At 74.0% G+C, this 111,558-nt stretch carries 104 protein-coding genes and 1 pseudogene (2 of these 105 running past the window's edge); 60 read left to right on the top strand and 45 right to left on the bottom strand.

Annotation, left to right across the window (positions count from 1 at the left end; translation table 11 throughout):
• The 8 genes from ACZ514_RS21430 to ACZ514_RS21395 all read left to right on the top strand — a co-directional run.
• Positions 1 to 76: the 3' portion of an ATP-binding protein gene (locus ACZ514_RS21430; RefSeq protein WP_468165575.1), read on the top strand. It extends 374 nt beyond the left edge of the window; only the last 76 of its 450 coding nucleotides appear in the window; the start codon falls outside the window, past its left edge; its stop codon occupies positions 74 to 76.
• A gap of 312 nt (positions 77 to 388) precedes the next feature.
• The gene (locus tag ACZ514_RS21425; RefSeq protein ID WP_468165578.1) at positions 389 to 691 is read left to right on the top strand and encodes an urease subunit gamma; all 303 of its coding nucleotides are present in this window, start codon (positions 389 to 391) and stop codon (positions 689 to 691) included.
• Positions 692 to 705: 14 nt separating this feature from the next.
• Positions 706 to 1,017 (top strand): urease subunit beta, encoded by a 312-nt coding sequence (locus ACZ514_RS21420; protein WP_468165581.1) that lies wholly within the window; start codon positions 706 to 708, stop codon positions 1,015 to 1,017.
• Positions 1,010 to 2,731 carry an urease subunit alpha gene (locus ACZ514_RS21415; protein ID WP_469125398.1) on the top strand — a complete coding sequence of 574 codons (1,722 nt, stop codon included), beginning with the start codon at positions 1,010 to 1,012 and terminating at the stop codon, positions 2,729 to 2,731. The genes ACZ514_RS21420 and ACZ514_RS21415 overlap by 8 nt, the downstream gene beginning before the upstream one ends.
• A gap of 31 nt (positions 2,732 to 2,762) precedes the next feature.
• On the top strand, positions 2,763 to 3,437 hold the full coding sequence (locus ACZ514_RS21410; RefSeq protein ID WP_469125397.1) for an urease accessory protein UreF: 675 nt from the start codon (positions 2,763 to 2,765) through the stop codon (positions 3,435 to 3,437).
• A gap of 33 nt (positions 3,438 to 3,470) precedes the next feature.
• On the top strand, positions 3,471 to 4,166 hold the full coding sequence (gene ureG, locus ACZ514_RS21405; protein ID WP_469125396.1) for an urease accessory protein UreG: 696 nt from the start codon (positions 3,471 to 3,473) through the stop codon (positions 4,164 to 4,166).
• A complete protein-coding gene (locus ACZ514_RS21400; RefSeq protein WP_468165590.1) occupies positions 4,163 to 4,945 on the top strand; it encodes an urease accessory protein UreD in 783 nt (260 codons plus the stop codon). The genes ureG and ACZ514_RS21400 overlap by 4 nt, the downstream gene beginning before the upstream one ends.
• Before the next feature lie 184 nt (positions 4,946 to 5,129).
• Entirely contained in the window at positions 5,130 to 6,794 is a 1,665-nt protein-coding gene (locus ACZ514_RS21395; RefSeq protein ID WP_469125395.1) for an alpha/beta hydrolase, read from the top strand.
• Between the two features lie 67 nt (positions 6,795 to 6,861).
• Here ACZ514_RS21395 and ACZ514_RS21390 read toward each other — a convergent pair whose 3' ends face one another.
• The 6 genes from ACZ514_RS21390 to ACZ514_RS21365 form a co-directional block, all read right to left on the bottom strand.
• Positions 6,862 to 7,572 (bottom strand): lysophospholipid acyltransferase family protein, encoded by a 711-nt coding sequence (locus ACZ514_RS21390; RefSeq protein WP_468165594.1) that lies wholly within the window; start codon positions 7,570 to 7,572, stop codon positions 6,862 to 6,864.
• A gap of 68 nt (positions 7,573 to 7,640) precedes the next feature.
• Positions 7,641 to 7,799 (bottom strand): hypothetical protein, encoded by a 159-nt coding sequence (locus ACZ514_RS21385; protein ID WP_468165596.1) that lies wholly within the window; start codon positions 7,797 to 7,799, stop codon positions 7,641 to 7,643.
• A gap of 32 nt (positions 7,800 to 7,831) precedes the next feature.
• Positions 7,832 to 8,788: a cytochrome c oxidase assembly protein gene (locus tag ACZ514_RS21380; RefSeq protein ID WP_468165598.1), complete on the bottom strand. Its 957-nt coding sequence runs from the start codon at positions 8,786 to 8,788 to the stop codon at positions 7,832 to 7,834.
• A 91-nt stretch (positions 8,789 to 8,879) separates the two neighbouring features.
• Positions 8,880 to 9,905, bottom strand: coding sequence for a 6-phosphofructokinase (locus tag ACZ514_RS21375; protein WP_468165600.1), 1,026 nt, complete (start codon positions 9,903 to 9,905; stop codon positions 8,880 to 8,882).
• Between the two features lie 207 nt (positions 9,906 to 10,112).
• A complete protein-coding gene (locus ACZ514_RS21370) occupies positions 10,113 to 10,841 on the bottom strand; it encodes a type 1 glutamine amidotransferase (protein ID WP_468165602.1) in 729 nt (242 codons plus the stop codon).
• A gap of 26 nt (positions 10,842 to 10,867) precedes the next feature.
• Positions 10,868 to 12,106 carry a MurT ligase domain-containing protein gene (locus tag ACZ514_RS21365; protein WP_468165604.1) on the bottom strand — a complete coding sequence of 413 codons (1,239 nt, stop codon included), beginning with the start codon at positions 12,104 to 12,106 and terminating at the stop codon, positions 10,868 to 10,870.
• Positions 12,107 to 12,227: 121 nt separating this feature from the next.
• Between ACZ514_RS21365 and def the strand changes: the two genes are divergently transcribed.
• Positions 12,228 to 12,776, top strand: a complete 549-nt coding sequence (gene def / locus ACZ514_RS21360) for a peptide deformylase (protein ID WP_468165606.1) — start codon at positions 12,228 to 12,230, stop codon at positions 12,774 to 12,776.
• A gap of 15 nt (positions 12,777 to 12,791) precedes the next feature.
• On the opposite strand, the gene ACZ514_RS21355 is transcribed toward def, so the two are convergent.
• Positions 12,792 to 13,436, bottom strand: coding sequence for a TetR/AcrR family transcriptional regulator (locus tag ACZ514_RS21355; protein WP_468165608.1), 645 nt, complete (start codon positions 13,434 to 13,436; stop codon positions 12,792 to 12,794).
• Positions 13,437 to 13,612: 176 nt separating this feature from the next.
• On the opposite strand from ACZ514_RS21355, the gene ACZ514_RS21350 reads away from it, so the two are divergent.
• Positions 13,613 to 14,842: an acyl-CoA dehydrogenase family protein gene (locus tag ACZ514_RS21350; protein ID WP_468165610.1), complete on the top strand. Its 1,230-nt coding sequence runs from the start codon at positions 13,613 to 13,615 to the stop codon at positions 14,840 to 14,842.
• Positions 14,843 to 14,908: 66 nt separating this feature from the next.
• Here the strand turns inward: ACZ514_RS21350 and ACZ514_RS21345 are convergent, their stop codons facing one another.
• Complete coding sequence (locus ACZ514_RS21345) at positions 14,909 to 15,655, bottom strand: LppU/SCO3897 family protein (protein ID WP_468165612.1); 747 nt, start codon at positions 15,653 to 15,655, stop codon at positions 14,909 to 14,911.
• Between the two features lie 78 nt (positions 15,656 to 15,733).
• On the bottom strand, positions 15,734 to 16,156 hold the full coding sequence (locus ACZ514_RS21340) for an SRPBCC family protein (RefSeq protein WP_468700189.1): 423 nt from the start codon (positions 16,154 to 16,156) through the stop codon (positions 15,734 to 15,736).
• A 155-nt stretch (positions 16,157 to 16,311) separates the two neighbouring features.
• Here ACZ514_RS21340 and ACZ514_RS21335 point away from each other — a divergent pair, with 155 nt between their 5' ends.
• Positions 16,312 to 16,497: a DUF5999 family protein gene (locus ACZ514_RS21335; RefSeq protein ID WP_388937077.1), complete on the top strand. Its 186-nt coding sequence runs from the start codon at positions 16,312 to 16,314 to the stop codon at positions 16,495 to 16,497.
• A gap of 160 nt (positions 16,498 to 16,657) precedes the next feature.
• On the opposite strand, the gene ACZ514_RS21330 is transcribed toward ACZ514_RS21335, so the two are convergent.
• Positions 16,658 to 18,799: an ATP-binding protein gene (locus ACZ514_RS21330; protein ID WP_469125394.1), complete on the bottom strand. Its 2,142-nt coding sequence runs from the start codon at positions 18,797 to 18,799 to the stop codon at positions 16,658 to 16,660.
• 77 nt (positions 18,800 to 18,876) lie between these two features.
• A complete protein-coding gene (locus ACZ514_RS21325) occupies positions 18,877 to 19,842 on the bottom strand; it encodes a fibronectin type III domain-containing protein (protein WP_469125393.1) in 966 nt (321 codons plus the stop codon).
• A gap of 183 nt (positions 19,843 to 20,025) precedes the next feature.
• Between ACZ514_RS21325 and ACZ514_RS21320 the strand changes: the two genes are divergently transcribed.
• The 6 genes from ACZ514_RS21320 (at position 20,026) to ACZ514_RS21295 (ending at position 26,843) form a co-directional block, all read left to right on the top strand.
• Entirely contained in the window at positions 20,026 to 21,615 is a 1,590-nt protein-coding gene (locus ACZ514_RS21320) for an ABC transporter substrate-binding protein (RefSeq protein ID WP_468165620.1), read from the top strand.
• A 32-nt stretch (positions 21,616 to 21,647) separates the two neighbouring features.
• A complete protein-coding gene (locus ACZ514_RS21315) occupies positions 21,648 to 22,613 on the top strand; it encodes an ABC transporter permease (protein WP_468165622.1) in 966 nt (321 codons plus the stop codon).
• Positions 22,606 to 23,499 (top strand): ABC transporter permease, encoded by an 894-nt coding sequence (locus tag ACZ514_RS21310; RefSeq protein ID WP_469125392.1) that lies wholly within the window; start codon positions 22,606 to 22,608, stop codon positions 23,497 to 23,499. Before ACZ514_RS21315 ends, ACZ514_RS21310 begins: the two co-directional genes overlap by 8 nt.
• A gap of 95 nt (positions 23,500 to 23,594) precedes the next feature.
• Entirely contained in the window at positions 23,595 to 24,479 is an 885-nt protein-coding gene (locus tag ACZ514_RS21305) for an ABC transporter ATP-binding protein (RefSeq protein ID WP_469125433.1), read from the top strand.
• Positions 24,472 to 25,152: an ABC transporter ATP-binding protein gene (locus tag ACZ514_RS21300; RefSeq protein WP_468700199.1), complete on the top strand. Its 681-nt coding sequence runs from the start codon at positions 24,472 to 24,474 to the stop codon at positions 25,150 to 25,152. The genes ACZ514_RS21305 and ACZ514_RS21300 overlap by 8 nt, the downstream gene beginning before the upstream one ends.
• Positions 25,153 to 25,271: 119 nt before the next feature.
• Positions 25,272 to 26,843, top strand: a complete 1,572-nt coding sequence (locus tag ACZ514_RS21295; protein WP_469125391.1) for a hypothetical protein — start codon at positions 25,272 to 25,274, stop codon at positions 26,841 to 26,843.
• Between the two features lie 27 nt (positions 26,844 to 26,870).
• Here the strand turns inward: ACZ514_RS21295 and ACZ514_RS21290 are convergent, their stop codons facing one another.
• Both ACZ514_RS21290 and ACZ514_RS21285 read right to left on the bottom strand, forming a co-directional pair.
• Positions 26,871 to 27,794: an ion transporter gene (locus ACZ514_RS21290; protein WP_469125390.1), complete on the bottom strand. Its 924-nt coding sequence runs from the start codon at positions 27,792 to 27,794 to the stop codon at positions 26,871 to 26,873.
• A 316-nt stretch (positions 27,795 to 28,110) separates the two neighbouring features.
• Entirely contained in the window at positions 28,111 to 28,515 is a 405-nt protein-coding gene (locus ACZ514_RS21285) for a DUF5997 family protein (RefSeq protein ID WP_388937052.1), read from the bottom strand.
• A gap of 58 nt (positions 28,516 to 28,573) precedes the next feature.
• Here ACZ514_RS21285 and ACZ514_RS21280 point away from each other — a divergent pair, with 58 nt between their 5' ends.
• Together ACZ514_RS21280 and ACZ514_RS21275 are read left to right on the top strand one after the other, a co-directional pair.
• Complete coding sequence (locus tag ACZ514_RS21280; protein WP_468700205.1) at positions 28,574 to 29,374, top strand: LysR substrate-binding domain-containing protein; 801 nt, start codon at positions 28,574 to 28,576, stop codon at positions 29,372 to 29,374.
• Between the two features lie 87 nt (positions 29,375 to 29,461).
• Complete coding sequence (locus ACZ514_RS21275) at positions 29,462 to 30,862, top strand: NADP-dependent succinic semialdehyde dehydrogenase (RefSeq protein ID WP_468165634.1); 1,401 nt, start codon at positions 29,462 to 29,464, stop codon at positions 30,860 to 30,862.
• Between the two features lie 4 nt (positions 30,863 to 30,866).
• Here the strand turns inward: ACZ514_RS21275 and ACZ514_RS21270 are convergent, their stop codons facing one another.
• Together ACZ514_RS21270 and ACZ514_RS21265 are read right to left on the bottom strand one after the other, a co-directional pair.
• On the bottom strand, positions 30,867 to 31,460 hold the full coding sequence (locus ACZ514_RS21270) for a TetR/AcrR family transcriptional regulator (protein WP_469125389.1): 594 nt from the start codon (positions 31,458 to 31,460) through the stop codon (positions 30,867 to 30,869).
• A 75-nt stretch (positions 31,461 to 31,535) separates the two neighbouring features.
• Positions 31,536 to 33,545, bottom strand: coding sequence for a galactose-binding domain-containing protein (locus ACZ514_RS21265; RefSeq protein WP_469125432.1), 2,010 nt, complete (start codon positions 33,543 to 33,545; stop codon positions 31,536 to 31,538).
• Positions 33,546 to 34,013: 468 nt separating this feature from the next.
• Between ACZ514_RS21265 and ACZ514_RS21260 the strand changes: the two genes are divergently transcribed.
• Positions 34,014 to 35,000, top strand: a complete 987-nt coding sequence (locus ACZ514_RS21260) for an alpha/beta hydrolase (RefSeq protein WP_468165638.1) — start codon at positions 34,014 to 34,016, stop codon at positions 34,998 to 35,000.
• Positions 35,001 to 35,036: 36 nt separating this feature from the next.
• Here the strand turns inward: ACZ514_RS21260 and ACZ514_RS21255 are convergent, their stop codons facing one another.
• Both ACZ514_RS21255 and ACZ514_RS21250 read right to left on the bottom strand, forming a co-directional pair.
• Positions 35,037 to 35,366: a hypothetical protein gene (locus ACZ514_RS21255; RefSeq protein ID WP_468165640.1), complete on the bottom strand. Its 330-nt coding sequence runs from the start codon at positions 35,364 to 35,366 to the stop codon at positions 35,037 to 35,039.
• Between the two features lie 203 nt (positions 35,367 to 35,569).
• The gene (locus ACZ514_RS21250; RefSeq protein ID WP_469125388.1) at positions 35,570 to 36,025 is read right to left on the bottom strand and encodes a GNAT family N-acetyltransferase; all 456 of its coding nucleotides are present in this window, start codon (positions 36,023 to 36,025) and stop codon (positions 35,570 to 35,572) included.
• 242 nt (positions 36,026 to 36,267) lie between these two features.
• Between ACZ514_RS21250 and ACZ514_RS21245 the strand changes: the two genes are divergently transcribed.
• The 3 genes from ACZ514_RS21245 to ACZ514_RS21235 all read left to right on the top strand — a co-directional run bounded on the left by ACZ514_RS21245 (position 36,268) and on the right by ACZ514_RS21235 (position 39,318).
• On the top strand, positions 36,268 to 37,713 hold the full coding sequence (locus ACZ514_RS21245; RefSeq protein ID WP_468165644.1) for a glyceraldehyde-3-phosphate dehydrogenase: 1,446 nt from the start codon (positions 36,268 to 36,270) through the stop codon (positions 37,711 to 37,713).
• Between the two features lie 76 nt (positions 37,714 to 37,789).
• Positions 37,790 to 38,146, top strand: a complete 357-nt coding sequence (locus ACZ514_RS21240) for a zinc ribbon domain-containing protein YjdM (protein ID WP_468165646.1) — start codon at positions 37,790 to 37,792, stop codon at positions 38,144 to 38,146.
• Positions 38,147 to 38,370: 224 nt separating this feature from the next.
• The gene (locus ACZ514_RS21235) at positions 38,371 to 39,318 is read left to right on the top strand and encodes a DMT family transporter (protein ID WP_469125387.1); all 948 of its coding nucleotides are present in this window, start codon (positions 38,371 to 38,373) and stop codon (positions 39,316 to 39,318) included.
• Here the strand turns inward: ACZ514_RS21235 and ACZ514_RS21230 are convergent.
• Positions 39,315 to 40,712: an STM4012 family radical SAM protein gene (locus tag ACZ514_RS21230; RefSeq protein ID WP_469125386.1), complete on the bottom strand. Its 1,398-nt coding sequence runs from the start codon at positions 40,710 to 40,712 to the stop codon at positions 39,315 to 39,317. The genes ACZ514_RS21235 and ACZ514_RS21230 overlap by 4 nt on opposite strands.
• A 242-nt stretch (positions 40,713 to 40,954) precedes the next feature.
• On the opposite strand from ACZ514_RS21230, the gene ACZ514_RS21225 reads away from it, so the two are divergent.
• Positions 40,955 to 42,148, top strand: coding sequence for a DUF1152 domain-containing protein (locus ACZ514_RS21225; protein ID WP_469125385.1), 1,194 nt, complete (start codon positions 40,955 to 40,957; stop codon positions 42,146 to 42,148).
• A gap of 9 nt (positions 42,149 to 42,157) precedes the next feature.
• The gene (recQ, locus tag ACZ514_RS21220) at positions 42,158 to 44,146 is read left to right on the top strand and encodes a DNA helicase RecQ (RefSeq protein WP_469125384.1); all 1,989 of its coding nucleotides are present in this window, start codon (positions 42,158 to 42,160) and stop codon (positions 44,144 to 44,146) included.
• A gap of 479 nt (positions 44,147 to 44,625) precedes the next feature.
• On the opposite strand, the gene ACZ514_RS21215 is transcribed toward recQ, so the two are convergent.
• A complete protein-coding gene (locus tag ACZ514_RS21215; RefSeq protein WP_468165657.1) occupies positions 44,626 to 47,007 on the bottom strand; it encodes an ATP-binding cassette domain-containing protein in 2,382 nt (793 codons plus the stop codon).
• Between the two features lie 470 nt (positions 47,008 to 47,477).
• On the opposite strand from ACZ514_RS21215, the gene ACZ514_RS21210 reads away from it, so the two are divergent.
• On the top strand, positions 47,478 to 48,419 hold the full coding sequence (locus ACZ514_RS21210; protein ID WP_469125383.1) for an NAD-dependent epimerase/dehydratase family protein: 942 nt from the start codon (positions 47,478 to 47,480) through the stop codon (positions 48,417 to 48,419).
• Complete coding sequence (locus ACZ514_RS21205; protein ID WP_469125431.1) at positions 48,416 to 51,754, top strand: aminotransferase class I/II-fold pyridoxal phosphate-dependent enzyme; 3,339 nt, start codon at positions 48,416 to 48,418, stop codon at positions 51,752 to 51,754. Before ACZ514_RS21210 ends, ACZ514_RS21205 begins: the two co-directional genes overlap by 4 nt.
• A 7-nt stretch (positions 51,755 to 51,761) precedes the next feature.
• On the opposite strand, the gene ACZ514_RS21200 is transcribed toward ACZ514_RS21205, so the two are convergent.
• From ACZ514_RS21200 to ACZ514_RS21185, 4 genes are all read right to left on the bottom strand, one after another.
• The gene (locus tag ACZ514_RS21200; protein WP_468165661.1) at positions 51,762 to 52,334 is read right to left on the bottom strand and encodes a toxin; all 573 of its coding nucleotides are present in this window, start codon (positions 52,332 to 52,334) and stop codon (positions 51,762 to 51,764) included.
• Positions 52,331 to 52,783, bottom strand: a complete 453-nt coding sequence (locus tag ACZ514_RS21195; protein WP_468165663.1) for a helix-turn-helix domain-containing protein — start codon at positions 52,781 to 52,783, stop codon at positions 52,331 to 52,333. The genes ACZ514_RS21200 and ACZ514_RS21195 overlap by 4 nt, the downstream gene beginning before the upstream one ends.
• 306 nt (positions 52,784 to 53,089) lie before the next feature.
• A complete protein-coding gene (locus tag ACZ514_RS21190; RefSeq protein WP_468165665.1) occupies positions 53,090 to 54,244 on the bottom strand; it encodes an MAB_1171c family putative transporter in 1,155 nt (384 codons plus the stop codon).
• A gap of 40 nt (positions 54,245 to 54,284) precedes the next feature.
• Complete coding sequence (locus ACZ514_RS21185; RefSeq protein WP_469125382.1) at positions 54,285 to 55,013, bottom strand: TetR-like C-terminal domain-containing protein; 729 nt, start codon at positions 55,011 to 55,013, stop codon at positions 54,285 to 54,287.
• A 168-nt stretch (positions 55,014 to 55,181) separates the two neighbouring features.
• Here ACZ514_RS21185 and ACZ514_RS21180 point away from each other — a divergent pair, with 168 nt between their 5' ends.
• The 3 genes from ACZ514_RS21180 to ACZ514_RS21170 all read left to right on the top strand — a co-directional run bounded on the left by ACZ514_RS21180 (position 55,182) and on the right by ACZ514_RS21170 (position 57,391).
• A complete protein-coding gene (locus ACZ514_RS21180; protein ID WP_467884160.1) occupies positions 55,182 to 55,604 on the top strand; it encodes a CBS domain-containing protein in 423 nt (140 codons plus the stop codon).
• Between the two features lie 38 nt (positions 55,605 to 55,642).
• Positions 55,643 to 55,810, top strand: a complete 168-nt coding sequence (locus tag ACZ514_RS21175; RefSeq protein ID WP_469125381.1) for a DUF6213 family protein — start codon at positions 55,643 to 55,645, stop codon at positions 55,808 to 55,810.
• A 165-nt stretch (positions 55,811 to 55,975) separates the two neighbouring features.
• On the top strand, positions 55,976 to 57,391 hold the full coding sequence (locus tag ACZ514_RS21170) for an amidase (RefSeq protein WP_469125380.1): 1,416 nt from the start codon (positions 55,976 to 55,978) through the stop codon (positions 57,389 to 57,391).
• A gap of 42 nt (positions 57,392 to 57,433) precedes the next feature.
• On the opposite strand, the gene ACZ514_RS21165 is transcribed toward ACZ514_RS21170, so the two are convergent.
• From ACZ514_RS21165 to ACZ514_RS21155, 3 genes are all read right to left on the bottom strand, one after another.
• Positions 57,434 to 58,660, bottom strand: coding sequence for a PP2C family protein-serine/threonine phosphatase (locus ACZ514_RS21165; protein ID WP_468165674.1), 1,227 nt, complete (start codon positions 58,658 to 58,660; stop codon positions 57,434 to 57,436).
• Between the two features lie 64 nt (positions 58,661 to 58,724).
• On the bottom strand, positions 58,725 to 59,546 hold the full coding sequence (locus ACZ514_RS21160) for an SDR family oxidoreductase (RefSeq protein WP_468165676.1): 822 nt from the start codon (positions 59,544 to 59,546) through the stop codon (positions 58,725 to 58,727).
• Between the two features lie 184 nt (positions 59,547 to 59,730).
• On the bottom strand, positions 59,731 to 59,961 hold the full coding sequence (locus tag ACZ514_RS21155) for a DUF6480 family protein (RefSeq protein ID WP_468165678.1): 231 nt from the start codon (positions 59,959 to 59,961) through the stop codon (positions 59,731 to 59,733).
• 202 nt (positions 59,962 to 60,163) lie between these two features.
• Here ACZ514_RS21155 and ACZ514_RS21150 point away from each other — a divergent pair, with 202 nt between their 5' ends.
• Both ACZ514_RS21150 and ACZ514_RS21145 read left to right on the top strand, forming a co-directional pair.
• The gene (locus ACZ514_RS21150) at positions 60,164 to 62,413 is read left to right on the top strand and encodes a catalase (protein WP_469125379.1); all 2,250 of its coding nucleotides are present in this window, start codon (positions 60,164 to 60,166) and stop codon (positions 62,411 to 62,413) included.
• Positions 62,414 to 62,593: 180 nt separating this feature from the next.
• Positions 62,594 to 62,869 (top strand): isoamylase early set domain-containing protein, encoded by a 276-nt coding sequence (locus ACZ514_RS21145; RefSeq protein ID WP_467884150.1) that lies wholly within the window; start codon positions 62,594 to 62,596, stop codon positions 62,867 to 62,869.
• 119 nt (positions 62,870 to 62,988) lie between these two features.
• Here the strand turns inward: ACZ514_RS21145 and ACZ514_RS21140 are convergent, their stop codons facing one another.
• A complete protein-coding gene (locus tag ACZ514_RS21140) occupies positions 62,989 to 63,552 on the bottom strand; it encodes a hemerythrin domain-containing protein (protein ID WP_469125378.1) in 564 nt (187 codons plus the stop codon).
• A 109-nt stretch (positions 63,553 to 63,661) separates the two neighbouring features.
• Between ACZ514_RS21140 and ACZ514_RS21135 the strand changes: the two genes are divergently transcribed.
• From ACZ514_RS21135 to ACZ514_RS21125, 3 genes are all read left to right on the top strand, one after another.
• Positions 63,662 to 64,192 carry a hypothetical protein gene (locus ACZ514_RS21135; RefSeq protein ID WP_469125377.1) on the top strand — a complete coding sequence of 177 codons (531 nt, stop codon included), beginning with the start codon at positions 63,662 to 63,664 and terminating at the stop codon, positions 64,190 to 64,192.
• Positions 64,193 to 64,341: 149 nt separating this feature from the next.
• Positions 64,342 to 65,094, top strand: a complete 753-nt coding sequence (locus ACZ514_RS21130) for a GAF and ANTAR domain-containing protein (protein WP_469125376.1) — start codon at positions 64,342 to 64,344, stop codon at positions 65,092 to 65,094.
• A 42-nt stretch (positions 65,095 to 65,136) separates the two neighbouring features.
• Complete coding sequence (locus tag ACZ514_RS21125; RefSeq protein ID WP_469125375.1) at positions 65,137 to 65,874, top strand: GAF domain-containing protein; 738 nt, start codon at positions 65,137 to 65,139, stop codon at positions 65,872 to 65,874.
• On the opposite strand, the gene ACZ514_RS21120 is transcribed toward ACZ514_RS21125, so the two are convergent.
• Entirely contained in the window at positions 65,834 to 66,775 is a 942-nt protein-coding gene (locus ACZ514_RS21120; protein ID WP_469125374.1) for an alpha/beta fold hydrolase, read from the bottom strand. The genes ACZ514_RS21125 and ACZ514_RS21120 overlap by 41 nt on opposite strands.
• 322 nt (positions 66,776 to 67,097) lie before the next feature.
• Between ACZ514_RS21120 and ACZ514_RS21115 the strand changes: the two genes are divergently transcribed.
• The 3 genes from ACZ514_RS21115 (at position 67,098) to ACZ514_RS21105 (ending at position 68,294) form a co-directional block, all read left to right on the top strand.
• A complete protein-coding gene (locus tag ACZ514_RS21115) occupies positions 67,098 to 67,418 on the top strand; it encodes an SRPBCC family protein (protein ID WP_469125373.1) in 321 nt (106 codons plus the stop codon).
• Positions 67,415 to 67,543, top strand: a complete 129-nt coding sequence (locus tag ACZ514_RS21110; RefSeq protein WP_469125372.1) for a hypothetical protein — start codon at positions 67,415 to 67,417, stop codon at positions 67,541 to 67,543. The genes ACZ514_RS21115 and ACZ514_RS21110 overlap by 4 nt, the downstream gene beginning before the upstream one ends.
• A 100-nt stretch (positions 67,544 to 67,643) precedes the next feature.
• The gene (locus tag ACZ514_RS21105; RefSeq protein ID WP_469125371.1) at positions 67,644 to 68,294 is read left to right on the top strand and encodes an MOSC domain-containing protein; all 651 of its coding nucleotides are present in this window, start codon (positions 67,644 to 67,646) and stop codon (positions 68,292 to 68,294) included.
• Between the two features lie 72 nt (positions 68,295 to 68,366).
• Here the strand turns inward: ACZ514_RS21105 and ACZ514_RS21100 are convergent, their stop codons facing one another.
• Positions 68,367 to 69,155: a hypothetical protein gene (locus tag ACZ514_RS21100; RefSeq protein ID WP_468165693.1), complete on the bottom strand. Its 789-nt coding sequence runs from the start codon at positions 69,153 to 69,155 to the stop codon at positions 68,367 to 68,369.
• Positions 69,156 to 69,289: 134 nt separating this feature from the next.
• On the opposite strand from ACZ514_RS21100, the gene ACZ514_RS21095 reads away from it, so the two are divergent.
• A complete protein-coding gene (locus ACZ514_RS21095) occupies positions 69,290 to 70,204 on the top strand; it encodes an oxygenase MpaB family protein (protein WP_469125370.1) in 915 nt (304 codons plus the stop codon).
• Positions 70,205 to 70,269: 65 nt separating this feature from the next.
• Here ACZ514_RS21095 and ACZ514_RS21090 read toward each other — a convergent pair whose 3' ends face one another.
• On the bottom strand, positions 70,270 to 70,890 hold the full coding sequence (locus ACZ514_RS21090) for a class I SAM-dependent methyltransferase (protein ID WP_469125369.1): 621 nt from the start codon (positions 70,888 to 70,890) through the stop codon (positions 70,270 to 70,272).
• Positions 70,891 to 71,052: 162 nt separating this feature from the next.
• Between ACZ514_RS21090 and ACZ514_RS21085 the strand changes: the two genes are divergently transcribed.
• Genes ACZ514_RS21085 through ACZ514_RS21060 form a run of 6 tightly spaced genes read left to right on the top strand, consistent with a single transcriptional unit; the run spans position 71,053 to position 76,253 of the window.
• Complete coding sequence (locus tag ACZ514_RS21085) at positions 71,053 to 71,925, top strand: MHYT domain-containing protein (RefSeq protein WP_468700250.1); 873 nt, start codon at positions 71,053 to 71,055, stop codon at positions 71,923 to 71,925.
• Positions 71,926 to 71,971: 46 nt separating this feature from the next.
• Positions 71,972 to 74,509 carry a sensor histidine kinase gene (locus ACZ514_RS21080; RefSeq protein ID WP_469125368.1) on the top strand — a complete coding sequence of 846 codons (2,538 nt, stop codon included), beginning with the start codon at positions 71,972 to 71,974 and terminating at the stop codon, positions 74,507 to 74,509.
• On the top strand, positions 74,506 to 74,949 hold the full coding sequence (locus ACZ514_RS21075) for a roadblock/LC7 domain-containing protein (protein ID WP_469125367.1): 444 nt from the start codon (positions 74,506 to 74,508) through the stop codon (positions 74,947 to 74,949). The genes ACZ514_RS21080 and ACZ514_RS21075 overlap by 4 nt, the downstream gene beginning before the upstream one ends.
• A 17-nt stretch (positions 74,950 to 74,966) precedes the next feature.
• Positions 74,967 to 75,347 carry a DUF742 domain-containing protein gene (locus ACZ514_RS21070; protein ID WP_468165705.1) on the top strand — a complete coding sequence of 127 codons (381 nt, stop codon included), beginning with the start codon at positions 74,967 to 74,969 and terminating at the stop codon, positions 75,345 to 75,347.
• Complete coding sequence (locus ACZ514_RS21065) at positions 75,347 to 75,976, top strand: GTP-binding protein (RefSeq protein ID WP_468165707.1); 630 nt, start codon at positions 75,347 to 75,349, stop codon at positions 75,974 to 75,976. Before ACZ514_RS21070 ends, ACZ514_RS21065 begins: the two co-directional genes overlap by 1 nt.
• Positions 75,977 to 76,019: 43 nt before the next feature.
• Entirely contained in the window at positions 76,020 to 76,253 is a 234-nt protein-coding gene (locus tag ACZ514_RS21060) for a hypothetical protein (protein WP_469125366.1), read from the top strand.
• Between the two features lie 11 nt (positions 76,254 to 76,264).
• On the opposite strand, the gene ACZ514_RS21055 is transcribed toward ACZ514_RS21060, so the two are convergent.
• The gene (locus ACZ514_RS21055) at positions 76,265 to 77,647 is read right to left on the bottom strand and encodes a S41 family peptidase (RefSeq protein WP_469125365.1); all 1,383 of its coding nucleotides are present in this window, start codon (positions 77,645 to 77,647) and stop codon (positions 76,265 to 76,267) included.
• A 522-nt stretch (positions 77,648 to 78,169) separates the two neighbouring features.
• Between ACZ514_RS21055 and ACZ514_RS21050 the strand changes: the two genes are divergently transcribed.
• Positions 78,170 to 78,568: a roadblock/LC7 domain-containing protein gene (locus tag ACZ514_RS21050; RefSeq protein ID WP_468165713.1), complete on the top strand. Its 399-nt coding sequence runs from the start codon at positions 78,170 to 78,172 to the stop codon at positions 78,566 to 78,568.
• Between the two features lie 84 nt (positions 78,569 to 78,652).
• A complete protein-coding gene (locus ACZ514_RS21045; protein ID WP_469125364.1) occupies positions 78,653 to 79,495 on the top strand; it encodes a DUF6397 family protein in 843 nt (280 codons plus the stop codon).
• Here the strand turns inward: ACZ514_RS21045 and ACZ514_RS21040 are convergent.
• From ACZ514_RS21040 to ACZ514_RS21030, 3 genes are all read right to left on the bottom strand, one after another.
• Entirely contained in the window at positions 79,459 to 79,860 is a 402-nt protein-coding gene (locus tag ACZ514_RS21040) for a YchJ family protein (RefSeq protein WP_468165717.1), read from the bottom strand. The genes ACZ514_RS21045 and ACZ514_RS21040 overlap by 37 nt on opposite strands.
• Before the next feature lie 83 nt (positions 79,861 to 79,943).
• Positions 79,944 to 80,846, bottom strand: a complete 903-nt coding sequence (locus tag ACZ514_RS21035; RefSeq protein WP_388936923.1) for an acyl-CoA thioesterase — start codon at positions 80,844 to 80,846, stop codon at positions 79,944 to 79,946.
• 67 nt (positions 80,847 to 80,913) lie between these two features.
• Entirely contained in the window at positions 80,914 to 83,436 is a 2,523-nt protein-coding gene (locus tag ACZ514_RS21030; RefSeq protein ID WP_468165719.1) for a DEAD/DEAH box helicase, read from the bottom strand.
• A gap of 145 nt (positions 83,437 to 83,581) precedes the next feature.
• Between ACZ514_RS21030 and ACZ514_RS21025 the strand changes: the two genes are divergently transcribed.
• Positions 83,582 to 84,373 carry a metal-dependent hydrolase gene (locus ACZ514_RS21025; protein WP_468165721.1) on the top strand — a complete coding sequence of 264 codons (792 nt, stop codon included), beginning with the start codon at positions 83,582 to 83,584 and terminating at the stop codon, positions 84,371 to 84,373.
• Between the two features lie 28 nt (positions 84,374 to 84,401).
• Here ACZ514_RS21025 and ACZ514_RS21020 read toward each other — a convergent pair whose 3' ends face one another.
• The 4 genes from ACZ514_RS21020 to ACZ514_RS21005 form a co-directional block, all read right to left on the bottom strand.
• Positions 84,402 to 86,183 carry an ABC transporter ATP-binding protein gene (locus ACZ514_RS21020; RefSeq protein ID WP_468700267.1) on the bottom strand — a complete coding sequence of 594 codons (1,782 nt, stop codon included), beginning with the start codon at positions 86,181 to 86,183 and terminating at the stop codon, positions 84,402 to 84,404.
• Positions 86,180 to 88,015 (bottom strand): ABC transporter transmembrane domain-containing protein, encoded by a 1,836-nt coding sequence (locus ACZ514_RS21015; protein ID WP_468166214.1) that lies wholly within the window; start codon positions 88,013 to 88,015, stop codon positions 86,180 to 86,182. Before ACZ514_RS21015 ends, ACZ514_RS21020 begins: the two co-directional genes overlap by 4 nt.
• 150 nt (positions 88,016 to 88,165) lie before the next feature.
• Complete coding sequence (locus ACZ514_RS21010; protein WP_469125363.1) at positions 88,166 to 91,102, bottom strand: FAD-binding and (Fe-S)-binding domain-containing protein; 2,937 nt, start codon at positions 91,100 to 91,102, stop codon at positions 88,166 to 88,168.
• A gap of 54 nt (positions 91,103 to 91,156) precedes the next feature.
• Positions 91,157 to 91,627 (bottom strand): MarR family winged helix-turn-helix transcriptional regulator, encoded by a 471-nt coding sequence (locus ACZ514_RS21005; RefSeq protein WP_388936908.1) that lies wholly within the window; start codon positions 91,625 to 91,627, stop codon positions 91,157 to 91,159.
• Positions 91,628 to 91,712: 85 nt separating this feature from the next.
• Between ACZ514_RS21005 and ACZ514_RS21000 the strand changes: the two genes are divergently transcribed.
• Complete coding sequence (locus ACZ514_RS21000) at positions 91,713 to 93,626, top strand: ABC transporter ATP-binding protein (RefSeq protein WP_469125362.1); 1,914 nt, start codon at positions 91,713 to 91,715, stop codon at positions 93,624 to 93,626.
• A 202-nt stretch (positions 93,627 to 93,828) separates the two neighbouring features.
• Here ACZ514_RS21000 and ACZ514_RS20995 read toward each other — a convergent pair whose 3' ends face one another.
• Together ACZ514_RS20995 and ACZ514_RS20990 are read right to left on the bottom strand one after the other, a co-directional pair.
• A complete protein-coding gene (locus ACZ514_RS20995) occupies positions 93,829 to 94,923 on the bottom strand; it encodes an FAD-dependent oxidoreductase (RefSeq protein ID WP_469125361.1) in 1,095 nt (364 codons plus the stop codon).
• 45 nt (positions 94,924 to 94,968) lie between these two features.
• Positions 94,969 to 95,847: an MmyB family transcriptional regulator gene (locus ACZ514_RS20990; RefSeq protein ID WP_469125360.1), complete on the bottom strand. Its 879-nt coding sequence runs from the start codon at positions 95,845 to 95,847 to the stop codon at positions 94,969 to 94,971.
• Positions 95,848 to 95,948: 101 nt separating this feature from the next.
• Here ACZ514_RS20990 and ACZ514_RS20985 point away from each other — a divergent pair, with 101 nt between their 5' ends.
• A complete protein-coding gene (locus ACZ514_RS20985) occupies positions 95,949 to 97,424 on the top strand; it encodes an MFS transporter (protein ID WP_469125359.1) in 1,476 nt (491 codons plus the stop codon).
• A gap of 51 nt (positions 97,425 to 97,475) precedes the next feature.
• On the opposite strand, the pseudogene ACZ514_RS20980 reads toward ACZ514_RS20985, so the two are convergent.
• Both ACZ514_RS20980 and ACZ514_RS20975 read right to left on the bottom strand, forming a co-directional pair.
• Positions 97,476 to 97,988, bottom strand: a pseudogene (locus ACZ514_RS20980) (HAD family hydrolase); the annotation flags it as partial.
• 8 nt (positions 97,989 to 97,996) lie between these two features.
• Positions 97,997 to 98,476, bottom strand: coding sequence for an Lrp/AsnC family transcriptional regulator (locus tag ACZ514_RS20975; RefSeq protein WP_468165736.1), 480 nt, complete (start codon positions 98,474 to 98,476; stop codon positions 97,997 to 97,999).
• Positions 98,477 to 98,738: 262 nt separating this feature from the next.
• Here ACZ514_RS20975 and ACZ514_RS20970 point away from each other — a divergent pair, with 262 nt between their 5' ends.
• Together ACZ514_RS20970 and ACZ514_RS20965 are read left to right on the top strand one after the other, a co-directional pair.
• Complete coding sequence (locus tag ACZ514_RS20970) at positions 98,739 to 100,136, top strand: cryptochrome/photolyase family protein (RefSeq protein WP_469125358.1); 1,398 nt, start codon at positions 98,739 to 98,741, stop codon at positions 100,134 to 100,136.
• Between the two features lie 4 nt (positions 100,137 to 100,140).
• The gene (locus tag ACZ514_RS20965) at positions 100,141 to 101,127 is read left to right on the top strand and encodes a MerR family transcriptional regulator (RefSeq protein ID WP_469125357.1); all 987 of its coding nucleotides are present in this window, start codon (positions 100,141 to 100,143) and stop codon (positions 101,125 to 101,127) included.
• Here ACZ514_RS20965 and ACZ514_RS20960 read toward each other — a convergent pair.
• Positions 101,051 to 101,635 (bottom strand): RNA polymerase sigma factor, encoded by a 585-nt coding sequence (locus ACZ514_RS20960; protein ID WP_468165742.1) that lies wholly within the window; start codon positions 101,633 to 101,635, stop codon positions 101,051 to 101,053. The two genes, ACZ514_RS20965 and ACZ514_RS20960, sit on opposite strands and share 77 nt — an antisense overlap.
• 210 nt (positions 101,636 to 101,845) lie before the next feature.
• Here ACZ514_RS20960 and ACZ514_RS20955 point away from each other — a divergent pair, with 210 nt between their 5' ends.
• Entirely contained in the window at positions 101,846 to 102,439 is a 594-nt protein-coding gene (locus ACZ514_RS20955) for a histidine phosphatase family protein (protein ID WP_468165744.1), read from the top strand.
• Between the two features lie 49 nt (positions 102,440 to 102,488).
• Here ACZ514_RS20955 and pdxR read toward each other — a convergent pair whose 3' ends face one another.
• Entirely contained in the window at positions 102,489 to 103,952 is a 1,464-nt protein-coding gene (gene pdxR, locus ACZ514_RS20950; RefSeq protein ID WP_469125356.1) for a MocR-like pyridoxine biosynthesis transcription factor PdxR, read from the bottom strand.
• A gap of 46 nt (positions 103,953 to 103,998) precedes the next feature.
• On the opposite strand from pdxR, the gene ACZ514_RS20945 reads away from it, so the two are divergent.
• The 7 genes from ACZ514_RS20945 (at position 103,999) to ACZ514_RS20915 (ending at position 111,411) form a co-directional block, all read left to right on the top strand.
• Positions 103,999 to 104,451 carry a carboxymuconolactone decarboxylase family protein gene (locus tag ACZ514_RS20945; protein WP_469125355.1) on the top strand — a complete coding sequence of 151 codons (453 nt, stop codon included), beginning with the start codon at positions 103,999 to 104,001 and terminating at the stop codon, positions 104,449 to 104,451.
• Between the two features lie 65 nt (positions 104,452 to 104,516).
• Positions 104,517 to 106,034 (top strand): APC family permease, encoded by a 1,518-nt coding sequence (locus ACZ514_RS20940; protein ID WP_469125354.1) that lies wholly within the window; start codon positions 104,517 to 104,519, stop codon positions 106,032 to 106,034.
• A 9-nt stretch (positions 106,035 to 106,043) separates the two neighbouring features.
• Positions 106,044 to 106,469 (top strand): universal stress protein, encoded by a 426-nt coding sequence (locus ACZ514_RS20935; protein ID WP_468165752.1) that lies wholly within the window; start codon positions 106,044 to 106,046, stop codon positions 106,467 to 106,469.
• A gap of 261 nt (positions 106,470 to 106,730) precedes the next feature.
• Positions 106,731 to 108,236, top strand: coding sequence for an FUSC family protein (locus ACZ514_RS20930; RefSeq protein ID WP_468165754.1), 1,506 nt, complete (start codon positions 106,731 to 106,733; stop codon positions 108,234 to 108,236).
• A gap of 69 nt (positions 108,237 to 108,305) precedes the next feature.
• On the top strand, positions 108,306 to 108,875 hold the full coding sequence (locus ACZ514_RS20925) for a GNAT family N-acetyltransferase (RefSeq protein ID WP_469125353.1): 570 nt from the start codon (positions 108,306 to 108,308) through the stop codon (positions 108,873 to 108,875).
• A gap of 224 nt (positions 108,876 to 109,099) precedes the next feature.
• Positions 109,100 to 110,239 carry a nitric oxide synthase oxygenase gene (locus ACZ514_RS20920; protein ID WP_469125352.1) on the top strand — a complete coding sequence of 380 codons (1,140 nt, stop codon included), beginning with the start codon at positions 109,100 to 109,102 and terminating at the stop codon, positions 110,237 to 110,239.
• Between the two features lie 143 nt (positions 110,240 to 110,382).
• A complete protein-coding gene (locus tag ACZ514_RS20915) occupies positions 110,383 to 111,411 on the top strand; it encodes a lactonase family protein (protein WP_469125430.1) in 1,029 nt (342 codons plus the stop codon).
• 78 nt (positions 111,412 to 111,489) lie between these two features.
• Here the strand turns inward: ACZ514_RS20915 and ACZ514_RS20910 are convergent, their stop codons facing one another.
• Positions 111,490 to 111,558: the 3' portion of a sirohydrochlorin chelatase gene (locus ACZ514_RS20910; protein WP_468165762.1), read on the bottom strand. It continues 852 nt past the right edge of the window; the window shows 69 of its 921 coding nt (coding positions 853-921); its start codon lies off the right edge, out of view; its stop codon occupies positions 111,490 to 111,492.

The following is a 111,558-nucleotide window of genomic DNA, read 5'->3' as shown; positions in this document are numbered from 1 at the left end:
AGACGGCGGAAAGACCGTCTGGATCACCCTGCCCTGGCCCGCCGACGCCTCCGCGCGCACCCTCAGGGGCTGCTGACGCGGCGCGGGGCCGCCCCGCGCCCGCCGTATACGACTCCCCCCGCCGGGACCGGGGCGGAGTCCGAACCGCGCGCCTTCCCGAAACGTGGGTTAACCCGGCGGAAAAATACGGGCCCTACGGTATGGCACTCGCCCTTCGGCCAATGATCACCCACGCTCCGGTAAAGCGGCGGTGATCGGGACGGAAAGCCTCGTCCTGTGTTGGGCAAGACGCGGTTGGTACGGATAAGCGCAGGTCAACAAGGCGTTGACGGCCGGTACGGTCGCCCCGGCGCGATGAAGACATGTCCCGGAAGCTTGGTGATGACAGGTGCAACTGACACCGCACGAACAAGAGAGACTCCTGATCCACGTGGCCGCCGACGTGGCCGCGAAGCGCAGGGCGCGCGGGGTGCTCCTCAACCACCCCGAGGCCGTCGCCCTGATCACCGCGCACCTCCTCGAAGGCGCCCGCGACGGGCGGACCGTCGCCGAGCTGATGGCCTCCGGCCGCACCGTGCTCACCCGCGCCGAGGTCATGGAGGGCATTCCCGAGATGATCCACGACGTCCAGGTCGAGGCGACCTTCCCCGACGGCACCAAGCTCGTCACCGTCCACGACCCGATCGTCTGAGGGGGAACGGCAGCATGATCCCCGGCGAGATCGTCCACGGGGACGGCCCGGTGCGTCTCAACCAAGACCGCCCCGTCACCCGCCTCACCGTCCTCAACGCCGCCGACCGGCCCGTCCAGGTCGGCTCCCACTACCACTTCGCCGAGGCCAACCCCGGCCTCGACTTCGACCGGCGGGCCGCGCGCGGCCTGCGCCTGAACATCGCCGCCGGCACCGCCGTCCGCTTCGAGCCGGGCATCCCCGTCGCCGTGGAACTCGTACCGCTCGGCGGACTGCGCACCGTGCCCGGACTGCGCGGCGAGACCGGGGGGCCGCTCGATGGCTGAACTCTCCCGCCGGGCCTACGCGGACCTCTTCGGCCCCACCGCCGGCGACCGGATCCGGCTCGCCGACACCGCGCTCTTCGTCGAGATCGAGCGGGACCTCAGCGGCGGTCCGGGCAACTCGGGCGACGAGGCCGTCTTCGGCGGCGGCAAGGTCATCCGCGAGTCCATGGGACAGGCCCGCACCACCCGCGCCGAGGGCGCCCCCGACACGGTGATCACCGGCGGGGTGATCCTCGACCACTGGGGCATCGTCAAGGCCGACCTCGGCATCCGCGACGGCCGCATCTGCGGCATCGGCAAGGCCGGCAACCCCGACACCATGGACGGGGTGGACCCCGCACTCGTCATCGGTCCCGAGACCGAGATCATCGCGGGCAACGGCAAGATCGTCACCGCCGGCGCCATCGACGCCCACGTGCACTTCATCTCCCCGACCGTCGTCGACGAGGCCCTCGCCTCCGGCATCACCACCCTCGTCGGCGGCGGCACCGGACCCGCCGAGGGCTCCAAGGCCACCACCGTCACCCCCGGACCCTGGCACCTGGCCCGGATGTTCGCGGCGCTGGAGGCCTGCCCCGTCAACATCGGCCTCCTCGGCAAGGGCAACACCACGTCCCGCGAGGGCATGCTCTCCCAGCTGCGCGGCGGGGCCCTCGGGTTCAAGATCCACGAGGACTGGGGGGCGACCCCCGCCGCCATCGACGCCTGCCTGGGCGTCGCCGACGAGACCGGCGCCCAGGTCGCCATCCACACCGACACGCTCAACGAGGCCGGCTTCGTCGCCGACACCCTCAAGGCCATCGCCGGGCGGACCATCCACTCGTACCACACCGAGGGCGCGGGCGGCGGCCACGCACCCGACATCATCACCGTGGTCTCCGAGCCCAACGTCCTGCCCAGCTCCACCAACCCCACCCGGCCGCACACCCTCAACACCGTCGAGGAACACCTCGACATGCTGATGGTCTGCCACCACCTCAACCCGGCCGTCCCCGAGGACCTCGCCTTCGCCGAGTCCCGGATCCGGCCCTCCACCATCGCCGCCGAGGACGTGCTGCACGACCTCGGCGCCATCTCCATCATCTCCTCCGACTCCCAGGCCATGGGCCGGGTCGGCGAGGTCGTGCTGCGCACCTGGCAGACCGCCCACGTGATGAAGGAACGCCGCGGGTTCCTGCCCGGCGACGGCCCCGCCGACAACCACCGCGCCCGCCGCTACGTCGCCAAGTACACGATCAACCCCGCCGTGGCCCAGGGCCTCGCCAAGGAGATCGGCTCCGTCGAGACCGGCAAGCTCGCCGACCTGGTGCTGTGGAACCCCGCCTTCTTCGGGGTCAAGCCCGAACTGGTCGTCAAGGGCGGCCAGATCGCGTACGCGCAGATGGGCGACGCCAACGCCTCCATCCCCACCCCGCAGCCGGTCCTGCCCCGGCCCATGTACGGCGGCATCGGCCGGGCCCCCGCCCTCAACTCGCTCAACTTCACCGCGCAGGCCGCCCTCGACGACGGCCTGCCCGAACGGCTCGGCCTCGGCAAGAGGTTCACGGCCATCGAGAACACCCGCAAGCTGAGCAAGGCGGACATGCGCAACAACGACGCCCGGCCCAGGGTGGAGGTCGACCCCGACACCTTCACCGTCACCATCGACGGCGAAACGGTGGAGCCGGCCCCCGCGGCGGAACTTCCCATGGCGCAGAGATACTTCCTCTTCTGATGGGGCCCAGCCTGCCGAAAGGCACCCTGCCATGAGCCTCGCCGCGCTGCTCGTGCTCGCGGACGGCCGCTTCCCCGCCGGAGGACACGCCCACTCCGGCGGGGCGGAGGCCGCCTGCAAGGCCGGCCGCATCCACGACGCCGCCACCCTGGCCCAGTTCTGCCGGGGCCGGCTGCACACCGCCGGGCTCACCGCCGCCGGTCTCGCCGCTGCCGCCGCCCTCGGCCTGGACCCGGCAGAACTCGACGCCGCCGCCGACGCCCGCACCCCCTCGCCCGCGCTGCGCACCGCCGCGCGGCGGCTCGGCCGGCAGCTGCTGCGGGCCGCCCGGGCCACCTGGCCCGCCGCCGAACTGGACGCCCTGGCCGCCGCCTTCCCGCGCGGGGCCCACCAGCCCGTGGTCCTCGGCCTCACCGCCCGGGCGGCCGGACTGGGGGCCCTGGACGCCGCGCACGTGGCGGCGTACGAGAGCGTCAGCGGGCCGGCCACGGCGACGGTACGGCTGCTGGGCCTCGACCCCTTCGAGGCGAGCGCCGTACTGGCCCGCCTCGCCCCCGAACTCGACGCCGTCGCCGCCCGGGCGGCCGAGGCCGCCCTGCTCGCCCGTACCGGGGGCGTGGACCTCCTGCCCGCGGCCTCCTCACCGCTGCTGGAGATCGCGGCGGAGGCACATGCCGACTGGGCGGTACGCCTCTTCGCCTCCTGAGCACCCCGACCGGCTTCCCGAAGGAGACCTGCCGTGCACCTCGACCACGACGTGACCTACCCCCACCGCCACACCCACGGCGCCGCCGCGCTGCGCGCCGACGGCACCCGCCGCGCCCTGCGCGTGGGCCTCGGCGGCCCCGTCGGCTCCGGCAAGACCGCCACCGTCGCCGCCCTCTGCCGGGCCCTGCGCTCCGAACTGTCCATGGCCGTCGTCACCAACGACATCTACACCCGCGAGGACGCCGAGTTCCTGCTGCGCGAAGCCGTCCTGCCGCCCGAGCGGATCAGCGCCGTGGAAACCGGTGCCTGCCCCCACACCGCCATCCGCGACGACATCTCCGCCAACCTGGAGGCCGTCGAGGAACTGGAGGAGGCCTTCCTCACCCGTGCCCCCCTCGACCTGATCCTCGTCGAATCCGGCGGGGACAACCTGACCGCCACCTTCTCCCGCGGCCTGGTCGACGCCCAGATCTTCGTCATCGACGTGGCGGGCGGCGACGACATCCCCCGCAAGGGCGGCCCCGGCGTCACCACCTCCGACCTCCTCGTCGTCAACAAGACCGACCTCGCCCCCCACGTGGGCTCCGACCTGGAACGGATGGCCCGCGACGCCGCCGCGCAGCGGGGGAACCTCCCCGTGGCCTTCCAGTCCCTGCGCGGCGCCCCGGGCGTGGCCCCGGTGGCCGACTGGGTGCGGGAGCGGATCGCCGCCTGGGCCGTACGGTGACCAGCGCGCCCCCCGCCGCCCTCCACCCGGCCTCCCTGCGCGCGACCGCCCGCATCCGCGCCGCCGCCGACGGGCGCGGCGGCACCGCCCTGCCCCTGCTGGCCGGGGAGGGCCCGCTCGCCCTGCGCCGCACCCGGGGCGAGGGAGCCGAGGCGGGGGTGACGCTGGTGGGTGCGATGAGCGCCCCCCTCGGCGGCGACCACCTCACCGTGGAGGCCGAAGCGGGACCCGGCGCCCGCCTCGCCGTGCGCTCGGCGGCCGCCACCCTGGCCCTGCCCGGCCGCGGCGGGCCCGCGCGGTACGACGTACGGCTGACGCTGGCCGGAGGGTCGGCGCTGCGCTGGCTGCCGGAGCCGCTCGTCTCCGTGCGCGGCAGCGACCTGAGGGCCGCGACCCGCGCCGAACTGGCCCCCACCGCCCGCCTCCTGCTGCGCGAGGAACAGGTGCTGGGACGCAGCGGCGAGGCCCCCGGCCTGCTGCGCAGCCGCCTCACGGCCATCCGGGACGGCCGGCCCCTGCTCGACCAGGAGCTGTCCTGCGGCCCCGGCGCACCGGGCGGCTGGGACGGCCCGGCCGGAACGGCGGGGCACCGCGCCCTCGGCCAGCTCCTCGTCGTCGACCCCCGCTTCGAGGAGGACCCGCCGCGCGCCGCCGTACTGGGGGAGTTCGCGGCGGCCACGCCGCTGGCGGGACCGGCCGTCCTCGTGACGGCCCTGGCCCCGGACGCGCTGCGGCTGCGCGAGCTGCTGGACGGGGCGCAGCGCACGTACGGCTGGTGACGCGGCCGCTGACGGGGGGACAGAACCGGGACAATGGGACACCGCTCAGCGGTACACACGTTTCCGGTTATCGGGTTGGCAAAGAACTCCACCGTGCTCTGTTGCCGGGTACCGGTCAGACGAAAGGATCCCCCTGTCCCAAACCCGCCGCTCCGGGCGGCACATGACCAGGGGGATCAACCACGTGATACGCAACGCGACGCTGGGGAGCGCCGCCACCCTCATCACCGGCGCGCTGGCGGCCGGCCTGCTGCTCGCGCCGCCGGCCTCGGCGGCTCCGGCCGGCCGGGACAACGGCGGCGCCGAGGCGGTGGGCGTCCAGATCGCCGCCGCCCGTGCCGCGCGCGCGGGCATCGACTGGAAGGACTGCCCCGCCGACTGGGGCTTCGAGAAGCCGATCCAGTGCGGCTGGGTCAAGGTCCCGCTCGACTACGCCAAGCCCTTCGGCAAGACGATCGAGCTCGCCGTCGACCGCGCCGTCAGCACCGGCACCAAGGAGGAGCGCCAGGGCGCCCTCGTCTACAACCCGGGCGGCCCGGGCGGTTCCGGCATGCGCTTCCCGCGCCGGGTCACCACCAAGAGCCCGCTGTGGGTCAACACCTCCAAGGCGTACGACTTCGTGGGCTTCGACCCCCGCGGCGTCGGCCACTCCGCGCCGATCTCCTGCATCGACCCGCAGGAGTTCGTGAAGGCCCCCAAGGCCGACCCGGTCCCCTCCAGCGAGGCCGACAAGCGCGCCCAGCGCAAGCTCGCCGCCGAGTACGCGGACGGCTGCAAGGAGCGCAGCGGCGAGATGCTGCCGCACATGACCACGCCGAACACCGCGCGCGACCTGGACGTCATCCGGGCCGCCCTCGGCGAGAAGAAGCTGAACTTCCTCGGCGTCTCCTACGGCACCTACCTGGGCGGGGTCTACGCGACCCTCTTCCCGACCCACGTGCGCCGCATGATCCTCGACAGCGTCGTCAACCCGTCGCAGGAGAAGATCTGGTACCAGGCCAACCTGGACCAGGACGTCGCCTTCCAGATGCGCTGGAACGACTGGCAGGACTGGGTCGCCAAGAACGACGCCGTCTTCCACCTCGGCGGCAGCCGCGCCGAGGTCGAGGCCAAGTACCAGGAGCTGCGCGCCCAGGCCAAGGCCAACCCGCTCGGCGGGGTCGTCGGCCCGGCCGAGCTGATCGGCTTCTTCCAGGGCGCCCCGTACTACGACTCCTCGTGGGTCCCGGTCGCGCAGGCGTTCAGCGCCTGGGCCGCCGGTGACGAGAAGCCGCTGATCGAGGCCATCGCCCCGGACATGTCCGACACCAAGGGCAACGCCGCTTCCGAGAACGGCAACGCCGTGTACACCGCGGTGGAGTGCGCCGACGCCAAGTGGCCCACCAGCTGGACCAAGTGGGACCGGGACAACACCGAGCTGCACAAGAAGTACCCGTTCCTGACCTGGTCGAACGCGTGGATGAACCTGCCCTGCGCGACCTGGAAGTCGAAGCAGAGCACCCCGATCGAGGTCGGTGCCAAGCGCGGCATCGCGCCGGTCCTGATCGTCCAGTCCGAGCGTGACGCGGCCACCCCCTACGAGGGCGCCGTCGAGCTGCACCGCCGCCTGGCGGGCTCGCGCCTGATCACCGAGCAGAACGCCGGCTCGCACGGCGTCACCAGCCTGCTGAACCCCTGCGTCAACACGCGCGTGGACGGCTACCTGCTCACCGGCAAGGTCGACGCCCAGGACGTCACCTGCACCCCGCACGCCACCCCGGTGCCCCCGGCCCCGGCCGCGGCGAAGTCCCTCGCGGAGGCCCCGGCCGCCGTGCTCCCGCAGCACGAGGAGCTCCCGGCCGTCCGCTAGGACGCCGGAAGCGGGAGCGTGACAGCACCCCGGTGACGGCACCCCGGTGACCCGGGCGGGAGAAGGCTCAGCGCGTCGGGCGCCGGGCCTTCTTCCGCTTCTCCTCCTCCTCGGCCTTCACGTCGGCCGCGTACCGGTCGACGTACTCCTGGCCGGAGAGGCCGAGGACCGCGTACATGATCTCGTCCGTGACGGCCCGCAGCACGGCCCGTTCGCCCTCCAGGCCCGCGTACCGGGAGAAGTCCAGCGGCTCCCCGAAGCGGATGGTGACCCGGCGGATCCTCGGGATCTTCTGCCCGGGCGGCTGGATCTCGAAGGTGCCGACCATCGCGCAGGGCACCACCGGCACGCCCGCGCCCAGCGCCATCGCCGCCACCCCGACCTTGCCCTTGTAGAGCCGCCCGTCGTGGGAGCGGGTGCCCTCCGGGTAGATGCCGAGCAGCTCGCCCCTGGACAGCACCCCCAGCCCCTCGCGCAGGGCCGCCCGCCCGGCGTCCTTGCCGGAACGGTCCACCGGGATCTGCCCGGCGCTGCGGAAGAAGGCGGCGGTCAGCCGGCCCTTGAGGCCGGGTCCGGTGAAGTACTCGGCCTTGGCGAGGAAGGTGATCCGGCGCCTGAGGATCGCGGGCATCAGGAAGTGGTCCGAGAAGGACAGGTGGTTGCCCGCGACGATCGCGGGCCCCTCCTCGGGGATGTGCTCCAGCCCCTCGATCCGCGGCCGGAACAGCAGCCGCAGCAGCGGACCGAGCAGTACGTGCTTGAGCAAGTGGTAGAACACCGGGCCGCTCCCGTCGATGCCGCTGGGTCACGGCCATCCTACGGACGGTCAACCCGCGCCCGGGAGGGTCATGCGCCGCGCGAAGCGGCCAGCCCCAGCGTCAGCAGCCCCAGCACCACCCAGCCGAACCACAGCCAGCCGTTGCTGCCGAGCGCCACCGAGTACGCGGAGACGGCCACCAGGGCGGCGAAGGTCGTCACCGCCATCGCCTTAACGGATCCGGTCATGCCCCATGGTGGCGCCTGGAGCCGGTCCCGCGCTACTGGCCGCGCTGCTGGAGCGAGGCGAGATACGCGTTGTAGGCGGCCAGCTCCTTGTCACCGTCCCGGTCGGCGGCCCGGTCCGAGCGCCGCGCGATCCGCTGCTCCGAGTGGTACCACTGGTAGATCAGCGCGATCAGCACCAGCACCGAGGGGATCTCGCTGAACGCCCAGGCGATGCCGCCGCCCCACTGCTGGTCGAGCAGCGGGTCGATGTCCAGGGAGGCCGGCGGGTTCGCGTACGTCTTGATCATCGGCTCGCTCGCCATCATCAGCGCGATGCCGAAGAAGGCGTGGAAGGGCATCCCCGCGAACAGCTCCAGCATGCGCATCACGTAGCCGGGACGGTGCGGGCCCGGGTCCACGCCCATGATCGGCCAGAAGAAGACCAGGCCGACCGCGAGGAAGTGGACCATCATGGCGATGTGGCCGGGCCTGCTCTCCATCAGGAAGTCGAAGAGCGGCGTGAAGTACAGCGCGTAGAGGCTCGCGATGAACATCGGGATGGTGAAGGCCGGGTGGGTGACGATCCGCATGTACCGGCTGTGCAGCAGCATCAGGAGCAGCTCGCGCGGGCCCCGGTGGCCGCGCGCCGCGGGCGGCAGGGCCCGCAGGGCCAGCGTCACCGGTGCCCCGAGCAGCAGCAGGATCGGGGTGATCATGCTGATCACCATGTGCTGGACCATGTGCACGCTGAACATGACCATGCCGTAGTCGTTCAGCCTGGTGCACATCACCACGACCACCGTCAGCACACCCGTGACGAAGGCGACCGTGCGGCCCAGCGGCCAGGAGTCCCCGCGGCCGCGCAGGCGCAGCACCCCCCACCCGTACAGGGCGAGCCCCAGCAGTGAGCCGAAGAGGAAGAAGGCGTCGAAGGAGAACTCCAGCCCGCGCCCGAGGGTGAACGGTGGCAGGTCCATGTGCATGTCCATGCCGTGACCGTCGTGATCCATACCTTCACTCCCTTGACTGTGGCGCTCCACCACAGTAATGCCGCCCCCGGACGCGATCGCGTCCGGGGGCGGCATCAGAAGGGGGGAAACCTCACAGAACGGTCTGGGCCTCGTCGTAGCGGGCCGGCGGGACCGTCTTCAGGGTGGAGGTGGCCTCGGCGAGCGGCACCATCACGATGTCCGTGCCGCGCAGGGCCGTGAGCATCCCGAACTCGCCCCGGTGCGCCGCCTCCACCGCGTGCCAGCCGAAGCGGGTGGCCAGCACCCGGTCGTACGCGGTGGGCGTGCCGCCGCGCTGGACGTGGCCCAGGATGACCGGCCGGGCCTCCTTGCCCAGGCGCCGCTCCAGCTCGACGGCGAGGATGTTGCCGATGCCCGCGAAGCGCTCGTGGCCGTACTGGTCCTTGCCGCCCGCCTGGTACTCCATCGTGCCGGGACGGGGCTTCGCGCCCTCGGCGACGACGACGATCGCGAACCGCTTGCCCGCGGAGAAGCGCTCGCCGACGATCGCCGTCAGCTCCTCGATGTCGAAGGGGCGCTCCGGGACGACGATGGCGTGCGCGCCGGCCGCCATGCCCGAGTGCAGGGCGATCCAGCCGGTGTGGCGGCCCATGACCTCGACGACCATCACGCGCTGGTGCGACTCGGCGGTGGTCTTCAGCCGGTCCAGGGCATCGGTCGCGACGCCCACGGCGGTGTCGAAGCCGAAGGTGACGTCGGTGGAGGCGATGTCGTTGTCGATGGTCTTCGGCACGCCGACGATCGGCAGACCGCCCTGCGCGAGCAGGTTGGCGGCCTTCAGGGTGCCCTCGCCGCCGATGGGGATGATGGCGTCCAGGCCGAGGTCCGCGACGTGCCCGCGGGCACGCTCCACACCGTCGCGCAGGTGCGCGGGCTGGACCCGGGAGGAGCCGAGGATCGTGCCGCCGCGGGCCAGGATACCGGCGACGGAGTCCAGGTCGAGCTTGCGGTAGTCGCACTCGAGGAGGCCGCGCCAGCCGTCGTGGAAGCCGATGACCTCGTCGCCGTGGTCGACGACGGCGCGGTGCACGACGGAGCGGATGACGGCATTGAGGCCGGGGCAGTCGCCGCCGGAAGTGAGCACACCAATGCGCATGGCAGGAAGAACCTTTGCAACGTGGGCCGACGACCGGACCACGTCGTCCGGTTGGAACTACCCGTCACCCTACAAGCGGATTCCCGGTGGACTGAACCATCCTCCACAGGATGGTCGGAACAGACAGAAGATCGTACGAACGCACACCGGCCCGGGGTCCCGAGGGGGAATCCGGGCCGGCGGCCGGGCGGTGGGGGCGGCGTCCGCCTACGCCGGCTGCGTCGCCGACGCGATGCGCTCCGCGCGCAGCGCCTCGTACCAGCGGTCGTCTATGGCCGGCAGCGCGTTCACGTCGAGGGCCAGCTTCAGCAGGTGGTCCGCGATGAGCGGGTTGCGGGCCATGACGGGTCCGTGCATGTACGTACCGAAGACGGTGTCGTTGTACGCGCCCTCGGTGCCGTCGCCGGTGCCGTTGCCGCGGCCCATGGTCACCCGGGCGAACGGCCGCGCCGTCGGGCCGAGGTGGGTGACGCCCTGGTGGTTCTCGAAGCCCGTCAGCTGGGGCAGGCCCAGGCGCGGGTCGATGTCGGCGAGGACGTCGCCGACGCACCGCTCGGCCTCACCGCGCACGGTCACCACGTCCAGCAGGCCGAGGCCCTCCTGACGCTGCCCCTGGTCGTTCACGAACTCCTGGCCCAGGATCTGGTACCCGGCGCAGACGGAGAAGACGATCGCCCCGTTCGAGACGGCGCGCTCCAGGCCGCCGTCGCGCAGCAGCCGCTCGGCGGCCAGCCGCTGCGGCCGGTCCTCGCCGCCGCCGATCAGGTAGATGTCGCCCGAGGTCGGGATGGGCTGGTCGCTGCGCACGTCCACGCGCTGCACGTCCAGGCCGCGCTGGCGTGCCCGGCGCTCCACCACGAGGGCGTTGCCCTGGTCTCCGTACGTGCTGAGCAGGTCGGGGTAGACCCACACCAGACGCAGGCTGTTGTCGCTCATGCTCTTGTCCTTCGACGGTCTGGGTACTAGTTGCCGACGCGGCGGCGCACGTCCTGGAAGGCCGTGTAGTTGGCGATCAGCTCGATCTGCCCGGGCGGCGCCAGCTGGACGGCCTCGTCGAGCGTCTCGCAGACCCGGAAGTCCAGGCCCGCGACCTCGAGGCGGACCGCGAGGTCCAGCTTGCGGTCGCCGATCACGAAGATCGGGTGGCCGGCGAGGCGCGGGTAGTCCACGTCCCACAGCCAGGAGGTGTCGGTGCCGTCCGCGCCGCGGGCGTTCACCGAGAGGACCACCGGCGCCGGAGGTCCGTCGATCAGCGAGAACGTCTCGAGCCAGCCGGCCGGGTTCTTCGCGAGCAGCAGCCGCAGCTCACGGCCCATGAAGGTGACCACGTCGTACCGGCCGGCCACGGCCTGCACCTGGTACATGCGCTCCAGCGCGACCTGCGGAGGCACGCCGAACACGGCGGCCACGGCGGCCGAGGTGGCGGCGTTGGCCTTGTTCGCGCGGCCGGGCAGCTGGAGGTGGATCGGCCAGGCGCTGCCGTGCGGGTCCAGCACGTGGTCGCCGGAGAGCACCCAGCTCGGGGCGGGGCGGCGGAATCCGCACTCGCCGCAGAACCAGTCGTCGCCCGGACGCTGCATCACGCCACCGCAGGAGGGGCACGACCAGGCGTCGTCCTTCCACTCCTGGCCGGCGGCGACCCACACCACGTTCTGCGAGGAGGAGGCCGACCACACGATCAGCGGGTCGTCGCAGTTCGCGACCACGACCGCCTTGGAGCCCTGGAGCCCCTCGCGCCACTTCTCGGCGAGCATGCGGGTCTCGGCCGCGCGGTCCAGCTGGTCGCGGGAGAGGTTCAGCAGCGCGATCACCTTGGGGGTGACGTCCCGGGCCACCCCGGCCAGGTACTTCTCGTCCACCTCGATGACGCCGTACCGGGCGTCCGAGCCGCCGGCCAGGGCGGAGGTGATGCCGGCCGGCATGTTCGCGCCCAGCGCGTTGGACACGACCGGACCGCTGGCCCGCAGGGCCTCCGCGATCAGACGGGTCGTGGTGGTCTTGCCGTTCGTCGCGGAGACGAGGACGACGTCGAGATGCTGCGCCAGCGCGCCGAGAAGATCGGGGTCCAGCCTGAGTGCGACCTTGCCTCCGATCACCGATCCGCTTCCGCGTCCCGCGGCCCGCGACACCGCCGCCGCGGCCTTGCCCGCCGTCACGGCCAGCTTGGCCCGCGGCGAAAGCGGCTCCGTGTTGCCTGCCATCGTCCCTTGTCCTCCTAGCGTCGGTCGCCCCAGCCTATCCAGTACCGGCCGTGGCCTTGACCGCGGCGCCCCAGGTCGCCGCGGATCTCCTCATATATTCGCCCGTCGTACCCTTACGGCCATGCGACAGCGTCCCCTCCCCGGTACCACCGGTTCCGTCCGCCCCATGAGCCTGCTGGGTGACCCGGTGCTCCATTCGCCCTGCGCCGAGGTCACCGACTTCGGCCCCCAACTCGGGCGGCTCATCGAGGACATGTTCGCCACGATGTACGCGGCCCAGGGCGTCGGCCTCGCCGCGAACCAGATCGGGACCGGGCTGCGGGTCTTCGTCTACGACTGCCCCGACGACGAGGACGTCCGCCACGTGGGACACGTCGTCAATCCCCGCCTGGTCGAGACCGACGGGGACGAGTTCCGCGGCCCCGAGGGATGTCTGTCGCTGCCGGGCCTGGAGGCGGGCACCGTCCGCTTCGACCGGGCGGTCGTCGAGGGGGTCACCTCCGACGGGGCCCCGGTGCGGATCGAGGGCACCGGATTCTTCGCACGCTGCCTCCAGCACGAGTGCGACCACCTCGAGGGCACGGTCTACGCGGACCGGGTGACCGGGCTGCGCGCCCGCAGGCTGCGCCGGGCCATCGCCAAGGCCCCGTGGGGCGGTGCGCGGGGGTAGGCCGCGGCGGGCGGGTCAGAAGCCGGGGCCGTCCGCGCGGTTGCCCGCGGTGGCCAGGCGGCCCCAGAGCAGGTCGGTGAGGCCCGCGACCAGAGCGGCCCGGTCGCAGGGCCGTTCGCCCAGCCACCAGTCGCCGGCCGCGTGCATCATGCCGACGATCCCGTGGCCCCAGATCCGGGCGAGCTGCCGGCCGTCGGGGCCGAGGTCCACGCGTTCCCCGACCACCTCGGCCAGCTCCTCGCCGAGCCGGCGCAGCAGCGGGGCGGAGTGCAGGCCGACGTCGAAGCCGCGCTCGCTGCTCTGCGAGTCCTCGGCGGGATGCATCAGGAACCGGTAGACCTGCGGGCGGGCCTCGATGGCGGCGAGGTAGGTGTCGAGGGTGGCCTCCACCCGGCGGCGGCGCTCGGCCGGGGCGTCGAGCGCGGCCCGCAGCGAGTCGAGCAGGGCGTCGGTGTGCCGGACGGCGAGGGCCTGGTAGAGGCCCGCCTTGTCACCGAAGTGCCGGTAGAGGATGGGCTTGGTGATGCCGGCCTCCGCCGCGATGGCGTTCATGGAGGCCTTCGGACCGTCCCTGAGTACGACGCGGTCCGCCGCCTCGAGCAGCTCCCGCCGACGGCGTTCCCCCGCTCCCGGCTCGCCCGCCCGCTGACTGGTCTCCATGACGTGTTTCTCTCCCCGCCCTTGCGATGTGCCTGACGCCCACGCAACGTAACACCCCGCGTACCCCGGTCGCCGAACCGGTCGTGCTTGACAGTGCTTACCGGCCGGTAACAGACTGTGGCCACGATGGCGGTTACCCGCAGTAACGGTAACCCTGTGAGACAGCTGGAGGGGACATGGCGGAGTTCACCATGGAGCTCAACGACGACCAGAAGCAGGTCCGGGACTGGATCCACGGCTTCGCCGCCGACGTGATCAGGCCCGCCGCCGCCGAATGGGACGAGCGGGAAGAGACTCCGTGGCCCGTCATCCAGGAGGCGGCCAAGGTCGGCATCTACTCGCTGGACTTCTACGCCCAGCAGTTCTTCGACCCGACCGGCCTCGGCATCCCCATGGCGATGGAGGAGCTCTTCTGGGGCGACGCGGGCATCGCCCTGTCCATCGTCGGCACCGGCCTCGCGGCCATCGGCGTCGTCGCCAACGGGACCGAGGAGCAGATCGGCACCTGGATCCCGCAGATGTACGGGACCCCGGACGACGTCAAGGTCGCCGCCTTCTGCTCCTCCGAGCCGGACGCCGGGTCCGACGTCGGCGCGATGCGCACCCGGGCCGTCTACGACCAGGCCAAGGACGAGTGGGTGCTCAACGGCACCAAGACCTGGGCCACCAACGGCGGCATCGCCAACGTCCACATCGTCGTGGCCGTCGTCGACCCCGAGCTCGGCACCAAGGGCCACGCCTCCTTCATCGTGCCGCCCGGCACCCCGGGCCTGTCCCAGGGCCAGAAGTTCAAGAAGCACGGCATCCGCGCCTCCCACACGGCCGAGGTGGTCCTCGAGGACGTCCGCGTCCCCGGGGCCTGCCTGCTCGGCGGCAAGGACAAGCTGGACGAGCGGCTCGCGCGGGCGCGTGAGCGCGCCGCGGCGGGCGGCGGCGAGCGCGTGAAGAACGCCGCGATGGCCACCTTCGAGGCCTCGCGGCCGGCCGTCGGCGCCATGGCCGTCGGCACGGCCCGCGCGGCGTACGAGGTCGCCCTGGACTACGCGAAGACCCGTACCCAGTTCGGGCGCCCGATCATCGACAACCAGGGAGTGGCCTTCCAGCTCGCGGACATGCGCACCCAGATCGACGCGGCCCGGCTGCTGGTGTGGCGGGCGTCCTGGATGGCCGTCGCGGGCAAGCCCTTCACCTCGGCGGAGGGCTCCATGTCGAAGCTGTACGCGAGCGAGGTGGCGAAGAAGGTCACCGCCCAGGCGGTCCAGATCCTCGGCGGCAACGGCTACACCCGGGAGTACCCGGTGGAGCGGATGCACCGGGACAGCGCGATCTACACGATCTTCGAGGGGACCAGCGAGATCCAGCGCCTGGTGATCGCGCGCACGCTCTCGGGCATGCCGATCCGCTAGCCGCGTTCCGTGCCGCCGCTCCGTGCCGCCGCCCCGCCGGCCCGTGCCGCGGGGCGGCGGCGCGGGTCAGCGCAGCGGGGTCAGGCAGTGCAGGGTCCGGTCGTCGCCGCCGTACTCGGGGGCGGAGAGGTAGTCGCCCGGGGCGCAGGACTGCCCGGCGGTCAGCCGCTCGCCGACGCGGTACCGCGCCCGCGGCGAACCGCAGTCCGTGACCAGCAGTTCCTGGTCGCTCCAGTCGCCCACGTTGCGCACGCACTGTCCCCCCGTCAGGACCGGCGGCGCGTCGTCGCCGGCCGTGAGGCCGGCCAGGACGAGGGCGGGCACGCCCAGGGCCAGGAGCAGCGCCGGGACGAGGAGGAGCACCGCGGGCGGGCGCCGCCACAGCGGCCTGCCCGGATCCAGCGGGGGCCGGAACCCGCCCGACGGCACCCCGAGGCGGCGGAAGGCCGCCCGGGGGCCGAGGTTGAGCAGCAGGACGACCGGGGTGACGAACAGCGACAGCGGACCCCACCAGCCCTGCCACAGGGTGTCCGAGGACATCCGGCGGTACGTGGCCGTGCCGCAGTCGCGGCAGAACGGCCCGGGCGAGCTCAGGAACCGCATCAGCACCAGCAGCCCCTGATGGCCGCGCACGGTGGCCGGAACCGCCGGCCAGCAGCCGCACACGCGGCACGTGTACCCGTCGGACCGCTCCGCCCTCCGCGGCGGCACCGCAGGGGCGTACGGCGGGAGGCGGGGGTCCGCCGCGTCCACCCGCCGGGCGGGGACCCCGTAGGGGCCTTCGGCGCCGTACTGCGGGGGCGGTGTGGCCAAGGGGACCTCCTCGAAGGCTCGGCGACCACCCGGCCCTCATCCGGCCGGGCGGTGATCACGGCACCCTAGCCCGGCACGTCAGGGGCGCAGGAGGCGGGTCAGGGCCCGGTCGAAGAGGCGGTGGCCCGCGCGGGCCACCAGCGGGTCCAGGACGCGGGGGAGGGGGCGCACCCGCAGGTCCTCGCGCCAGTGGACCTCCGTGCCGCCCGCGGGGAGCGGGCGCAGCTCGATCTCCGCCCAGCCCGTCACCGTCCGGCCGCGCTTCTCCAGCCGGACCAGCCGAGGGGGCTCCCAGACGACGACCTCCATGGTGTCGTCCACCGTGATCCTCCCCACTCCCGTGCGCGCCGTGAACCGCGTCCCGGCGTGCGTGGGGGGCTCCGTCTCGATCACCGTGCGGGTCAGCGGCACCTGCGCGCCGTGGCGTTCCCAGTCCGTCAGCCGCCTCCAGGTCTCGGCGGGCGGGAGGGGCGTGCGGCGAATGATCCGGACAACGGGCATGAGCGCATGGTAAGCGGGCATACACACCCTGAACCGGACCTCGGATATGGCTTCCGTCGGGGGGCGGCGATCGGTAATACTCACCGCCACCGTGGATCGCGGATTCGACCGGGTGACCACCGGCCCTCCCGCCCCACACTGCGAGGAGGTGCGCCATGTGCTCCCACCAGCCCCCCTGCCCGTCCGCCGACAGCGCCGACCACGAGGCCGCGCGCGTCGTGGCCTCCCACCCCGAGCAGGGCTGGAGCCTGCTCTGCAACGGGGTGGTGGTCTTCGACGACACCGGTGAACTGCTCCCCGAAGGCCGGACGGTGGAACCCCGTCGGCCGGCCCTGGTCTGAGCGAGGAGGCAGCATGCGTCAGCAGCTGATCCGCAAGCCCGTCCCCAAGCCCGCCCCCCGAGACCTGGACCTGCGCACGCCGTCGGGCAGACCCCTCCCGTACTGACGGGAGTCCAGGCACGACGCGGCGCACCGGCCGGCCTCCGCCCGTGAGGCGCGGTCAGCCGGTGGACGCCGCCGCACCGCCCCGGAACGCGGTCTCGTACGCCGCGTCGCCGATCGCCGCCCTGGCCTGCCGCTCGCCCTGGTCCCGCAGGGCCGTCAGGGAGGGCGAGCCCATCTGGGGCCGCCCCACCGTGCGCCACCAGGCGTGCCCGGTGCCGAGCAGCCGCGCGGCCAGTTCCCCGTCGCCCAGGGCCGCCACCGCCGCCGCCAGCAGGTCCAGGCCCAGCGCGATCCCGAAGCGGTCGCCCAGCAGCCGTTTGCCGGACAGCATGGCGCGTACGTGCCGTGCGGCCTCGCCGTGCTGGCCCAGACCCAGCGCCGCGACGGCCAGGACGTAGTCCGCGTACGCCCGCAGCCAGCGCTCGCCCAGCTCCGCGCACGCCTCGCGCAGCCCGTGCGCCTCCTCGGCGGCCTCCTCGAAGCGTCCGAGGTCGCACAGGGCGTACGCCGTGGCCAGCTGGCAGAGCAGCCGGCCCGCCCCGTCGTCCCGCCCGCCGTGCGCCGCCCGCGCCCGGGGCCCGGCCAGGACGAGCGCCTGCGCCGGGTCGCCCCGCATCAGGACCGACACGGCGTGCAGGTGCGCAGCGCGCAGCCGCAGCTCCGGGTCGGCGACCAGGGCCGCCGCCGCGGTGCACTCGACGCCCATCGCCCGGGCCGCGTCCATGTCGCCCTGGAGCAGGAGCGTCAGCCCGAGTGCCCACTGCGCCCGGACCCGTGCGGCCCCCGGCCGCGGGGCAGCGCGCAGGGCCCGCTCCAGGAAGGCCCGGCCCTCGTGGACGTGCCCGCACGAGAACCAGAAGAACCACAGGGCCCCGGCCATCTCCAGGGCCGCGGCGGGATCGGTGCCGAGCAGGTGTTCCAGGGCGGTGCGCAGCTGCGGGTGTTCGGCGGTCATCCTGCGGTACCAGTCCAGCTGGCCCGGTCCCAGCCAGCCGTGGTCGCCGGCGGCGCAGAGCGCGGCGTACCAGTGGGCGTGCCGGTCCGCGACGGTGCGCACCTCGCCCAGTTCGGTGAGCCAGTCGTGGCCGAACTCCCGGATGGTGTCGAGCATCCGGTAGCGGGTCCCGGCCCCGCGCTCGTGGGAGCGCCGTACCACGGACTTCGCGACCAGGCCCTCCAGGACCCGTTCCACCCGCGCGGCCGGCAGCGGCCCGCCGGCGCACACGGCCCGGGCGGCGGCGACGTCGAACTCCCCGCTGAACACCGACAGCCGGGCCCACAGCAGCCGCTCCACCGGCTCGCACAGCTCGTGGCTCCAGCCGATCGTGGTCCGCATGGTCTGGTGCCGCGGCGGGAGCCCCGCGCGGGTGCCGGAGAGCACCTCGAGGCGCGCGCCGAGGCGCCGCGCCATCTCGTCCAGGCTCCACAGCCGCATCCGGGCGCCGGCCAGCTCCAGGGCGAGCGGGATGCCGTCCAGCCGGCGGCACACCTCGGCGGCGGTGCGGGACCGGTCGGGGTCGGCGAAGTCGGCGGAGGCCCGCGGGCTCGCGGCGAGCGCGCGGGCGCGGAAGAGGGCCAGCGCCTCGCTGTCGGGGCCCTCGCAGGGGAGCGGGCGGACTTCGAGCACCGTCTCGCCGGGGGAGCCGAGCCGTTCCCGGGAGGTGGTCAGGACCGTCAGACCGGGTGCCGACTGGAGCAGTTCGCCCGTGAGGTGGCGGACTTCGGCGACCAGGTGCTCGCAGGTGTCGAGGACGAGGAGGAGGGCCTTGTCGGCCATCCACGCGCACAGTTCCTCGTCGAGGGGGTGCACGGAGTGGCCGGCGGGTCCGATGGCGTGCGCGACGGTCGTGGTGAGGAGCGCCGGGTCGCGCAGGGCCGACAGGTCCACCCACCAGACCCCGTCGGGCCACTGGGAACCCGGCCACGGTCCGCCGGACCGGGCGGCGCGGCTGCGGCGGGTGGCGGCGCGCAGGGCGAGCCGGGTCTTGCCGACGCCGCCCACCCCGGTCAGGGTGACCAGTCTCCTTCCGCGCAACAGGGTCTCGAGACGGCCGAGTTCCTCCTCGCGGCCGATGAAGCCGGCGGTTTCCGGAGGAAGGTTCCCCGGCAGGTCGGCCGGCTCGGCGCCGGTGCCTGGAGCGGGGTCTCCGCACGCGGAGTCTGCCTGATTGTGGTTGACCGAGTACTCACCGAACACGGATGTATTGTGCGCGATCTTCTTTCGCGGGACCTGCCGTTCGCTTCGGTTCCGTCGCGAGGAGGACGGCCCGGAGGTCAGCCGGGCAGCAGGATCCGCCGTTCCTCGGAGAAGGCGCCCCAGTTGCCGTCGGGCAGCCGGGCGCGCAGTTTCAGGGTCCAGGCCGTGCCCGCCGGTTCGGCCGTGGTGAGCCGGTAGGAGGCCCGGCCGCGCGGTACGGCACCGGCGCCGAACTGGATGACCGTGACGGGCAGGTCGTTGACGTAGAGCTGGTACTCGCTCGTCGCGCGGCCGGTCTCCGGGGCGGTCCAGGTCAGGTCCACCGTGCCGGGCGAGGCGGTGGCGGTGAAGGAGCCGGGGGCGGTGTGCGGGGCCCGTCCCGGGTCGGCGGGGGTGGTGACCGCCACCGGCGGGCCGTCCGGTGAGGAGTTGTCGGAGCCGTCGCGGGCGCGGACGGTGAACACGTAGGCGGTGCCGGGCTGGAGCCCGGTGACGGTGGTGGCCCGGTCCGTCCCGGGGGCGGTGTGCACGCGGACCCCGGCCTGGTAGACGTCGTACGCGGTCACGCCGGTGTCGTCGGCGGACGCCTCCCAGCCCAGCCGGACCGTGTGCGGCCCCTCGGCGCGCCCGTCGGCGGCGGCCGGTGCCGTCGGGGGCAGGCGGTCCTCGGCCCGGGCGTCCGGGGTGGTGACCTCGGCCGGGGAGCTGAGCGGGGACCGGTTCCCGGCGGCGTCCTTGGCGCGGACGGAGAAGGAGTAGGCGGTCCGCGGGGCCAGGCCGGTGATGTCGGTCATGGTCTTGTCGGCGGGGAGTTCCCGCACCAGCCGTCCGCCTTGGAACACCTGGTAGCCGCTGACCGCGTCGGCGGTGTCCGCGGCCCGCCACATCACGTGGACCGAGGTGGCGCTGCCCGCCTGCGCGGTGAGACCGGCGGGGGCGCGCGGGGGCCGGGTGTCGCCGTCCCCGCCGCAGGCGGTCAGGGCGGCGGCGAGGCCGAGGGCGAGCGCCGCCGGTGCGCGGCGCGGGGAAGTGGTGCGTCGCAACGGGCCGCCCTCCTCTTTGGTCTAGACATATATGGCACGCGGGGAGCGGGCCGACAAGGCCCCGGCTCCCGCCGGCACCCCGGGGGCCACCGGTCTGGGCGGATTCGTCTTCATCTGATCTCGTCTGGCAATATTGCGATCCGTTTGCAATAACGGATGATTTTGAACAGGGATGTGCACGACATGACGGCCCGGACAGCACGGGGAGCGGCCGGCGCGATGCTCGCCACCGCACTCATCACGGGCCTGGCGGCCTGCTCGAACCCCACGGCGACCACCTCGCCCGCCGACTCCGCGGTGGTCGGCATCGCGACCGAGCCCGACAGCCTCAGCCCGCTGCTGGGCTACGGCAAGGACGGCAATTCCAAGATCTTCGACGGCCTGCTGACCCACGACGCGGACATGAAGCTGAAGCCCGCGCTGGCCGAGGCCCTGCCGGAGGTCTCCGCGGACGGCCGCACGTACACGTACGAGCTGCGCCGGGGCGTGCGGTTCAGCGACGGAGCGCCCTTCTCCGCCAAGGACGTGGAGTTCACCTACCGGACCATCCTCGACCCGAGGACCAACAACCCCTCCAGGACCGAGCTGGACGCCATCGAGAGCGTCACCGCCCAGGGCCCAGACCGGGTCGTCTTCACCCTCAAGTACCCCTACGCCCCGTTCGCCGAGCGGACCGTACTGCCCATCGCCCCCGAGCACATCGCGGGCCGGCAGGACGTCAACAGCGGAGAGTTCGCCACCCGGCCCGTCGGCACCGGCCCGTACCTGCTGACCGGCTGGTCCAAGGGCGAGAAGCTCAGCTTCAGGGCCAACCCCGACTACTGGGGCGGCGAGCCCGCCGTGAAGAAGTTCACCATGGCCGTCGTCAAGGACGACGACGTCCGCGCCACCCGGCTGCGCGCCGGGGAACTCGACGCGGCCGTCCTGCCCCCGAACCTCGCCCGCGGATTCGCCAAGGACGAGGCGCGCAGGACCTTCGCCGCCAAGACCTTCGACTACCGCAACGTGACCCTGCCGACGCACCACCCCGTCACCGGGGACGTGGCGGTCCGCCGCGCGCTCGACATCGCCGTGGACCGCCAGGCCATGGTCGACAAGCTCCTGGACGACGCGGGCAAGGCCGCTTACGGTCCCGTCCCCACCGACAGCCGCTGGTTCACCGCCGGCACCGAGCGCCCGTACGACCTCGAACGGGCCAGGCAGATCCTCGACGAAGCCGGATGGAAGGCCGGCGCGGACGGCATCCGCGTCAAGGACGGGATCCGCGCCTCCTTCCCCCTCTGGTACACCTCCGGCGACAAGATCCGCCAGGACCACGCGCTGGCCTTCGCCTCCGACGCCAAGAAGGCCGGCATCGACGTCAGGACCGAGGCCGGGACCTGGGAGGTCATCGAACCCCGGATGAAGACCGACGCCGTGCTCGCCGGCGGCGGCTCCCCCGCCGACCCCGACTTCGACCAGTACCAGCTGCTGACCTCCTCCCTCGCCGGCGACGGCTTCAACAACATGGCCCAGTACGCCAACCCCGCCGTCGACCGTGCCGTCGCCGACGGCCGCACCAGCGGCGACCCGGCCGCCCGCAAGGCCGCGTACGACACCGTGCAGCGCGAACTCGTCCAGAACCCGGGCTACGTCTTCCTCACCCACATCGACCACCTCTACGTGGTGAACGACAAGTGGGACGGCCCCTCCACCCAGGTCGAACCGCACGACCACGGCCTCGGCACCGGTCCCTGGTGGAACATCGAGAACTGGAAGCCGAAGCAGAAGTGACCCCCCGCCGTCCGGGCCCGCCCTGGGGACCGATGGCGCGCATGGCGGGACGGCGGACCCTCGCCGCCGCCCCCGTCCTGCTCGTCGTCACCTTCGGCGTCTTCGCCGTCGCCGCGCTGTCCCCCTTCGACCCCGTCAAGGCGTACGCCGGCACCGCCGGGCTCACCGCCTCCCAGGCCGAACTCGACCAGCTGCGCGCCAACCTCGGCGTGGACCGGCCCTTCCCCGCCCGGTGGTGGGACTGGCTCACCTCCGCGCTCACTGGCGACCTCGGCGACTCCGCCGTGCTGCGCCAGCCCGTCGCCGACGTCATCGCCGGACGCGTCGGCTGGTCCGCGCTGCTCGCCGGCTGCGCCTTCGCCGTCGCCGTGCTGCTCGGCACGGCCCTCGGGGTGCTCGCCGCCCGCCGCCCGGGCGGGGCACTGGACCGGACGGCGACCGGCCTCGCCTACACCCTGGAGGCGGCCCCGGCCTTCTGGCTCGGCCTGCTCGCCGTCTGGTTCTTCTCGGTACGGCTGGGCGTCCTGCCCTCCGGCGGACTCACCGACGCCGCCGACGACACCGTCACCCCCGCCGCGGTCGCCTCCCACCTGGTGCTGCCCGCCCTGGTCCTCGGCACCTCGCAACTGCCCTGGTTCTTCCTGTACGCCCGCCAGGGAGTCGCCGGCGCGCTCGGCGAGGACCCCGTACGAGGGGCACGCGCGCGGGGCCTGTCCGAGCGGCGGGTCCTGATCGGGCACGCGCTGCGCTCCGGGATGCTGCCGATGCTCACCCTCATCGGCTCCCGGGTGCCGGAGCTGATCACCGGCGCCCTGCTGGTCGAGACCGTCTTCAGCTGGCCCGGCCTCGCCGCCGCCACCGTCACCGCCGCCACCTCGGTGGACTTCCCGCTGCTGGCCGCGCTGACCGTACTGGCCACCGCCGCCGTGCTGGCCGGCAACCTGCTCTCCGACCTGCTGTACGGGCTCGCGGACCCGAGGGTGGGCTTCGATGGCTGACACCACGGCCGGCACCGCCACGGCCGGCACCGCCTGGCGCCGCCGCGGCCGGGACCGGCGCTCCACCCGCGCCCTGCACGTGCGCGCCTCGGCCGCCGTCACCGCCCTCCTCGCCCTCGCCGTCCTGCTGGTGCCCCCGCTCGTCCAGCTGGACCAGCAGGCCGTCGACCTCTCCGCGAAGCTGCTGCCACCCGCCTGGGAACACCCCTTCGGCACCGACGACGTGGGCCGCGACCTGCTGCTGCGCTGCGTCTACGGGCTGCGCGTCTCCCTGCTCGTCGGCGTGGTAGCGGCGCTCGCCGCCACCGTCCTGGGCACCGCCGTGGGCGCGGCCGCCGGTGCGTTCGGCGGCCGGACCGACCGGCTCGTGATGCGGGCCGTCGACACCCTGTCCGCCGTCCCGCACCTGCTGCTCGGGATCTTCGTCGTGGCCCTGTTCCGCCCCGGCGTCTGGCCCGTCGTCGTCTCGGTGGCGCTGACCCACTGGCTGTCCACCGCCCGCATCGTGCGCGCCGAGGTGCTCTCCCTGCGCGGCCGGCCGTACGTGGACGCGGCCGTCTCCGGCGGCGCCTCCCGCCGGCGGGTCCTCGTCCGGCACCTGCTGCCCGGGGTGCTGCCGCAGGCCGGGCTGGCGGCGGTGCTGATGATCCCGCACGCCATGTGGCACGAGTCCGCCCTCTCCTTCCTCGGCCTGGGCCTGCCCGCGCACCAGGCCAGCCTCGGCACCCTCGTCCAGACCGGCCGCGGCTCGCTGCTCGCCGGGGACTGGTGGCCCACCCTCTTCCCCGGCCTGCTCCTGATCGCCCCGACGCTGGCCATCGCCGGCCTCGCCGGTGCCTGGCGCGAGCGCCTCGACCCCCGCCGCCGCTCGGAGCTGACCCTGTGAGCCCGCACCCCGCGCACCCGTCCGCCGCCGCTTCCGCCGCCGCCCCGCCCGCCGGGGAGGTGCTGCGCGTCGAGGGGCTGTCCGTCCGCTTCCGGATGCGTGGCGGACGGTACGTCGAGGCCGTCTCCGACGCCGCGTTCCGCCTCGGGCCCGGCGAGTGCCTCGCCCTCGTCGGCGAGAGCGGCTGCGGCAAATCCGTCCTCGCCTCGGCCCTGCTCGGCCTGCTCCCCGCCAACGCCGAGACCGCAGGCTCCGCCCGCCTCGCCGACGGCCTCGACCTGCTCGCCGCCGACGAGCGGACCCTGGCCCGCACGGTACGCGGGCGCCGCGTCGGCCTCGTCCCGCAGAGCCCGGCCGCGCACCTCACCCCCGTCCGCACCGTCCGCTCCCACCTGGAGGAGACCGTCCGCGAGCTCACCGGCCCCGGCGACCCGGCTGCGGCCGCCGAAGCCGCGGCCGCACGCGCCGCCTTCCCCGCGAGCCACCTCGACCGCTACCCGCACCAGCTCTCCGGCGGCCTCGCCCAGCGCGCCGCAACCGCCCTCGCCCTCATCGGGGACGCGCCCCTGCTCCTCGCCGACGAGCCCACCACCGGCCTCGACCGGGGACTGGTCGACCGCACCGCCGACGAACTGCGCGCCCACACCCGGGACGCCGGCCGCGCCCTGCTGATGATCACCCACGACCTGGCGGCGGCCCGCCGCATCGCCGACACCGTCGCCGTCATGTACGCGGGCCGGATCGTGGAACTCGGCCCCGCCGAAGCCTTCTTCGGCCGGCCGGGACCCCGCCACCCCTACGCCCGCGGCCTGCTCGACGCCCTGCCCGAGCGCGCCTTCACCCCCATCCCCGGCGCCCCGCCCGAGCTGGGCGACCTGCCCCCCGGCTGCGCCTTCGCCGCCCGCTGCGCCCTGGCCGACGGCGCCTGCCGGTCCGGGCGGCCCCCGCTGACCGAAGGGGTGGCCTGCCACCATGCTTGAGCTCGAGGGCATCACCGCCGGCTACGACCGCCGCCGCCCGGTCGTGCGGGACGCGCACCTCGCGATACGCCCGGGCGAGGCCGTCGGGCTGCTCGGCCCCAGCGGCTGCGGCAAGTCCACCCTGGCCCGGGTCGCCGCCCTGCTGCACCGGCCCGACCGCGGGACGGTGGCCCTCGACGGCCGCGCGGTGACGGGCTTCCGGCACCGCGCCCCGCGCTCCCTGCGCATCGAAGTCGGCGTGGTCTTCCAGCAGCCCCGCCTCTCCGCGGACCCCCGCCTCAGCCTGTACGACCTCGTCGCGGAACCCCTCCGGGCCACGGGCCGGCGCAAGGAAGCGGCATCCGCCGTCGGGGAGCTGGCCGACCTGGTCGGCCTCGGCGCCGACCTCCTCGCCCGGCGCCCCCACGAGGTCAGCGACGGCCAGCTGCAGCGCGCCTGCCTGGCCCGGGCCCTGGTCCTGCGTCCCCGCTGGCTGGTCTGCGACGAGATGACCGCCATGCTCGACGCTTCCACCACGGCGGCCCTGGTCGGGGTGGTCGAGGCGTACCGGAGGCGGACCGGAGCCGGTCTGCTGGCCGTCGGACACGACCCGGTGCTGCTGGGCCGCTGGTGCGACCGCACCGCGGACTGGAGCGACATCACCGGCGGTCGGCCGTCTGTTGCGCCTTCGTGAATCATCCGGCCCGTCCATGGACTCCTCGGACCACGCGGTCTAGCGTCTCGGCGGCGGCGCGCTGCCGCCGCGCTGCCGCCGCGCTACGGACAGCACCGTGGAGCGAGGAGGACGACCCGATGTTGCGAAGAGCGCTGCACTGCGCCGTGGTCCCGGCCCTCGCCGTCCTGGCGGCCTTCGGCGGGACCGCCCCCGCCGCCCGGGCCCACGAGATCCCCAAGACGCCCGGCCACCGCCTGGTCAGCCAGTACGAAGGGGCCCCCGCCACCCCCGCCCCGCTGCCGGGTACGGCGCCGCCCCAGCACCCCTTCCTCGCGCCCAACGGCCGCAGCGGCATGCACGCGGACGCGGCCGGCAGCGCCACCTCGCCGTGGTCCGGCCCGCTGGGGAGGAACCCGCGGGTCACCAGCGAGAGGATCGCCGCCCTCGGCGGCGAATGCGCCACCGTCACCTTCGACGCGGGCGGCCGCCTCGTCACCGTCTGCGGCGCCTTCTCCGGCTTCCAGGTCAGGCTCCTGGAGCCCCGTACGCTCGCCACGCTCGCGGAGTACAAGCTCCCGCAGCGCTCCTCCACCGTCGAGGCGCTCACCTCCCTCGACCTCACGAAGATCTTCAAGGACACCTCGGGCGGCGCCTACTTCTACCTGGACGACCAGGACCGCGCGGTGCTCGCCGACTCCCGCCAGCACATCCTGCGTCTCGCCCACTCCCGCAGCCCCGACGGGACCTGGAAGTTCACCGTCGAGGACGACTGGGACCTCACCGGCCTGGTGCCGCACGACTGCGCCCGCTGGACCGACCCGCGGCCCGGCGGCACCTGCGACCCCGTCACGTCGGTCATGCCCGACTGGAACGGCCTCATCTGGTGGGTGACCCGGCAGGGCCGCGTGGGCACCGTCGACCCGGCCACCTCGCGGATCCGTTCCGTCCGGCTGGACGGCGAGGAGATCCAGAACTCCTTCTCGGTCGCCGAGGACGGCGTCTCCGTGGTCACCGACCACGCCCTGTACAGCTTCCGTGCCCGCCCGGACGGCACCCCCCAGGTGCAATGGCGCCAGACGTACGACCGGGGCACCGGGACCAAGCCGGGCTCCGTGAACCAGGGGTCGGGCACCACCCCGGACCTCTTCGGCGACGGCTACGTCGCCATCACCGACAACGCCGACGACCGGATGAACGTGCTGGTCTACCGCCGCGGAGCGGACGTCCCCGACGCCCGGCGGCTGGTGTGCAAGGTGCCCGTCTTCGCGTCCGGCGCCTCGGCCACCGACAACTCGCTGATCACCTGGGGCAACAGCATCGTCGTCGAGAACAACCACGGCTACGAGAACCCGGCCTCGCTGCTCCTGGGCGGTTCGGTCGTCGGCGGTGTCAGCCGGATCGACGTCCGCGCGGACGGCAGCGGCTGCGACACGGTGTGGGAGAGCGCGATCCGCGCCCCCTCCGTGGTCCCGAAGCTCTCCACCGGGAACGGGCTGCTGTACTTCTACGAGAAGGAGCCCAACTCCTGGGGCATCGACGCCTGGTACCTCACCGCCGTCGACTTCCGCACCGGCGAACGCCGCTGGCGGCAGCTGACGGGCACCGGCCCCCTGTACGACAACAACTGGGCGCCGATCACCCTCGGGCCCGACGGCACCGCGTACGTCGGCGTGTTCAACGGCATCGTCGCGGTCCGCGACGGCGGCTGACCCCCGAGCGGACCGCGGCGCCGTCCACTACACGGCGTTCTCCAGCCGCCGGTCCGCCGGGTGCTCCCGCTCCTGCGCGCAGGGCGCCACGGACCTGGCCGGCTCGAGGCTCGCCTCCAGGTCGTCCAGTGCGAGGCGGGCGGCCGCGATCCGGTCCCGGACCTCGTCGACGGGGTCCATGGCGTTCGCCGCGCGCTCCCGGGCCCGCGCGTCGGCGTCCTCCATCTCCCGGGCCTCGTCCAGCGAGTTCAGCACGACCCCGATCAGGACGTTGACCAGGACGAAGGAGGCGAGGAGCGCGTACGAGGCGTAGTAGAGGATGCTGAACCGGGAGATCTCCAGCCCGGCCCGGACCGCGTCCGTCAGCCCGTCCAGGGTGGTCAGCAGGAACAGGGTGAGCGCGGCCCGCCCGACCGAGCCGTAGTGCTGCGGGTCGGAGGAGGCGAAGCAGACCCAGCCGACCATGGCGTACACGTACACCACCAGCGCGCCGATGAACAGGAAGCTGGCCGTGCCGGGCAGGCTGCGCCCGACCGCGAGCAGCAGGATCCGCAGGTGGGGCAGGAAGCGGGCGGTGCGCAGCACGCGGGCGAGGCGCAGCAGCCGCAGCACGGTGGTGTTGTCGCGCAGGAACGGCAGGAAGGCGGAGGTCAGGATCAGCAGGTCGAAGAGGTTCCAGGGGTCCCGGAAGAATGCTTTCGGCCGGTCGGCGTGGGCGCCCACCCGCAGCAGCATCTCCAGCGTGAAGAGGGTGAGGCAGGAGTCCTCCGCGATCTGGAGCACGTGACGGTTCGCGGCGGCCAGCCCGCTGTACGTCTCCGCGCCCATCAGCGCCGCGTTGAGCAGGATCACGGCGAAGACACCCATCCCGAACGACGGTGCCTCGGTGATGCGGCGGCAGCGGGCGGCCAGTCTCCTTCGGCCGGAACCGGCCGGCCTGGGGTCCGTCATCTCGCTCCTCGTACTCGTGTCGCTCGTGGTCGGCGGTCGCGCGGACCGGCGCGGGCGGGAGCGCACGCGCCGGTCCGTACGTCCTTCTAACGCCGTACGGGCGAACGGGTTTCAGGCGGTCGTGCGGACGCGGCCCCGGCCGGCCGCCGCGGCGGCACGAGGGGCCGGGACGGGACGGCCGTCCGGAAGCGATGGCGGACACGCATGCGCAAGGGCGTGCGGCGGCACGGCCCCGCGCGACCCCGGGCGCAGACGCGGCCGGGCCGGGTCCCCGAAAGGACCCGGCCCGGCCGTCGTCAGTGTGCGGGGAGGAGGATCAGCCCTGCTTCTCGGCGCGCCGAGCGGCCTCCTCCGCCTGCTTCTCCTTGATCCGCACCGCTTCCTTCCGGACCTCGGCCTGGGTGGCGCGCTCCTTCTGCAGCCACTCCGGGTTCTCCTGCTTGATGGCCTCGATCTGCTCGGTGGTGAGCGCCTCGGTGACCCCGCCGCGCGCGAGACCGGCGATGGAGACGCCCAGCTTCGAGGCGACCACCGGGCGCGGGTGCGGGCCGTTGCGCCGCAGCTCCACCAGCCAGGCCGGCGGCTCGGCCTGGAGTGCGTTCAGCTCGGTGCGCGAGATGACACCCTCCTGGAACTCTGCGGGGGTGGCCTCGAGGTACACACCCAGCTTCTTCGCCGCGGTCGCGGGCTTCATCGTCTGGGTGCTCTGGTGCGACGTCATGGAGTCAAGGGTATCGAGCATGTGCGCTACCTCCGACCACGACCGGTAACCTGGCGGGGTGACAGGCTCGGATGTACCCCCTTCCTTCCGGCTCGCCTACGTCCCGGGAGTGACGCCCACGAAGTGGGTGCGGATCTGGAACGAGCGGCTGCCCGACGTCCCGCTGACCCTCGTCGGCGTGCCCGCCGCCGAGGCCTTCGCCGCGCTGCGCACGGCCGACGCCGACGCCGGCTTCGTACGGATGCCCGTGGACGGGGCGGACCTCAGCGCGATCCCGCTCTACACCGAGACGACCGTCGTGGTGGTCCCCAAGGACCACGTCGTGGCCGCCGTCGAGGAGGTCACCACCGAGGACCTGGCCGACGAGATCGTGCTGCACCCCCTCGACGACGTCCTCGACTGGCAGACCCTGCCCGGACGCCCCGCCTTCGAGCGGCCCGCCACCACGGCGGACGCCATCGAGCTGGTCGCGGCGGGCATCGGCGTCCTCGTCGTCCCGCAGTCCCTCGCCCGCCTGCACCACCGCAAGGACCTGACCTACCGGACGGTCTCCGACGCCCCCGCTTCGCGGATCGCGCTGTCCTGGCCGGAGGAGAGGACCACCGACCTGGTGGAGGAGTTCATCGGGATCGTCCGCGGGCGGACCGTGAACAGCACCCGGGGCCGCCAGCCCACCCCGCCGCAGCCCAAGCAGCGCAAGACCGCCGGCGCCGCGGGCGGCAGGGCGGGCACCAAGGCGGGCGGCGCGAAGACCGGTGGCGCCAAGAGCGGCGGCGCCCGGACCGCGGGCAAGCCCGCGGCCCGGTCGGGCGGCAAACCGGCCGCCAAGCGGGGCGGCAAGCCGCGCGGCCGCCGCTAGGCGGCGGGCGGACCGCGCCTCGCGTTGCGGGGGCGGGCCGGGGCGGGCAGGGTCGGTGGGGCGGTTCCCTCGCAGGAAGGCCCGACCATGCCCATCGCCACCGTCAACCCCACGACGGGCAAGACGCTGCTCTCCTTCGACGCCCTCGACGCCGCCGCTGTCGAGCACTGCCTCGCCCTGGCCGCGCGCACGGCCGCCACGTACCGGCACACCCCCTTCGCCGAGCGGTCGGCGCTGCTGGACCGCGCGGCGGACCTGCTGGAGGCGGAGGCGGAGGACGTCGCCCGCACCATGACCGTCGAGATGGGCAAACCCCTCGTGGCGGCCCGCGCGGAGGCCGCCAAGTGCGTCAAGGCGATGCGCTGGTACGCGGCCCACGCCGAGTCCCTCCTCGCGGACGAGCGGCCCGCCGACGCCGACGTGCGCGACGCGGGTGCCTCCGCCGTGACCGTCCGCTACCGGCCCCTGGGCGTGGTCCTGGCGGTCATGCCGTGGAACTTCCCCCTCTGGCAGGTCGTGCGCTTCGCCGCGCCCGCCCTCATGGCCGGCAACGTGGGCCTGCTCAAGCACGCGTCGAACGTCCCCCAGACGGCCCTGTACCTCGGTGACCTCTTCGAACGGGCGGGCTTCCCGCAGGGCTGCTTCCAGACCCTGCTGATCGGCTCGGGCCCCGTCGAGGGCATCCTGCGCGACCCGAGGGTGGCGGCGGCCACCCTGACCGGGAGCGAGCCGGCCGGACGCGCCGTGGCCTCCGTCGCGGGGGACGAGGTCAAGAAGACCGTCCTGGAGCTCGGCGGCAGCGACCCGTACATCGTGATGCCCTCGGCGGACATCGCGCGGGCCGCGCGGACCGCCGTGACCGCGCGGGTGCAGAACAACGGCCAGTCCTGCATCGCCGCCAAGCGGTTCATCGTCCACACCGACGTCTACGAGGAGTTCGCCCGCCTCTTCACGGAGGGCATGGAGGCGCTGACCGTGGGCGACCCGATGCGCGAGTCCACCGACGTCGGCCCGCTGGCCACCGAGGGCGGCCGCGCCGACGTCGAGGAGCTGGTCGACGACGCCGTACGGCAGGGGGCCACCGTCCTGTGCGGCGGGCGGCGGCCGCCCGGCCACCCGGACGGCTGGTTCTACGAGCCGACCGTCCTGGCCGACGTCACCCCGGCCATGCGCATCGACCTGGAGGAGACCTTCGGGCCCGTCGCCACCCTCTACCGGGTCGACGGCCTGGACGAGGCCGTGGAGCGGGCCAACCACACGCCCTTCGGACTCAGCTCCAACGTCTGGACCCGCGACGACTCCGACCTGGAGCGCTTCGTGCGCGACCTCGAGGCCGGAGGCGTCTTCGTCAACGGGATGACCGCCTCCCACCCCGCCCTGCCCTTCGGCGGGGTCAAGCGGTCGGGGTACGGGCGGGAGCTGTCCGGCCACGGCATCCGCGAGTTCTGCAACATCACCACCGTCTGGCGGGCGGCGGAGCCCGACTGACCGCTCAGCCCTCCATCAGCCCCACGACGTGCTCGGTGATCATGTCCAGGAGCGCCCCGGCGGGCTTCTCGTCGCCGAGGACCAGCACGCTCAGGGTCAGGCCGTCGGTCATGGCCGCCAGGTACCGGGCCAGTACGGGGGCCGGAACCTTCGGGACGAGCGACATGTCCCGGCACAGCTGCCCGATCAGCTCCTCGTAGGTCTGCCGGTACAGCTCGTACTGGCCGCGGGCCAGGTGCTCGAAACCGGGCCGGCGCAGGGCGTACTGGGTGAGCTCGTAGGTGAGCATGTGCTCGCCGGGCTGGGCGCCCACGTGGTCCCAGTACGCCTGGAAGCCGGCCCGGACGGTCTCGCGGAGGGTGGGTTTCGGCCGGATCGCCTCCTTCACCACCGCGATGTAGTGCGCGGTGATCGCCTCGAGGACGGACTCCAGCAGCTCCTGCTTGGAGTCGAAGCAGTAGTGGAAGACGCTCAGGGACACACCGGCCTCGGCGGCGATCGAGCGGGTCGTCGTCCGGGCGACGCCGTCGCGGGTCATCGCGCGGATCGCCGCCTCGGTGAGCTGGGCGCGCCGGTCGGCCGACGGCATCCGGGGCATGGGACTCCTCTGGGCGGGGCCGCCCGCTACGGCGGCGGGGCCGGCCGGGGCGTCCGGCCGGCCCCGCCGGTGGTGTCAGCTGCTGTAGACGCCGACCTCGTGGAGGGAGTACCCCCACTGGGTGGCCCGCCGGACCCCCTGGACGCGCAGGTACCGGGCGGTCACCCCGGCGAACCGGGCCGTGTCCAGGCCGCCGTCGCCCTCGGCGGTGGACCAGGCCGTCTGCCAGTTCGTGCCGTCCGTGGAGACCTCGATCCGGTACGCCTTCCCGTACGCCTGCTCCCAGTCGAGGGTGACGCGTCCGATCCGGTGCGCGGAGCCGAGGTCGACGCGCAGCCACTGGGCGTCGTTCCACTCGCTGGCCCAGCGGGAACCCGGGTCGCCGTCCACGGCCCGGCCGGGGGAGTCGGCGACGAAGGGGTTCCACCACTCCGAGGACGAGGCCGACGCCGGCGCGCCCGCGGCGAGGTTCACCTCGGACCTGTGCCGCTCGGAGCCTCCCCAGGTGGTGAGGTAGGACTCGGCGCCCCTGAAGAGGTCGTCCACCACGTCCTGGCCGCCGACGAGGCGGATGTCCTCGATCCAGTCGGGGACCAGCCCGTAGTGCGAGGCGCCGTCGGTGTTGAGGTCCCAGGTGCGCTGTCCGGTGGTCTGCCGGTCGATGACGGAGCCGCCGTCGGTGCTGCGGAAGGGGTACTTCACCGGGTTCGGGGTGTCCGCGCCCCGGGGGCCGGGCCAGCCGCCGACGCCGTTCATGTCGGTGCCGTAGCCGTAGCCGACGCCGTACTTGTCGCGCAGGGCGTCCGTCCGCTCGGCCTCCGCGCTGAAGGCCTCGGAGCCGCTCATGTACTGGGCGGCGAAGCCGCCCAGCTTGTAGAGCCGCTCGGTCCAGCCGAGGTCCATCCAGCTGTGGGAGGAGATGACGCCCGGGTAGGACTCGGACTCCAGGATGTCGAAGGCGCGGCCCGCCGCCTTGACGCCCATGTGGTCGATCTCCAGCATCATCCCGCGCTTCATCATCCCGCGGACGGCGTACTCGCCGAGTTCGGTCAGCCCGCGCTTGTTGCAGCGCGCGTCGGCGGAGTAGGAGGGGACCGAGACGCCCGCCGGGAGCTCCTTCTGCGCCCCGGGAGCCGCCGCGAGGCCGATCGGGTTGTCCTTCTGCGGGCCGGTGCACTGCTCCGTCTGCCAGAAGGTGCCGGTCGACAGGAACTGGCCGACGTTGATCGCGGTGCCGAGGGCGCCCTCGTCGAAGCGGACCCCGCACAGGGCGTTGTCGAACTTGTGGCACAGGAACATGCTGCGCACGCCGAGCGCGTGCAGCTCGTCCAGGCCGCGGTCGATGTCGTCCCTGCCGCACTGGGCGACGTCCAGGATCTGCTTGCAGCCGAAGGGCTCCGAGGTCTCGACCCCCAGGACGACGGCCAGCTTCCCCTGCTTGATCACCTCGCGGGCCTGGCCGGAGTCGGTGACGATGCGGAACCAGCCCTTGCCCGGGCCGCCGTACATCTTGTCGACGTAGGCCTGCATGTCGTACGTCTTCCGCGCCTCCAGGCGGATCGCGGTCATCTCGTCGCAGCCGCGGTCCTTGAAGAAGTAGACCGAGCAGATCACCCCGTTGGTGACGAGGTCGTTGACCAGGACCCGCTGGCCGCCGCGCCAGGCCCGCTCGACCCAGGCGTAGTAGTTCTGCTGGTGCGTCAGGGAGTCGTGGGCGGGCCAGTCCTTGAAGGTGGGCCAGCCGTCGGGGTCGTGCCTGCCGTCCCCGCCCTTGGTGATGAAGTCGAAGACGGCGAGGGACCCGTCGGGGTAGTGCTCGGGACAGTCCTTGAGGGCGTCCGCGACGCCCGCCTCGGAGAAGGGCTTGCCGCAGATCAGCCGGCCGCCGAAGCCCTCGTTGGACATCAGGTGGTCGTGCGCGTCGACGAACCCGCGCACCCGGCCCTGGGCGTCGGTGCCCTTGAAGGGCTCGCCGGTGACGTTGATCTCCGAGTCGGGCCGGGGCCGCGCGGCCGGGTCCCACCAGCCGGCGTCGGCCGTGGAACCGCCGTCGGCGGAGGAGGGGGGCGCGGGGCCGAGCAGCATGGCGAGCACGGCCACGAGCGGTGTCAGGAGCGCGGTGCGGCGGCGCCCTCGGCGCGCGGCGCCGCGGTACGGCCGTGGGGGCGGGTTCGGGGTCAAGGTCATCACTCATGTCTGGTCGAGGGACGCGGCGCGGGCGGATCCGGGCATGGATTGTCATGCCCCGCGCAAGGGTGGGACGAGAATCCCGACTGCCCCCGAAGGAGTCAAGGGTCCGGGACGGATGACCTGATGGGGCGTCGGCTCGCGCGGAGCCCGCCGGACACGGCCGCGGCCGGATCGGGCGTGACCCGGCGACGGCCGGAGGATCCGGGGCCGTTACGTCCGCTCCTCCCGGCCGGTCCCGGCCCGCCGGCGCGCCTCGGGGCCGGACGCGCGGGCCCGGGGCGGCCGGGCGGCCTGGGCGACCGGCCGGCGGACAGTGGCCGGATCCCGCCGGTCCCGGCGCGAGCCGCTCCTAGAGTCGCCCGTATGAGCGAACAGAACGACATCGTCCAGGACGGCGCCTGGCCGCGGCGCGGAGTCCTGAGGGCCGCCGCGGCGGCCGCGGGCACGGTCGCCGCCGTGGGCGCCGGAGCCTCCGCCGCGCACGCCGACGGCCGCCGGCGCGGCGCGCCCACCTTCGTCCTCGTGCACGGCTCCGGCAGCAACTCCTACGGCTGGGCCCCGGTCCTGGCCGAACTGGGCCTGCGCGGACACCGGACGATCGCCGTCGACCTCCCCGGCCACGGCCTCGGCGCCCACTTTCCCCTCTCCTACCAGACTCCGCAGGACCTGGAGCGGCTGAGCACCGAGCCCTCGCCGATCGGCAAGGTCACGCTGGCGGACTTCGCGGAGCACGTCGAGGGCGTCGTGCGCGCCGCCCGCCGCAACGGTCCCGTGATCCTGGTCGGGCAGAGCCTGGGCGGGGCGACGCTGAACGCGGTCGCCAACCGGGTGCCCGAACTGATCGACCACCTGGTGTACGCCTCCGCCTTCTGCCCGACGCGGCACACCTCGGTGCTCGACCTGATGACGGCCCCCGAGGGCTCCTCCAGCTCCCTGTTCCGGATCCCGGCCGTCAAAACCCCGCCGGAGCTGGGCGTCAACCGCGTCAACTGGCGCTCGAACGACCCGGCCGCCTTCGCCGTGATGAAGGAGGCGCTGGCCGCCGACCGGTCGGACGCCGAGGTGTGGGCGCTCCTCAACACCCTGGAGCCCGACGAGTCCGCGGCGATCGGAGCCGCCGACTCCCGCGGGCTGGCGGACCGCTGGGGCCGGGTGCCGCGCACGTTCCTCCGGTTCACCGAGGACCGCTCGATCCCCCTCGCCCTCCAGGACCTGATGATCCGTGAGGCCGACGAGACCACCCCGCGCAACCGCTTCCGCGTACGCTCGGTCACCGCCCCGCACGTCGGGCCGCGCGACGCGGCCGTGTGGGGGGACGAACTGCAACGCGTCGCGGAGCTGTGCCGCTGACAGCCGTGCCGCGGCCCCGGCGTGCGCCGGGAGCGGTCAGTCCCCGAATCCGCTGCACTCGGTCAGTTCGCCGCCCTGGCGGACGCTGTACTCGGCGGGCGTCACGTTCAGGATCTGGAAGCCGCCGTTCTGGGCGATCTCGATCGTCCCGCCGAACCCGGCCGAGCCGTGGACGTAGGCCGGACCAGGGGTGAAGCCACCGCCGGACAGGTGCACCTTCCCGTTGTCGAGGACGCCGGAGACCGAGCACGTCGCCGTCGGGGCGGCCGCCGGCTCCCGGGGGACCGCCGCGAGAGCGGCGGGGGCGGTGAGGAACGAAGCGGCCACGAGGGGGCCGATGGCGAGGAGGCGGGTACGCGGGGTCATGGGTCTTCCTTACCGGTAGGGCCGCCGGCGTCCGCCCGAACCGGGGAGCCCGGCCGTACGGGAAGCCGTCCGGGAGCCGTCCGGGAGCCGGCCCCGCTGTCCGGGACCGGGACGCGACGGGCGCGGGTACCGCCTCCCCATCGTCCCTCCTCCCCCTCCGCGGCGCCCCCGGACGGAGCACCGCACGGGTTCCGCAGGGAAGATCAACGGCCGGGTGCCATGTCGTAGGTGACCCACATGGTCCGCGCCGCCACCCGGTCGTACATGGACCGCGCCCGGTGGTTGTCGTCGGCGGTGATCCAGCGCACCACGCTCCAGCCGCGTTCGGCGGCGAGCTCGCGCAGGGCCCCGAGCAGCAGGTCCGCGGCTCCGGACCCGCGGTGCTCCGGGGCCACGAACAGGTCGTCCAGGAAGCAGCCGACGGTAGCGGACAGCGGCCGGGCGAACGGCCGGTAGTGCGCCAGCCCCAGCAGCCGGCCCCCGGCGTCCTCGGCGACCAGGGCGTTCACCTCGTGCCCGGGGTCGTTGACCCACGCCCACACCGTGCCGGCGGCCTCCTCCGTCTGCTCCACCCGGTAGAACTCGGCGTAGCCCCGGTACAGGGCGCGCCACTGGGCGAAGTCCCCGGGCCGGACGGCGCGGACCTTGATGTCGGACATGTGCGGCAGCTCCTGGGATCGGCGGACCGGAGGACCGGAGGACCGGTGGACCGGCGGCCGACGCAACGTACCAACCCGCCACCGGGCCCGTACCTGTCCACGGAGGTGCCCCGCCCACCCGCGTTTTCTCCACGGCGGAGGGTTCGGTCCGGGCCGCCGGGGCGGTCGGACGGTCCCCCTTGAAGGAACGATCCGGCGGGGGGTTAGCATATGAGCGCCGCCTAGCTCGAAAGATAAAGTCTGTGACTGTCAACGAGGACTCGTTCGCCAACTGGAAGACCCGCGAGGAGATCGCGGAGTCGATGATCCCCCTCATCGGGAAGCTGCACCGGGAACGGGACGTCACGATCCTGCTCCACAGCCGCTCCCTGGTGAACAAGTCGGTCGTGAGCATTCTCAAGGCCCACCGCTTCGCCCGGCAGATCGACGGCGAGGAGCTGTCGGTCACCGAGACGATGCCGTTCCTCCAGGCCCTCACCGCCCTCGACCTGGGCCCGTCCCAGATCGACATCGGCATGCTCGCCGCCACGTACAAGACCGACGACCGCGGTCTGTCGGTCGAGGACTTCACCGCCGAGGCCGTCGTCGGCGCCACCGGCGAGAACAAGATCGAGCGCCGGGAGGGACGCGACGTCGTCCTCTACGGCTTCGGCCGCATCGGCCGCCTCGTCGCCCGCCTGCTCATCGAGAAGGCCGGCTCCGGCAACGGTCTGCGCCTGCGCGCGATCGTCGTGCGCGGTGGCGGCGACCAGGACCTGGTGAAGCGCGCCTCCCTGCTGCGCCGCGACTCCATCCACGGCCAGTTCCAGGGCACCATCACGGTGGACGAGGCGACGAGCACCATCCTCGCCAACGGCAACACCATCAAGGTGATCTACGCGAACGACCCGTCCGAGGTCGACTACACCGAGTACGGCATCAACGACGCCATCCTCATCGACAACACGGGCAAGTGGCGCGACCGCGAGGGCCTCTCCAAGCACCTGCGCCCCGGCATCGACAAGGTCGTCCTGACGGCCCCCGGCAAGGGCGACGTCCCCAACATCGTCCACGGCGTCAACCACGACACCATCAAGCCGGACGAGCGGGTCCTGTCCTGCGCCTCCTGCACCACCAACGCGATCGTCCCGCCGCTGAAGGCGATGGACGACGAGTACGGTGTGCTCCGCGGCCACGTCGAGACCGTCCACTCGTTCACCAACGACCAGAACCTGCTGGACAACTACCACAAGGCCGACCGCCGCGGCCGCTCCGCGCCGCTCAACATGGTCATCACCGAGACCGGCGCCGCCTCCGCCGTCGCCAAGGCGCTGCCCGACCTCAAGGCCCCGATCACCGGCAGCTCGATCCGCGTCCCCGTCCCGGACGTCTCGATCGCCATCCTGAGCCTGCGCCTCGGCCGGGAGACCACCCGCGAGGAGGTCCTCGAGTACCTCCGCGGCGTCTCGCTGCACTCGCCGCTCAAGCGCCAGATCGACTTCACCACCGCTCCCGACGCCGTCTCCATGGACTTCGTCGGCTCGCGCCACTCCTCGATCGTCGACGCCGGCGCGACCAAGGTCGACGGCGACAACGCGATCCTCTACCTCTGGTACGACAACGAGTTCGGCTACTCGTGCCAGGTGATCCGCGTCGTCCAGCACGTCTCCGGGGTGGAGTACCCGACCTACCCGGTCCCGCAGGTCTGATCCCGCCCACCCGCGTGATCCGGTGCCCCGCCGACGGCCGTCGGCGGGGCACCGCCGCGTTGCCTAGACTGACCGGGTGACCGAGAACGCCCTTCCCCCCTGTCCTGAATGCTCCGGCGCGTACGCCTACGAGATGGGCGCCCTCCTCGTCTGCCCGGAGTGCGGCCACGAATGGCCCGCCGCGGCCGGCGAGACCGGCGACGCCCCCGAGGAGCGGGTCGTCAAGGACTCGGTCGGCAACGTGCTCGCGGACGGCGACACCGTGACCGTGGTGAAGGGCCTGAAGGTCAAGGGCCACCCGACCGGGATCAAGGCGGGCACCAAGGTGCGCAACATCCGGCTCGTCGACGGGGTCGACGGTCACGACATCGACTGCAGGATCGAGGGCTTCGGCTCCATGCAGCTCAAGTCGGGCGTCGTGAGGAAGGGCTGATGTCCGACTGACGCCGTGCCCCGCCGCTCCTCGCTCCGCCCCCGCCCCCGCCCCCGTCCGCGCCGCCGTGGCCGGGGGCGTCGCCGTCCGCGCCTGACCGGCGGCCCGCGTGACCGCGCCTTTGTGCGAAGACACGGAGCGGGCCGTGCGCCGGAGGGAAATCCCATGGATTCCCCCAGTGGGTCCGGAGGATCCCGCCCCGGTACGTTCGCCGGGTTCTGCACGTGGCGGAGGGGGAAGTCGTGGGAGCGGTGGCGTCCGTACTGGCGGCGGCGGTGCTGTGGGGGACGGTGGGGCCCGCACAGCTGTGGGCGGACGCGGGCGTGCATCCGGTGTCGCTCGGAGCGTGCCGGATGCTGCTGGGCGGATTCGTGCTCAGTCTGCTCACGGTGCGTCCGGCGGGGCTGCGCTCCCTGCGCGGGCCCGGAACGGGCCGCTGGCTCGGGCTGAGCGTGCTGGTGACGGCCGCCTTCCAGGTCTGCTTCCTCCAGGCGGTGGAACGCGGCGGGGCGGCCCTGGCGACGGCCGTCACCTTCGGGACCGTGCCCGTGGCCGGCGGGCTGTGCGCCCGCCGGCTCTCCGGTGAGCGGCTCACCCGCCGCTGGCTGTGGGGGACGGGCTGCGCCGTGCCGGGCATCGCGCTGTTGCTGCTGCCCGGCAGCGGGGCGCGCGCCGATCTGCCGGGCGTGGCCTTCGGCGTGGTGGCCGGGGCGAGCTTCGGCGTGTACATCGCCGCGTCGAAGCGACTGGCCGCGGCGGGCGCGGACCTCGGCGCGGCGGCCCCGGTGAGCGTGCTCTGCGCGGGACTGCTGGTCTCGCCGTACCTGCTGGTGGCTCCGGAGGGGCTGGCCACCGGCCGCTCGCTCGCCCTGATCGGCTGGCTGGGCCTGGGCACCACCGCCCTCGGCTACCTGCTGTTCACCCGGGGCGTCGGCCGGCTCAGCGCCGCCACGACGGGGACGCTGAGCCTGACCGAGCCGCTGGTGGCGACGGTGCTGGGGGTCGCGGTGCTGGGTGAGCGGCCCGGGCCGCCGGCGGCGGCCGGCGCGGCGCTGATGCTGCTCGGGCTGGTCCTCGTATCCCTGCCGGAGCGGCACCGGGCCCCCGCACGGCCGTCGCGGCCGGCACCGTCCTCACGGCCGTCGCCGCCCTCACGGCGGGAGCCGGTCTAGCGGTCGTGGTAGGCGGTCATGTTCGTCCGGACGCGGTCCGAGAAGAACATCGGGCCTATCGCGTCGGCCCAGGCCATGCCGTCCGGGGTCAGGCCCAGCGTGCCTCCCTTCTCCCGCAGCCAGTTCCGCTTCAGCAGGAAGTCGAGCTGGGGCCCGAAATCGTCCTCGAAGCGCGTCGCGAAACGCTGCTCGTAGGCGCCGGTGCGCAGGCCCGTCGACTCCAGCAGGTGCTGGAGGACGTACATCCGGCGCCGCTCGCCGTCGTCCATCGCGAACGCCCACTGCGCGCGCCGGAACCGCTCCGTCGGAGTGGCGATGTAGTCGTCGATGATCCGCCGCACCTCCGGCACCGCGACCGCGTAGTCGGTGGTGTAGTGCAGGCCGGTGGTGAAGGAGCGGGCGCCGACGCCCAGGCCGACCATGCCGGCCTGCTGGTTGTACTCGCTGATGCCGCTGCCGTCGGTGTCGTCGGCGGCGGCCGTGCCGGAGCGGCGGAAGACCCGCATGGAGGTCTGCTCGTACCCGGCGGACAGCAGGTGGTCACGGCCGTAGCGGTAGAGCCGCAGCCGCTGGTCGTTCCAGTCCTGGAGGGTCGTGGCGTGGCGCGTGCTCAGCCCGGTCAGCGGGCGCACGTACAGCGGGTAGAGGTAGATCTCCTCCGGCTCCCAGGCGAGGGCGGCGTCGAGGGAGATCCTGAAGGTGCGCTCGGTCTGGCCGTCGATGCCGTAGATGAGGTCGATGTTGAGGATCGGGAACCGCGCCTCCTTGAGGCGGGCGAGGGAGGCCTCGACCTCGGCCCGCTTCTGGGGCCGTACCGCCGCGCGGGCCTCCTCGTCGACGAAGCTCTGCACACCGATGCTCAGCCGGGTCGCGCCGCGTTCGGCGAGTACGGCGATCCGGTCGGCGGTCGCGGTCGCGGGGGAGGTCTCCACGGACCAGGAGGCGGCCTTGAGGTCGGCCCCCATGATGTTCTCGCTGATGTCGCAGAGGCGGGTGAGTTCGTCCGCGGTGAGGTAGGTGGGGGTGCCGCCGCCGAACGCGGCGAGGGTGAAGCGGATCGGCTCGCCCTTGGCCTCCAGCGCCTCACGGGTCACGCGTGCCTGCCGCTCCAGGGTGGCGAGGAAGCCGCCGGTGACCTCCTCGGGGGCTCCGGTGCGGGTGAAGAGGTTGCAGAAGCCGCAGCGCATCTCGCAGAAGGGGACGTGCGCGTAGAGGGAGAGCGCGTCGAGGCGCTCCCCGGCCCACAGGTCGCTGAGCAGCGGCCCGTTCTCGAGCAGGCGGTACGCCTTCTGGTGCGGGTAGGCGTACACGTACTGCTCGTACGGGGTTTCGGGATCCGGGTCGGAGGAGGAGCCCGGGAAGGCCGGCGTCGGCAGCAGAACAGGCGTCGTCATGACGGGAATCGGCTTTCTCTCGGAAGGGAACTCACGCGAATGACGTCACTCTTGGTGACAGGGCGTCACCTTAGGTTCACCCCGGGGCCGTTTTCTGTAGTGCAATTCCCATGAACCGGCTTTCGGTGTGTAGAGCTTCATATGCACTTTTTGTGGAAGCCGGGGTTCCGTACCGGAACGGCCCGGTATGGGAATCCGCCGCACTCGCGGCGGCACCCTGTGCTGGGGTATCCGTGTCCGGCATGGAGAGCGCGAAGCACACGAAGAACACGAGGGACACGAGGGACACGAGGGACCAGGAGGGCGCGCGGAGACTCCTCGTCGCCGCCGGCGGGGGCGGTGACGCGATCACCGCCGCCATGGTCCACGCCGCCCTGCACGGTGCGGACACACCGGCCCTCGTCCTGACCTACGCGTGGGAGCGGCTGGTCGTCGACCCCGTCCCCGGGCCCCGGCGCACCACCGACTTCCGCGGCACCGAGTCCGTCGCGCCGGACCTCGCCCTGGTCACTCCCGCGACGCGGCCCGCCGCCCCGGCCGGCTCCCTGCTCCCGCGCCTGTCCGGCGAACTGCGGCCGCGGCTCGGCCTGCTGGACCCCTACGGCGGCACGATCGGCCTGACCCGCCAGATCGCGGCGGCCGCCCGCTGGTGCCGGGCCGACCGCATCGACCTCGTCGACGTGGGCGGCGACATCGTGGCGCGGGGCGACGAGCCCACCCTGCGCAGCCCGCTCGGCGACGCCCTCGCCGTCGCCGCCTGCGCGGGCACGGGACTCCCGGTCCGCGTGTACGTGGCCGGGCCCGGGCTCGACAACGAGGTCCCCCCGGCCGCCCTGCTGCCACGGCTCGGCGAGCCGGCCTTCACCCTCGGCGCCGCGCACACCGAGCCCGTGAACGGGGTCTTCGACTGGCACCCCTCCGAGGCCGGCGCCCTGCTGGTCGCCGCCGCCCGCGGGGTGCGCGGGGTCTGCGGCACGCGCGACGCACCCCGGCCCATATGCCTGGACGGCCGGGCCGCCGGTGTCCACCGGCTCACCCTGGACCGGGTCCTCGCCCTCAGCCCCCTCGCCCGGGCGCTGGCCGGCACCCGCGGCCTGGAGGAAGCCGAGGAGGCATCCCGCGCCGTGTGCGGCTTCTCGGAGATCGAGCGGGAGCGCCGGCGCGCGGCCGCCCTGCCCCCCGCCCCGCCCGCGCCGCGCCCGGACCGGGACCCCGCCCGGGTCGGGGCCCGCTTCGCCGCCTGGGAGCGCGCGACGCGGGCGGACGGAGTCGCGTACGTCACCACCCGCAGGATCACCGAGGAGCTCGGGCTGAGCCCCGGGGAGGCCCGCGGCCTGTTCGCGGCCCTGGGCGACCGCCGCACCGGGCCGCTGTGGCGGCTGGGCCCGGCCGCCGGCGACCGCGGGCGGGACGGGGGTGTCGGCGGGGGCCGCTAGGCTTCTCGGATGGCCCTTCCGGACGCTTCCCCCGAGATCTCCGACTCCCTGCGGGTACTGCACCGCGTGTTCGGATACAGCTCCTTCCGCGGCGAGCAGGAGCAGATCATCGAGCAGGTCGCCGGGGGCGGCGACGCCCTCGTGCTGATGCCGACCGGCGGCGGCAAGTCGCTCTGCTACCAGATCCCGGCCCTCGTCAGGGACGGCACGGGCATCGTGATCTCCCCGCTGATCGCGCTCATGCAGGACCAGGTGGACGCGCTGACCGCCCTCGGGGTACGGGCCGGATTCCTCAACTCCACGCAGGACCCGTACCAGCGGCAGGCCGTCGAGCAGGCCTTCCTCGCCGACGAGCTGGACCTGCTCTACCTGGCGCCCGAGCGGCTGCGCACCGAGGGCACCCAGCGGCTGCTCGACCGGGGCAGGGTGTCCCTGTTCGCGATCGACGAGGCGCACTGCGTCGCCCAGTGGGGCCATGACTTCCGGCCCGACTACCTGGCCCTGTCGATGCTGCACGAGCGGTGGCCGAAGGTGCCGCGGATCGCCCTCACCGCGACCGCCACCGAGGCCACCCACGCCGAGATCGCGGCGCGGCTGGGCCTGGAGGACGCCCGGCACTTCGTCGCCAGCTTCGACCGGCCGAACATCCAGTACCGCATCGTCGCCAAGGACAAGCCGCTGGCGCAGCTGCTGGAGCTGATCAGGACCGAGCACGACGGGGACGCCGGCGTCGTCTACTGCCTGTCGCGGGCCTCGGTGGAGAAGACCGCCGCCTTCCTGGTGGAGCAGGGCATCGACGCCGTGGCGTACCACGCCGGCATGGACGCCCGTACGCGCGCCGCGAACCAGTCGCGCTTCCTGCGGGAGGACGGGGTCGTGGTGGTGGCCACGATCGCCTTCGGCATGGGCATCGACAAGCCGGACGTGCGCTTCGTGGCCCACCTGGACCTGCCGAAGTCGGTCGAGGGCTACTACCAGGAGACCGGCCGCGCCGGCCGCGACGGCGAACCGGCCACCGCCTGGCTGGCGTACGGGCTCCAGGACGTCGTCCAGCAGCGCAAGCTCATCGACGGCTCCGAGGGCGACGAGAACCACCGCCGCTCCCTGGCCGCCCACCTCGACGCCATGCTGGCGCTGTGCGAGACCGTCGACTGCCGGCGCGTCCGGCTGCTCGCGTACTTCGGGCAGACCGGCGAGCCCTGCGGCAACTGCGACACCTGCCTGACGCCCGCCGAGTCCTGGGACGGGACGGTCGCCGCGCAGAAGCTGCTGTCCACGGTGTGGCGGCTGGCGCGGGAACGGCGCCAGAAGTTCGGGGCCGGCCAGATCATCGACATCCTCCAGGGCAAGAAGACGGCCAAGGTCATCCAGTTCGACCACGACGCCCTGTCGGTGTTCGGGATCGGCGCGGACCTGAGCACCGCCGAGTGGCGCGGGGTCGTGCGCCAGCTGCTGGCGCTGGGCCTGCTGGCGGTCGAGGGCGACTACGGCACCCTCGTGCTGACCGACGCCAGCGGCGAGGTGCTGGGCGGGCGCCGCACCGTCCAGATGCGCAAGGAGAAGGCGCCGGCCGCCCCGTCCCGCAAGGAGTCCGGCTCGCGCTCCGGCAAGAGCGCCCGGGTACCGGTCGACCTGCCCGCCGCCGCCGTCCCGGTCTTCGAGGCCCTGCGCGCCTGGCGGGCCGCGACGGCCCGCGAGCAGGGCGTCCCGGCGTACGTCGTCTTCCACGACGCCACGCTCCGGGAGATCGCCACGCGCCTGCCCGGCACGGTCGGGGAACTGGCCGGCGTCGGCGGGGTCGGCGAGGCCAAGCTCACCAAGTACGGCGAAGGGGTCCTCGAAGCCCTGGCCGGCTTCGGCGCGGCACCGTCCGCGCCCGCCCCGCTCCCGGCCGCGGCGGATGCCGCCGCCGAGCCCCCGCCGGCCCAGGAGCCGCCGTACGGCGAGGAGCCGCCCTACGACCTGGACGAGGACCCGCCCTGGGACGACTGGCGCTGAGCCCCGTCGTCACGGTCCCGCCCGGCCCGCGGAGCCCGGCGACGTGAACGCCGCTGTGGCCCCGGGTCACCGCACGGGTCAGGAGCAGGCCAGGCAGCCGCACCCCCGTCATGTTCATGGCGGAGTTGTGCGCACCGGGCTCGGTGACCGGCCCGCGGACGGCCCCCTCCCGGCCGGGGCGGCCCGTTCCCGCGCCGGGACGGGCACGTCAGGGCCGCGTCAAAGATCGGTCCGCTTGTGCGAAGGGGGCGTCAGGACGTGCCCCCGGAGGAGCCGGCCGGGCACAGACTGGTGGGGCGACGGAGCCGGCCGACGGCCGACGGCGCGCCGGCCGGAGCACGGTCCACCGTGGGGGTAAGACCGTGTGCCGGGGCCGCGCGCCGTTTCCGGTCGCACCACAAGGGCCGTCCGGCCTCCGGTATGGGGATACCGGCGACCGGACGGCCCGGTGCTCGCGCGGGCCCGGAACGGGCGCCCGTTCAGACGCCCGCGTAGGCCGCGAGGTGTTCCGCGGTGAGGGTGGAACCGGCGGCGACGAGGTCGGCGGGCGTGCCCTCGAAGACGATCCGGCCGCCGTCGTGTCCGGCGCCGGGACCGAGGTCGATGATCCAGTCCGCGTGCGCCATGACCGCCGGGTGGTGCTCGACGACGATCACGGACTTCCCGGAGTCGACCAGCCGGTCGAGCAGGCCGAGGAGCTGCTCCACGTCGGCCAGGTGCAGGCCGGTCGTCGGCTCGTCCAGAACGTAGACCCCGCCCTTGTCGGCCATGTGCGTGGCCAGCTTCAGCCGCTGCCGCTCGCCGCCGGACAGCGTGGTGAGCGGCTGGCCGAGGGTCAGGTAGCCGAGCCCGACGTCCGAGAGCCGCCCGAGGACGCGGTGCGCGGCCGGGACGCGGGCCTCGCCGGACCCGAAGAACTCCTCGGCCTCCCTCACCGGCATCGCCAGCACCTCGCTGATGTCCCGGCCCCCGAGGCGGTAGTCCAGCACGGACGCCTGGTAGCGCTTCCCCTCGCAGTCCTCGCAGGTGGAGGAGACGCCGGCCATCATCCCCAGGTCCGTGAAGACCACCCCGGCGCCGTTGCAGGCCGGGCAGGCGCCCTCGGAGTTGGCGCTGAACAGGGCCGGCTTCACGCCGTTGGCCTTGGCGAACGCCGAGCGGACCGGGTCGAGCAGCCCCGTGTACGTCGCCGGGTTGCTCCGGCGCGAGCCGCGGATCGGGCCCTGGTCGACGCGGACCACGCCCTCCTCCGCGGGGATCGACCCGTGCACGAGCGAGCTCTTGCCGGAGCCGGCCACCCCGGTGACCACCACCAGCACCCCGAGCGGGACGTCCACGTCGACCCCGCGCAGGTTGTGCGCGTCCGCCCCGCGGATCTCCAGGGCGCCCGAGGGCTCGCGTACGGCCTTCTTCAGACCGGTGCGGTCGCCCAGGTGGCGGCCGGTGACCGTGCCGGAGGCCCGCAGCCCCTCCACGGAGCCCTCGAAGCAGACCGTGCCGCCCGCCGTACCCGCACCGGGGCCGAGGTCGACGACGTGGTCGGCGATCGCGATCGTCTGCGGCTTGTGCTCCACGACCAGCACCGTGTTGCCCTTGTCGCGCAGCCGCAGCAGGAGTTCGTTCATCCGCTGGATGTCGTGGGGGTGCAGCCCCGTGGTGGGCTCGTCGAAGACGTAGGTGACATCGGTGAGCGCGGAGCCGAGGTGGCGGACCATCTTGACGCGCTGCGCCTCGCCGCCCGAGAGGGTGCCCGCCGGGCGGTCGAGCGCGAGGTAGCCGAGACCGATCTCCACGAAGGAGTCCAGGGTGTGCCGGAGCTTTTCCAGCAGCGGTGCCACCGACGGCTCGTCCAGGCCGCGGACCCACGCGGCCAGGTCGCTGATCTGCATGGCGCAGGCGTCGGCGATGCTGATCCGCCCGATCTTCGAGGACCGGGCCTCGGCCGTGAGCCGGGTGCCCTCGCACTCGGGGCAGGTGGCGAAGGCCGTGGCCCGCTCCACGAACGCCCGGATGTGCGGCTGGAGCGCGTCGACGTCCTTGGACAGCATCGACTTCTGGATCTTCGGGATCAGCCCCTCGTAGGTGAGGTTGATGCCGTCGACCTTGATCTTCGTCGGCTCCTTGTGGAGGAGGTCGTCCAGTTCCCTCCGGGTGTACTCGCGGATCGGCTTGTCCGGGTCGAAGAAGCCGCAGCCGCCGAAGATCCGGCCGTACCAGCCGTCCATGCTGTAGCCGGGGACCGTGAGCGCGCCCTCGTTGAGGGACTTCGAGTCGTCGTAGAGCTGGGTCAGGTCGATGTCGGAGACGCTGCCGCGGCCCTCGCAGCGCGGACACATGCCGCCGGTGCGGTTGAAGGTCGCCCTGACCGTCTTCTTGGAGCCCTTCTCGACGGTGATCGCCCCGCTCGCCCGGACCGAGGGCACGTTGAAGGCGTACGCGCCGGGCGGGCCGACGTGCGGATCGCCGAGGCGGCTGAAGAGGATGCGCAGCATCGCGTTGGCATCGGTGGCGGTGCCGACGGTGGAGCGCGGATCGGCGCCCATCCGCTGCTGGTCGACGATGATGGCCGTCGTCAGCCCTTCCAGTACGTCGGCCTCCGGCCGCGCCAGCGTGGGCATGAAGCCCTGCACGAAGGCGCTGTAGGTCTCGTTGATCATCCGCTGGGACTCGGCGGCGATCGTGTCGAACACCAGCGAGCTCTTGCCCGAGCCCGAGACGCCCGTGAACACGGTCAGCCGGCGCTTGGGGATCTCGATGTCGACGTCCTTGAGGTTGTTCACGCGCGCGCCGTGCACGCGGATCAGACCGTGGCTGTCGGCGATGTGGGGCGCGGGCGACCGCGTGTCCGTCCTCTTGGCCATGCTCTTCGTGTCTCCATCGTTCGGTCCGGCCGCTTCCGAGCAGTATGTCCGCTCCGGCTGCGCCGGTGCGGCCTGGCCGCCGCACCGTCCGGGAGCCACGCTATGCGGGGTCCGGGCCCCGGCGCTTCTCGATTCCTGACCGGCCGGCCACCCGATCCGCCGCCGGGGCCGCACCGGATCCGCCGCCGGGGCCGCACCGGGTCCGCCGCCGGGGCCGCACCGGGTCCGCCGCCGGGGCCGCACCGGGTCCGCCGCCGGGTCCGCCGAGGGTCCCCGGTCTCCGTACGGCCCCACCGGCACGTACGGGCCGGCGCCACGGGGAAGGCCCCCCCCATCCGCGGGGGCGCTCGTTCCGCAGCGCAAAGCCCGCCCCAACGGCGGGGAGCGCAGGGCTGCTTCCGGCCAAACGGACCGGTGCGACCCGGCGCGGACCTGCCGGGCGGCGGCACCCCTCGCGCTAGTGTGCGTACGTGAACTCTCATGTCGTCATAGGCTTCGGGCCCGCCGGAGCCGCCACCGCTCGGCTGCTCGCCGAACGGGGCCACTCAGTCAAGGTCGTCACCGCCTCGGGCCGGGCTCCGGAGCCCGGCATCGAGCACGTCGCACTGGACGCCCGGGACACCGGGCGGCTGACGGAGGTGACGCGCGGCGCGGCCGCGCTCTACCACTGCGCCGCACCGCCCTACCACCGCTGGGCCGGTGAATGGCCGGCGCTGGTCGCGTCGGTGTGCGCGGCCGCCGAAGCCAGCGGTGCGGTTCTGGTCATGCTCGGCAACCTCTACGGGTACGGCCCGGTGGACGTCCCCATGACGGAGGACCTGCCGCTCGCCGCGACCGGTCCCAAGGGGCGGGTCCGCGCGGCCGGCTGGGAGCGGGCGCGCGCGCTCCACGAACAGGGCCGCGTCAAGGCCGTCGAGGTACGGGCCTCCGACTTCTTCGGACCCGGCGTCACCGACGGCGGGCACCTGGCCGCCCGGGTGGTTCCCCCGCTGCTGCGCGGCAAGCCGGTCTCCGCCCTCGGCGACCCCGACGCCCCGCACAGCTGGACCTACCTCCCCGACGTGGCCAGGGCCCTGGCCGAGGTCGCGGGCGAGGAGCGGGCCTGGGGCCGGGCCTGGCACGTGCCGACCGAGCCCCCGCTGTCCGTCCGGGAGATGGCCGGCCGGCTGGCCGCCGAGGCGGGAACCGGCCCCGTCACCGTACGCGGGCTTCCTCCCGCCGTCCTGGGCGTCGGGTCGCTCTTCTCCCCGCTGCTGCGCGAGCTCAAGGAGATCCGCTACCAGTTCGACCGCCCGTTCGTCGTCGACGCGAGCGCCTACGAAGCCGCGTTCACCGAGCGGGCCACCCCCGTCGAGGAGCAGGTCAAGGCCACGGTGGCGTGGTGGCGCGAGCGGCTGGCGGCCGGCCGATGACCGCGCCGGCCACGGTGACCCGCGACGACATAGCCGTCGTCGGCATGGCGTGCAGGTTCCCCGGCGCCCGCGACGTCAACCAGTACTGGCGGCTCCTGACCGACCCGCACCCCCAGTTCTCCCCGATACCCGACTCGCGGTGGCGTACCGCCGCCTTCCTCAGCGACGACTTCCGCGACACCTCGGCGGCCTACACCGACACCATGGCCCTGCTGCCGGACGTGGACCGTTTCGACGCCGCCCACTACGGCATCCCGCCGCGCCGGGCCAGGGCGATGGACCCCCAGCACCGCCTGCTGATCGACCTCGCCCGCGAGGCCCTCCAGGACGCGGGATGGGAGGCGGACGGCTTCGACCGCGAGGAGACCTCGGTCATCACGGCGCTCACCGAGAGCGGCTACCGCCAGCTCAGCACCATGCGGCTGCGGATGCGCCAGCTGGCCGGGGGCGAGTTCGGGGCGCGGGCGGCCGGCCCCGGCTGGCACGAGACGGTCCGCGCGGTCGACGGGCTGCACGGCACCTCCGCCGCCGGACTGCTGCTCAACATGGGCCCCAACACCGTCAGTTCCGTCTTCGACCTGCACGGCGAGAGCTACGCCCTCGACTCCGCCTGCTCCGGCGGCCTCATGGCCGTGGCCAACGCCGTGTACGCGCTGCGCGCCGGCCGCTCCCGCATCGCGCTCGCCGGCGGCGCCCAACTGGTCCTCACCCCCGACCTGCTGGTGGGGCTGTGCCGGATCGGCGCCATCTCGCGCAGCGGCCGGTGCCTGCCCTTCGGGGCGAAGGCCGACGGGTTCGTCCTGGGCGAGGGCGCCGGCGTCCTGGTCCTGCGGCCGCTCTCCGACGCCCTGGCCGCCGGCGACCGCGTCTACGCGGTGATCCGCGGCGTGGGCACGGCCAACGACGGGACCGTGCAGGGCGGGATGCACCCCCAGGCCGCCGGCCAGCTGCGGGCCCTGCGCCGCGCCTACCGCGACGCGGACCTGGCGCCGGACGCGGTGGGCTACCTGGAGGCGCACGGCACCGGCACTACGGTGGGCGACCCCGTCGAGCTCGCCGTCCTGCGCGAACTGCGCGGCGAGCAGGCACCGCCGGCCTACCTCGGGGCGGTGAAGGCGGTGGTCGGGCACTCGCTGAACTCCGCCGGCATGGCGGGGCTGATCAAGTCGGTACTGGCCGTGCACCGGGGAGTCATCCCCCCGCAGCCGGAGTTCCAGCCGGCCGACGCCTCCCTGCTCGACGGCGCGCGGCTGACCGTCCCCACGGCGCCGGTCCGCTGGCCGCAGGGCGGCGGACCGCGGCGGGCCGGGGTGAGCGCCTTCGGCTTCGGCGGCACCGGCGTCCACATGGTGGTGGAGGAGGCCCCCGCGCCGGCGGCACGCACCGCGCGGGCGGAGGGCCCGCACGTGCTGGTGCTCACCGCCCGCGACCGGGCGGGGCTGGCCCGCCACGCGCGGGAACTGGCCCAGGTCATCGCCGAGGACCGGCCGGAACCGGCCGCGGTGGCGGACACCCTGGCCCGCCGCGCCCCCCTCGGGGAACGCCTCACCCTGGTGGTGGAGGACACCGCCGACGCCGTGGCGCGCCTGACCGAGGCCGCCGCGGGCATGGAGGCGGGCCGTACGGAAGACCCCGTCGCGCGGCCGCTCCCCGTGTCCCGGGAGCGCGTACCCCCGTGCACGCTGCCGCCGAGCCCCCTCGCCCCGCGCCGCCACTGGGCGGTGGACGAGTCGGCGCGCGAGCTGTCCGGTCCGGAAGCGCCCGTGGACGCGTACGGGGACGCGTACGGGGCGGACCGGCCGGAAGCGGGCCGGGCGACCGCGTCCGGCGGCGGCTCCGTCGCGACCGCCGTGCTCGAGGAGGTGTCGCGGGCCGGCGTCTTCCCGCTCTCCGACCTGCACCCCGGCATGACGCTCGTGGCCGACCTCGGCTTCGACTCCCTCATGCTGCAGGAGCTGGAGGTCACCATCGGGCGGCGCGTGCCGGGCTTCCGGACCGAGGAGCTCTTCTCGGCCGGCCTCACCATCGGCCGGCTGATCGCGCTGGCCCGCGGTGATGAGGACGGCACGGCGGCGCCCGCCCCCGCCACGGAACCGGGTCCCGTCGAAGCGCCGCCGGCCTGGAGCGCCGACTCCGCCGACATCGACCGGTTCCCCGAGGTGGCCCGGTTCGAGGAGCGGCTCGAGGCGGTCACCGGCAGCACGCGGGGCTCCCCGTACTTCCGCGTCCACGAGGGCACCATCTCCGACACCACGGTCATCGGGGGCCGCCCGTACCTGTCCTTCGGCAGCTACAACTACCTCGGCGTCTCCGGCCATCCGGCGGTCAACGAGGCCGTGCACGAGGCCGTGGACCGCTACGGCACCTCGGTCTCGGCGAGCCGGGTGCTCTCCGGCGAACGGGACCTCACCGTCCGCCTGGAACGGGCGCTGGCGGACTTCCTCGGCGTCGGGGACTGCCTGGCGCTGGTGAGCGGCCACGCCACCAACGTCACCGCCATCGGCCACCTCGTCGGCCCCGGGGACCTCGTGGTGCACGACGCGCTCGCCCACGACAGCATCCTTCAGGGCTGCGCCCTGTCCGGTGCCGCCCGGCGGCCCTTCGAGCACAACGACATGGGCCGGCTCGAGCAGATGCTGAGGCTCAACCGGTCCCGGTTCCGGCGGGTCCTGATCGCCGTGGAGGGCGCGTACAGCATGGACGGCGACCTCGTCGACCTGCCCGCCGTGATCGAGCTGAAGAAGCGCTACGGAGCCCTGCTGATGGTGGACGAGGCGCACAGCATCGGCACGGTGGGCGAACGCGGCCGCGGGGTCGGCGAGTTCTTCGGTGTCGACCGCTCCGACGTGGACCTGTGGATGGGCACCCTCTCCAAGGCCTTCGCCAGCTGCGGCGGTTATCTCGGCGGCTCCGCCCGGATGGTGCGCTGGCTGCGCCACACGCTCCCCGGCTTCGTCTACAGCGTGGGCCTGACCCCGGCCAACGCGGCGGCGGCGCTGGCCGCCACCGAGCTGATCGCCGCCCAGCCCGAGCGGGTGCGGGCGCTGAGACGCAACTCCGCGCTCTTCCTCGGCCTCGCCGGCGCGGCCGGTCTGGCCACGGGCTCCAGCGCCGGAACGCCGATCGTGCCGTGCGTCCTGGGGGACTCGGCGAAGACGCTGCGCGTGGCGGGCGGTCTCTTCGGGCGGGGGGTCGTCGCCGATCCGATCTTCCACCCCGCCGTGGAGGAGGGGCTGTCGCGGCTGCGCTTCTTCATCACCAGCGAGCACCGCGAGGACGACATCCGGCGCGCGGTCGCCCTGCTGGCCGAGGAGGTGGCGTCCGCCGGCGGCTGAGCCCATCTCAGATCAGGGTGCGCTCGATGCGGCTGAGCGTGGCGCTCTTGGCGGGACGGTCGCCCTCCGGCGCGTCCGCGTCGGTGCCGTCCCGCTGTTCGGCGCCGCCCATCCGCTGGGAGAGCAGGTAGGCGATGATCTCCGCTTCCTGCTCCTGGACGTCGTCATAGGTCGCGCGCAGGAGCATGTCGCGCACGATGTCGGGGTCGAGGTCGGGGAAGAGGAGGCGGGCCGCCGCCTCGTCCAGTCCGCCGGCCCCGCGGTGGCAGCAGATGATGTGGCCCAGCTCGTGCAAGATGATGTGCTCCTGATGCGCGCTGGTGGTGTTGGCGTCGTAGAAGATCAGGTCCTCGTCGCGGGCGGCGACCCACATGCCGCAGGGGTGCGACGAGGGCATCTGCATCGGGACCAGGATGATGGGGCGGTCGCGGACCTCGCCGAGGTGGCGGCAGAGCTCGGCCACGTCGGGGGCCTCGGGGAGGTCGAGTTCGGCGATCCGCCGGGCGCCGGCCTTCCGGAGCTTCTTGAGCCGGCTGCGGCGGTCGTGGTCGGCGGCCCGCTCCTTCCAGGTGCCCCTCATTCGGGTTCGCCGGAGTCGGTGACGGGGGGAAGGCCCTGCAACTGCCGGTACTGGTCCATGATGGCCGTGATGGCCTGGAGGTTCTCCTTCTTCATCCCCGCCGCCCGCATCGCCACGGCGCGCACCCCGGACTGCCGCAGCGCCTCGATGGCGGCGACCTGGCTGAGCACGGACTCGGCGACCTTGTCGTCGAAGAAGTAGGCGACCGAGACGCCGAAGAAGCGGGCGAGGGCCGCCAGCAGGTCGGGCGAGGGGTTGGAGCGCTTGCCCGTCCGCAGCTGCGACAGGTACACGCCGCCGACCTTGAGTTCGGGGTTGGCCCGCTTGAGTTCCTCCGCCACCTCGGCATTGGTCCAGTGCTTGCCCTTGGGGCGAACGGTCTTGAAGAGGTCGTCGAGGCGCACTGCGAGCAGGGGCCGGTCGCCGGCCTCGGTCTCGGTCTCGGTCATTGGTGATCCTTCCTCCCGTCACCTCCTCGGTATAGCCATTGGCTATACGTCAGTTTCACAGATTAGCGGTCAGTTGACAATTGGGCTGGACTCCGCCAACGTTGGGTCTCGCCGATAGCTGGCAGTTAACTCGACTCACGGGGGTTCGTCGGTTGGCTTGCCGGTGAAAAACGGACTGGCCCGGCCCTCGGGGGATGGGCCGGGCCAGTCCGGGCGGTGTCCGCCCGTCCCGCCCCGTGCGGAGACGGGGGGCAACGGGGGAGCTGCCCGCCCGGTTTGACGGGGGATGCAAACCGGGCGGGAGCTTCAACTCGCGGTGCCGAGCTTACTGTAGGCGGCCGCTACTTGGGTGAGCCATGCCACCTCCGCCGTGAAGTTGTCGGTGTCGCGGTCGTCGAAATCGCCGGCGTCCTTGTTGTCGTGAGGGACCGTCCCGTTCCGCTTGGCGAGCAGAGCCTGCTTGATCTGCGCCGCCTCCGTGAAGGCCTGCCGCGACTCCTCACTCGCCTCCTGGCCCGGCCCCCCGGCACCCGGTGCAGTGCGGTCGATGTAGGGGCGCAGATCGCGCCATCCGTCGCGTATCTCGACGACCCGGCGGTGGAGGCGGTAGTCCATCTCCGAGACCGAGGCGCCCGGCGGCTCCAGCGCGATGTCCGGGGAGGACTCGTACAGGTCCCGCCACAGCGGGTAGAGGGCACGGTAGGACCGGTAGCTGCGCGCCCAGCCCAGGAGTCTGGTGGCCGAGGGGCCCCAGGAGGAGTTGGTGAGGCTCAGCGAGAGGATCACGATCCCCGCCGCGCTGAAGACGTTCGACGCGAGCTTCCAGACGCCGATGTCGATCCCCGCCGCCGCCGTCAGGATGTTGACGGTCCGGGCCGAGCAGTACAGGAAGAGGACCACCGCGGCGACGCGGAGCATCCGCAGCGCCTGCCGCAGCGAGGCGTTGTCGGTCATCCGGGCGTAGGGACCGCACTGGCGGAAGATCGTGACGCACGGGACGGCCTGCGACACGATGAAGGCCAGGAGGTACGTGAGGACCAGCGGCTGGCCGCTGCCCGTGTCGAAGTCCGACGACGGCCGGCCCGGGCCGTCGGCGAGCAGGAAGAGCGCGACGAGGAGCACGTTCAGGCCGATGCCGGTGATCGTCCACCGGCGGGCCCTGCGGACCGCCTCCTCGTCGGCGTCCGCCCACTTCAGCAGGATGATCTGCGAGCTGACGCAGAAGGCGACCGCCGCCAGGTGCATGAGGAGGATGGCGAGGTTGCCCACACCGAGGAAGCTGCCGCCGCCCATGGCGACGGCGCCCATCGTGAAGGTCAGGCACTGGAGCAGCAGGGTGGTGATCAGCGCGCGGTAGGAGCTGTCCTTCCAGCTGCGCCGCGCCTGGCACAGCCGGTAGACGAGCGCCGCGTACGACGACAGGGCGGCTATGACGAAGCAGAGGGTTCTGGTGGTGTTCACGTCCTGGATTTTCTGCGGGTGCCGCGGGGGCGGCGGACGGTCAGTCGGTCGTCTCGGCCGGCGGGACGTCGAGGCCGACGGCCTCGGCCGCGACGGCGATCGCGTAGTCGAAGAAGGCGGCCTCGTCGCTGACGCTGTCGTGGGTGCGGCTGAAGACCTGGAAGACCAGCAGGCCGATCAGGTTGCTCCAGAGGACGATGCCGCGCTCGACGATGTCCGAGAACGGAGCTCCGGGCACCCCTCCGAAGGCCGCCACCGCCTCGGGCCGGAGCAACTGCCGGGCGGGCGGAGTCCGCCGGGGCGGGCGGAGTTCACCGGCCTCGAGTGCCGAGCGGATGATCCCGGCGAGCACCGCGGGCGTGCGCGAGGCGGGCGGGACCGTGTCCTGCGGGGCGTGGTACCCCGGTACGGGTGAGCCGTAGATCAGCGTGAACTCGGCCGGGTTCCCGAACGACCACTGCCGCAGTGCCCGGGTGGCCGCGAGGAGCCGCGCACCGGCCGGGGCCCCTTCGGCCGCGGCGGCCCCGTCGGCCCGCTCCATCGCGGCGCCGGACGCGTCGTACGCGTCGATGACCAGGGCGGTCAGCAGGTCGTCCCGGTGCGGGAAGACGGCTTCCACGTCGCTGACGGCGAGACCGCTCTCGTGCGCCACGGCTTCCGGGGTCAGGCCCGCGGCCCCCAGCTTCGCCAACTGCGCACGCGCGGCGTCCTTGAGCACGGCCACCCGGTCCGTGTTTCCGGCGTTCGAACTCGTTGTGGAAACGTCCATGCCGGAACCGTACCCGCCGTACGACGGCGGCCGGGAGCGCGGCCTCCCGCTCACCCGGGCGGGCCGCCGGGTTCCGGCCACCGCCGCCCCACGCCCCGGCGGGTGGCGTACCGCCCGCCGGGGCGGGTAGGCGCCCGGCAGGAGCCGCTTCCAGCAGCCGGAGGAGCCATGACCCGCAGCGTTCACGAGGTGATGACCTCGAACCCGGTGACGGTGGAGAAGCTGACCTCACTGGCCGAAGCCGCACGCGTGATGCGGGACGCCGGCATCGGGGACGTCCTCGTCGTCGACGGCGGCCGGCTCCACGGCATCGTGACCGACCGCGACCTCGTCATCCGGGGCATGGCCGAGAACCGGGACCCGGCCGAGACGACCGTGCACGCGATCTGCAGCACCGAACTGCTCACCGTCGGACCCGGCGACGACGTCCACCACGCCGTCGCCCTCATGCGCCGCAACGCCCTGCGCCGCCTGCCCGTACAGACCGAGGACGGAGAACTGGTGGGCGTCGTCACCCTGGGCGACCTGGCGGTGGAGAGCGATCCGGGGTCGGCCCTCGCCGCCATCGCGGCCGCCGAGCCGGACACCTGAAGGGTGCCCGTCGGCGGAGGAAGGGAGGTGATGGCGCCGTGAACGCGTCCATCCCCCTGATCTCCGTCCCGGACGGCCGGGTCCTGATCCCCGCCGACGAGGTGACCGCCCTGCTGCGGCACGTCGCGCGGGAGTGGACGCGCACCGCGAACCGTGACGGGGCCGGACTCGACCCGGGAACGGTCCACCGCCTGGCGGCGTGCTGACGGCCTTCGCGGACCAGATCGACGTGGAATGCATCGGTTTCATGCCCGTCCCCGGCGAGAGCGCCGGCCCCGCCGCCTGAGGCCGTACCGTCGGCCCCCTCCCGTGTTACTCCGCGGTAGGCAATGATGGCGGGCGACCACTCGGAGGGCGGGGGCTGATCAGCGGTGAGCACTTTCGACGAACGGGCCAGGGTGCACGCGTTCCGGGACGACGCCCTGGGCGAGCACGACGCCGTCGGCCTCGCCGCGGCGATCCGGCGCGGCGAGGTCTCCGCCGCGGAGGCCGCCCGCGACGCGCGGGAACGGGTACGGGCGGTCGAGGCCCGGCTGCACGCCGTCCAGGCGTACGCGGACACCCCCGCGCGCACCGGCGCGGCCGTCGGGCCCTTCGCCGGGGTGCCGACCTTCGTCAAGGACAACACCGACTACCGCGGGCTGCCCACCGGCCACGGCAGCGCCGCCTTCCGGGCCCGGGAGGCCCGGCGGCACGCGCCGTTCGCCCGGCAGTTCCTGAGCAGCGGGGTCACGGTGCTGGGGAAGACCCGGATGCCCGAGTTCGGCTTCAGCCCCACCACCGAGTACGAGGGCGCCGAGCCGGTGCGCAACCCGTGGCACACCGGCCGCTCCGCCGGCGGCTCCTCGGGCGGCAGCGCGGCGCTCGTCGCCGCCGGAGCGGTGCCCCTCGCGCACGCCAACGACGGCGGCGGCTCGATCCGGATCCCCGCCGCCTGCTGCGGGCTCGTCGGTCTCAAGCCGACCCGCGGCCGGGTCGTGCCGAACGAGCAGAGCCGGCGGCTCCCGCTCGACCTGGTCAGCGACGGCGTCGTGAGCCGGTCGGTCCGTGACGCCGCCGTCTTCCTCGCCGCCGCCGAGACGTACTGGCGCAACCCCGGGCTGCCGCCCGTCGGCCTGGCCGAGGGGCCCTCGGGGCGACGGCTGCGCGTCGGCTTCCTGCTGGACTCCCCGAACGGCGTCCGCTCCGACCGCGCCACCCGGGCCGCCGTCAGCCGGACGGCGGCCACCCTCGAAGGGCTCGGCCACACCGTGGAGCCGGTGGAGATCGCCATCGATCCCGGCTTCACCGACGACTTCCTCACGTACTGGGGGATGCTGTCCTTCCTCCTCGGCGTCACGGGCCGCACCCTGGGAGCGGACTTCGACCGCGGCCGCATGGACGGCCTCAGCCGGGGACTGCGCACGACGTACCTCGAGAACTGGCGCCGCACGCCCGGGGTGCTCCGCCGGCTGAAGCGCACGAGGGAGGCGTACGCGGCCGCCTTCCGCGGCCTGGACCTCGTGCTGTCCCCCGTGCTCGCCCACACCACGCCGCCGATCGGCCACCTCAGCCCTGCCGTTCCCTACGACGAGCTGATCGCGCGGATCCTCGCGTACGTGGCCTTCACGCCCGTGGACAACGTCGTCGGCACCCCCTCGGTGTCGCTGCCCGCCGAGACGACCACGGAGGACGGACTGCCCGTCGGGGTGATGTTCTCCGCCCGCCCCGGCGGCGAACGCACCCTGCTGGAGGTCGCGTTCCAGTTGGAGGCGGAGCGACCGTTCCGGCGCGTCCAGGACCGGTGACACGGGCGCCGGCCGCTCGCCCGCGGGGCCGGACCGGTGCGTTCAGGCGGTGGGATGCCATTCGGACAGGACGATGGTGGCGTCGTCGTGCAGCCGCTGGCCCTGGTGGGTGAGGAGGTCCAGGACCAGGCGGCGCAGCGCCTCGGGAGCGGTGGCGCCCGAGGCCATGGAGCGGATGACGGTGTCGGCCAGCCGGTCCTCGCCGAACAGCTCTCCCGCGGCCGAGCGGGCCTCGATCACGCCGTCGCTGTAGAGCAGCACCCGGTCGCCGGGCTGGAGCCGCGCCCGGTCCTGCCGGGGCGGTTCCTGGGCGTGGAAGCCCAGCCCGAGGGGGAGCTGGGCCGGGCGTTCCAGGGCTCCGGGCAGCACGTGGCCGTTGCGGATCAGCAGGGGCGGCGGGTGACCGCAGTTGACCCAGGTGAACTCTCCGTGGCCGGTGTCGAGGTTGGCGAGGATCCCGGTCATCAGCCGGTCCGGGATCCACTGCTGGAGGGTCCGTTCGATGGTGACGGCGATCTCGGTGAGCGTGCCGCCGGAGCGGCGGGTGGACCGGCACGCGGCCAGGCCGGCCGCACTGGCGCCTCCGGAGGCGAGGTCGTGTCCCATGGCGTCCAGCAGGGTCACGTGCAGCAGGCCGTCGCTGAAGTTGTGGTCGAAGGCGTCACCGCCGATGTCGTACGCCGGCTCCAGGACGGCCGTCGAGGTGGCCTGACTGGTACCGATCGTGCGCGGAGGCAGGAACCCCCACAGCAGCTCCGCCTGGAGGGTCATGGGCCGGCTGCGGCTCCTGACGACGAGGGGGTCGTTGTGCGCGGACTTGGAGACGACGATCAGCGTGGCCAGCGCCGCCAGGGCCCGGCAGACCTCGAGGCCGCCCTCGTCCAGGGCCGCCCCGGAGACCTTCATGACCCCGATCCGCTCGACCCCGTCGATCATCGGCAGCCACGCGGTGGTGCGGTCGCGGGAGACCTGCGTGCGCTGACTGCGGTACGCCAGACCGGCCAGGGAACCGTCGATGTCGAGGGCCTCCGCCTCCCGGTCCGCCTCCGTCGCCTCCGCCGGACCGGGCCGGGGGGTCGCGAGCTGGGGCAGCGCCAGCAGGCGCACCTGCTGCACGTCGGCCACGTACAGACGGGTCCCGGCCAGCCCCAGCCGCTGTGCGGCGTCGTCGATCAGCGCCGGTACCTGGCGGGCCGAGGCGTCGTGCGAGCGCTCCAGCACCTGGCCGAGGACCACGCCGGGCAGGTCCTCCCACCGCGGCGCGTTCACGGGGCGGCGCCCGCCCGCGGGCCGGGTGTGCGCGTCGGGCCTTCCCGCACCCGTGCCGGGACGCTCACGGCTCGCGCCAGGCATCGGTCTCCAGGTGCGAGCCCGCCATGGGGCCCATGCGGAGCATCCCGCCGTCCACCGCCCAGGAGGCCCCGGTCACGTAGCCCGAACCGGGTCCCGCGAGGAAGGCGACGACCGACGCGACCTCACGCGCGTCACCGGGGCGCCCGAGCGGGATGCCGGGCCGCTCGACCGAGTGGACGTCGACGTCCTCCTGGCCGGTCATCGGGGTGGCGATCTCGCCGGGGGCGACGGAGTTCACGGTGATCCCGTACTCGGCGAGTTCCAGGGCCATCACCTGCGTGAGCAGGCCCAGCCCGCCCTTGGCGGCGCAGTACGGGGCGGTGCCCACGCGGGGCTGGTGCTCGTGCACCGAGGTGATGTTGACGATGCGCCCGCCCCGCCCCTGCGCGATCATCCAGCGGGCTGCCCGCTGACCGCACAGCAGGGGTCCGACCAGGTCCACGTCCAGGATCCGGCGCACCGTGTCGAGGTCGAGCTCCAGGAAGGGTTCCGACACCCCGGTGCCGGCGCAGTTCACCAGGACGTCCAGACCGCCCAGCTCCCTCGCGAGACCGTCCACCGCCTCCGCCGCCTCGGGCAGCCGCGACAGGTCCATCCGCGCGACGGCTGCCCGGCGGCCCGACCGCGCCACCTCCTCGGCGGTCTCGCGGGCCCCGGCCTCGTCGGAGTGCCAGGTGATGCCGACGTCCGTTCCCGCGTCGCGGGCGAGCGCGACCGCGATGGCGCGGCCGATCCCGGAGTCGGACCCGGTCACCACGGCCGTCTGCGGAGCGAAGGGCCGCGGCCCGCCGGCGCCCGTCATGGCAGCCCCCGCCACCGGGCCGGCCACGCGTGCCGTCCCGCCGTCGGCGGATGCCCCCGCACCACTGCCGCGGGGCGGTCGCCGGCGCGCCGCACCCCCGTGAGCCGTCCGTCCATGACAAGCACCGCCTCGTCATCGGTACGTCGCCGCCCCGCCCGCGTCGGCGGGCGGCGGCGGCCGTGCGTCAGAGGGCCAGCACGATCCCGTACACCAGGAAGAACAGGGCGACCAGGACCGCCAGGGCGACGATCACCACCACCGGGCCCTTGGCCCACCCGCGCTTCAGCGGGCGGTAGGGGCCGGCGCCCGAGGAGGTGCTCGCCTCGCCGGGAGGGGTCTCACCCGGCGGAACCGAGCCGCCCGGCTCCAGGCCGGGGGTCGTGCGGGGATCCGGGTCAGGATTGTGGGTACTCATGTCCGGCGTGTCCCCGCAATCCGGACACCCATGCCGGGTAAGCCGGACTTCCCGAGAGACCGGCACCGACCTGGTGTCCGGCGGCGAACCTCGGGCAGACGGGCCACCAAGAGCGCCGTCGGGCCCCGCGGAAGCGGGGCCCGGGGCCGGCCGGGCGCCGATGCCCCAGGACCGCGCCCCCACCGAACCAGCGGGAGAGAACATGCCCGAGAAGTACGAGCCGGAGCAGCCCATGGCCGCCGACACCCCTGCGGACCACGTCCCCGGTAAGCCCGCCGCCGCCTCCCCCCAGCGGGAGGAACCGACCAGTCCGCGCCCCCCGCTGCCCCCCAAGGCGGACCAGGAGGGCCCCGAGACGGTCAGCCCCACCGGCCAGGCCACCGGGGCGGAAGGAGCGCGCGACGCCCAGAGCGGGGCCTACCTGACCACCGCGCAGGGCACCCGGCTGTACGAGACCGACCACTCGCTGAAGGCGGGCCCCCGGGGCCCCGTACTCCTGCAGGACCACCACCTGCGCGAGAAGATCACGCACTTCGACCACGAGCGCATCCCCGAGCGCGTGGTCCACGCCCGCGGGGCCGGCGCGCACGGCGTCTTCCGTGGTTACGGCACCGCGGGCGAGGTCTGCAAAGCGGCCTTCCTCGGCAGGGACGTGGAGACGCCCGTCTTCGTCCGGTTCTCCACCGTGCTGGGCTCGCGCGGATCCGCGGACACCGTCCGGGACACCCGGGGCTTCGCGGTGAAGTTCTACACCGAGGAGGGCACCTTCGACCTGGTGGGCAACAACATCCCGGTGTTCTTCATCCAGGACGCCATCAAGTTCCCCGACGTCATCCACGCCGGCAAGCCGCATCCCGACCGGGAGATCCCGCAGGCCCAGAGCGCGCACGACACCTTCTGGGACTTCGTCTCCCTCCACACCGAGGCGACCCACCACACCCTCTGGAACATGTCCGACCGGGGCATTCCCCGCTCGTACCGGATGATGGAGGGCTTCGGGGTCCACACCTTCCGGCTGGTCAACGAGGCCGGTGAGAGCGTACTGGCCAAGTTCCACTGGAAGCCGAAGCTGGGTGTGCACTCCCTGACCTGGGAGGAAGCCCAGATGATCGGCGGGACGGACCCGGACTTCCACCGCCGGGACCTCTTCGACGCCATCGAGTCCGGTGCCTTCCCCGAGTGGGAACTGGGCGTCCAGGTGTTCCCCGACACCCCGGAGCAGACCTTCGAGGGCATCGACCTCCTCGACCCCACCAAGATCGTGCCGGAGGAACTCTCCCCGGTGCAGGCCATCGGCCGGCTCACGCTGGACTCCAACACCAAGAACTTCTTCGCCGAGACCGAGCAGGTCGCGTTCCACCCCGGGCACCTGGTGCCGGGGATCGACATCACCGACGACCCGCTCCTCGCCGGCCGGCTCTTCTCGTACCTGGACACGCAGATCAGCCGCCTCGGAGGTCCCAACTTCGCCCAGATCCCGATCAACCGCCCGCACGCGCCCGTCAACGACATGCTGCGGGACGGCATGCACCAGACCGCCGTGCACACCGGCGTGGCGCCGTACCGGCCCAACAGCCTGGACGGCGGCTGCCCCTTCCTGGCCGGCGCGGAATCGGCCGCCTACATCGAGACGCCCGTGCGGGTGCCCGCGGCGAGCAAGAGCCGCGAGGCGGCCGCCTCCTTCTCGGACCACTTCAGCCAGGCGCGCATGTTCTGGCTGAGCATGAGTCCGCCGGAGCGCGAGCACATCGTCGCAGCGTACAGCTTCGAACTGGGCAAGTGCTACGAACAGGCCGTCAAGGAACGGATGCTGGGCAACCTCGCGAACATCGACCCCGAACTGTGCGCCCAGGTGGCCGCCGGGCTCGGGCTGCCCGCTCCCGGGCCCACCGTCCCGCTCGCCGAGGTCGAACCCAGTCCGGCCCTGTCCCAGCTGGGGCGGACCTGGCCCGTCGACGGCCGGGTGATCGGCATCGTCGCCGATCCCGCCGGGGAACCCGACGAGGTGCGCGCGGTACAGCGGGCCGCCTCGGCGCGGGGCATGCTGCCGCTCGTCATCGCCCCGACCGGCGGCACGCTCGGCGGCGAAGGGGAGCCGGTGGCCGTCCAGCGCACCTTCGCGACGGCGCGGTCGGTGGAGTACGACGCCGTCGTCCTCGCCGGCGCCCCCCGGCCCGCCGCCGACGCCCGGGGCGCCCGCGACGCCAAGGCGGGCTCGCCCGGCGCGACGGACATCGACCCGCGCGTGCTGCTGCTGATCACCGAGGCCTACCGGCACGGCAAGGCCCTGGCCGGCTGGAACGGGGGCGAGCGGGCGCTGGAGGCCGCCGGCATCGCCGCCGACGAGCCGGGCGTCATCATCGGGGACTCGGGCTCCTCCGTGCTGGACGCCCTCACCGGGGCGCTGGAGAAGCACCGGGTCTGGGAACGCTTCCCCGCGCCGGCCGCCTGAGGAGGTCCTGCCGGCCGGCGCGGTCGCGGCGGCCGGCACAGGCCTGATCGGCGGTGTCCGGACGGGTGACGGAGCACCCGCCACGGCGGGTCGCCTGACGGGGACCGCGCGGGCCGCGACGATGGCGGGCGTCCGGCGGCCCCTTCGGTCTCCGGCCCCGACACCGACAAGGAGCACTCCGTGCTGGAAAGAAAGCGCCGCAAGAACGCCACCGAGGTCACCTTCGTGCTGCCCGAGGGTGACCCGCCGGGGCCGGTCAGCGTCGTGGGGACGTTCAACGACTGGCGGCCGGGCACGCACGTGCTCGCGCCCCGCCCCGACGGCAGGCGAGCGGTGACGGTCGAGCTCCCGGCGAAGGCCACCCACGCCTTCCGGTACCTGGCCGCGGGCGACTACTGGTTCAACGACGAGAGCGCCGACGGGCACGACGGCGCCAACAGCCGCCTGCGCACCTGAACGCGCGTACCTCAGCCCGCGCCTGAACGCGTGCGCACCGCGCACCTGAACGCGGCGGAGGGAGCCGTGCCGGGCACGGCTCCCTCCTGCGGTCCGGTCGCGCCGGCCCGTGAGCGGTGTCAGGACTCCTTGCCGCGCCCGGTCATCGCGTCGCGCAGGCGGTCCACCAGCCCCATGCCGGGCGCCAGGAGCTTGTTGGCGGGCGGAGTGTCGGGGGCCGAGGGGTGCGGCCGGGTCGGCGCGGTCTTCTTCGCCGTCCGGACCTTGTCACCCAGCGTGCCGAGCATCTCCGGGCCGCACGCGGTCCGCAGCCGGGGGAACAGGTTCCGTTCCTCGTCGGCCACGTGCTCGCGGATCTCCGCCATCAGCTGGGAGGCCAGCACGTCGAAGCGGGGGTCTCCCACCTCGCAGCCCTCCAGGTCCTTCATGATGCGCTCGGCCGCGGCGTGGTCCTCGAGCTCCTTGTCGGCCAGCGCGTCGCCGTCCGGCAGCTTCTCCCGGACGGCCGGGTACAGATAGGACTCCTCCGCCACGGAATGGCGGACCAGTTCCATGATCGCCTGGTCTGCGTACTCCTTCCTGCGGGCATCGCCCGGAGGCAGGGCTTCCATCTTGCCGAAGATCTCCTCAACCTCCCGGTGGTCGGTGGTCAGCTCTGCGATGACGTCGCCGCCGTGTCCCATCGTGTCCCTCCTCGATCGGTCGGAATAAGGCGCGCCTATCCATTCCAATGGCGTTTATTCGGTCATTAAGGTGAGGGGAGGAAGCCCTCACCCCGCCCTGGAGGACGCCGTGTCCACGGACAGCGCGCTGGCGCCGCTCATCGCGGCCACGGCGCAGTGGTTCGACCGCGCTTACCCCTCCGGGCGCGGCGCGCTCCAGCGGGGCCTGGCCCAGGCCCAGTCCCGCCAGGCCGTCACGCTCGCCGCCTGGCTGCGCTATCCGACGCGGCTCGACGTGCACCTGGTGGTCCTGACCGGGCCCGGCGGCTCGGGCCGGCTCGACTGGATCACCGGATCCGACGTCGCTCCCGCGGCGGAGACCGCCGACCCGCGGGCCCTCGCCTGGCGGACCTGGGTGGACGAAGTGGTCGCCAGCTGGGCCGCGTGCCTGCTGGGTACGCCGTCCCTCGCCGCGGCGGCGGCGCGGGCGGTCACCGGCACGGAGCACGTGGGAGCGGTGCCCGTCTCCTTCCGGCGGCTGACCGAGCCGGACCCGTACGACCACCGGGGCGCTGAGCTGCTGCGCCATCCCGACCTGCTGGCCCCGGTCGCGGACCTCCACCGGAGCCGGCTCCTGGCCCGTCTGGGGACCCCGGCCTGAACCGCCGACGGGCCGGTTCGCGTACGGGCCCGTCGGCACGGCCGGCCCGCCCGGTCCGTGCGGGCGGCGCGGCCGCCGTGCCCGCTGGAACCGGGCCTGCGGGAAGTGTGAGGATGGGGGCATGGGCGATTGGCGGGAGATGGAGCGTCGTGGACCCCGCACCCTCCGGTGACGGCCGGCCTGCCTCCGGCGAGCGGGAGGTACGGCGGCTCTCCGAGGCCTTCGCGGGAGCCGTGGCGGGCGTGCCGCGACGGGACGCCCCCGCCGCGCTGTGCCGTGCCTGCGTCGACCTGCTCGACATCACCGGGGCGTCCGTCTCCCTCGCCGGGGACGCGGACGCGCGCGTGCTGTGGTGGTCCTCCGACGAGCGGGCCGCCCGGCTGGCCGAAGCGCAGTACACCCTCGGGGACGGGCCGTGCCGCACGGCGATCGCACTGGCCGCGCCGGTGCTCGCCGCCGACCTGACCGGTGGCCAGGACGCCCGCCGCTGGCCCGTGTTCGCCGAGCAGGCCGTGTCCCTGGGCGTGAAGGCGCTCTTCTCCCTGCCCCTGGGCGGCGGGGGGATCGCCGTCGGGACCCTGGACCTCTACCGCGACACCCCCGGGCCGCTGTCGGAGCGCGACCAGTCGTTCGCCTTCCCGGCGGCCGACGCGATCACCACCGAGCTGCTCGCCCTGCACGCCGGGGACACGAGGCCCGGCGGGCAGCCCGACGGGTGGCTGGACGGGGCGGAGACCGACCACGAGGAAGTCCACAACGCCACAGGAATGATCATGGTGCACCTCGGGGTGGGCCCCGAGGACGCACTGGCCCGCCTGAGGGCCCACGCCTTCGGCCACGGACGGACCGTGACCGAGACGGCTCGCGACGTCATCGCCGGGAGGATCAGGTTCCATGAGTAGGCCCGCCCCACGGCAGGACCGCGACAGGGAAACGGTGACGGCATGAGCCGCGAAGAGAGCATCATCGAGGCGTTCGTGAGCCTCCACGACGTCACGGCCGACGACGTCGACCCGCTGGTCCTGCTCCGGCGTCTCATCGACAGCGGCGTCCGGCTGACCGGCATGGACGCCGCCGGGGTCATGCTCGTCAACGCCCGCGGACGGCTGCGTCCCGTCGTCACGACCTCGGACGCGGCGGCGATGGCCGAGATGTTCCAGGGGCAGATCGCCCAGGGCCCCTGCGCCGACGCCTTCACCACGGGAGAGCCGGTCCACGCCGGGGACCTCGCCGACCACGAGGACCGCTGGCCGGACTTCGCGGCCCTCGCCGCGGCCGCCGGATACCGGGCCGCGCACGCCCTGCCCCTGCGGGTGCGCCACCAGCAGGTGGGCGTCCTCAACCTGCTCGCCCACGCGCCCACCGGGCTCACGGAACCGGAAGCCCGCCTTCTCCAGGGACTCGCCGACACCGCCGTCACGGCCGTTGTCACCTGGCAGGCCGACACGCCGCGCCCCTTCGACATCGTGACCCGCATCCAGAGCGCCCTGTCCGGCAAGGCGCTCGTGGACACCGCGGCCGGCATGATCGCGGCCGCGGCGGGCATCACCCCGGCCGGGGCGGCCCAGCACCTCATGGCGTACGCGGCGGCGCACGGCCGGCGCCCGACCGAGGTCGCCGACCGGCTCGTACGGCGCGCGCTCACCCCGGAGGCCGTCCTGCGGCCGGAGCCGGCCGTGTAGCCCCTGCGTTCCCGGCCGTCCCCCGGCGGGCGGCGCCTCGCGCGAGGGGCGCCGTCCTCCGTCTGAGCGTGAGCATCGCCTCCGCGACCTCGCCGGCCGCCGCGTCGGGGATCGCGGTGGCGGCCTCGTCGAGGACGAGCAGCCGTGCCCCCGGGACCTCCCGTGCGAGCGCCTCGCCGTGACCGACGGGAAAGAACGGGTCGCGGCGGCCGTGGACGACGAGCACGGGGACGCGGATCCCGGGCAGGCGCTCGCGCCAGCGGGGTGCGCAGTCGAGCCTGGAGAACACCGTGCCCAGCTGGTTGGCCATCTGCACCGGCGGCGACGTGCCGGGGGTGCGGTCCCAGACGCGCGCGGCGACCGCCCGCGCGGCGGCGGGGGCGTCCCCGCGGATCTCCGCGCCCGCCGCGGCGAAGTCCGCGACCGCCGCGCGGTCGGCCCACTCGGGCATCGGACGCGCGAACAGCCGGCCCATCGTCGCCCGGTCATGGTCCGGGAGGTCACCGTCGGGCGGACCGGGGGCAACGGCCCGGGTGCCGACCAGGGTGAGCGCGGAGAACGCCTCCGGATGGTCGAGCACGGCCACCTGGGCGACCATCCCGCCGACACCGGCCCCCGCGAGGTGCGCGGGGCCCCCGCCGAGCGCGTCGGCAAGGGCCGCCGCGTCGGCGGCGAGGTCGCGCAGGGTGTAGGCGGGCGCCTCCGGGTCCACCGTCGTCGACTCGCCGCTGTCGCGCAGGTCGTAGCGCACCACCCGGCGCCCGCCCACGGCGAGGCGCTCGCACAGCGCGTCCGGCCAGGAGAGCATCGTCGGCCCGCCCACGAGCAGGACGAGGGGCGCGTCGGCGTCGCCGAACGACTGCACGCCCAGGGTGATCCCGTTGGCGTCGACGGCGGTCATCGGACCACCTCCGGGCGGTCGTGGACGGACAGCGGTGTTCCGGTGCCCGGCACGACGGGCGCGAGGTGAGGCGCCACCGGGTCGGCGCGGTGGTGACGGGAGGTGGAGCCGCGAGCGGTGAGGGGAGTCATACCAGGACGGACCCCGCCCGCCGCCCGGACTCATCGCTCGCGCGGCGAGCGGGTGGCGGGCGCGCATCCGGAGCCCGGCGCCGCGTGCGCGACGCGGCCGGTCAGCGGTGGCCGACGGGGCCGGTCCGTGAACCCCTGACCTCCTGGAACCACGCCCGTCCTCGCCGTCCCGTCCCGTCCCGGAGGCTCTGATGGAGGTCGACGTCCTGACCGAGGCCGTGATCACCGCCCCTTGTGACCGGGTCGCCGCCTACGCCGCCGATCCCGCGAACGCGCCCGCGTGGTACGTCCACATCACCTCCGTCGCATGGCGGACCCCGCCACCCGTGGCGATCGGCTCCAGGATCGCCTTCGTCGCCCGCTTCCTCGGCAGGCGGCTGGCCTACACGTACGAGATCACCGCGTACGAACCCGGGCGCCGGATGGTGATGCGGACGGAGCAAGGGCCGTTCCCGATGGAGACCACCTCCACGTCGGAGCCGTACGGGAGGACCCGGACCGCACCCGCATGACCCTGCGCAACCGGGGCGAGCCCAGCGGGTTCGCCTCCCTCGGCGCTCCGGTGATCACGGCCGCCATGCGCCGTGCCCAGCGCAAGGACCTGGCGGCCCTCTCGGCGCTGCTGGAAGCACGCTGAGTACGGACTCCGGGGAACCGCCTCCGGTCCTGGCGCGTTGACCATGGCGGAAGCATTCGCGGGCCGCCGGGGGGCGGCAGGGGGGACGCAGGTATTTCTCATGAGCACCACCGAGCACGAGCACAGCACCGCGCACGAGCACAGCACCGCGGACGAGCACCGCACCGCGCCCATCGGCAGCGAGCAGATCGGCGCGGGGGGCGGGGCGCGGGCCGCGCGCGTCGTGGCCGTCAGCAGCAATGCCCACTACTCGTTCAGCAAGCCGAACCGGGAGAGCATCACGCTCCTCGCAGGCCTCGGCGTCGAAGGCGACGTGCACGCCGGGGTCACCGTCAAGCACCGCTCCCGCGTGGCGCAGGACCCGACGCAGCCCAACCTGCGTCAGGTCCACCTGATCCACCGGGAACTGTTCGACGAGGTGGCGGATGCCGGCTTCGCCGTCGAGCCGGGCCGGCTCGGAGAGAACGTGACCACCGAGGGCATGGACCTCCTCGCCCTGCCGACGGGGACGCTGCTGCGCCTGGGCGAGGAGGCGGTGGTGGAGGTGACGGGCCTGCGCAACCCGTGCCCGCAGATCAACGCCTTCCAGGACGGCCTGCTCAAGCAGGTCGTCGGCCGGGACGAGGAGGGCCGCGTCGTCCGCAAGGCCGGGATCATGGGCGTGGTCCGCCGGGGAGGTACGGTCCGCCCCGGCGACACCATCACCGCCACCCTCCCGCCGCCGCCGCACATACCGCTCGAGCGCGTCTGACGGGAGGGGCGCGGCGGCGGTCGCCCCGACGGGAGTCCTCCACGTACGGCTCGAGGCCGAGCACGGGTGGGCTCAGGCCGGCCGTGCCGCCAGGCCGTCCAGAGCGGCCAGCAGGCCGGTCAGCTCCGGCAGCCCGGGCTCCCCCTCGCGGGGGACGGCCAGGACCGCGCCCGGTTCCTCGTCCAGCAGGACGAAGGCCGGCCCGCCGGTCCGGGCCACCAGCGACCAGCCGGGCCCGTCGGCCCGCAGGGCCCGTACGCCCTCGCCCGCGAAGGCCGACCGGACCCGCCCCGGCGGCGGTGCCTGCCGGGCGTAACCGGCGGCCTCCCGCAGGGCCCGCGCGAGCCCGGGGTGCACGGCTGCCGCCGCCCCGCCGTCCTCCGCGACGCGCTCGCTCCAGTCGGCCCACTCCCGGCCCACCTGGTCCGCGCCCAGACGCCGCTGCACCGGCCCCCACCCCTGCGCGGAGGGGGGTGACAGCGGCACCCGGCCCGTGCCGTCCGCGCCCTGCTCCGGGTCGTGGGGCTCCGGAATGCCCGCCGTCGACACCGTCAGCTCCAGCGGCCAGCCCGCCAGCGAGGCCACGATCGTGCGCTCGTCGGGCGACAGGTCGTAGTCCATGCCGCAGTCCCAGGAGGCGATGGCGGTGGCCACGAGCGAGACGTCGTCCACGACGACCGTCCAGCGCGCGCCCTCCTCGTCCTGTCCCAGCACCAGCCCGTACCCGTCGGCGACCGGCGGCACCCCCAGCAGCGCGCAGGCCTCCGGGAAGTCGTCGCCGAGCACCGCCGGGAACTGCGTGGGGGTCAGCAGCACGGCCGTCAGCACGTACAGCGAGCCCCCGTCCTCCTCGTCGGACACGTGGCCTCCCGATCGCGTTCTCGTCGGCGCACCTTAACCAGCCGGTAACTCGCACGTCGAGACCCGACGGGGCTCGATTTCCAAGCCCGCCGCCCGCACGTAGAGTTGGGGCCCCGCCACAGAAAGGGAGACCGGTGCAGCGTTACGACCGGCTCAGGGAGATCCTCCGGCTCGACCCGGACAAGGACTTCCTGGCCATCTACCGGCTCACCGCCACCTACGAGTTCCCCTGGGACTTCACCCGCGCCCTCGAGCTCGCCCTCTTCCGGACCTACGCCGTCCCCTCCATCGGCGCCCTCCTCGCCGAGACCGCCGAGTTCACGGACCGCGCGCAGAAGCGGTACGACGACACCACGCTGCTCCTCGACGCCGTCGTGGAGCACGGTTTCGAGAGCGACACGGCGCGCACCGCGATCCGCCGCGTCAACCAGATGCACCGCAGCTACGACATCTCCAACGACGACATGCGCTACGTCCTGTGCACGTTCGTGGTGATTCCCGCACGCTGGCTCGACGTCTACGGCTGGCGCCCGCTGACCCACCACGAGCGCCGGGCCTGCGCCAACTACTACACCGCACTCGGCCGACGGCTCGGCATCACGGACATCCCCGGTTCCTACGAGGAGTTCGAGGCCACCCTGAACGCCTACGAGGAGGCCCACTTGGGCTGGGACGAGGGCGGCCGCAAGGTCGCCGACTCCACCCTCGACCTGATGGCCTCCTGGTATCCGGCGCCCCTCGCCCCCGCGGTGCGCGGCGCGAGCCTCGCGCTGCTCGACGAGCCGCTGCTGAGCGCCTTCCGGTACGAGACCCCGCGCCCCGCCGTCCGGCGGCTGGTCCGGGGCGCCCTCCGGCTGCGGGGCCGCGCGGTACGGCTGCTGCCCCCGCGCACGGCCCCGCACCACGCCCGGCAGAACCCGGAGATCAAGGGGTACCCCGACGGCTACGACGTCGGCGAGCTCGGCACCTTCCCCGTGCCCGGCGCGGGCGGCTGCCCCGTGCCGCACCCGCGCCGTCCGGCCGGAGCCGAGGCCCAGCCCCCTGCGTAGCCCCCGGGACCGGGCGGGTGCGGGCGCGCGGGCCGGCGTACGGAAGGTCCTTGCGGGCGTCGTGCCTACTGCGGGATGCGCTCGGCCAGGGCCAGGAAGCGGGCGTCCTCGTCGGCGTAGGAGGTCATCCGCCAGCCGGAACCGGACAGCAGCGGGCCCAGGTTGTGCTCGGCCCGCAGATCGTCCGGGGTCAGCGGGCGGCCGTGGCGCGCGGCGAGCGCGGCTCGCCCGATCGGGTGAAAGAGCGCGAGCCGGCCGCCCGGGCGGACGACGCGGGCGAGCTCGAGCAGGTTCGCGGCGGGATCGGGCAGGTGGGCGATTAGCCCGGAGGCGAAGACCGCGTCCAGTGCCCCGTCGCGCAGCGGCAGCCGGGTGACGTCGGCGCGCAGCAGCGCCCCCGCGCGGTCGCGCCCGGCCCGCCGCGCCTCGGTCAGCATCTCCTCGGTCAGGTCCACGCCGATGACGGTTCCCGACGGCCCGACGGCGGCCCGGAGCGGGACCAGTGCCCGGCCGGTCCCGCAGCCCGCGTCGAGCACCCGGTCCCCGGGCCCCGCGCCGAACTCCGCCACGGCGGTCGCGAAGGCGGGCCCGTCCTCCGGGAACTTGCTGTCCCAGGCGGCTGCGCGCGCCCCGAAGAACTCCTGCACGGCTGCGTGGTCTTCGTTCGTACGGCTGATACGGCTCATGCCCCCATGATCCCGCACCGGCCCAGCTTCCGGTGGGCCGTGCGCAAGGTGGCACGCGGTGTGATCGCAGACGAACGTCTCTCTGTCATATTCCAGCAGTTACAGCTGCTTTCGAAATGCTTCCCTTGTTCGCGCCCTCACCCGGACTAGCGTCCCGTGGCCATGGGACACCTGGACCACGCCGCCTATGGCTGGCTGACACCCGCACTGTCATATGTGATGGCGTCGATCGGCGCAGCCCTGGGCCTGCGCTGCACCGTCCGCGCACTCGCCGCGACCGGCACCTCCCGCCGCAACTGGCTCCTGACCGCCGCCTCCGCCATCGGCACCGGCATCTGGACGATGCACTTCATCGCCATGCTCGGCTTCCACGTCACCGGCACCGAGATCCACTACGACGTGCCGATGACCCTCCTCAGCCTGCTCGTCGCCATGGCCGTCGTCGGCGCCGGGGTGTTCGCCGTCGGCTACGGCAGGGACCGCCGTCGCTCCCTCGTCCTCGGGGGCCTCACCACGGGACTCGGGGTCGCGAGCATGCACTACCTCGGCATGGCCGCCCTGCGCCTGCACGGCCGGACCGAGTACGACCCGCTCACGGTCGGGCTTTCGGTCGTCATCGCCGTCATCGCCGCGACCGCCGCGCTCTGGGCCGCCCTCCACATCAGGTCCCCGCTGGCCGTCGCCGTCGCTTCCCTCGTCATGGGCGCCGCCGTCAGCAGCATGCACTACACGGGGATGACGGCCGTCACCGTCCACGTCACGCCCTCGGACGCGGGCCTCCCCGGCGCGAGCGCCATGCAGTTCATCTTCCCGCTCGCGGTCGGGCTCGGCTCCTACCTCTTCATCACCGCCGCTTTCGTGGCGCTCTCCCCGACGGCCGACGAGCGGACGGCGTCGGCACGGGCGTCCTCACCGGGGGCACCGGCTCCGGCTGCCGCGGCTCCCGGATCCGGTCCCGGCTCAGGCCCGGGGGCGCGTTCCGGGTCCGTGCCCGCCGGCCGGCGTCTGGGGGAGGGCACCGTCCCCTCCCTCTGACACCCCGCCACCCCCGTGGATCCGTACCGCCCCGGAACGAGGAGCCATGCGCACACCCCGCACAAGACCGGAGCCGGCGCCGCCGCGGCTCCCCGCGCCCGCCTCGCGCGGCCGCCGCGCACACGCCGGTCCCCCCGCGACGGAGCCGCCGGAGTCCGAGCCGCGGCGCCCCGCCCCGGCCGGAGGCGCCCGGGCCCGGGGCGGGCCGTGGATCCGGCTGCGGCCCGCCACCGTCCGGGCGAAGATCGTCTCGCTGCTGATGGTCCCGGTCGTCTCCCTGCTCGCCCTCTGGGGTTTCGCCACCGTCGGCACCGCCCAGGACATGGCCCGGCTCGGCCGCGTCCGCGAGACCGACGCCGCCATCCGCGCGCCCCTCGACGCCGCCCTCGCCGAGATCCAGGCCGAACGCCGCGCCGCCGTCCGCTTCCTGGCCGATCCCGCCTCCGGCGAGGAGGCCGCCCTCGGGCAGCAGGCCCGCCGCACCGACGAAGCCGTACACCGGCTGCGGCTCGGCGACCGCCACACCGTCGCCGACTCCGGCGGCCACCGCGCCGACACGGTCGTGCGGCTCGGCGCCTTCGTCGCCGCCGCGGAGGCGCTCGGCCATGCCCGGAAGGACATCACCGCCCGCCGTGCCACCCCGGAGGGCGCCTACGAGACCTACACCCGGGTCACCGACGCAGCCCTCGCCGCCGAGGGCGCCCTCTCCGGTGGCCCCGACTCCGCACTCGGCGCCGGCGCCCGGGTCCTGCTCGAGTTCGCCCGGGCCGGCGAGCTGCTGTCCCGGGAGGACGCGCTGCTGGCGCTGCCCGGCCCCCGTACCCCCGAAGCGCTGCGCCGCCTGGCCGGCGCCGTGGAGACCCGCCGCACCCTCTCCGCCGCCGCGGCGCGGGACCTGCCCGCGGAGCAGCGGTCCGTCTGGGACGCCGTCTCCCAGGGCGCGGCCTACGCCGAGCTCACCGCCGCCGAGGACAGGGCGCTGGCCGTCACCCCCGTCCCCGCCGGGACGGCGTCCGCGGCTTCACCGCCCCGTGAGACGCGGGGGGTCCCCGCCGGCTGGGACACCGCCCACGCCGCGGTGAGCGGGTCCATGCGGGAGGTCCGGCAGGCCGCGCACGCCCGGGCCGCCGAGCGCGCCGATCCGCTCACCGAAGGGGCTCTCGGCCCGGCCGGTGCCGCCGTCCTGCTGGGGCTGGTGGCGGTCGCCGCCTCGCTGGTGATCTCCGTCCGCATCGGCCGTGCCCTGGTGGTGGAGCTGGTGTCCCTGCGGAACACCGCCCTGGAGATCGCCCACCGGAAGCTCCCGCAGGCCATGGAACGGCTCCGGGCCGGACGTGTCGCCGACATCGACGTCGAGGAGGAGGCCCCGCCCGGGCCTCCCGCCGAGGACGAGATCACCCAGGTCGGTGAGGCCCTGTCCACCGTCCACCGGGCCGCCCTCAACGCCGCCGTCGAGCGCGCCGAACTCGCCGGCGGGGTGAGCGGCGTCTTCGTCAACCTCGCCCGCCGCAGCCAGGTCCTGGTCCACAAACAGCTCGACCTCCTCGACTCGATGGAACGCCGCGCCGACGACCCGGGCGAACTCGGCGACCTCTTCCGGCTCGACCACCTCACCACCCGGATGCGCCGCCACGCGGAAAGCCTGATCATCCTCTCGGGCGCCGCCCCGGGGCGGGCGTGGCGGATGCCGGTGCCGCTGACCGACGTCGTGCGCGCCGCCGTCTCCGAGATCGAGGACTACCCGCGTGTGGAGGTCCACCGGCTGGCGGAGGCCGCCGTCGCCGGCGCGTCCGTCGCCGACCTCACCCATCTGCTCGCCGAACTGATCGAGAACGCCGCCCAGTTCTCGCCACCGCACACCAGGGTCCGGGTCAGCGGGGAACCCGTCGGCGCCGGTTACGTCCTGGAGGTCGAGGACCGCGGACTCGGCATGGGCCGCGAGGCACTCGCGGAGGCCAACCGCCGGATCGAGCACTGCGAGGACCTCGACCTGTTCGACAGCGACCGCCTCGGCCTGTTCGTGGTCAGCCGGCTCTCGGCGCGCCACGGGATCCAGGTGCACCTGAGGCCTTCGCCCTACGGCGGCACCACCGCCGTCGTGCTGCTGCCCGACTCCCTGCTCCAGGAGGCGGTCGGTGCCCCGCCCGCCGCCGAACGGGAGCCCGTGCCCGGGGCCGCCTTCGGGCCCGGCGACGGGCCACGGCGGAACGCGGTCCCCGCCCCGGTCGCGCCGCTGCGGCCGCACGGGCCCGGCGGCGCGGCCATCCGTACCGCACCGGCACCGGCACCGGCACCCGTGCCGACGGCCGTGCCGGCCCCCGCACCGGCCGTCGTGCCGGAGCCGGCCCTCCCCGCCTCCCCGGTGACCGGACTGCCGCGCCGGGTACGCCAGGCCAGCCTGGTCCCGCAGCTGCGGGAGGCCCCGGCCGCCGACCGGGCCCCGACCGGTTCACGGGCCCCCGCGCAGCCCCCGGAGCGCAGCCCGGAGCAGGCGCGGGACCGGATGGCCGCCTACCGGGCGGGGTGGGCGCGCGGCTCCCAGGACGACTCCCCCCACGCAGGCAGCGAAGGAGAAGTGCGATGACCGAACACCGCAGGACCGCGCTCGGCGGGATCCGGGGATCCGGTGAACTGGACTGGCTGCTGGACGACCTCGTCCGGCGGGTCCGGGAAGTCCGGCACGCGGTGGTGCTGTCCAACGACGGGCTGGCGGTGGGCTCCTCCACGGCCCTGAGCCGGGAGGACGCGGAGCACCTGGCGGCGGTCGCGTCCGGCTTCCACAGCCTCTCCAAGGGCGCGGGCCGCCACTTTCACGCCGGGGGCGTGCGCCAGACGATGGTCGAGATGGACGACGGGTTCCTCTTCGTCGCCGCCGCCGGGGACGGTTCCTGTCTGGCCGTCCTCAGCGCCGCCAGTGCCGACATCGGCCTGATCGCGTACGAGATGGCCCGGCTGGTCAAGCGGGTCGGTGAACACCTGGACACGCCGGCCCGGTTCGCGGCCCGCCCCCCGGCCGCCGGGTGAGGGCGGCGGACGGGCACGTGGAAGGCCGGTGGTACGACGCCGAGGCGGGCCCGCTCGTCCGCCCGTACGCCATGACCGGAGGGCGTACGAAACCGGGCCCCCACGGAGTGCGCTTCGACCTGATCGCCCTGGTCGTGGTGGATCGGGAGGCGGCCGGCGCGCAGGACGGGAACCTGCTCGGACCGGAGCACCGGACGCTGCTCGGGCTCTGCCGATCGGATACCCAGTCGGTCGCGGAGCTCGCCGCCGAGGCGGACCTCCCGGTGGGTGTGGTGCGCGTGCTGCTGGGAGACCTGCTGGAGGCGGGACACGTGCGGGTCAGCCGGCCGGTGCCGCCGGCCCGACTGCCGGACGAGCGGATTCTGCGGGAAGTCGTCGAGGGATTGCGAGCGCTGTGATGGGACTGCACGACAACGGCACGACGGACGCCGGGAGTTCCGGCGCCGAGGAGGAACTCGCCGCGCTGGCCCTGAAGATCCTCGTGGCCGGCGGCTTCGGGGTCGGCAAGACCACGCTCGTGGGCGCGGTCAGCGAGATCAGGCCGCTGCGCACGGAGGAACTGCTGAGCGAGGCGGGCGAACTCGTCGACGACACGGGCGGAGTGGACCACAAGACCACCACCACCGTGGCCATGGACTTCGGCCGCATCACCATCAGGGCGGGCCTGTCGCTCTACCTGTTCGGGACGCCGGGCCAGGACCGCTTCTGGTTCCTGTGGGACGAGCTCGCGCAGGGCGCGCTGGGGGCGGTCGTCCTCGCCGACACCCGGAGGCTGGAGGACTGCTTCCCGGCGGTGGACTACTTCGAGCACCGGCGGATCCCCTTCGTGGTCGCCGTCAACTGCTTCAGCGGAGCACGCGGTTACGGCGCGGACGAGGTGTCGCGCGCGCTGGACCTGGAGCAGGGGACTCCGGTGGTGCTGTGCGACGCGCGGGACAGGGACTCGGGGAAGGAAGTGCTGATCAGGCTGGTGGAATACGCCGGCCGGGTCCACACGGCCCGGCTGCTCGACTCGGTGGGACCCTAGGCCTTCCCTTTCGGGTCGTGCCGGACGCCGGCACCCTGCCGCTGTGGAGACCTACTTCGATCCCTTGCCCCTGCTCGGTGACGCGCGCGTGTCGTTCCGTGGTGAGTGGGCGGACCGGCAGTGGCTGAACGTCCGCGGCCCGTTCTGCGGTGCCGAGACCGACAACTGCGGTACCGGCCGGGTCCACGCGCCGGAACTCGTGCTCTACGAAGCCGGGTACTTTTCGCGGGCGGCGGCGGCCGTGCCCTGTCCCGACGTACTACGCCGCGTACCGTGAAGGGAGACGTCCTATTCCCGCAGGACCTTCACGGCCCGGTCGAAGGCCGAGTCCTTGTTCCGGCCGAACTCCTCCGCGGTGAAGGCCGGTTCGGTGAGGTGCGGCGGGATGCCCGCGCCGTCGAAGGTCCTGCCCGACCGGCTCAGCAGCTCCTCGTTCGGCAGCCAGACCGACATGCCGTTGGGGAGCCGGCGCACCATGACGTCCGAGAAGACGCCCTGTGTGGGCTGCCCGATCCGCACGGTCCGCCCGGGCCGCTCCATCAGGGCCTGGATGAAGGTCTCGCCCGCGCTGACGGTCGAGCCGCCGGTCAGCACGGCGACCGGTCCGGTGTAGCGGGGGCCCTCGGCGGGCGTGACGTACAGGGGCTGGGGGTGCGTGTGCCGGGTGGGGTCCGCGGGATCGTTGCGGGCCCGCTTGGAGTAGGCGAGGTAGGGGGTGCCGGTCAGCCGCCCGGCGAGGCGGAGCCCCATGGCGTCGGAGCCGCCGCCGTTGATCCGCAGGTCGATGACCAGGCCCTTCAGGTGCCGGGTGCGCCGCTGGTCGAGGACCGTGTCCAGCACCTCCTCGAACTCGGCCAGCTCGTCGGCGTAGGAGGCCCCGCCGCCCGCGTAGCCGCCGAAGCCGGAGATCCGCAGGTATCCCTGCCCGCCGGGGAGGTCGGCGTAGGTGATCCGGCCGGCGGCGAAGTCCTGGAGGGTCCGGGCGTTCTTGAGGTCGCGCTCCACGACGAACTCTTTGACCTTGGCGTCGAGTTTCCCGTCGGGCCGCACGGTGCCCGGGCGGACCTGCGCGAAGACCCGGTCGGGGTCGCCGTCGCCGTCGCCGTCGGCGTCCACGACGGCGACGTGGGCGTCGTGGAGCGGCTCGACCATCTCGCGGAAGACGGCGAAGAGTTCGGCCGGGGTCGTCCCCGCGTGGACCGTGGGCCGGTAGCGGTCGCGCACGGCGTGCCAGTCGATGCCCTTGGCGGCGAAGAAGGGGTAGTTCTCCTCGAAGGACTGCCAGAAGACGTCGAAGGAGGCGAGCGGGCCCGCGGGGGCCGGACGCCCGCAGGCGTCGGGCAGTGCCGCCAGCCGGCGCAGGTGCCGTTCGCCGACGTCGCCGTCCAGCCGTACGGAAGCGCGGTCGCGGTCCCCGCGGGTACGCACGGTGAGGACGGTGCCTCCGGGCGTGGTGTAGGCGCCGGGGCCGGTCCGCTGAGCGGTGTCGGCCGCGATGCAGCTGACGGCGGTGATCTGGTACTCCCGGAGGGTTCCGTTGCCGATGGACAGCACGGTGCCGTAGCCGTCGGTGCGCCAGATCCCGTCGGTGGCCGGCTGGTGGGCGGTGGCGGCCGGCGCGGCCGCGGCGACGAGGGCCAGGGCGACGGCGGTGGCCGTGACGATGGGCACGATCTTGCCTTGTCCGTAGGTGATGTGCGGGTACCGCCCCACCGTCGCCGACGCGGGATCCACCGGGCCATCCGGCTGCCCCGCCGGTCGGGGGTGGGGCCCGCCCCCGCTACCCGCGGTACCCCCGGGAACGCACACCGGAGAACGCCGTCACACGGCGCCGTCCGGACGGGGCTGTGACGGCACGTCCTACGCCGCGCCCTACGGCACGCCCTACGCCGCGCCCTACGGCAGGGCCGGATTCCGCCCCTTGACGGTCTTCCGGCCGGTCGCGAAGAAGGGGGAACCGCCGTCGGGAACCGACCGGAAGGGAGCGGTGTGGGGGATTCCGTCCTCGGGCCCCGTGGACGGCGTTCCCGGGCGCGTGGAGTGCCCGCCGAACGCCCGGCAGTCCTCTTGAGTCATCTTCCGTGCCATGCGTCCATCCTCCTTGCCGGAAAGCCCCTGGTGGGGAAGGCTGGCGGGACGACCAAGCGGGGCGGGCGCGGCCACGTCGGCCGGGTCAACGGGGAGGGGCTGGAAATGGCACTGGACAAGCAGCTCGACTGGTTGCTGGACGATCTGACGCGCAGGGTCCAGCAGGTCCGGCACGCGGTGGTCCTGTCGAACGACGGGCTGGTGACGGCCGCGAGCGCGGGGCTCGCCCGGGAGGACGCGGAGCACCTGGCGGCCGTCGCGGCCGGTCTGCAGAGCCTGGCGAAGGGTTCGGGGCGGCATTTCCGGGCGGGTGAGGTGCGTCAGACGATGGTCGAGTACGACGAGGGGTTCCTCTTCGTCGTGGCGGCCGGTTCCGGTAGCTGCCTGTGCGCGCTGAGCGCCGCGGAGGCCGACATCGTGCAGGTGGCGTACGAGATGACGCTGCTGGTCATCCGGGTCGGTGAGCACCTGGGGGTCGCGGAGCGGCGGATCACCGGAGGCTGAGTTATCCACAGGCCTCGCGCGCCACCGTCACCCTTGGTTACGGTCTTCACACAGAGTGGTCGCCATGTGTGGGGGAGGACTGTGATGAAGGTGCAGACGCTGGAGCGCGCGTCGGTCGGACCGGACCGCGATCCGGGTTCGGACGTACGAGTGGACGCGCGGCCCGAACCGTCGCTCAGCGGAATCCGCGCGGCCGGAGAACTGGGGCTGAGCCGAGGCGAGTTCGCCCGGGCCGTCCAGCTGGGGCTGGTCCGCGCGGGACCCCGGGCGGCGAGCGGCGCCGCCCGCTTCACCCGGGCCGAACTGGACCGGGTCCGGGCGGCGGCGGGATTCCCGCAGGAACTCCGCGCCCAGGTGGAGACGTTGGCCGGGACCGACGCGGCGGCCAGGGTGATGGAGGTGGGCCCGAGCAGGTTCACCCGGCTCGCGCGCTGCGGGCACCTCATGCCCGTCGGCTACCGGATCAACCGCTACCGGGCCGTCGTCTGGCTCTACCTGGCGGCGGAGCTGAGGGCGTTCGCCGCCCGGGAGCCGGGCCTGCTCGGCGGGGCCGCGCCGCCGCGGGACAGGGAGCTGATGGCGGCCGGGGCGGACCTGCGGCCGCGCAGGTGGCGGGACCGGCACGTGGGGCTGCTGCTGAGACGGACCACCGACCTGTGGGAGCGGGCGGCCGTACTGGCCTCGGTGCTCCCGGACGACGAGGTCCGGGCCGCCGTGCCCGACCCGGCGGAGCGGATCGTGCTGGCCGCGCTGGCGCCGCCCCCGCCCTACGGCCACCCACGGGTTCCGGCGGCCGCGGCGGTGGCCCGGCGACTGCTGCTGGCCGAGCCACCGGAGGAGGCCCTGTGGTACCGCGAGGCCCTGGACCTCGCCCTGGCCCGAGCGCGCGGTCAGGTGAAATCGACGGGGGAGAGGGGGCCGACGTAGACCCAGGCTCCGCCTTCGCGGGAGAAGGAGCTGTGCTCGTGCAGCGAGCCGGTGTGGCCGCCCTCGCGGTAGTGGGCGCGGAACTCCACCGCCCCCTCCGTCTCGAACATCCCGCCGCGCTCGGTGGCCAGGATCTCCAGCCGCTCCCAGCGCTGGCCCGGGTCCAGGTCGAGCCGGTCCGGACGGGTCGAGGGGTGCCAGGAGCGCATCAGGTAGGCGGTGTCGCCGACCGCGAAGGCACTGAAGCGCGAACGCATCAGCAGCTCGGCGGTCGGCGCCTGCCGGGCGCCGGAGTGGAAGCGGCCGCAGCAGTCCGCGTAGGAGGCGGGCAGCCCGCAGGGGCAGGGGAGGGCCGGGGAGGGCATCGGTGCGATCAGCTCTTCGGTGAGGGGACGGGGGAAGGGGACGAGGAGCGGCGCCGCTCCGGGCGCCGTCGGGACCGCGGTCGCTACTGGGGCGAGACGGCCGGCCTGGCCTTCTCGGCCGGGTACGGGCGGAAGAGGCCCTCCTGGACCACGGAGACCAGCAGCCTGCCCCGTACGTCGTAGATGCGGCCGCGGGCCAGGCCACGACCGCCGTGCGCGATGGGCGACTCCTGGTCGTACAGGAACCACTCGTCCGCCCGGAACGGCCGGTGGAACCACATGGCGTGGTCCAGGGAGGCCATGTCGAAACCGCGCATGCCCCACAGCGGCTCGACGGGGATGCGCACGGCGTCGAGGAGGGTCATGTCACTGGCGTAGGTCAGGGCGCAGGTGTGCACGAGCGGGTCGTCGCCCAGGGGGCCGACCGCCCGCATCCACACCGCGCTGCGCGGGTCGGCGTCCTTGAGGTCCTCGGGGGTCCAGCGGAGCCGGTCCACGTACCGGATGTCGAAGGGCTGGCGGCGGGCCATCCGCTCCAGCGCCTCGGGCAGCGCGCCCAGGTGCTCGCGGATCTCGTCCACGACCTTCGGGAGCGTGTCCGGGTGAGGGAAGTCGAGGCGGGGAGGCAGCTGGTGCTCGATGCTGCCCTCCTCCGGGTGATGGAAGGAGGCGGTCAGGTTGAAGATGGTCTTGCCCTGCTGGACGGCGGTGACCCGGCGCGTGGTGAAGGAGCGCCCGTCACGCACCCGCTCCACCTGGTACACGATCGGAACCCCGGGGATGCCCGGGCGCAGGAAGTACGCGTGCAGCGAGTGGACCGGCCGGTCGCTCTCGGTGGTCCGGCCGGCGGCCACCAGAGCCTGGCCGGCGACCTGCCCGCCGAACACGCGCTGGAGGGACTCCTGGGGGCTGACCCCCCGGAAGATGTTGACCTCGATCTGCTCCAGGTCGAGCAGATCGACCAGTCTCTCGGCGGGGTTCGTCATCAGAGGTTCTCCACTGTCGGTTCCGGCGGGCCGGGCGGGGCCGCCCGCGGTGGCTTGCGGATTCCGGTCAGAGCGCGCCGAGCTCGCCGACCGAGGTGACCCGGATGACGGCCCGGCCCTCCTCGTCGGAAGCGGCGAGGTCGACCTCGGCGCTGATGCCCCAGCCATGGTCGCCGTTGGGGTCGGCGAAGGTCTGGCGGACGCGCCACAGGCCGTGCGCCGCGTCCTCCTCGATCTGGAGCAGCTTCGGGCCGCGCGCGTCGGGGCCGGTGCCCAGGTCGTCGTACTCGTCCCAGTACGCGTCCATGGCCTCGCCCCAGGCGTCGGCGTCCCAGCCGGATTCGGCGTCCAGCTCGCCCAGCTGAACGAGGTGGTCCAGGGCCGCCAGCTCGACGCGGCGGAACATCGCGTTGCGGACCAGCACGCGGAACGCGCGCGAGTTGGCCGTGACCGGCTTGACCTGATCGGCCTTCTCCTGCGCCTGCTCGGCCGTCTCCACCTCCGGGTTCGCCAGCTGCTCCCACTCGTCGAGGAGGCTGGAGTCGACCTGGCGGACCAGCTCGCCCAGCCAGGCGATGAGGTCCTCGAGGTCCTCGGACTTCAGGTCGTCCGGGATGGTGTGGTCCAGGGCCTTGTACGCGCTCGCCAGGTAGCGCAGCACGATGCCCTCGGTGCGGGCCAGCTCGTAGAAGGAGGTGAACTCCGTGAAGGTCATCGCCCGCTCGTACATGTCGCGGATGATCGACTTCGGGGAGACCGGGTGGTCGCGCACCCAGGGGTGGCTCTTGCTGTAGACGTCGTAGGCGTGGACCAGGAGCTCCTCGAGGGGCTTGGGGTAGGTCACCTCCTGGAGGCGCTCCATCCGCTCCTCGTACTCGATCCCGTCGGCCTTCATCGCTCCGACCGCGATGCCGCGCTCCTTGTTCTGCTGGGCCGCCAGGATCTGGCGCGGGTCGTCCAGCGTGGACTCGACGACGGAGACCATGTCGAGCGCGTAGGAGGGGGATTCCGGGTCGAGCAGCTCGAAGGCGGCCAGCGCGAAGGTGGACAGCGGCTGGTTCAGCGCGAAGTCCTGCTGGAGGTCGACGGTGAGCCGGATGGTGCGGCCCTCGGCGTCCGGGGTGTCGAGCTTCTCGACGACACCGCCGTCCAGCAGCGAGCGGTAGATGGCGATGGCCCGGCGGATGTGGCGCAGCTGGGCCTTGCGCGGCTCGTGGTTGTCCTCGAGGAGGTGGCGCATCGCCTTGAAGGCGTCACCGGGCCGGGCGATCACCGAGAGCAGCATGATGTTGGTGACCTTGAAGCGCGAGGTCAGCGGCTCCGGGTCGGCGGCGATCAGCTTCTCGAAGGTGGTGTCCGACCAGGCCACGAAGCCTTCGGGGGCCTTCTTGCGGACCACCTTGCGGCGCTTCTTCGGGTCGTCGCCGGCCTTCGCGAGGGCCTTCTCGTTCTCGATGACGTGTTCGGGTGCCTGCGCGACCACGAAACCGGCCGTGTCGAACCCGGCCCGCCCGGCGCGGCCGGCGATCTGGTGGAACTCCCGCGCGCGCAGCGTGCGCACCCGGTTGCCGTCGTACTTGGTGAGCGCGGTGAACAGCACGGTGCGGATCGGGACGTTGACGCCGACGCCCAGGGTGTCGGTACCGCAGATGACCTTCAGCAGGCCGGCCTGGGCCAGCTTCTCGACGAGGCGCCGGTACTTGGGCAGCATGCCCGCGTGGTGGACGCCGATGCCGTGGCGGACGTAGCGGGAGAGGTTCTGGCCGAACTTCGTGGTGAAGCGGAAGTTGCCGATCAGCTCCGCGATCCTGTCCTTCTCCTCGCGGGTGCACATGTTGATGCTCATCAGCGACTGCGCCCGCTCGACCGCCTGGGCCTGGGTGAAGTGCACGATGTAGACGGGTGCCTGCCGGGTCTCCAGCAGCTCGGTGATGGTGTCGGTGATCGGCGTGGTCACGTACTCGTAGGAGAGCGGTACGGGCCGGGTCGCGGAGCGGACCACCGAGGTCGGGCGGCCGGTGCGGCGGGTCAGGTCGTCCTCGAACCGCTTCACGTCGCCGAGGGTCGCCGACATCAGGACGAACTGCGCCTGCGGCAGTTCCAGCAGCGGGATCTGCCAGGCCCAGCCGCGGTCCGGCTCCGCGTAGAAGTGGAACTCGTCCATCACGACCTGGCCGATGTCGGCGTACTTGCCGTCGCGCAGCGCGATGGAGGCCAGCACCTCGGCGGTGCAGCAGATCACCGGGGCGTCGGCGTTCACGGACGCGTCACCGGTCAGCATGCCCACGTTCTCGGTGCCGAAGAGCTTGCACAGGTCGAAGAACTTCTCCGACACCAGCGCCTTGATGGGCGCGGTGTAGAAGGTGACCTTGTCCTGGGCCAGCGCGGTGAAGTGCGCTCCGGCCGCGACGAGGCTCTTGCCGGAGCCGGTCGGGGTCGACAGGATCACGTTCGCGCCGGAGACGACCTCGATCAGCGCCTCCTCCTGTGCCGGGTACAGGGTGATGCCCTGGTCCTCCGCCCACGAGGAGAAGGCCTCGAAGAGGGCGTCGGGGTCGGCGGTCGGCGGGAGCTGATCAATGAGGGTCACGCCCCCCATCTTGCCTGGCTTCCCCCCGGAAGAGGGAACCGGCGGACGGAACGAAGATCACCACGGGTACGCTGTGCCGTCGAGGCGGCCCGACCGAATCCCTCCACAGGGCCCCACCACGACAGGACCGGGGCGGGAAACGAGCATGATGGGTCCGGCGCACTCGCTGTCCGGGGCCGCGGCGTGGCTGGGGGTCGGCGCGGCGGTGGCCGCGGCGGGACACCCGATGCCCTGGCCCGTACTGGTCGTGGGCGCCCTCATCTGCGCCGGCGCGGCCCTCGCCCCCGACCTCGACCACAAGTCGGCGACGATCTCACGCGCCTTCGGACCGCTGTCCCGGGGCCTGTGCGAGGTGGTCGACAAGATCTCGTACGCCGTCTACAAGGCGACCCGCACCCCGCGCGACGCCCGCCGCAGCGGGGGCCACCGCACCCTGACCCACACCTGGCTCTGGGCCGTCCTCATAGGCGCCGGGTCCTCGGCGGTCGCGGTCGGCTTCGACCGCTGGGGCGTGCTGGGTCTGCTCTTCGTACACCTGGTGCTGGCCGTCGAAGGGCTGCTGTGGCGGGCGGCCCGGATGTCCAGCGACGTCCTCGTCTGGCTGCTCGGCGCGACCAGCGCCTGGATCCTGGCCGGAGTGCTCGACGAGCCGGGCAACGGCGCGGGCTGGCTGTTCACCGGCCCCGGCCAGGAGTACCTCTGGCTCGGCCTGCCGGTCGTGCTCGGCGCGCTGGTCCACGACATCGGCGACGCGCTGACCGTCTCCGGCTGCCCGGTCCTGTGGCCCCTGCCCATCGCCGGGAAGCGCTGGTACGCGGTGGGCCCGCCGAAGATGATGCGCTTCCGCGCGGGCAGCTGGGTCGAGCTCAAGGTGCTCATGCCGGTCTTCATGCTCCTCGGCGGCATGGGCGGCGCCGCCGCCCTCGGCTTCATCTGAGACCCGGAGACCCGCCCGGCGCGGCGGCTCAGCCGTGCCAGGACCGCCACAGGGCCGCGTACGCCCCGTCGGCGGCCACCAGCTCGTCGTGCGAGCCGAGTTCACTGATCCGCCCGCCCTCGACCACCGCGATGACGTCCGCGTCGTGCGCGGTGTGCAGGCGGTGCGCGATCGCGATCACCGTACGGCCGTCCAGCACCCGCGCCAGCGAACGCTCCAGGTGCCGGGCCGCACGCGGATCCAGCAGCGAGGTCGCCTCGTCCAGCACCAGGGTGTGCGGATCCGCCAGCACCAGCCGGGCCAGCGCCACCTGCTGGGCCTGCGCCGGCGTCAGCGCGCTCCCGCCGGAACCGACCTCGGTGTCCAGCCCCGACTCCAGGTCCCGCGCCCAGCCGTCGGCGTCCACCGCGCCCAGCGCCGCCCACAGCTCGGCGTCCACGGCACCCGCCCGGGCCAGGCGCAGGTTGTCCCGCAGGGTGCCGACGAACACGTGGTGCTCCTGGTTGACCAGCGCCACGTGCTCGCGCACCCGCTCCGCCGGCATGCGCGACAGCCGGGCCCCGCCGAGCGTGACCTCACCCGCCCGGGGCGCGTAGATGCCCGCCAGCAGCCGGCCCAGCGTGGACTTGCCCGCACCCGACGGCCCCACCAACGCCATCCGGGTGCCCGGCGGCACGGACATCGACACCCGGTGCAGGACGTCCACGCCCTCCCGGTACCCGAAGCGGACCTCCTCGGCCCGCACGTCCCGGCCCTGAGGGACGACCGACCGGTCACCCGCGTCCGGCTCGATCTCCCGCACGCCCACCAGCCGCGCCAGCGACACCTGGGCGATCTGCAGCTCGTCGTACCAGCGCAGGATCAGCCCGATCGGGTCGACCATCATCTGTGCCAGCAGCGCCCCGGTGGTCAGCTGGCCCACCGACATCCAGCCCCGCATCACGCAGTAGCCGCCGATCACCAGCACCGCGCCGAGGATCGTCACATAGGTGACGTTCACGACGGGGAACAGGACCGTCCGCAGGAAGAGGGTGTACCGCTCCCAGGCCGTCCACTCCTTGATCCGCCGCTCCGACAGCTCGATCCGGCGCCCGCCGAGACGGTGCGCCTCGACGGTGCGTCCCGCGTCCACCGTCTCCGTCAGCGCCGCCGCGACCGCCGCGTACCCGGCCGCCTCCGACCGGTACGCCGAAGGGGCCCGCCGGAAGTACCAGCGGCACCCGATGACCAGCACCGGGAGCGCCACCAGCGCGGCCAGCGCCAGTGGCGGCGCCGTGACCGCGAGGGCGCCGTAGAGCAGTCCGGCCCACACCACGCCGATCGCCAGCTGCGGCACGGCCTCGCGCATCGCGTTGGCCAGGCGGTCGATGTCGGTGGTGATCCGCGACAGCAGGTCGCCGGTGCCGGCCCGCTCCAGGACGCCCGGTGGCAGCCCGACCGAACGCACCAGGAAGTCCTCGCGCAGATCGGCCAGCATCTCCTCGCCGAGCATCGCTCCACGCAGCCGCACCAGCCGCACGAAGCAGGTCTGCGCGGCCAACGCCACCGCGAACAGCAGCGCCACACGCCCCAGATGCAGCTCCCGCGTCCCCGCGGAGAGCCCGTCGACGACCCTGCCCAGCAGATAGGGGCCGGCCATCGAGGCGGTCACCGCGGCCGCGTTGACCGCGACCAGCACCGTGAAGGCCCGCCGGTGCCGCCGCAGCAGCCCGCGCACGTAGTCCCGTACGGTCGCCGACGTGCCCACGGGCAGGGTCGCGGCCGCCTCGGGGGCCGCCGGATCGTAGTGCGGCGGAGCCACGCCGATCATGCCGATTCCTCGATCCCTGTGAGTTCCTGCTCCTTGGCGGGCCGGGCCGCGCCGGGCCCCGCCGACCGCTCTTCCTCTTCCGTCTCCCGGGTGACGACCGCCCGGTAGCGCGGTTCGTCCCTCAGCAGCTCCCGGTGGCCGCCCGCCGCCACCGCCCGGCCCTCGTGGACCAGGACGACCCGGTCCGCCCGGTCCAGCAGCAGCGGTGACGAGGCCAGCACCACCGTCGTGCGCCCCGCGCGCAGTTCCGCGATCCCGTCGGCGATCCGCGCCTCGGTGTGCGAGTCCACCGCCGAGGTCGGCTCGTCCAGTACCAGTACCTCCGGGTCGGTGACCAGGGACCTGGCCAGCGCCAGCCGCTGGCGTTGCCCGCCCGACAGGGACCGGCCGCGCTCGGTGATCCGCGCGTCCATGGGGTCCTCCACGCCGTCGGGAGCCGACTGGAGCAGCGCGTCCAGGACGTCACCGCACTGCGCCGCGGCCAGCGCGGCCGCCGCCGTCACCGACCCGGAGGACGGTACGTCGAGCAGCTCGCGCAGCGTCCCGGACAGCAGCACCGGGTCCTTGTCCTGTACGAGGACCAGCTCGCGCGCGGTGTCCAGCGCGAGCTCGTCCAGCGCGACCCCGCCCAGCAGCACCGGGGGCGTCCCGCCGTCGCCGTCCACGGGGTGCCCGCCGAGGCGCTCCGCGAGCCGCCCCGCCAGGTCGGGGTCCCCGCACACGACCGCCGTGCACAGCCCGGCCGGGGCCAGCAGCCCCGTCCCCGGGTCGTACAGGTCCCCGCCCGGCGCCGGTGCGGCCGCCCGGCCGGTGACCGGGCCGTCCGCCCCGTCCTGCGAGCGCGTCAGCGACAGCACCCGGGCCGCCCGCTCGGCGGAGGGCCGCGAGAAGGAGTACGCCATCGCGATCTCCTGGAAGTGCTGGAGCGGGTAGAGCATGGTGGCCACCGCGCTGAAGGCGGCGACGAGTTCACCGACCGCGAGCCGGCCGTCCAGGACGAGCAGCGCGCCGTACCAGACCACGGTGATCAGCAGGGCCCCCGGCAGCAGCACCTGGATCGCGGAGATCAGGGCCCACATCCGGGCGCTGCGCACGGCGGCCTCGCGGACCTCCTGCGAGGCCTCGCGGTAACGGCCGAGGAAGAGCTCCTCACCGCCGATCCCGCGCAGCACCCGCAGGCCCGCCACCGTGTCGGATGCCAGCTCGGTGGCCTTGCCGGCCTTCTCGCGCTGGAGGTCCGCGCGCCGGGTCGCACGCGGCAGCAGCGGCAGCACCGACAGGGCCAGCACCGGCACGCCCGCGGCGACGACCACGCCGATCGCGGGTGCGTAGAGGACCAGGCCCGCGCAGAGGGCGACGACGGCGAAGGCGGCGGCGAGGAACCGGGAGACGGCCTCGACGAACCATCCGATCTTCTCCACGTCACCCGTGGACACTGCCGTCACTTCTCCGGCCGCGACCCGGCGGGTCAGCGCGGAGCCCAGTTCGGCGGTCTTGCGGGCGAGGAGCTGCTGCACCCGCGCGGCCGCGGTGATCCAGTTGGTGACGGCGGTGCGGTGGAGCATGGCGTCGCCGACGGAGACGGCCACGCCGAGGACCAGGAGCAGCCCGCCCGCCAGCAGCAGCCCCCCGCCGTCGCGGTCCACGACGGCCTCGACGCCCAGACCAACCGTGTACGGGAGCCCGGCGATGCCGCAGAAGTGCACGAGGCCCCAGGCCAGGCTGCGGGCCTGGCCGCCGAGTTGGCCCCTCCCCAGCCACCAGAGGAAACGGGGGCCGGAACGGGCGTCGGGTACCCCGGGATCCGGATAGGGAAGATCGCTGATCTGCATGACGCCCCACGAACTGGTCGGTGACTGCAACCCGCGCAAGGTTCGTCCTCCCGACCGGTCCCGGGCAATCGATTTTCCGGCCCGGGGGCGTGCGTACAGCGCCTGATCCGGCGCGCGCGACGGGTTTCGCCACCGCGTGCGCCGGAGCGTTCAGGGGCGCGTGGCGCGCTCCAGCTCGATCAGTGCCGAGTGGTACGGGCGTCCGGTGGCCTGGTCCATGCCCACCTCGCACATCCGGTTCGCCGACAGGTGCGCGTCGAACTGCCGTGCCGTCACCTCCGCGGCCTCCCGCGCCGTCGCCGAGGCCGGCAGTTCTGGGTGCAGCATCCCCCGGTCGCCGGCGAAGGCGCAGCAGCCCGCGTCGTCCGGGACCACCACCTCCCGGGCGCAGGCCGCGGCCACCGCGCGCAACTGCGCCTCGTCGCCCAGGTGGCGCATCGAGCACGTCGGGTGCAGGACCGCCGAGCCGACGGTGCGCCGGATCTCCAGGTGCGGCAGCAGCTCCTCCGCCGCCCACACGACGGAGTCGACGATCCGCAGCTCCGCGTGCAGGGCGAGGTTGTCCGCGGTCAGGAAGGGGACCACCTCGTGCGCGAGGCCCAGGGTGCAGGAGGAGGCGTCCACCACCAGGGGCAGCCGGCCCCCGGCCGTCCAGCCCCAGGCGGCCTCGACGACGCGGTTGGCCATCAGCCGGTTGCCGGCCTCGTAGCCCTTGGAGTGCCAGATCGTGGCGCAGCAGGTCCCGGCCACGTCGCCGGGGATCCACACCGGCTTCCCGGCCCGCTCCGACACGGCCACGACCGCCTCCGGCAACGAGGGGCCGGGGTGGTTCTTGGGACCGCCGAAGATCCGGTTGACGCAGGCCGGGTAGTACACGGCCGCGGCCCCCGCCCGCCGGGTCACGGGCAGCCGCCGGGCGGCCGCCCCGGGGATCCGCGGCAGCCACTCCGGCACCAGGTCGGGGCGTACGGCCCTGCGCGCGGCGGCCGTGACGGCGCCCAGCGCCCGGTCCCCGAACACGCGGGTGATCCGGTCGGAGGCGGCCACGGCCAGCCGGGCACCGGCTTCGACGGCACGGAAGCGCCGGGCGGCCAGCTCGGCGGCCCGCTCCTCGCGCGGGCCGTGCCTGCGGTGGCGGAAGTCCCTCATCAGCGCACCGGTGTCGATCCCGACCGGGCAGGCGAGCTTGCAGGTGGAGTCGCCCGCGCAGGTGTCGACGGCGTCGTAGCCGTAGGCGTCGAGCAGTCCCGCCAGCACGGGCGAGCCCGGCTGCTGGCGCATCATCTCCCGCCGCAGCACGATCCGCTGGCGCGGAGTGGTCGTCAGGTCCCCGCTGGGGCAGGTCGGTTCGCAGAAACCGCACTCGATGCAGGGATCGGCCACTTCCTCCACCCTCGGGATCGTCTTCAGACCCCGCAGGTGGGCCAGCGGGTCACGGTCCAGGACGACGCCCGGGGCGAGGACCGCGTCCGGGTCGACGAGCCGCTTGGTGCGCCACATCAGGTCGGCGGCCCGGGGTCCCCACTCCAGTTCCAGGAAGGGGGCCATGTTGCGGCCGGTGGAGTGCTCGGCCTTCAGGGAGCCGTCGAACCGCTCCACCGTGAGGTGGCAGAAGGCGTCCATGAAGGCCGCGTACCGCTCGACGTCGGCGGGCTCGGCGGCGTCGAAGGCGAGCAGGAAGTGCAGGTTCCCGTGGGCCGCGTGACCGGCGACGGCCGCGTCGAAGCCGTGCTCGGCCTGGAGCGCGAGGAGGGCCTCGCAGGCCTCCGCCAGCCGGGACGGCGGAACGGCGAAGTCCTCGGTGATCAGGGTGGTGCCGGGCGGACGGGCCCCGCCGACGGCGGTGACGAAGGCCTTGCGGGCCTTCCAGTAGCCCGCGATGACGGCCGGGTCGCCGGTGAAGGCGTTGCTCACGGAGGCCACCGGCGCGACCAGCTCCAGCGAGGGCAGGATCGCGGCCGCGCGGCGTTCGCAGGCGGCGCGGCCCGCCGCGTCGGGGGCCCGGAACTCCACCAGCAGCGCGGCGGTGTCCCTGGGCAGCTGCGCCCAGTCGGCGGGTACGCCCGCGACGCTGACCGAGGCCCGCAGGGTGTTCCCGTCCATCAGCTCGACGGCGAGGGCGCCCGCCTCGTTGAAGAGCGGTACGGCGGCGGCCGCGGCCGGCAGGGACGGGAAGAAGAGCAGGGCCGTGGTCAGCTCGCGGTCCAGGGGGAGCGTGTCGAAGACGACCTCCGCGATGAAGCCGAGGGTGCCCTCCGAGCCGACCATCAGACCGCGCAGGATCTCGACGGGGGTGGTGCCGTCCAGGTAGGCGTCGAGGCGGTAGCCGGTGGTGTTCTTGATCGCGTACTTGGCGCGGATCCGGTCGACCAGGGCCGGATCGGCCTCGATCTCCCGCTTCAGCTCCATCAGCCCGTGGCACAGGGCCGGTTCCGCCCGGGCCAGCTCCTCGTCGGCGAGCGGGTCGGCGGTGTCCACGACGGTGCCGGTCGGCAGGACCAGGGTGAGGGAGGACAGGGTGCGGTACGCGTTCCTCGCGGTCCCGGCCGTCATGCCGGAGGAGTTGTTGGCGACGACCCCGCCCAGGGTGCATGCCACGGCGCTGGCCGGGTCGGGGCCCAGGATCCGGCCGTACCGGGCCAGGGCGGCGTTGGCCCGGAACACGGTGGTGCCGGGCCGGATCCGGGCGCGCCTGCCCTCCTCCAGGACCTCGACGCCGGCCCAGTGGCGGCGTACGTCGACCAGGATGTCCTCGCCCTGCGCCTGGCCGTTCAGCGAAGTCCCGGCGGCGCGGAAGACGACCTCGCGCTGTCTGCCGTGGGCGTACGAGAGGACCGCGGAGATGTCGTCGATGTCCTCGGCGACCACCACGACCTGCGGCACGAACCGGTACGGGGAGGCGTCGCCGGCGTAGCGGACGAGGTCGGAGACCTTCCACAGCACCTTCTCGGCGCCGAGCAGCTCGCTGAGTTCCTCGCGCAGGGCCGGCGGGGTCCCGCCGGCCAGCCGGTCGGGGACCCGGTCGGGGGCGGGGGAGCGGGATCCGCGCGGGCGCAGGGCTCCCGGCTTCGGTTCGAGCAGCGGCATGGGCAGGCCCCTCGTGTGTGTCGCGGTCCGCGCGCCGGCGCCCGGCCGCCCGTCTCAGCAGCGGCGCTCCGCGGGAGCGTCCGCCAGCGCGTTCAGCAGACCGCCGAGCACCTCGCGCTGTTCGGCGGTCAACGGGGACAGGATCTCCTCCGCGGCGTCGGTCCGCGCGTTGCGCAGACGGCGCAGCGTGGCGCGGCCGGTTTCGGTGAGCTCGATCCGGATCACGCGCCGGTTGGCGGGGTCGGGCACGCGGCGTACGCAGTCGGCGGCCTCCAGCCCGTCCACGAGCGTGGTCACGGCGCGCGGCACGACTTCCAGGCGGGTCGCGAGATCGGCCATCCGGGGCGGCTGGTCCCCGCCGTAGTGGGAGACGAGGCGTAGCAGCCGGCCCTGGGCGGGGGTGATCCCGAGCGGCTCCATGTGGCGCTTCTGGATGCGGTGGAGCCGTCGCGTGAGACGCAGCAGCTGCTCGGCGAGGACGCCGTCGGTGGAATCGCGGGTGTCGCTCTCGGAACCGGTGCTCATACTGGGAACAGTATCAGGACCGGATTCATTGTGAGCATAGGTAACAATGAGCTAGGCTCATTCGAGTCCCGTCATAAGGAGGCCCATGCGCCACGACGAACCGAAGTGGACACCATCGGACGAAGCCCTCGACCCGAGCCGCCCGGCATCGGCGGACCGCCCCCGCGAGCTGCGCCGGATCCTCGGCCTGTTCCGTCCCTACCGGGGCCGGCTCGCCGTCGTCGGAGCGCTCGTCGGCGCGTCCTCGCTGGTCGGCGTGGCCTCCCCGTTCCTGCTCAAGGAGATCCTCGACGTCGCGATCCCCCAGGGCCGGACCGGCCTGCTCAGCCTGCTCGCGCTCGGGATGATCCTCACGGCGGTCGTGACCAGCGTCTTCGGCGTGCTCCAGACCCTGATCTCCACCACGGTCGGCCAGCGCGTCATGCACGACCTGCGCACCGCCGTCTACGCCCAGCTCCAGCGGATGCCGCTGGCCTTCTTCACCCGCACCCGCACCGGTGAGGTGCAGTCCCGCATAGCCAACGACATCGGCGGCATGCAGGCCACCGTCACCTCGACCGCGACCTCGCTCGTGTCGAACCTGACCGCCGTGATCGCCTCCGTCGTCGCGATGCTCGCGCTCGACTGGCGGCTGACCGTGGTCTCCCTCCTGCTGCTGCCGGTCTTCGTGTGGATCAGCCGGCGGGTGGGCCGCGAGCGCAAGAGGATCACCACGCAGCGGCAGAAGCAGATGGCGGCCATGGCCGCGACCGTCACCGAGTCCCTCTCGGTCAGCGGCATCCTGCTCGGCCGCACCATGGGCCGCTCGCAGTCCCTCACCGCCGCCTTCGCCGAGGAGTCCGAGAAGCTCGTCGGCCTCGAGGTGCGCGCCAGTATGGCCGGGCGCTGGCGGATGTCCACCATCGGCATCGTCATGGCGGCCATGCCCGCGCTGATCTACTGGGCCGCGGGAATCGCCCTGCAGACCGGCGCCCCCTCGCTCTCCGTCGGCACCCTCGTCGCCTTCGTCACCCTCCAGCAGGGCCTGTTCCGGCCCGCCGTCAGCCTGCTGTCGACCGGGGTGCAGATCCAGACCTCGCTCGCCCTGTTCGCCCGGATCTTCGAGTACCTCGACCTGCCGGTCGACATCACCGAGCGGGCGCGGCCGGTGCGCCTGGAGCGCGCGAGGGGCGAGGTCCGCCTGGAGGACGTGCACTTCGCCTACGACCCCGAGGCCGGCCCCACCCTCACCGGCATCGACATCACCGTCCCGGCCGGCGGCTCCCTCGCCGTGGTCGGCCCCACCGGCTCCGGCAAGAGCACCCTCAGCTACCTGGTGCCCCGGCTCTACGACGTGACCGGCGGACGGGTGGCCCTCGACGGGGTGGACGTGCGCGACCTCGACTTCGACTCGCTGGCCCGGTCCATAGGAGTGGTCTCCCAGGAGACCTACCTCTTCCACGCCTCGGTGGCCGACAACCTCCGCTTCGCCAAGCCGGACGCCACCCGGGAGGAGATCGTCGAGGCGGCCCGCGCGGCACAGATCCACGACCACATCGAGTCCCTGCCCGACGGCTACGACACCCTCGTCGGCGAGCGCGGCTACCGCTTCTCCGGAGGCGAGAAGCAGCGGCTGGCCATCGCGCGCACCATCCTGCGTGACCCGCCGGTGCTCATCCTCGACGAGGCCACCAGCGCCCTCGACACCCGTACCGAGCACGCCGTGCAGCGGGCCATCGACAACCTCTCCGAGGGCCGCACCACCATCACCATCGCCCACCGGCTCTCCACCGTCCGGGACGCCGACCAGATCGTGGTCCTGGACGCAGGCCGGATAGCCGAGCGCGGGACGCACGAGGAACTGCTGGGGGCCGGAGGCCGCTACGCCGCGCTGGTCCGCCGGGACCGGGACGCCGCCCGGGCGCCCCACCCGGAGCGGGACGGTTCCGGCGCGGAACCGGGCGACCCCGGCGCGGGGCCGGCGGCGGGGGAACCCGTACCCACTCCGGTGAACGTGTGATCGTACGACTGGAGCGGGGCGTGAGGGCCGGAAGGCCGGGCTGCGGGAGTGAGCGTGCCCGCATGCCCGACGAGCCCCGGCCGTTCCAGCCGCCACCCCGCCGCTCCCGGCTCACCCGGCGAGGCCGTGTGGTGCTCCTGCTCGGCGCGCTCGGACAGCGGCGACCCCGTCGCCCCCGTCGGCTAAGGAGCCCGGCCGGTCCTCAGGCCGGCACCGCCGGGCCCCGGGCCAGCAGGCGCCGGATCTCGCGGACGGCGGCGCCCCCCGCGCGGTTGGCGCCGACGGTCGAGGCCGACGGACCGTAGCCCACCAGGTGGACCCGCTCGTCGCGCACCGTCCTGGTTCCCTCCAGCCGGATCCCGCCGCCCGGCTCCCGCAGCCGCAGCGGCGCCAGGTGGTCGACGGCGGCCCGGAAGCCGGTGGCCCACAGGATCACGTCGGCGTCCACGCTCCTCCCGTCCGCCCACGCGACCCCGGTTGGGGTGATCCGGTCGAAGACGGGCAGCCGCTCCAGCACCCCGGAGGCCAGCCCGGCCCGTACGCCCTCGGTCAGGGCGAGCCCCGTCACGCTGACCACGCTCCTCGGGGGCAGTCCCCGCCGGACCCGCTCCTCCACCAAGGCCACCGCGGCCCGGCCCTCCGCCTCGCCGAATCCCCCCGCGCGGAAGACGGGCGGCCGCCGGGTCACCCAGGTGGTCCCGGCCGCCACCTCGGAGATCTCCAGCAGGTGCTGCACCGCCGAGGTGCCGCCGCCCACCACGACCACCCGGGCCCCGCCGAACTCCCCGGGCCCGGGATAGCCCGCCGTGTGCAGCTGGCGGCCCCGGAACAGCTCCTGGCCCGGATAGCGCGGCCAGAACGGCCGGTCCCAGGTCCCGGTGGCGTTGACCAGCGCCCGCGCCGACCAGCTGCCCGACGCCGACTCGACGAGGAGGCGGCCGTCCGCGCCCGGGCCGCCGTCGCGTACGCGCCTGACGTCCACGGGGCGGCGTACGGGCAGGCCGAAGCGCTCCTCGTAGGCGGCGAAGTACTCTCCGATCACCTCGGACGAGGGCCGCAGCGGATCGGCGCCGGTCAGCTCCATGCCCGGCAGGGAGTGCATCCCGTGCACCTTGCCGTAGGTGAGCGACGGCCAGCGGAACTGCCAGGCGCCGCCCGGACGGGGCGAGTGGTCCAGCACCACGTGGCCGACTCCGGCCCGGGCCAGGTGGTAGGCGGTCGAAAGGCCCGCCTGCCCCGCCCCGACGACCACCACGTCCACGTCCACGGCGGCCGGATCCCTCAGCGATTCGTTCACGGTTCTACCAACTGGCGGGCGCCGCGGGATCTTCCCCCGCAGGCCTCAGACCCGCGCGGCCCCCGCCGTGGCCGTGGCGGCGGGGGAGAGGTCGTACAGGCGTTCCAGCCGCAGGCGGGTCTCCGCGTCCAGGGGGACGAAGGTCGTCAGCCGCGCGCCCGACGCGGGGCCCAGCCACAGGCTGGTGTGCTCCAGGCGCAGCAGCCCCACATGGGCGTTGCGGATGAGCTTGGTGTTGCCGCCCGCCCCCACCACCTCGTGCCGGGCCCAGATCTCCCGGAACTCCGGCGAGGCCGACTCCAGCCGGGCCAGCAGCGTCTTCCAGGCGGGTTCCGCGAGGTGCCCGGCCATGGCGGCCCGGAACTTGGCCGCCAGCATCCGGTTCAGGCCCGGCATGTCGACGAGGGAGGCCCGCCAGTCCGCGTGGGTGAACGCCAGCCACAAGCAGTTGCGGTCCTCGGGCGGCAGCGCGTCCAGGTCGCACAGCAGCCGCCCGTACGTGCTGTTGTGGGCGAGGATGTCGTACCGGCTGTTCTGCACGCACGCCGGGATGGGATCGAGCTGGTCGAGCATGGCCCGCAGCGCCGGGGTGACGCTCGGGCAGCGCGTGTTCGGCGCCGGGTCGGTGCTCCCGGCCAGAGCGAACAGGTGGGCGCGCTCGCTGGAGTCCAGCAGCAGGGCCCGCGCCAGCGCGTCCAGCACCTGGGCGGACACCTGGATCTCGCGGGCCCGCTCCAGCCAGGTGTACCAGGTGACGCCTACGGCGGAGAGCTGTGCGACCTCCTCGCGGCGCAGGCCCGGCGTGCGCCTGCGCCGGCCCCGGACCAGCCCGACCTGCTCGGGGGTGATCCGCTCGCGGCGGCTGCGCAGGAAGTCGGCGAGCTCGTGGCGGCGCAGGTCGCTCTCCGGGGCAACGGTGGTCATGGCACCAGCGTGCCGCACCGCGCATGCCGTTGCCAGGTACTCCTGGTACCAGGATAAGGAGACTCTGGTACCAGGCTGAGCGGCGGTGGATCGTCTCTCCCGTGAGCGAAACAACCGTACGCACGACCCACCCGTCCCCGTCCGTCCCCGCCGCCCCCACCGCCCCGGCCACCGCCGGGGCCGCGGCCGCGGAGCCCGTCGCCCTCACGCCGCTCGGGCTGTTCACCGTCCTGCTGGGCGCCGCCCTGCCCCTCATCGACTTCTTCATCGTCAACGTGGCGCTGCCGGCCATCGACACCGACCTGGCCGCCGGGCCGGCCATGCTGGAACTCGTCGTCGGCGGCTACGGCGTCGCCTACTCGGTGCTCCTGGTACTGGGCGGCCGGATCGGTGACACGCTCGGCCGGCGCCGGCTCTTCGTCGCCGGGATGGCCGCCTTCGGGCTGACCTCCCTCGCCTGCGGCCTCGCGCCCACCGCCTGGACCCTCGTCGGCGCCCGGGTCGCCCAGGGCGCCGCGGCGGCGCTGATGCTGCCGCAGGTGCTCGCCACCATCCAGGCCACCACCCAGGGCCCGCGCCGCGCCCGTGCGATGAGCCTGTACGGGGCCACCGCGGGCCTGTCCATGGTCGCCGGGCAGATCCTCGGCGGGCTGCTGGTCGCCGCCGACGTGGCCGGGTCCGGCTGGCGCTCGGTGTTCCTCGTCAACGTGCCCGTGGCGGTGGCCGGGCTGGTGCTCGCCGTCCGGGCCGTACCGGAGACCCGCTCGGACCGCCCGGCATCGGTGGACGTCCCCGGAACGCTGCTGCTCGGCCTCACCCTGATCTCGCTGCTCCTGCCCCTGACGGAGGGCCGGGCGGCCGGCTGGCCGCTGTGGACGTGGGTGTCGCTGGCCGTGTCCCCCGTCGCGGCCCTGGCCTTCTACCTGACCGAGCGCCGTGCCGACCGGCTCGGGCGCACCCCGCTCGTGCCGCCGAGCCTGCTGCGGCTGGTGTCCCTGCGGCGCGGGCTGGTGATGATGCTGCCGTTCTCGGTCGGCTTCAGCGGATTCATGTTCGTGGTCGCCGTCTCCCTCCAGCAGGGCCTGCGCATGGGCCCGGTGGCGGCGGGACTCGCACTGGTTCCGATGGCCCTGGCCTTCTTCGCCGCCTCCCTCGCCGGACCCCGGCTGGTCGGCGGGTTCGGCAGCCGGGTCGTCACCGCCGGCGCGCTGATCCAGGCCCTCGGCATCGCCCTCGTCCTGGCCGCCGTCCGGTACGGCTGGCCGGACCTCGGTCTCGCCGGGCTGGCCCCGGGCGTCGCCGTCGCCGGCCTCGGGCAGGGGCTCCAGCTGCCGGTGCTGATGCGGCTGATGCTCTCGGACGTCCCGGCGGACCGGGCCGGAGTGGGCAGCGGGGTCATGGTCACCACGCAGCAGTCCTCGCTGGCCCTCGGCGTGGCGACCATCGGCAGCCTCTTCCTCGCGCTGGCCGGCCCGCTGGGGATGCGTGACGCCCTCTCCGTGACCCTGCTGGTCCAGCTGGCCCTGATCGCCGTGACGGCGCTGCTCAGCCTGCGCCTGCCGAGGGTGATGCGCTGAAGGAGCCGGAGACCGGCCCGTGAGCCCCCGCCCGCCGCTCACCGGCGGACGTCAGGCGGGGGCGGCGGTCCCGCGCGAGAACAGCCACTCCTCGGCGGTGTCGGCGCTGAACTCCCGCTGGCCGCCCGGGAAGAGCAGACCCGCCGCCGCGAACGCCGGGTCTCCGGCGGTGTCCGCCACGTACGGGACCGCCACGCAGCCCATCCCCGCGGCCCGCGCGGCCGGCGCGCCCGGTGCCGCGTCCTCGACGACCACGCAGTCCGCGGGCCGGGCGCCGAGCCGCCGGGCCGCCTCCAGGAACACGTCGGGGGCGGGCTTGCCGTGCTCGACCTCCTCGGCGGAGACGGCCGTGGTCAGCAGCGCTGCCAGGCCGGTGCCCTCCAGGACGGCGTCGATCGCCTCTCGCGGGGAGCCGGACGCCACCGCCATCGGGACGCCCCGCGCGTGCAGCCGCTCCACGAAGGCCCGCATCCGGGGGAAGGCCCGCGTGCGGGTGCGCGCCAGCTCCAGGTAGGCGGCGTTCTGCTCCGCCGGCAGTCGCCCGACCGGGGGCCGCAGGCCGTAGCATCCTGTCAGGACGTGCGAGCCGCCCTGCCCACGGACTCCACCAGCGGCAGCAGCCGGTGCGCGACCCGCTCGCGCAGGGCGACCTCCGTCCGGGTGCGCACCACGCCCGGCAGCCGGATCAGCCGTTGGATCACGTCCTCCAGGTGGCCGGCGTCCCGGGCCACCACCCGCGTCAGCAGGTCCCCGCCGCCGGTGATCGAGAAGGCCTCGACGATCTCCGGCACGGTCGCGAGGGCGTCCCCGACCTCGTCCAGGTGCCCCTGGGTGACCTCGATGTGCACGAAGGCCAGGACCGGGTGCCCCAGCGCGGCGGGGGAGAGCACGGGACCGGTACCGGTGATCACCCCGGTGCGCTCCAGCCGGTCCAGCCGCGCCTGGAGGGTGCCGCGGGCCACGCCGAGGATCCGGGCGTACTCGCGGACGCTGGTGCGCGGCTGCTCGATCAGCAGGCGCAGGATCCGGGTGTCGAGCTCGTCCACCGCCATGTCAGGACTGTACCAATGGCCTGGAATGTCCGACGGCCCGAGCCGCCGGACGGCCCGGACCACCCGACGGTCCGGGCCGCCGACGGTCCGCCGGCCGGAGTGCACGCCGCACGCACCCCGGGGCGCCGGACCACCGGCCCGCCCCCGATCGTCCGGACCGGGTACCACCGCATCCGGTCGCGCCCCCCACACCGAAGAACAGGGCGGAGGCGGCCGCCGTCCCCGCCACCACCGCACAGTCCCCGACACGGAGCCGAGCGCCATGAACACCGCCGTGGTCCTGTACACCTCCGACCTGCGCCTGCACGACCACCCACCGCTGCGTGCCGCCCTCTCCTCCTGCGACCGGGTCGTCCCGCTCTTCGTCCGGGACCGGACCATCGAGGACCGCGGCTTCGCCGTGCCCAACCGGCTGGCCTTCCTCGCCGACTGCCTCGCCGACCTGGACGCGGGCCTCCGCGAGCGCGGCGGACGCCTCGTGGTGCGCTCCGGGGATCCCGTCGCCGAGGTCCGCGCCCTGGTGCGGGAGGCCGACGCCGACGAGGTGCACATGGCCGCCGGCGTCAGCGGCTACGCCCGGGCCCGCGAGGAACGGCTGCGCGAGGCCCTGGAGGCACAGGGCCGCCGGCTGTACACGCACGACACGGTGGTCACGGCGGTGGCCCCGGGGGCGATCCTCCCCACCGGCTCGGCCGCCGGCCACTTCGCCGTCTTCACCCCGTACCTGCGTCGCTGGACGGCACTGCCCACCCGGTCCGTGGCCCCCGCCCCGCGCCGGGTGCGCGTACCCGAGGACATCGGCTCCGAGCCGCTGCCCCGCCGCGACGCCGTCACCGGAACCTCCCCGGGCCTCGCGCGCGGCGGCGAACGCGAGGCCCGCCGGCTGCTGACCCAGTGGCTCCGCTCCGGCGTCACCCACTACGAGGACACCCACGACGACCTCGCCGCCGACGCCACCTCCCGGCTCTCCCCGCACCTGCACTTCGGCACCCTCTCGCCCACCGAGGCCGTCCACCGCTCGCGCGCGGCCGGCGGACCGGGAGCCGAGGCCTTCGTCCGGCAGCTGTGCTGGCGCGACTTCCACCACCAGGTCCTCGCCGCCCGCCCCGACGCCGCCGCCCGCGACTACCGCCCCCGCCACGACCACTGGCGCACCGGCCCCGCCGCCGAGGAGGAACTCCAGGCCTGGAAGGACGGCCGCACCGGCTACCCGGTGGTCGACGCCGCCATGCGCCAGCTGCGCCACGAGGGCTGGATGCCGGGCCGCGCCCGGCTGCTCGCCGCGAGCTTCCTCACCAAGAGCCTCTACGTGGACTGGCGGACCGGAGCCGCGCACTTCCTCGCCCTCCTCGTGGACGGGGACCTCGCCAACAACCAGCTCAACTGGCAGTGGGTGGCCGGCACCGGCACCGACACCCGCCCCAACCGGGTCCTCAACCCCGTCCGTCAGGGCATGCGCTACGACCCCGAGGGCCGCTACGTCCACCGCTGGGTGCCGGAACTGGCCGCACTGCCCGCGCCCCGCGTCCACGAACCCTGGCGGCTGCCCGAGCCCGAGCGGGCCCGGTACGACTACCCGCCGCCGCTGGTGGACCTCGCCGACGCGCTCGGCCGCTTCCGCCAGGCGCGGCCCGGTGCCGCACCGGTCGGCGTACCGTAGGCCGGTGGACCCCGAACCCGCCCTGAGCACCGGCGCCGTCGCCCGCAGCCTCGGGGTGTCCCCGACCACGCTGCGCTCCTGGGAGCGCCGCTACGCCATCGGACCGGCCCACCGCGAGGACGGACGGCACCGCCGCTGGACGCCCGGTGACATCGCCCGCCTGGAGGAGATGTGCCGGCTCACCGCGAGGGGCGTTCCCCCGTCGGAGGCGGCGCGGGCCGCGCTCGGCGCAGCCCCCGCCGCCCGCGCGGCCGGGCGGGCGGCGGCCGTGACGCCGGGCGGGCCCGGTGCCCTCCCCCTCGGGGAGGCGCGGCCGGAGGGCAGGGGGCTCGCACGGGCCGCCGTACGACTGGACGCGCCGGCGGTGGCGGAACTGCTGGAGGCCGCCCTGGCGGAACACGGCCCGGTCGCGGCCTGGGAGGAGGTGATCGCGCCGACCCTGCACGCGGTGGGCCGCAAGTGGGCCTCCGCGGGCGAGCGCTACATCGAGGTGGAGCACCTGCTGTCCTGGCAGATCTCCGCCGCCCTGCACCGGGTCCGCCCCGCGCCGGAGCCGCTGCGCGTGCCCCCGGTCCTTCTCGCCTGCGCGCCGGGGGAGCTGCACAGCCTGCCGCTCGAGGCCCTGGCCGCCGCCCTGGGCGAACAGGGCGTGCCGGTCCGGATGTTCGGCGCCGCCCTGCCCGCCGGGGCGCTGTGCGACGCGGTCCGGCGTACGGGTCCCCGTGCCGCCGTTCTCTGGGCGCAGTCCCGCACCACCGCGGACCGGGCCCTGGCCCGCTCGGTCGCCGGGATCGAGTGGGGGCTGCGCGGGGCGCGCGGCCGCTCGGCGCTCCTGCTGGCGGGACCCGGCTGGGGGCCCGAAGCCCAGGGGCCGCGCACCGGCCGGCTGTTCGGGCTGCGGTCCGGGCTCGCCGTCATCGGGGAACTGGTGGCGGGGCGCACTCCAGCGACCGCCGCAGGGCACCCAGGCCCCGCCTCGTATGACTCTTGACGGTGCCCAGGGGAAGCCCGGTGCGCTCCGCGATCTGGCTCTGGCTCAGATCGGCGTAGAACGCCAGCCACAGGACCCGCCGCTGGGCCACCGGCAGCCGGGCCAGTTCCCCGAGGACCAGCACCCGGTCCAGGGCCTGCTCCGGCGCCGGCTCCCGCGCCCCGGCGCCCCGCCGCTCTTCCGCGCCCCGTGCCTCGGCCCGCGCCACCCGGGCCCGCCTGCCCCGGGCCTCCAGCGCGTCGGCGACCTTGTGCCGGGTGATGCCGGTCAGCCACGCCCCGAGCCCGCCCGGCCCGGGACGGTATCCCGCACGGCCGCGCCAGGCGGCGAGGAACACCTGCTGCGTGACGTCCTCCGCCTCGCGCGGATCACCCAGGGCCCGCCGGGCCAGCGTGAGCACCAGGGGCCGCCAGCGCCGGAAGACGGCCTCCGCGCAGGCCTCGTCCCCGGCGGCGAACCCCGCCTCCAGGGCGGTACCGGCGGTGTACTGCGGGGGAACGGTGTCCATGGGGCCAGCCTCCCCAGGCGGGGCGGTCGGCCTCCACTTGCAGCGTTTCCGCATCGGTTCGCCCCGCGTTCCGCGCCCGCGCCATGCCCCTGCCTCGCACCGCCCCACTCCGCCCCGCCCCGCTCCGGGCGCGGCTCGCCGCCGTGACACGCCCGCCCCGCTCCAGGGGGCGGCGCGCGGGGCGCCGGCACACCGCCATAGGGTCCGGGCATGAGTGATCTGCTGCTGGTGAGGCACGGGGAGACGGCATGGAGCGCCAACGGGCGCCACACCGGGCTGACCGACGTGCCGCTGACCGCGCGGGGCGTCGAAGAGGCCCTCTCGCTGGCCCCCTACTTCCGCGACCGCACGCCCGCCCTGGTCCTGACCAGCCCCCTGGGCCGGGCCGTCGCCACGGCCGAACTCGCCGGGCTGACCGGCGGGATGCCCGAACCGGACCTCCACGAATGGGACTACGGCGGGTACGAGGGCGTCACCACCGCGGAGATCAGGCGGACCCGGCCCGACTGGTCGCTGTGGACCGACGGCGTCCCGCCGGGCGACGCGCGGCACCCCGGCGAGGACGCGGAGCGGGTCGGCGCCCGCGCGGACCGGGTCCTCGCCCGCGTCGGCGAGTCCCTGCGCGACGGCCGGGGCGACGTCGTGCTCGTCGCCCACGGCCACTTCCTGCGCGTCCTGACCGCCCGTTACCTCGGCCTGCCCCCGCAGGACGGCCGGCTCTTCCTCCTGCGCACCGGCACGGTCAGCGTGCTGTCCACGGAGCACGGACTCCCGGTGATCGCGGGCTGGAACACCCGGCCCTGACCCCCGGCCCGGCCCGGCCCGGACCCGCCCGGCCCCCGCCCGGCCGCCCTCAGGCCCCCGCGGGGTCCGGCGGCCCGGGCAGCGCCAGGCACAGGGCGTCCAGCGCCGCCGCGAACGCGTGCTCGGGCGGCGTGCCGTAGCCGAGCACCAGCCCGTCCCGCGGAACCATGGCACTGTCCGGGTGCAGGTACGGCCGCAGCCCCTCCAGGGCCAGGCCCGCCCGCCGGGCCGCGCGCAGCGCGCCCTCCTCGGTGCCGGGCGGCAGCTCCAGCACCGCGTGCAGCCCCGCCGCCACCCCGCTGACCCGGACGTGCGGCGCCTCGGCCGCCAGCCGCGCCGCCAGCAGGTCGCGGCGGCGCCGGTAGACCTGCCGCATCCGGCGCAGGTGGCGGTCGTAGCCGCCCGAGCCGATGAACTCGGCCAGGGTGAGCTGGTCCGTCACCCCCGACCACATCTCGCGCGGCCCCTTCGCCTCCAGGACCCCGTCCACCAGCCGGCCCGGCAGCACCATCCAGCCCGTCCGCAGCGCGGGCGACAGGCTCTTGCTGACGGAGCCGATGTACACGGTCCGCTCCGGGTCCAGGCCCTGGACGGCGCCCACCGGCTGGCGGTCGTAGCGGAACTCCCCGTCGTAGTCGTCCTCGATCACCACCCCGCCGCAGGCCCGCGCCCAGTCCACCACCGCCGCCCGCCGCTCGGGGTGCAGCGGCCCGCCCGTCGGGAACTGGTGAGCGGGCGTGAGCAGCACGGCCCGCGCCCCCGTCGCCGCCAGCTCCCCGACGCGCGCCCCCCGGCCGTCCACGGTCAGCGGCACCGTCTCCCGCCCCGCCCGGGCCAGGACCTCCCGGTGGAAGGGCAGCCCGTACGACTCGACGGCGACCGGGCCCGTCAGGATCCCGGCCAGCAGTTCCAGCGCGTGGGCGAAGCCGGAACAGACCACGACCCGGTCGGGCGCCGTCCGTACGCCCCGCGCCCGCGCGAGGTACTCCGTCAGCGTGCGCCGCAGCTCGATCCGGCCGCGCGGGTCGCCCACCCCGAACGCGTCCTGCGGAGCGGCGGCCAGCGCCCGGCGGGCCGCGCCCAGCCAGGCCGCGCGCGGGAAGGCCGAGGCGTCCGGCGAACTCGGCAGCAGATCGTGCACGGCACGCCGCGGTACGGGCCGGACCGGACCGCGCGGGCCTTCCGGCTCCAGCGGGACGGCCCGCTCCGCGACCCGGGTCCCGGACCCCTGGCGCGCCGACAGCCAGCCCTCCGCCACCAGCTCGGCGTACGCGTCGGCTACGGTGTTGCGGGCGATCCCGAGGTCGGCGGCGAGCGTCCGGTAGGGCGGCAGCCGGGTCCCCGGCGCCAGCCTCCCCGAGTGCACCGCCTCCCGCAGGGCACCCATCAGCCGGGCCCGCAGGCTGCCCCCGCCGCTCAGGTCCAGGTGCAGGTCGCTGCCCGTTCCGGCGGGGGCGCCGCCGTCGCCCCCGGCCCGTGTCTCGTCCGCCGGATTGACCCATGATCTCCGCATGGAAATGAACCCTACGGCCGGTCGATCGCGCCCGTAGGTTCATCCCATGACGACTTTTCAGGTTCCCCAGCGCATGGACTTCCCCACCGTCGCACCCCGCGTCTTCAAGGCCGTCCTCGCCCTCGACGCCGCCGCCCGCGAGGGCCTGGACCCCGTCCTCCTGGAACTGGTCCAGATCCGCGCCTCACAGATCAACCGCTGCGCGTACTGCATCGACTACCACACCGGCGACGCCCGCAAGGGCGGCGAGTCGGAGGAGCGGATGCACCAGCTCGCCGCCTGGCACGACTCCAGTCTGTTCACCGTGAAGGAACGCGCCGCCCTCGCCCTGACCGAGGAGATCACCCTGCTGCCCGGCGGAGTCTCGGACGCCGTCTACGACGAGGCCGCCCGGCACTTCGGCGAGGAGGAACTGGCCCACCTCATCGCGCTCGTCCTCGCCGTGAACACCTGGAACCGGATGAACGTCACCACCCGCAAGACACCCGGCACCGACTGACCCGGACCGGCCCTGACCGGCCCGCCCGCCTCGCGCCCGGCCGCCGCGTGCGTGACGATGCGTACATGAACCACGGCGACCGCGCCGAGGCGGGCGGCGGCACGGCGGACGCCGGTGCCGAGGAGGGCCTCAAGGCCGATGCGATCGGCTTCCTCGACGCCCTCGTCATCGGCCTCAACTCCACCTCTCCCGCCTACTCCCTGGCCGCCGTCATCGGCCCGATCGTGGCCCTGGCCGGGATCTACGCGCCGGGCGTGATGCTGGCCTCCTTCGTACCGATGCTGCTCATCGCCGCGGCCTTCTACTACCTCAACAAGGTCGACCAGGACTGCGGCACCACCTTCTCCTGGGTGACCCGGGCCATGGGCCCCTGGGCGGGCTGGCTCGGCGGCTGGGCCATCGCCATGACCGGGGTGCTCGTCGTCGGCTCCCTCGCCGACGTGGCCGTCCACTTCGGGCTGCTCGCCGCCGGCCTCGACGGCTGGGCGGAGAACCAGGCGGTCCGCCAGACGCTCACCGTCGTCGTCATCCTCGTGATGACCGCCGTCTGCGTCATCGGCACGGAACTCTCCGCCCACCTCCAGGACGTCCTCATCCTCGCCCAGGTCTTCTTCCTCCTGGTCTTCGCCGTCGTCGCCCTCTACCGCGTGTACGCCGGCACCAGCACCCTCGACGGGATCGAACCCTCCCTCGCCTGGCTCAACCCCTTCGGCGCGGGCGGCGCCGCGCTCACCGGCGGACTGCTGCTCGGCGTGTTCATCTACTGGGGCTGGGAGTCCGCCGTGAACCTCACCGAAGAGGTCGAGGACTCCGCCACCGCACCCGGCAGGGCCGGCATCTGGTCCACCGTGGTGCTGCTGGTCACCTACCTGTCCGTGGGCTTCGCCATCGTCGGCTACTCCGGGACCCGGTTCCTGGCCGAGAACGCCGCCGAGGAGGAGGCCGTCTTCGCCGTCCTCGCGCACGAGGTGATGGGCGGCTGGGACTGGATGGTGCTCCTCGCCGTCTGCACCTCCGCCCTCGCCTCCACCCAGACGACGATCATCCCGGCCTCCCGGACCGCCCTCTCCATGGCACGCCGGCACGCCCTGCCGTCCCGGCTCGCGCACATCCACCCCCGCTTCCACACCCCGGAGGTCAGCACCTGGTGGGTGGCCGGCATCGCCATCGCCTGGTACCTCGTCGTCAACCGGATCAGCGAGAACGCCCTCCTCGACTCCCTCACCGCGCTCTCCCTGCTGATCGCCTTCTACTACGCGCTCACCGGGGTGGCCTGCGCCGTCTACTACCGCCGCCACCTGCTGGAGAACGCGCACAACCTCCTCCTCATCGGCGTGGGCCCGCTGGTCGGCGCCGGCCTGCTGGGCTGGCTGCTGGTGGAGTCCGTCATCGACATGTCGGACCCGCGCAACTCCGCCGGCGGGGTCTCCTGGTTCGGTCTCGGCCCGCCGCTGGTCATCGGCATCGGCATCGCGGCCCTCGGCGTGCTCCTCATGTGCTTCCGGCGGATCCGCGACGGCAGGTTCTGGCAGGAGCGCCGCGGCGTGGTCGACCCGGCCCTCGTGCACGGCGGGAAGAGCTGAGGAGGCCCCATGTCCGTGGTCCTCGGTTACGACGAGTCCCCCGGCGCCGAGCGGGCCCTGCGGGTGGCGCTGGAGGTGGCCGCCGCCTTCGGGGAACCCCTGGTCCTCGTGTACGGTGCCGCCGCCCCCGGACCCACGGGGGAGGAGTACCGCGCGCACCGCGAGGCCGTCCTCCAGGCCGGGCGGGCCGCCCTCGCCCGGGCCGTCGAGGCCGCCGACGAGGCCGGCGTGCCCTCCACGGTGGAGGTGGTGGACGACAAGCCGGCCCAGGCCCTGCTCGCCGCCGCCGAACGCCACCGCGCGCGGGTCATCATCGTGGGCAGCTGGGGTGACAGCCCGATCCGGGGCGCCCTGCTCGGCTCCACCCCGCACAAGCTCCTGCACCTGTCGCCCGTTCCGGTGCTGTGCGTGCCGACGGAGGGCGACGGCTCCTGAGCCCGTTCCGTTGGCCTCCCCCTGGCCGGAATTACGGCCTCCGGGCTGGGCCAACGGCCCAGCGTGACGAACGTCGCTTGAGCCATTGCCCCTCCGGATGCTTATCTGTGTCATATCCATGTACTTTCGGCGCCGCGCGACGCCGGACGGCAACGACGCCGGTCCGGAGCGCGGTGCCTTCGCCGTGCCCGTACGCCGCCCACCACCCCCGGGCGGAGCCCGGGCCGGCGCGCGTGACTCCGAGGGGGGCGGCACACCGCCATGAAGAGGATGTTCGTCGCTCCGGATCCGGGGCGCACCAGACTGCGGAACTCGCTGCGCGCGGTGATCGGCACGGGGCTCGCCGTCGCCGTGGCCGAACTGTCGGGGCTGTCGCTGACCGCCTCCATCACCGGCGGCCTCGCGGCGCTGCTCGCGCTGTTCACCGTCCTCGACGCGGACGTCCGCGCCCAGCGGGTGACCACCGCCCTGCTGCCCGCCACCGGCTTCCCCGTTCTGGCACTGGCCACCGGACTGCACGGGATGCCGTCCGTGCGCGACGCCGCCTTCCTCGCCGTAGTCTTCGCCGGGGTCTACGCACGCCGCTGGGGCCCGCGCGGCCACGCCCTCGGCATCTTCGGCTTCATGATGTTCTTCGTCACCCAGTTCCTGCACGCCCGCCCCGCCCAGCTGCCCGAGCTGTTCGCCGCCGTGGCGCTCGCGCTCCTCTCGGCCGGGGCCGTGCGGTTCGTGCTGTGGCCCATCGAGCGCCGCACGCCCCCCGCGGCCGCCCCGCCGCCGCTGCCCGGCACCGGCCTGGCCCGGCCCACCACCCGCCAGGCCTTCCAGGCCACCGCCGCCTGCGCCTTCGCCCTCGCCGTCGGCCAGGTGCTGTCCGAGGACCGCTGGTACTGGGCCGTGGGCACCGCCTGGTGGATCTTCGTCAACACCGCCTCGCGCGGCGAGACCCTGGTCCGCGGCTTCCGCCGGGTCCTCGGCACCGTCGTCGGCATCGCCGCGGGCCTGCTCATCGCGGTTCCGCTGCACGGGGCGCCCGCCCCCACCGCCGCCCTCGTCGCCGTCTGCGTCTTCGGCATCTTCTACACGGCGGCCCCCTCCTACTCCTGGATGATGTTCTTCGTCACCGTCATGGCCGGGCTGCTCTACGGGCTCCTCGGCGTACTGCACCCCGGGCTGCTGCTCCTGCGCTTCGAGGAGACCGCCGTCGGCGCGCTCGGCGCCGCCCTCGCCGTGGTGCTGATCCTCCCCGTCACCACGCACGGCGCCAACGAGGCCTGGATCCAGCGGGCCCTGCACTGCGTACGCGCCGCCACCGCCGCCTCCCTCGACCGCCTCGCCGGAGACCCCGCGGCCGACCCCGCCCCGCACGCCGCCGAGCTGGAACTCCTGCTGGGCCGCGCACGGATCGCCCTCGCGCCGCTCGTCCACCCGCTGAGCCCGCTGCGCGCCCGCAAGGCCCGGGCCCGGCAGGTCATGGCGCTGCTCGACGACTGCGCCCGGGAGGTGCGCGGGCTGGCGGCGGTCGCCGCCGACCCGCAGGCCTCCCACGACGCCCGGCTCGCCGCCGCCTGCTGGCGGGTGGAGGCCGCCGTCGAGGCGCTCACCGCACCCGGGGGAGCTCCGGCGCCCGCCGCGCCGGGCACCCCGGCCCGGGACGCGGGCGCCGAACCGGCCCTGGCCCACCTGCACGGGCTGGAGCAGGCCCTCGTCGCCCTGGCCACCCCCCTGCGCACCGACCCCCGTTCCCCGCTGGTCATCACCGCCTGAGACCACTGAACCGCCGGCCCCGCCCGGCCCGCCCGAACCGCCCGCCGCGCGCGGCGGTACGGTCGGATCATGACGAACTCAGAGGCCCCGGCGTTCGAGTACCGCACCGCCCGTCCCGAGGACCGGGAGGCGATCGCCTCCCTCGACGGTTCCTTCGTCACGTCCACCGTGTTCGAAGTGATCCGGCCCGAGGACGGCTTCGGCTTCGCCCTGCGCGAGGTCGCGGTGGACCCGCCGCTGCGCAAGGTCTTCCCGCCCGAGCCGGACGACGACGGCGACGAGGACGAGGACGGTGAAGGGCATTCCCGCACCTTCGTCGCCGTCGACGCCGGGGCCCTCTGCGGTTTCGCCACCGTCACCTACGCCCCCTGGAACCGGCGCCTGACCGTCGACGACATCGAGGTCGCCCCCGGCCGGCGGGGGCGCGGCGTCGGCCGGGCCCTGATGGAGCTCGCGGCCGGCTTCGCGCGCGAACAGGGCGCCGGGCACCTGTGGCTGGAGGTCAGCTCGGTCAACGCCCCCGCCGTGCACGCCTACCGGCGCATGGGGTTCACGTTCTGCGGCCTGGACACCGCCCTGTACGAGGGCACGCCGGCGGCGGGCGAGCAGGCCCTCTTCATGAGCCGCCCCTGCGGCTGACCCCGCCTCCGGCCCCTCGGTCCTCACCTTGCCGGAATGCCGCGGAGGATACGCCTGCAAGGCCCCTCGCCGCAGGCCGATCGAGTGAGATCACCCGGAGGAGTGTTCCGAAGGCGCCAGGGGCCCCCGGCTGACCTGCCCCGTGTACAACGGGTGAGTGCTCATTGCACATTCATCCGGCACGTACAGGGTGGATCTGGTCGGACAGGGGGGAACGGCCCGGGATGGAAATTCTGCAGAAGCACTCGAGCGCCGCTCAGGTGTGGGAGGCAGCCGAGGAGTTCATCCGGCTCTTCCACCGGGAGAACCCGCAGGCCGGTGATCCGCGTGCCCGCCTCGCCGCCGTGCGGGCCGAGCTCGCGGAGACCGGCACCTACCGGCACACCCCGCAGGAGCTGGTGCACGGCGCCCGCGTGGCCTGGCGCAACAGCAACCGCTGCATAGGCCGGCTCTACTGGAACTCCCTGCGGGTCCGCGACCGGCGCGGGCTGACCGCCGCCGAGGACATCGCCGCCGAATGCTTCGAGCACCTGCGCGAGGCGACCAACGGCGGCAGGGTCCGGCCCACCCTCACCGTCTTCGCCCCCGACACCCCGGACCGCCCCGGCCCGCTGATCTGGAGCGAGCAGCTGGTGCGCTACGCCGGTTACGGGGACCACCACTCCATAACGGTGGGCGACGCCCGCAACGCACCCCTCACCGAGGCCCTCCTGGGGCTGGGCTGGCGTGGCGGCGCGGGCACCCCCTTCGACCTCCTCCCGCTGGTCGTGCAGGGCGTCGACGACAAGCCCCGCTGGTTCGACACCCCCGCCGACGCCGTACTGGAGGTGCCCATCCGGCACCCGGACGAGCGCGACGACTGGAGCGACTGGGGTCTGCGCTGGCACGCCGTGCCGGCCATCTCCAACATGTGCCTGGAGATCGGCGGCATCCACTACCCCGCCGCCCCCTTCAACGGCTGGTACATGGGCACCGAGATCGGTGCCCGCAACCTCGCCGACACCGACCGCTACAACCTCCTCCCCGCCGTCGCCCGAAGACTGGGCCTGGACACCTCCAGCGACCGTTCGCTGTGGAAGGACCGGGCGCTGGTCGAGCTCAACCGGGCCGTGCTGCACTCCTTCGACCGGGCCGGGGTCACCATCGCGGACCACCACACCGAATCCCGGCGCTTCCTCACACACCTGGAGCGGGAGGAGCGCAGGGGCCGCGAAGTGGGCGCCGACTGGTCCTGGATCGTCCCGCCGATCTCCGGTTCCGCCACGCCGGTCTTCCACCGCACGTACGATGACACCCCCAGCTCCACGGGCTACGTGCACCACGACGGCGCGCGGGAACGGGCCGAGGGACGGGACTTGGTCTAGACCTTCTGTTACGGTCGCCCCGACGGCGCGGACCGGCGGAAGGGCGACCTGTGGACGACGTGAACGGCGGGAACGGCGCGGGGGGCCGGGACGGCGCCCCCGGCGGGACCGGTGCGGAAGGGGCCGCGCACACCGCACGCGGCCTGGCCTACATCGGCTCCTTCACCTCGGGCGGCGGCCGCGGCATCACCACCGCGACCGTCGACCCCGCCACCGGGGCGCTGACACCGGTCGCCGTGACCGCCACCCCCGAGAACCCCTCGTGCCTCGCGCTCGGCCCGGACCGCCGCGTCCTCTACGCGGTCAGCGAGGCCGACCAGGGTGCCGTGCTCGCCTTCCGCACCCGACCCGGAGGACTCGAAGCGCTCGGGGCCCCCGTGCCGGTCGGAGCCGCCGGACCCACCCACCTCAGCACGGCCGGCGGCAGGCTGCTGACCGCCAACTACACCTCCGGCAGCGTCAGCAGCCTGCCGCTCGACGCCGACGGCGCTCCCACCGGGCCAGCGGCCGTCCTCGCGCACCGGGGCGGCGGCCCGGACCCCGAGCGGCAGCGGGGCCCGCACGCCCACCAGGTCCGGCCCGACCCCAGCGGCCGCTGGGTGCTGAGCGTGGACCTGGGGACCGACTCCGTCCGGGTCTGCGCCCTGGACCCGGACACCGGGGAGCTGCGCCCGCACGCCGAGAGCGTGCTCAGGGCCGGATCGGGGCCCCGCCACCTCGCGTTCCACCCCGACGGGGAGGTGGTGTACGTCCTGCACGAGCTGGAGCCGCAGATGACCGTCTGCCGCTGGAACGCGGCCGCCGGGGAGCTGGAACCGGTCTCGGAGGTTCCGGTCCTCCCGGAGGGCGCCCCGGACGCCCCGCGGGCCTACCCCTCGGTGGTCGCCGTCTCGGCGGACGGCCGCTTCGTGTGGGCCGCCGTCCGCGGCACCGACACCCTCGCCACGTTCTCGCTCGCCGACGGGCCCGAGAAGCCGCAGGCCACCGATGTGACGGCATGCGGCGGCAGCTGGCCGCGCGATCTCGTCGCCGACCCCGCAGGGCGCCGCCTCTACGTGGCCAACGAGTGGTCCGGCGACGTCACCTGGTTCGAGGTGGACGCGGTCACCGGGCACCCCCGCCGGGCCGGATCGGTGGCCGTCCCCGCCGCCGCCTGCGTGGTCTTCGCCTGAACGGAGCCGTCAGGACGCACGGAGAGGGCCCGCCCGGAAGCGATTCCGGGCGGGCCCTCGTCTCAGCCGCGTGCGGGCCTACTGGGCCGCGGCGCCCAGCTGGATCCCCAGGGCGGCGCTGTACTGCGCGACGGCCAGCTTGCCGAG

Source organism: Streptomyces sp. NPDC034086, from assembly GCF_055575515.1.
The sequence above is the reverse complement of the archived record's forward strand: the minus strand, read 5'-3'. Positions and strand labels throughout refer to the sequence as shown.

Excerpts from the sequence above, each read along its gene's own strand:
- ACZ514_RS21420 (WP_468165581.1), top strand. The coding sequence starts at position 706 with ATGATCCCCGGCGAGATCGTCCACGGGGACGGCCCGGTGCGTCTCAAC.
- ACZ514_RS21415 (WP_469125398.1), top strand. The coding sequence starts at position 1,010 with ATGGCTGAACTCTCCCGCCGGGCCTACGCGGACCTCTTCGGCCCCACC.
- ACZ514_RS21410 (WP_469125397.1), top strand. The coding sequence starts at position 2,763 with ATGAGCCTCGCCGCGCTGCTCGTGCTCGCGGACGGCCGCTTCCCCGCC.
- ACZ514_RS21385 (WP_468165596.1), bottom strand. The coding sequence starts at position 7,799 with ATGACCGGATCCGTTAAGGCGATGGCGGTGACGACCTTCGCCGCCCTG.
- ACZ514_RS21380 (WP_468165598.1), bottom strand. The coding sequence starts at position 8,788 with ATGGATCACGACGGTCACGGCATGGACATGCACATGGACCTGCCACCG.
- ACZ514_RS21375 (WP_468165600.1), bottom strand. The coding sequence starts at position 9,905 with ATGCGCATTGGTGTGCTCACTTCCGGCGGCGACTGCCCCGGCCTCAAT.
- ACZ514_RS21370 (WP_468165602.1), bottom strand. The coding sequence starts at position 10,841 with ATGAGCGACAACAGCCTGCGTCTGGTGTGGGTCTACCCCGACCTGCTC.
- ACZ514_RS21365 (WP_468165604.1), bottom strand. The coding sequence starts at position 12,106 with ATGGCAGGCAACACGGAGCCGCTTTCGCCGCGGGCCAAGCTGGCCGTG.
- def (WP_468165606.1), top strand. The coding sequence starts at position 12,228 with ATGCGACAGCGTCCCCTCCCCGGTACCACCGGTTCCGTCCGCCCCATG.
- ACZ514_RS21355 (WP_468165608.1), bottom strand. The coding sequence starts at position 13,436 with ATGGAGACCAGTCAGCGGGCGGGCGAGCCGGGAGCGGGGGAACGCCGT.
- ACZ514_RS21350 (WP_468165610.1), top strand. The coding sequence starts at position 13,613 with ATGGCGGAGTTCACCATGGAGCTCAACGACGACCAGAAGCAGGTCCGG.
- ACZ514_RS21340 (WP_468700189.1), bottom strand. The coding sequence starts at position 16,156 with ATGCCCGTTGTCCGGATCATTCGCCGCACGCCCCTCCCGCCCGCCGAG.
- ACZ514_RS21335 (WP_388937077.1), top strand. The coding sequence starts at position 16,312 with ATGTGCTCCCACCAGCCCCCCTGCCCGTCCGCCGACAGCGCCGACCAC.
- ACZ514_RS21320 (WP_468165620.1), top strand. The coding sequence starts at position 20,026 with ATGACGGCCCGGACAGCACGGGGAGCGGCCGGCGCGATGCTCGCCACC.
- ACZ514_RS21315 (WP_468165622.1), top strand. The coding sequence starts at position 21,648 with ATGGCGCGCATGGCGGGACGGCGGACCCTCGCCGCCGCCCCCGTCCTG.
- ACZ514_RS21310 (WP_469125392.1), top strand. The coding sequence starts at position 22,606 with ATGGCTGACACCACGGCCGGCACCGCCACGGCCGGCACCGCCTGGCGC.
- ACZ514_RS21305 (WP_469125433.1), top strand. The coding sequence starts at position 23,595 with ATGCGTGGCGGACGGTACGTCGAGGCCGTCTCCGACGCCGCGTTCCGC.
- ACZ514_RS21300 (WP_468700199.1), top strand. The coding sequence starts at position 24,472 with ATGCTTGAGCTCGAGGGCATCACCGCCGGCTACGACCGCCGCCGCCCG.
- ACZ514_RS21295 (WP_469125391.1), top strand. The coding sequence starts at position 25,272 with ATGTTGCGAAGAGCGCTGCACTGCGCCGTGGTCCCGGCCCTCGCCGTC.
- ACZ514_RS21290 (WP_469125390.1), bottom strand. The coding sequence starts at position 27,794 with ATGACGGACCCCAGGCCGGCCGGTTCCGGCCGAAGGAGACTGGCCGCC.
- ACZ514_RS21285 (WP_388937052.1), bottom strand. The coding sequence starts at position 28,515 with ATGACGTCGCACCAGAGCACCCAGACGATGAAGCCCGCGACCGCGGCG.
- ACZ514_RS21275 (WP_468165634.1), top strand. The coding sequence starts at position 29,462 with ATGCCCATCGCCACCGTCAACCCCACGACGGGCAAGACGCTGCTCTCC.
- ACZ514_RS21270 (WP_469125389.1), bottom strand. The coding sequence starts at position 31,460 with ATGCCCCGGATGCCGTCGGCCGACCGGCGCGCCCAGCTCACCGAGGCG.
- ACZ514_RS21265 (WP_469125432.1), bottom strand. The coding sequence starts at position 33,545 with ATGCTGCTCGGCCCCGCGCCCCCCTCCTCCGCCGACGGCGGTTCCACG.
- ACZ514_RS21260 (WP_468165638.1), top strand. The coding sequence starts at position 34,014 with ATGAGCGAACAGAACGACATCGTCCAGGACGGCGCCTGGCCGCGGCGC.
- ACZ514_RS21255 (WP_468165640.1), bottom strand. The coding sequence starts at position 35,366 with ATGACCCCGCGTACCCGCCTCCTCGCCATCGGCCCCCTCGTGGCCGCT.
- ACZ514_RS21250 (WP_469125388.1), bottom strand. The coding sequence starts at position 36,025 with ATGTCCGACATCAAGGTCCGCGCCGTCCGGCCCGGGGACTTCGCCCAG.
- ACZ514_RS21230 (WP_469125386.1), bottom strand. The coding sequence starts at position 40,712 with ATGACGACGCCTGTTCTGCTGCCGACGCCGGCCTTCCCGGGCTCCTCC.
- ACZ514_RS21225 (WP_469125385.1), top strand. The coding sequence starts at position 40,955 with ATGGAGAGCGCGAAGCACACGAAGAACACGAGGGACACGAGGGACACG.
- recQ (WP_469125384.1), top strand. The coding sequence starts at position 42,158 with ATGGCCCTTCCGGACGCTTCCCCCGAGATCTCCGACTCCCTGCGGGTA.
- ACZ514_RS21215 (WP_468165657.1), bottom strand. The coding sequence starts at position 47,007 with ATGGCCAAGAGGACGGACACGCGGTCGCCCGCGCCCCACATCGCCGAC.
- ACZ514_RS21205 (WP_469125431.1), top strand. The coding sequence starts at position 48,416 with ATGACCGCGCCGGCCACGGTGACCCGCGACGACATAGCCGTCGTCGGC.
- ACZ514_RS21200 (WP_468165661.1), bottom strand. The coding sequence starts at position 52,334 with ATGAGGGGCACCTGGAAGGAGCGGGCCGCCGACCACGACCGCCGCAGC.
- ACZ514_RS21195 (WP_468165663.1), bottom strand. The coding sequence starts at position 52,783 with ATGACCGAGACCGAGACCGAGGCCGGCGACCGGCCCCTGCTCGCAGTG.
- ACZ514_RS21185 (WP_469125382.1), bottom strand. The coding sequence starts at position 55,013 with ATGGACGTTTCCACAACGAGTTCGAACGCCGGAAACACGGACCGGGTG.
- ACZ514_RS21180 (WP_467884160.1), top strand. The coding sequence starts at position 55,182 with ATGACCCGCAGCGTTCACGAGGTGATGACCTCGAACCCGGTGACGGTG.
- ACZ514_RS21160 (WP_468165676.1), bottom strand. The coding sequence starts at position 59,546 with ATGACGGGCGCCGGCGGGCCGCGGCCCTTCGCTCCGCAGACGGCCGTG.
- ACZ514_RS21155 (WP_468165678.1), bottom strand. The coding sequence starts at position 59,961 with ATGAGTACCCACAATCCTGACCCGGATCCCCGCACGACCCCCGGCCTG.
- ACZ514_RS21150 (WP_469125379.1), top strand. The coding sequence starts at position 60,164 with ATGCCCGAGAAGTACGAGCCGGAGCAGCCCATGGCCGCCGACACCCCT.
- ACZ514_RS21140 (WP_469125378.1), bottom strand. The coding sequence starts at position 63,552 with ATGGGACACGGCGGCGACGTCATCGCAGAGCTGACCACCGACCACCGG.
- ACZ514_RS21125 (WP_469125375.1), top strand. The coding sequence starts at position 65,137 with ATGAGCCGCGAAGAGAGCATCATCGAGGCGTTCGTGAGCCTCCACGAC.
- ACZ514_RS21120 (WP_469125374.1), bottom strand. The coding sequence starts at position 66,775 with ATGACCGCCGTCGACGCCAACGGGATCACCCTGGGCGTGCAGTCGTTC.
- ACZ514_RS21115 (WP_469125373.1), top strand. The coding sequence starts at position 67,098 with ATGGAGGTCGACGTCCTGACCGAGGCCGTGATCACCGCCCCTTGTGAC.
- ACZ514_RS21110 (WP_469125372.1), top strand. The coding sequence starts at position 67,415 with ATGACCCTGCGCAACCGGGGCGAGCCCAGCGGGTTCGCCTCCCTCGGC.
- ACZ514_RS21105 (WP_469125371.1), top strand. The coding sequence starts at position 67,644 with ATGAGCACCACCGAGCACGAGCACAGCACCGCGCACGAGCACAGCACC.
- ACZ514_RS21090 (WP_469125369.1), bottom strand. The coding sequence starts at position 70,890 with ATGAGCCGTATCAGCCGTACGAACGAAGACCACGCAGCCGTGCAGGAG.
- ACZ514_RS21085 (WP_468700250.1), top strand. The coding sequence starts at position 71,053 with ATGGGACACCTGGACCACGCCGCCTATGGCTGGCTGACACCCGCACTG.
- ACZ514_RS21080 (WP_469125368.1), top strand. The coding sequence starts at position 71,972 with ATGCGCACACCCCGCACAAGACCGGAGCCGGCGCCGCCGCGGCTCCCC.
- ACZ514_RS21075 (WP_469125367.1), top strand. The coding sequence starts at position 74,506 with ATGACCGAACACCGCAGGACCGCGCTCGGCGGGATCCGGGGATCCGGT.
- ACZ514_RS21065 (WP_468165707.1), top strand. The coding sequence starts at position 75,347 with ATGGGACTGCACGACAACGGCACGACGGACGCCGGGAGTTCCGGCGCC.
- ACZ514_RS21050 (WP_468165713.1), top strand. The coding sequence starts at position 78,170 with ATGGCACTGGACAAGCAGCTCGACTGGTTGCTGGACGATCTGACGCGC.
- ACZ514_RS21045 (WP_469125364.1), top strand. The coding sequence starts at position 78,653 with ATGAAGGTGCAGACGCTGGAGCGCGCGTCGGTCGGACCGGACCGCGAT.
- ACZ514_RS21040 (WP_468165717.1), bottom strand. The coding sequence starts at position 79,860 with ATGCCCTCCCCGGCCCTCCCCTGCCCCTGCGGGCTGCCCGCCTCCTAC.
- ACZ514_RS21035 (WP_388936923.1), bottom strand. The coding sequence starts at position 80,846 with ATGACGAACCCCGCCGAGAGACTGGTCGATCTGCTCGACCTGGAGCAG.
- ACZ514_RS21025 (WP_468165721.1), top strand. The coding sequence starts at position 83,582 with ATGATGGGTCCGGCGCACTCGCTGTCCGGGGCCGCGGCGTGGCTGGGG.
- ACZ514_RS21020 (WP_468700267.1), bottom strand. The coding sequence starts at position 86,183 with ATGATCGGCGTGGCTCCGCCGCACTACGATCCGGCGGCCCCCGAGGCG.
- ACZ514_RS21015 (WP_468166214.1), bottom strand. The coding sequence starts at position 88,015 with ATGCAGATCAGCGATCTTCCCTATCCGGATCCCGGGGTACCCGACGCC.
- ACZ514_RS21010 (WP_469125363.1), bottom strand. The coding sequence starts at position 91,102 with ATGCCGCTGCTCGAACCGAAGCCGGGAGCCCTGCGCCCGCGCGGATCC.
- ACZ514_RS21005 (WP_388936908.1), bottom strand. The coding sequence starts at position 91,627 with ATGAGCACCGGTTCCGAGAGCGACACCCGCGATTCCACCGACGGCGTC.
- ACZ514_RS21000 (WP_469125362.1), top strand. The coding sequence starts at position 91,713 with ATGCGCCACGACGAACCGAAGTGGACACCATCGGACGAAGCCCTCGAC.
- ACZ514_RS20990 (WP_469125360.1), bottom strand. The coding sequence starts at position 95,847 with ATGACCACCGTTGCCCCGGAGAGCGACCTGCGCCGCCACGAGCTCGCC.
- ACZ514_RS20975 (WP_468165736.1), bottom strand. The coding sequence starts at position 98,476 with ATGGCGGTGGACGAGCTCGACACCCGGATCCTGCGCCTGCTGATCGAG.
- ACZ514_RS20970 (WP_469125358.1), top strand. The coding sequence starts at position 98,739 with ATGAACACCGCCGTGGTCCTGTACACCTCCGACCTGCGCCTGCACGAC.
- ACZ514_RS20960 (WP_468165742.1), bottom strand. The coding sequence starts at position 101,635 with ATGGACACCGTTCCCCCGCAGTACACCGCCGGTACCGCCCTGGAGGCG.
- ACZ514_RS20955 (WP_468165744.1), top strand. The coding sequence starts at position 101,846 with ATGAGTGATCTGCTGCTGGTGAGGCACGGGGAGACGGCATGGAGCGCC.
- pdxR (WP_469125356.1), bottom strand. The coding sequence starts at position 103,952 with ATGCGGAGATCATGGGTCAATCCGGCGGACGAGACACGGGCCGGGGGC.
- ACZ514_RS20945 (WP_469125355.1), top strand. The coding sequence starts at position 103,999 with ATGACGACTTTTCAGGTTCCCCAGCGCATGGACTTCCCCACCGTCGCA.
- ACZ514_RS20940 (WP_469125354.1), top strand. The coding sequence starts at position 104,517 with ATGAACCACGGCGACCGCGCCGAGGCGGGCGGCGGCACGGCGGACGCC.
- ACZ514_RS20935 (WP_468165752.1), top strand. The coding sequence starts at position 106,044 with ATGTCCGTGGTCCTCGGTTACGACGAGTCCCCCGGCGCCGAGCGGGCC.
- ACZ514_RS20930 (WP_468165754.1), top strand. The coding sequence starts at position 106,731 with ATGAAGAGGATGTTCGTCGCTCCGGATCCGGGGCGCACCAGACTGCGG.
- ACZ514_RS20925 (WP_469125353.1), top strand. The coding sequence starts at position 108,306 with ATGACGAACTCAGAGGCCCCGGCGTTCGAGTACCGCACCGCCCGTCCC.
- ACZ514_RS20920 (WP_469125352.1), top strand. The coding sequence starts at position 109,100 with ATGGAAATTCTGCAGAAGCACTCGAGCGCCGCTCAGGTGTGGGAGGCA.